General features: G+C 47.3%; 113 protein-coding genes, 2 tRNA genes, 4 pseudogenes and 1 riboswitch (2 of these 120 running past the window's edge). Of the genes and pseudogenes, 50 read left to right on the top strand and 69 right to left on the bottom strand.

The annotated features are described in order from the left end of the window. Positions 1-1045, bottom strand: the 5' portion of a protein-coding gene (gene lepA, locus JOY44_RS12895; protein WP_171575960.1) for a translation elongation factor 4. The gene continues 764 nt to the left of window position 1, outside the view; only the first 1045 of its 1809 coding nucleotides appear in the window; the start codon lies at positions 1043-1045; the stop codon falls past the left edge of the window. Positions 1046-1327: 282 nt separating this feature from the next. On the opposite strand from lepA, the gene JOY44_RS12890 reads away from it, so the two are divergent. Further along, entirely contained in the window at positions 1328-1558 is a 231-nt protein-coding gene (locus tag JOY44_RS12890) for a hypothetical protein (protein ID WP_171574139.1), read from the top strand. Positions 1559-1714: 156 nt separating this feature from the next. Then, a complete protein-coding gene (locus JOY44_RS12885; protein WP_171574138.1) occupies positions 1715-3598 on the top strand; it encodes a sensor histidine kinase in 1884 nt (627 codons plus the stop codon). Positions 3599-3739: 141 nt separating this feature from the next. Here the strand turns inward: JOY44_RS12885 and JOY44_RS12880 are convergent, their stop codons facing one another. Genes JOY44_RS12880 through ndhC form a run of 3 tightly spaced genes read right to left on the bottom strand, consistent with a single transcriptional unit; the run spans position 3740 to position 5350 of the window. After that, positions 3740-4258, bottom strand: coding sequence for an NAD(P)H-quinone oxidoreductase subunit J (locus JOY44_RS12880; protein WP_171574137.1), 519 nt, complete (start codon positions 4256-4258; stop codon positions 3740-3742). Beyond that, positions 4251-4997, bottom strand: a complete 747-nt coding sequence (gene ndhK, locus JOY44_RS12875) for a photosynthetic/respiratory NAD(P)H-quinone oxidoreductase subunit K (protein WP_171574136.1) — start codon at positions 4995-4997, stop codon at positions 4251-4253. Before ndhK ends, JOY44_RS12880 begins: the two co-directional genes overlap by 8 nt. Next, complete coding sequence (gene ndhC, locus JOY44_RS12870) at positions 4988-5350, bottom strand: photosynthetic/respiratory NAD(P)H-quinone oxidoreductase subunit C (protein ID WP_171574135.1); 363 nt, start codon at positions 5348-5350, stop codon at positions 4988-4990. The genes ndhK and ndhC overlap by 10 nt, the downstream gene beginning before the upstream one ends. A 376-nt stretch (positions 5351-5726) precedes the next feature. On the opposite strand from ndhC, the gene JOY44_RS12865 reads away from it, so the two are divergent. The 6 genes from JOY44_RS12865 (at position 5727) to JOY44_RS12840 (ending at position 8005) form a co-directional block, all read left to right on the top strand. Beyond that, positions 5727-6059, top strand: coding sequence for a rubredoxin (locus tag JOY44_RS12865; RefSeq protein ID WP_171574134.1), 333 nt, complete (start codon positions 5727-5729; stop codon positions 6057-6059). Between the two features lie 85 nt (positions 6060-6144). Then, a complete protein-coding gene (locus tag JOY44_RS12860) occupies positions 6145-7149 on the top strand; it encodes a photosynthesis system II assembly factor Ycf48 (RefSeq protein ID WP_171574133.1) in 1005 nt (334 codons plus the stop codon). Positions 7150-7238: 89 nt separating this feature from the next. Next, positions 7239-7490: a cytochrome b559 subunit alpha gene (gene psbE / locus JOY44_RS12855; protein WP_171574132.1), complete on the top strand. Its 252-nt coding sequence runs from the start codon at positions 7239-7241 to the stop codon at positions 7488-7490. 56 nt (positions 7491-7546) lie between these two features. Then, positions 7547-7681: a cytochrome b559 subunit beta gene (psbF, locus tag JOY44_RS12850; protein WP_171574131.1), complete on the top strand. Its 135-nt coding sequence runs from the start codon at positions 7547-7549 to the stop codon at positions 7679-7681. A gap of 8 nt (positions 7682-7689) precedes the next feature. Continuing rightward, positions 7690-7815, top strand: coding sequence for a photosystem II reaction center protein L (locus JOY44_RS12845; protein ID WP_171574130.1), 126 nt, complete (start codon positions 7690-7692; stop codon positions 7813-7815). Positions 7816-7885: 70 nt separating this feature from the next. Beyond that, positions 7886-8005, top strand: coding sequence for a photosystem II reaction center protein J (locus JOY44_RS12840; protein ID WP_171574129.1), 120 nt, complete (start codon positions 7886-7888; stop codon positions 8003-8005). Positions 8006-8134: 129 nt separating this feature from the next. On the opposite strand, the gene JOY44_RS12835 is transcribed toward JOY44_RS12840, so the two are convergent. Continuing rightward, positions 8135-8263, bottom strand: a complete 129-nt coding sequence (locus JOY44_RS12835) for a photosystem I reaction center subunit VIII (protein WP_171574128.1) — start codon at positions 8261-8263, stop codon at positions 8135-8137. A gap of 427 nt (positions 8264-8690) precedes the next feature. On the opposite strand from JOY44_RS12835, the gene JOY44_RS12830 reads away from it, so the two are divergent. The 6 genes from JOY44_RS12830 to JOY44_RS12805 all read left to right on the top strand — a co-directional run bounded on the left by JOY44_RS12830 (position 8691) and on the right by JOY44_RS12805 (position 14851). Continuing rightward, positions 8691-9191, top strand: a complete 501-nt coding sequence (locus JOY44_RS12830) for a DUF2231 domain-containing protein (protein ID WP_171574127.1) — start codon at positions 8691-8693, stop codon at positions 9189-9191. Continuing rightward, on the top strand, positions 9188-9790 hold the full coding sequence (locus JOY44_RS12825) for a DUF2231 domain-containing protein (RefSeq protein WP_171574126.1): 603 nt from the start codon (positions 9188-9190) through the stop codon (positions 9788-9790). Before JOY44_RS12830 ends, JOY44_RS12825 begins: the two co-directional genes overlap by 4 nt. A gap of 21 nt (positions 9791-9811) precedes the next feature. Further along, the gene (locus JOY44_RS12820) at positions 9812-10711 is read left to right on the top strand and encodes a cytochrome c oxidase subunit II (protein ID WP_171574125.1); all 900 of its coding nucleotides are present in this window, start codon (positions 9812-9814) and stop codon (positions 10709-10711) included. A 196-nt stretch (positions 10712-10907) separates the two neighbouring features. Beyond that, positions 10908-12578 carry a cytochrome c oxidase subunit I gene (gene ctaD, locus JOY44_RS12815; protein WP_171574124.1) on the top strand — a complete coding sequence of 557 codons (1671 nt, stop codon included), beginning with the start codon at positions 10908-10910 and terminating at the stop codon, positions 12576-12578. Between the two features lie 54 nt (positions 12579-12632). Further along, positions 12633-13253, top strand: coding sequence for a heme-copper oxidase subunit III (locus JOY44_RS12810; RefSeq protein WP_171574123.1), 621 nt, complete (start codon positions 12633-12635; stop codon positions 13251-13253). An 83-nt stretch (positions 13254-13336) separates the two neighbouring features. Next, entirely contained in the window at positions 13337-14851 is a 1515-nt protein-coding gene (locus JOY44_RS12805; protein ID WP_171574122.1) for a GMC oxidoreductase, read from the top strand. 222 nt (positions 14852-15073) lie between these two features. Here JOY44_RS12805 and JOY44_RS12800 read toward each other — a convergent pair whose 3' ends face one another. Continuing rightward, entirely contained in the window at positions 15074-16138 is a 1065-nt protein-coding gene (locus JOY44_RS12800) for an IS4 family transposase (RefSeq protein ID WP_171573521.1), read from the bottom strand. 151 nt (positions 16139-16289) lie between these two features. Between JOY44_RS12800 and JOY44_RS12795 the strand changes: the two genes are divergently transcribed. Beyond that, on the top strand, positions 16290-17267 hold the full coding sequence (locus JOY44_RS12795; RefSeq protein WP_171574121.1) for a DUF6745 domain-containing protein: 978 nt from the start codon (positions 16290-16292) through the stop codon (positions 17265-17267). 238 nt (positions 17268-17505) lie between these two features. On the opposite strand, the pseudogene JOY44_RS32835 reads toward JOY44_RS12795, so the two are convergent. From JOY44_RS32835 to JOY44_RS12785, 3 genes and pseudogenes are all read right to left on the bottom strand, one after another. Further along, a pseudogene (locus JOY44_RS32835) lies at positions 17506-17598 on the bottom strand (type II toxin-antitoxin system mRNA interferase toxin, RelE/StbE family); the annotation flags it as partial. 15 nt (positions 17599-17613) lie between these two features. Then, positions 17614-17772 (bottom strand): hypothetical protein, encoded by a 159-nt coding sequence (locus tag JOY44_RS31370; RefSeq protein WP_242541779.1) that lies wholly within the window; start codon positions 17770-17772, stop codon positions 17614-17616. Continuing rightward, complete coding sequence (locus JOY44_RS12785) at positions 17766-18002, bottom strand: type II toxin-antitoxin system Phd/YefM family antitoxin (RefSeq protein ID WP_171575959.1); 237 nt, start codon at positions 18000-18002, stop codon at positions 17766-17768. The genes JOY44_RS31370 and JOY44_RS12785 overlap by 7 nt, the downstream gene beginning before the upstream one ends. Before the next feature lie 435 nt (positions 18003-18437). Between JOY44_RS12785 and JOY44_RS12780 the strand changes: the two genes are divergently transcribed. Beyond that, on the top strand, positions 18438-18752 hold the full coding sequence (locus JOY44_RS12780; RefSeq protein ID WP_203032023.1) for a hypothetical protein: 315 nt from the start codon (positions 18438-18440) through the stop codon (positions 18750-18752). Positions 18753-18848: 96 nt separating this feature from the next. On the opposite strand, the gene JOY44_RS12775 is transcribed toward JOY44_RS12780, so the two are convergent. Both JOY44_RS12775 and lysS read right to left on the bottom strand, forming a co-directional pair. Continuing rightward, the gene (locus tag JOY44_RS12775) at positions 18849-18992 is read right to left on the bottom strand and encodes a hypothetical protein (protein ID WP_203032022.1); all 144 of its coding nucleotides are present in this window, start codon (positions 18990-18992) and stop codon (positions 18849-18851) included. A gap of 40 nt (positions 18993-19032) precedes the next feature. Continuing rightward, positions 19033-20577 carry a lysine--tRNA ligase gene (lysS, locus tag JOY44_RS12770; RefSeq protein ID WP_171574119.1) on the bottom strand — a complete coding sequence of 515 codons (1545 nt, stop codon included), beginning with the start codon at positions 20575-20577 and terminating at the stop codon, positions 19033-19035. Positions 20578-20863: 286 nt separating this feature from the next. Here lysS and JOY44_RS12765 point away from each other — a divergent pair, with 286 nt between their 5' ends. Both JOY44_RS12765 and JOY44_RS12760 read left to right on the top strand, forming a co-directional pair. After that, positions 20864-22519, top strand: a complete 1656-nt coding sequence (locus tag JOY44_RS12765; protein ID WP_171574118.1) for a hypothetical protein — start codon at positions 20864-20866, stop codon at positions 22517-22519. 291 nt (positions 22520-22810) lie between these two features. Continuing rightward, entirely contained in the window at positions 22811-24997 is a 2187-nt protein-coding gene (locus tag JOY44_RS12760) for a tetratricopeptide repeat protein (protein WP_203032021.1), read from the top strand. A 183-nt stretch (positions 24998-25180) separates the two neighbouring features. Here JOY44_RS12760 and JOY44_RS12755 read toward each other — a convergent pair whose 3' ends face one another. Beyond that, complete coding sequence (locus tag JOY44_RS12755; protein WP_171574116.1) at positions 25181-25411, bottom strand: hypothetical protein; 231 nt, start codon at positions 25409-25411, stop codon at positions 25181-25183. A 448-nt stretch (positions 25412-25859) separates the two neighbouring features. On the opposite strand from JOY44_RS12755, the gene JOY44_RS12750 reads away from it, so the two are divergent. Further along, positions 25860-26357, top strand: a complete 498-nt coding sequence (locus JOY44_RS12750) for a DUF4168 domain-containing protein (protein ID WP_171574115.1) — start codon at positions 25860-25862, stop codon at positions 26355-26357. A gap of 270 nt (positions 26358-26627) precedes the next feature. Here the strand turns inward: JOY44_RS12750 and JOY44_RS12745 are convergent, their stop codons facing one another. From JOY44_RS12745 to queF, 9 genes are all read right to left on the bottom strand, one after another. Then, positions 26628-27893: a metallophosphoesterase family protein gene (locus JOY44_RS12745; protein ID WP_171574114.1), complete on the bottom strand. Its 1266-nt coding sequence runs from the start codon at positions 27891-27893 to the stop codon at positions 26628-26630. A gap of 72 nt (positions 27894-27965) precedes the next feature. Then, entirely contained in the window at positions 27966-29429 is a 1464-nt protein-coding gene (cysS, locus tag JOY44_RS12740; RefSeq protein ID WP_171574113.1) for a cysteine--tRNA ligase, read from the bottom strand. A gap of 42 nt (positions 29430-29471) precedes the next feature. Beyond that, positions 29472-31223: a 2-succinyl-5-enolpyruvyl-6-hydroxy-3-cyclohexene-1-carboxylic-acid synthase gene (gene menD, locus JOY44_RS12735; protein WP_171574112.1), complete on the bottom strand. Its 1752-nt coding sequence runs from the start codon at positions 31221-31223 to the stop codon at positions 29472-29474. After that, a complete protein-coding gene (locus tag JOY44_RS12730; RefSeq protein WP_197985272.1) occupies positions 31223-32572 on the bottom strand; it encodes an S-layer homology domain-containing protein in 1350 nt (449 codons plus the stop codon). The genes menD and JOY44_RS12730 overlap by 1 nt, the downstream gene beginning before the upstream one ends. 311 nt (positions 32573-32883) lie before the next feature. Then, entirely contained in the window at positions 32884-33855 is a 972-nt protein-coding gene (locus JOY44_RS12725; protein ID WP_171574111.1) for a hypothetical protein, read from the bottom strand. A gap of 300 nt (positions 33856-34155) precedes the next feature. Beyond that, complete coding sequence (locus tag JOY44_RS12720) at positions 34156-34866, bottom strand: DUF4333 domain-containing protein (protein ID WP_171574110.1); 711 nt, start codon at positions 34864-34866, stop codon at positions 34156-34158. Positions 34867-34979: 113 nt separating this feature from the next. Then, positions 34980-35363 carry an oxalurate catabolism protein HpxZ gene (gene hpxZ / locus JOY44_RS12715; RefSeq protein ID WP_171574109.1) on the bottom strand — a complete coding sequence of 128 codons (384 nt, stop codon included), beginning with the start codon at positions 35361-35363 and terminating at the stop codon, positions 34980-34982. Then, positions 35360-36154, bottom strand: coding sequence for a cobyrinic acid a,c-diamide synthase (locus JOY44_RS12710; protein ID WP_171575957.1), 795 nt, complete (start codon positions 36152-36154; stop codon positions 35360-35362). Before JOY44_RS12710 ends, hpxZ begins: the two co-directional genes overlap by 4 nt. Before the next feature lie 101 nt (positions 36155-36255). Beyond that, positions 36256-36696, bottom strand: a complete 441-nt coding sequence (gene queF, locus JOY44_RS12705) for a preQ(1) synthase (RefSeq protein WP_171574108.1) — start codon at positions 36694-36696, stop codon at positions 36256-36258. Between the two features lie 256 nt (positions 36697-36952). On the opposite strand from queF, the gene JOY44_RS12700 reads away from it, so the two are divergent. Further along, positions 36953-37504: a hypothetical protein gene (locus JOY44_RS12700; protein WP_203032020.1), complete on the top strand. Its 552-nt coding sequence runs from the start codon at positions 36953-36955 to the stop codon at positions 37502-37504. Between the two features lie 185 nt (positions 37505-37689). Beyond that, positions 37690-38028, top strand: a complete 339-nt coding sequence (locus JOY44_RS12695; protein WP_171574106.1) for a P-II family nitrogen regulator — start codon at positions 37690-37692, stop codon at positions 38026-38028. A gap of 183 nt (positions 38029-38211) precedes the next feature. Here the strand turns inward: JOY44_RS12695 and JOY44_RS12690 are convergent, their stop codons facing one another. The 6 genes and pseudogenes from JOY44_RS12690 to JOY44_RS12665 all read right to left on the bottom strand — a co-directional run bounded on the left by JOY44_RS12690 (position 38212) and on the right by JOY44_RS12665 (position 41987). Continuing rightward, positions 38212-39030 (bottom strand): ATP-binding cassette domain-containing protein, encoded by an 819-nt coding sequence (locus JOY44_RS12690; protein WP_242541778.1) that lies wholly within the window; start codon positions 39028-39030, stop codon positions 38212-38214. Next, the gene (locus tag JOY44_RS12685; protein WP_171574104.1) at positions 39003-39539 is read right to left on the bottom strand and encodes a hypothetical protein; all 537 of its coding nucleotides are present in this window, start codon (positions 39537-39539) and stop codon (positions 39003-39005) included. The genes JOY44_RS12690 and JOY44_RS12685 overlap by 28 nt, the downstream gene beginning before the upstream one ends. 97 nt (positions 39540-39636) lie before the next feature. After that, positions 39637-40074 carry a DUF4079 domain-containing protein gene (locus JOY44_RS12680; protein ID WP_171574103.1) on the bottom strand — a complete coding sequence of 146 codons (438 nt, stop codon included), beginning with the start codon at positions 40072-40074 and terminating at the stop codon, positions 39637-39639. Positions 40075-40146: 72 nt separating this feature from the next. Continuing rightward, positions 40147-40850 (bottom strand): annotated as a pseudogene (nfi, locus tag JOY44_RS12675) (deoxyribonuclease V). A 6-nt stretch (positions 40851-40856) separates the two neighbouring features. After that, positions 40857-41501: an antibiotic biosynthesis monooxygenase gene (locus JOY44_RS12670; protein WP_171574102.1), complete on the bottom strand. Its 645-nt coding sequence runs from the start codon at positions 41499-41501 to the stop codon at positions 40857-40859. 171 nt (positions 41502-41672) lie between these two features. Continuing rightward, complete coding sequence (locus JOY44_RS12665; protein WP_171575956.1) at positions 41673-41987, bottom strand: RNA recognition motif domain-containing protein; 315 nt, start codon at positions 41985-41987, stop codon at positions 41673-41675. A gap of 327 nt (positions 41988-42314) precedes the next feature. On the opposite strand from JOY44_RS12665, the gene JOY44_RS12660 reads away from it, so the two are divergent. Continuing rightward, positions 42315-43037: an EcsC family protein gene (locus JOY44_RS12660; protein WP_171574101.1), complete on the top strand. Its 723-nt coding sequence runs from the start codon at positions 42315-42317 to the stop codon at positions 43035-43037. A 94-nt stretch (positions 43038-43131) separates the two neighbouring features. Here the strand turns inward: JOY44_RS12660 and crcB are convergent, their stop codons facing one another. From crcB to JOY44_RS12635, 5 genes are all read right to left on the bottom strand, one after another. After that, the gene (gene crcB / locus JOY44_RS12655) at positions 43132-43578 is read right to left on the bottom strand and encodes a fluoride efflux transporter CrcB (RefSeq protein ID WP_197985266.1); all 447 of its coding nucleotides are present in this window, start codon (positions 43576-43578) and stop codon (positions 43132-43134) included. 97 nt (positions 43579-43675) lie between these two features. After that, positions 43676-44029: a DUF1257 domain-containing protein gene (locus JOY44_RS12650; RefSeq protein WP_171574099.1), complete on the bottom strand. Its 354-nt coding sequence runs from the start codon at positions 44027-44029 to the stop codon at positions 43676-43678. A gap of 142 nt (positions 44030-44171) precedes the next feature. Continuing rightward, entirely contained in the window at positions 44172-45683 is a 1512-nt protein-coding gene (locus JOY44_RS12645; protein WP_171574098.1) for an AAA family ATPase, read from the bottom strand. Positions 45684-45769: 86 nt separating this feature from the next. Beyond that, complete coding sequence (locus JOY44_RS12640; protein ID WP_171574097.1) at positions 45770-46138, bottom strand: hypothetical protein; 369 nt, start codon at positions 46136-46138, stop codon at positions 45770-45772. A gap of 235 nt (positions 46139-46373) precedes the next feature. Continuing rightward, the gene (locus tag JOY44_RS12635; protein ID WP_171575955.1) at positions 46374-46850 is read right to left on the bottom strand and encodes a hypothetical protein; all 477 of its coding nucleotides are present in this window, start codon (positions 46848-46850) and stop codon (positions 46374-46376) included. 241 nt (positions 46851-47091) lie between these two features. On the opposite strand from JOY44_RS12635, the gene hetZ reads away from it, so the two are divergent. The 3 genes from hetZ (at position 47092) to JOY44_RS12620 (ending at position 51729) form a co-directional block, all read left to right on the top strand. After that, positions 47092-48243: a heterocyst differentiation protein HetZ gene (gene hetZ / locus JOY44_RS12630; protein WP_171574096.1), complete on the top strand. Its 1152-nt coding sequence runs from the start codon at positions 47092-47094 to the stop codon at positions 48241-48243. A gap of 44 nt (positions 48244-48287) precedes the next feature. Further along, complete coding sequence (locus tag JOY44_RS12625) at positions 48288-49361, top strand: PatU (RefSeq protein ID WP_171574095.1); 1074 nt, start codon at positions 48288-48290, stop codon at positions 49359-49361. A gap of 100 nt (positions 49362-49461) precedes the next feature. After that, the gene (locus JOY44_RS12620; RefSeq protein WP_171574094.1) at positions 49462-51729 is read left to right on the top strand and encodes a DUF3488 and DUF4129 domain-containing transglutaminase family protein; all 2268 of its coding nucleotides are present in this window, start codon (positions 49462-49464) and stop codon (positions 51727-51729) included. A 68-nt stretch (positions 51730-51797) separates the two neighbouring features. Here JOY44_RS12620 and petJ read toward each other — a convergent pair whose 3' ends face one another. The 5 genes from petJ to accD form a co-directional block, all read right to left on the bottom strand. After that, entirely contained in the window at positions 51798-52127 is a 330-nt protein-coding gene (gene petJ / locus JOY44_RS12615; RefSeq protein ID WP_171574093.1) for a cytochrome c6 PetJ, read from the bottom strand. Positions 52128-52275: 148 nt separating this feature from the next. Continuing rightward, complete coding sequence (petE, locus tag JOY44_RS12610) at positions 52276-52695, bottom strand: plastocyanin (protein ID WP_171574092.1); 420 nt, start codon at positions 52693-52695, stop codon at positions 52276-52278. 90 nt (positions 52696-52785) lie between these two features. Then, complete coding sequence (psbV2, locus tag JOY44_RS12605) at positions 52786-53256, bottom strand: photosystem II cytochrome PsbV2 (protein ID WP_281063327.1); 471 nt, start codon at positions 53254-53256, stop codon at positions 52786-52788. A gap of 54 nt (positions 53257-53310) precedes the next feature. After that, positions 53311-53802, bottom strand: a complete 492-nt coding sequence (psbV, locus tag JOY44_RS12600; RefSeq protein WP_171574090.1) for a photosystem II cytochrome c-550 — start codon at positions 53800-53802, stop codon at positions 53311-53313. A gap of 363 nt (positions 53803-54165) precedes the next feature. After that, on the bottom strand, positions 54166-55089 hold the full coding sequence (gene accD / locus JOY44_RS12595; protein WP_171574089.1) for an acetyl-CoA carboxylase, carboxyltransferase subunit beta: 924 nt from the start codon (positions 55087-55089) through the stop codon (positions 54166-54168). A 309-nt stretch (positions 55090-55398) separates the two neighbouring features. On the opposite strand from accD, the gene JOY44_RS12590 reads away from it, so the two are divergent. Continuing rightward, positions 55399-56454 (top strand): squalene/phytoene synthase family protein, encoded by a 1056-nt coding sequence (locus tag JOY44_RS12590; RefSeq protein WP_171574088.1) that lies wholly within the window; start codon positions 55399-55401, stop codon positions 56452-56454. A gap of 111 nt (positions 56455-56565) precedes the next feature. Here the strand turns inward: JOY44_RS12590 and JOY44_RS12585 are convergent, their stop codons facing one another. From JOY44_RS12585 to cobW, 3 genes are all read right to left on the bottom strand, one after another. After that, positions 56566-57426, bottom strand: coding sequence for a class I SAM-dependent methyltransferase (locus JOY44_RS12585; protein ID WP_171574087.1), 861 nt, complete (start codon positions 57424-57426; stop codon positions 56566-56568). A gap of 332 nt (positions 57427-57758) precedes the next feature. Next, positions 57759-58148, bottom strand: coding sequence for a DUF1636 family protein (locus tag JOY44_RS12580; RefSeq protein ID WP_171574086.1), 390 nt, complete (start codon positions 58146-58148; stop codon positions 57759-57761). Continuing rightward, on the bottom strand, positions 58145-59200 hold the full coding sequence (gene cobW, locus JOY44_RS12575; protein ID WP_171574085.1) for a cobalamin biosynthesis protein CobW: 1056 nt from the start codon (positions 59198-59200) through the stop codon (positions 58145-58147). Before cobW ends, JOY44_RS12580 begins: the two co-directional genes overlap by 4 nt. Before the next feature lie 286 nt (positions 59201-59486). Further along, a riboswitch (cobalamin riboswitch) is annotated at positions 59487-59669 on the bottom strand. Positions 59670-59796: 127 nt separating this feature from the next. Here cobW and leuB point away from each other — a divergent pair. From leuB to JOY44_RS12555, 5 genes are all read left to right on the top strand, one after another. Then, entirely contained in the window at positions 59797-60888 is a 1092-nt protein-coding gene (gene leuB / locus JOY44_RS12570; protein WP_171574084.1) for a 3-isopropylmalate dehydrogenase, read from the top strand. A gap of 104 nt (positions 60889-60992) precedes the next feature. Continuing rightward, positions 60993-61256, top strand: coding sequence for a hypothetical protein (locus tag JOY44_RS12565; protein ID WP_171574083.1), 264 nt, complete (start codon positions 60993-60995; stop codon positions 61254-61256). Between the two features lie 122 nt (positions 61257-61378). Beyond that, on the top strand, positions 61379-61516 hold the full coding sequence (locus JOY44_RS32830) for a DUF6888 family protein (protein ID WP_415881110.1): 138 nt from the start codon (positions 61379-61381) through the stop codon (positions 61514-61516). Further along, positions 61473-61724: a DUF6887 family protein gene (locus JOY44_RS12560; RefSeq protein ID WP_197985261.1), complete on the top strand. Its 252-nt coding sequence runs from the start codon at positions 61473-61475 to the stop codon at positions 61722-61724. Before JOY44_RS32830 ends, JOY44_RS12560 begins: the two co-directional genes overlap by 44 nt. A 33-nt stretch (positions 61725-61757) precedes the next feature. Next, positions 61758-62579, top strand: a complete 822-nt coding sequence (locus JOY44_RS12555) for a prepilin peptidase (RefSeq protein ID WP_171574082.1) — start codon at positions 61758-61760, stop codon at positions 62577-62579. Between the two features lie 11 nt (positions 62580-62590). Here JOY44_RS12555 and JOY44_RS12550 read toward each other — a convergent pair. After that, positions 62591-62662 (bottom strand) — tRNA-Lys (locus tag JOY44_RS12550). A 265-nt stretch (positions 62663-62927) separates the two neighbouring features. Here JOY44_RS12550 and ahr point away from each other — a divergent pair. Continuing rightward, entirely contained in the window at positions 62928-63929 is a 1002-nt protein-coding gene (ahr, locus tag JOY44_RS12545; RefSeq protein WP_171574081.1) for an NADPH-dependent aldehyde reductase Ahr, read from the top strand. Positions 63930-63995: 66 nt separating this feature from the next. Here ahr and JOY44_RS12540 read toward each other — a convergent pair whose 3' ends face one another. From JOY44_RS12540 to JOY44_RS12515, 6 genes are all read right to left on the bottom strand, one after another. Beyond that, positions 63996-64916: an NAD(+) kinase gene (locus JOY44_RS12540; RefSeq protein WP_171574080.1), complete on the bottom strand. Its 921-nt coding sequence runs from the start codon at positions 64914-64916 to the stop codon at positions 63996-63998. A gap of 102 nt (positions 64917-65018) precedes the next feature. Next, positions 65019-65324, bottom strand: coding sequence for an NADH-quinone oxidoreductase subunit NuoK (nuoK, locus tag JOY44_RS12535; RefSeq protein ID WP_171574079.1), 306 nt, complete (start codon positions 65322-65324; stop codon positions 65019-65021). Positions 65325-65394: 70 nt separating this feature from the next. Beyond that, positions 65395-66012: an NADH-quinone oxidoreductase subunit J gene (locus JOY44_RS12530; protein ID WP_171574078.1), complete on the bottom strand. Its 618-nt coding sequence runs from the start codon at positions 66010-66012 to the stop codon at positions 65395-65397. Between the two features lie 11 nt (positions 66013-66023). Continuing rightward, complete coding sequence (gene ndhI / locus JOY44_RS12525) at positions 66024-66629, bottom strand: NAD(P)H-quinone oxidoreductase subunit I (protein WP_171575953.1); 606 nt, start codon at positions 66627-66629, stop codon at positions 66024-66026. Between the two features lie 102 nt (positions 66630-66731). After that, positions 66732-67850 (bottom strand): NADH-quinone oxidoreductase subunit NuoH, encoded by a 1119-nt coding sequence (gene nuoH / locus JOY44_RS12520; RefSeq protein WP_171574077.1) that lies wholly within the window; start codon positions 67848-67850, stop codon positions 66732-66734. Positions 67851-68153: 303 nt separating this feature from the next. After that, a complete protein-coding gene (locus JOY44_RS12515) occupies positions 68154-69290 on the bottom strand; it encodes a citrate synthase (protein ID WP_171574076.1) in 1137 nt (378 codons plus the stop codon). 356 nt (positions 69291-69646) lie between these two features. Between JOY44_RS12515 and JOY44_RS12510 the strand changes: the two genes are divergently transcribed. Further along, entirely contained in the window at positions 69647-70048 is a 402-nt protein-coding gene (locus JOY44_RS12510) for a hypothetical protein (protein WP_171574075.1), read from the top strand. A gap of 29 nt (positions 70049-70077) precedes the next feature. On the opposite strand, the gene mnmE is transcribed toward JOY44_RS12510, so the two are convergent. The 4 genes from mnmE to JOY44_RS12490 form a co-directional block, all read right to left on the bottom strand. Beyond that, on the bottom strand, positions 70078-71508 hold the full coding sequence (gene mnmE, locus JOY44_RS12505; RefSeq protein ID WP_197985259.1) for a tRNA uridine-5-carboxymethylaminomethyl(34) synthesis GTPase MnmE: 1431 nt from the start codon (positions 71506-71508) through the stop codon (positions 70078-70080). Between the two features lie 174 nt (positions 71509-71682). Beyond that, entirely contained in the window at positions 71683-72381 is a 699-nt protein-coding gene (locus JOY44_RS12500) for a CsgG/HfaB family protein (protein ID WP_171574074.1), read from the bottom strand. A gap of 144 nt (positions 72382-72525) precedes the next feature. After that, a complete protein-coding gene (locus tag JOY44_RS12495) occupies positions 72526-73125 on the bottom strand; it encodes a GNAT family N-acetyltransferase (protein WP_171574073.1) in 600 nt (199 codons plus the stop codon). Between the two features lie 35 nt (positions 73126-73160). Further along, a complete protein-coding gene (locus JOY44_RS12490) occupies positions 73161-74591 on the bottom strand; it encodes a protein adenylyltransferase SelO (protein ID WP_171574072.1) in 1431 nt (476 codons plus the stop codon). A 143-nt stretch (positions 74592-74734) separates the two neighbouring features. On the opposite strand from JOY44_RS12490, the gene JOY44_RS12485 reads away from it, so the two are divergent. Beyond that, complete coding sequence (locus JOY44_RS12485; RefSeq protein WP_171574071.1) at positions 74735-75253, top strand: hypothetical protein; 519 nt, start codon at positions 74735-74737, stop codon at positions 75251-75253. A gap of 3 nt (positions 75254-75256) precedes the next feature. Here the strand turns inward: JOY44_RS12485 and JOY44_RS12480 are convergent, their stop codons facing one another. The 3 genes from JOY44_RS12480 to JOY44_RS12470 all read right to left on the bottom strand — a co-directional run bounded on the left by JOY44_RS12480 (position 75257) and on the right by JOY44_RS12470 (position 78573). Beyond that, the gene (locus JOY44_RS12480; protein ID WP_197985257.1) at positions 75257-76762 is read right to left on the bottom strand and encodes a GTP-binding protein; all 1506 of its coding nucleotides are present in this window, start codon (positions 76760-76762) and stop codon (positions 75257-75259) included. Beyond that, entirely contained in the window at positions 76704-78359 is a 1656-nt protein-coding gene (locus JOY44_RS12475; RefSeq protein ID WP_171574070.1) for a DUF697 domain-containing protein, read from the bottom strand. Before JOY44_RS12475 ends, JOY44_RS12480 begins: the two co-directional genes overlap by 59 nt. Positions 78360-78496: 137 nt before the next feature. Continuing rightward, positions 78497-78573, bottom strand: a tRNA-Met gene (locus JOY44_RS12470). On the opposite strand from JOY44_RS12470, the gene JOY44_RS32370 reads away from it, so the two are divergent. Next, positions 78537-78659 (top strand): hypothetical protein, encoded by a 123-nt coding sequence (locus tag JOY44_RS32370; RefSeq protein WP_281063302.1) that lies wholly within the window; start codon positions 78537-78539, stop codon positions 78657-78659. The genes JOY44_RS12470 and JOY44_RS32370 overlap by 37 nt on opposite strands. 458 nt (positions 78660-79117) lie before the next feature. Here JOY44_RS32370 and JOY44_RS12465 read toward each other — a convergent pair whose 3' ends face one another. Continuing rightward, positions 79118-79513 (bottom strand): nuclear transport factor 2 family protein, encoded by a 396-nt coding sequence (locus JOY44_RS12465; protein ID WP_171574069.1) that lies wholly within the window; start codon positions 79511-79513, stop codon positions 79118-79120. A 489-nt stretch (positions 79514-80002) separates the two neighbouring features. On the opposite strand from JOY44_RS12465, the gene JOY44_RS12460 reads away from it, so the two are divergent. Next, on the top strand, positions 80003-81061 hold the full coding sequence (locus JOY44_RS12460) for a hypothetical protein (protein ID WP_171574068.1): 1059 nt from the start codon (positions 80003-80005) through the stop codon (positions 81059-81061). 104 nt (positions 81062-81165) lie between these two features. On the opposite strand, the gene JOY44_RS12455 is transcribed toward JOY44_RS12460, so the two are convergent. Beyond that, complete coding sequence (locus tag JOY44_RS12455; protein WP_171574067.1) at positions 81166-83124, bottom strand: FAD-dependent oxidoreductase; 1959 nt, start codon at positions 83122-83124, stop codon at positions 81166-81168. 409 nt (positions 83125-83533) lie between these two features. Next, positions 83534-85144 carry a DICT sensory domain-containing protein gene (locus tag JOY44_RS12450; RefSeq protein ID WP_171574066.1) on the bottom strand — a complete coding sequence of 537 codons (1611 nt, stop codon included), beginning with the start codon at positions 85142-85144 and terminating at the stop codon, positions 83534-83536. Between the two features lie 216 nt (positions 85145-85360). On the opposite strand from JOY44_RS12450, the gene JOY44_RS12445 reads away from it, so the two are divergent. From JOY44_RS12445 to ftsH2, 4 genes are all read left to right on the top strand, one after another. After that, positions 85361-86221: an alpha/beta fold hydrolase gene (locus JOY44_RS12445; RefSeq protein WP_171574065.1), complete on the top strand. Its 861-nt coding sequence runs from the start codon at positions 85361-85363 to the stop codon at positions 86219-86221. 114 nt (positions 86222-86335) lie between these two features. Continuing rightward, complete coding sequence (locus JOY44_RS12440; protein WP_171574064.1) at positions 86336-87040, top strand: hypothetical protein; 705 nt, start codon at positions 86336-86338, stop codon at positions 87038-87040. After that, on the top strand, positions 86922-89645 hold the full coding sequence (locus tag JOY44_RS12435; protein WP_242541826.1) for a PAS domain S-box protein: 2724 nt from the start codon (positions 86922-86924) through the stop codon (positions 89643-89645). Before JOY44_RS12440 ends, JOY44_RS12435 begins: the two co-directional genes overlap by 119 nt. Positions 89646-89908: 263 nt before the next feature. After that, positions 89909-91801 carry an ATP-dependent zinc metalloprotease FtsH2 gene (gene ftsH2 / locus JOY44_RS12430; RefSeq protein ID WP_171574063.1) on the top strand — a complete coding sequence of 631 codons (1893 nt, stop codon included), beginning with the start codon at positions 89909-89911 and terminating at the stop codon, positions 91799-91801. 84 nt (positions 91802-91885) lie between these two features. On the opposite strand, the gene JOY44_RS12425 is transcribed toward ftsH2, so the two are convergent. Together JOY44_RS12425 and JOY44_RS12420 are read right to left on the bottom strand one after the other, a co-directional pair. Beyond that, entirely contained in the window at positions 91886-92344 is a 459-nt protein-coding gene (locus JOY44_RS12425; protein WP_171574062.1) for a VOC family protein, read from the bottom strand. Positions 92345-92506: 162 nt separating this feature from the next. Next, positions 92507-93607, bottom strand: coding sequence for a metal ABC transporter solute-binding protein, Zn/Mn family (locus JOY44_RS12420; RefSeq protein WP_197985246.1), 1101 nt, complete (start codon positions 93605-93607; stop codon positions 92507-92509). A gap of 61 nt (positions 93608-93668) precedes the next feature. On the opposite strand from JOY44_RS12420, the gene JOY44_RS12415 reads away from it, so the two are divergent. Both JOY44_RS12415 and JOY44_RS12410 read left to right on the top strand, forming a co-directional pair. Next, on the top strand, positions 93669-94418 hold the full coding sequence (locus JOY44_RS12415) for a metal ABC transporter ATP-binding protein (protein ID WP_171574061.1): 750 nt from the start codon (positions 93669-93671) through the stop codon (positions 94416-94418). Positions 94419-94436: 18 nt separating this feature from the next. Further along, a complete protein-coding gene (locus tag JOY44_RS12410) occupies positions 94437-95339 on the top strand; it encodes a metal ABC transporter permease (protein ID WP_197985237.1) in 903 nt (300 codons plus the stop codon). Positions 95340-95437: 98 nt separating this feature from the next. On the opposite strand, the gene JOY44_RS12405 is transcribed toward JOY44_RS12410, so the two are convergent. Beyond that, the gene (locus tag JOY44_RS12405; RefSeq protein ID WP_171574060.1) at positions 95438-96307 is read right to left on the bottom strand and encodes a glycosyltransferase family 2 protein; all 870 of its coding nucleotides are present in this window, start codon (positions 96305-96307) and stop codon (positions 95438-95440) included. Further along, positions 96304-96897: a LuxR C-terminal-related transcriptional regulator gene (locus JOY44_RS12400; protein WP_171574059.1), complete on the bottom strand. Its 594-nt coding sequence runs from the start codon at positions 96895-96897 to the stop codon at positions 96304-96306. The genes JOY44_RS12405 and JOY44_RS12400 overlap by 4 nt, the downstream gene beginning before the upstream one ends. 190 nt (positions 96898-97087) lie before the next feature. On the opposite strand from JOY44_RS12400, the gene ubiG reads away from it, so the two are divergent. Further along, entirely contained in the window at positions 97088-97903 is an 816-nt protein-coding gene (ubiG, locus tag JOY44_RS12395; protein WP_171574058.1) for a bifunctional 2-polyprenyl-6-hydroxyphenol methylase/3-demethylubiquinol 3-O-methyltransferase UbiG, read from the top strand. Here the strand turns inward: ubiG and JOY44_RS12390 are convergent. The 3 genes and pseudogenes from JOY44_RS12390 to JOY44_RS12380 form a co-directional block, all read right to left on the bottom strand. Continuing rightward, complete coding sequence (locus tag JOY44_RS12390; protein ID WP_171574057.1) at positions 97900-99018, bottom strand: GGDEF domain-containing protein; 1119 nt, start codon at positions 99016-99018, stop codon at positions 97900-97902. The two genes, ubiG and JOY44_RS12390, sit on opposite strands and share 4 nt — an antisense overlap. Before the next feature lie 315 nt (positions 99019-99333). After that, entirely contained in the window at positions 99334-100488 is a 1155-nt protein-coding gene (gene carA / locus JOY44_RS12385; RefSeq protein WP_171574056.1) for a glutamine-hydrolyzing carbamoyl-phosphate synthase small subunit, read from the bottom strand. Between the two features lie 168 nt (positions 100489-100656). Next, positions 100657-101527, bottom strand: a pseudogene (locus JOY44_RS12380) (IS630 family transposase). Positions 101528-101661: 134 nt separating this feature from the next. On the opposite strand from JOY44_RS12380, the pseudogene JOY44_RS12375 reads away from it, so the two are divergent. After that, positions 101662-102988 (top strand): annotated as a pseudogene (locus tag JOY44_RS12375) (IS701 family transposase). A gap of 135 nt (positions 102989-103123) precedes the next feature. On the opposite strand, the gene JOY44_RS12370 reads toward JOY44_RS12375, so the two are convergent. The 3 genes from JOY44_RS12370 to JOY44_RS12360 form a co-directional block, all read right to left on the bottom strand. Further along, positions 103124-104299: a class I SAM-dependent rRNA methyltransferase gene (locus JOY44_RS12370; RefSeq protein WP_171574055.1), complete on the bottom strand. Its 1176-nt coding sequence runs from the start codon at positions 104297-104299 to the stop codon at positions 103124-103126. Between the two features lie 128 nt (positions 104300-104427). Further along, on the bottom strand, positions 104428-105009 hold the full coding sequence (gene dcd, locus JOY44_RS12365; RefSeq protein ID WP_171574054.1) for a dCTP deaminase: 582 nt from the start codon (positions 105007-105009) through the stop codon (positions 104428-104430). A 159-nt stretch (positions 105010-105168) separates the two neighbouring features. Beyond that, positions 105169-105723 (bottom strand): P-loop NTPase family protein, encoded by a 555-nt coding sequence (locus JOY44_RS12360; RefSeq protein WP_197985236.1) that lies wholly within the window; start codon positions 105721-105723, stop codon positions 105169-105171. 288 nt (positions 105724-106011) lie between these two features. Between JOY44_RS12360 and ylqF the strand changes: the two genes are divergently transcribed. After that, complete coding sequence (gene ylqF / locus JOY44_RS12355; RefSeq protein ID WP_171574053.1) at positions 106012-106890, top strand: ribosome biogenesis GTPase YlqF; 879 nt, start codon at positions 106012-106014, stop codon at positions 106888-106890. Positions 106891-106923: 33 nt separating this feature from the next. Here ylqF and JOY44_RS12350 read toward each other — a convergent pair whose 3' ends face one another. Next, positions 106924-108012 (bottom strand): potassium channel family protein, encoded by a 1089-nt coding sequence (locus JOY44_RS12350; RefSeq protein ID WP_171574052.1) that lies wholly within the window; start codon positions 108010-108012, stop codon positions 106924-106926. A 250-nt stretch (positions 108013-108262) separates the two neighbouring features. Continuing rightward, positions 108263-109996, bottom strand: a complete 1734-nt coding sequence (locus tag JOY44_RS12345) for an iron uptake porin (protein WP_171574051.1) — start codon at positions 109994-109996, stop codon at positions 108263-108265. A gap of 482 nt (positions 109997-110478) precedes the next feature. Here JOY44_RS12345 and JOY44_RS12340 point away from each other — a divergent pair, with 482 nt between their 5' ends. The 5 genes from JOY44_RS12340 to JOY44_RS12320 all read left to right on the top strand — a co-directional run. After that, positions 110479-111405: a hypothetical protein gene (locus JOY44_RS12340; RefSeq protein ID WP_203032018.1), complete on the top strand. Its 927-nt coding sequence runs from the start codon at positions 110479-110481 to the stop codon at positions 111403-111405. A 113-nt stretch (positions 111406-111518) separates the two neighbouring features. After that, entirely contained in the window at positions 111519-112592 is a 1074-nt protein-coding gene (locus JOY44_RS12335) for a glycosyltransferase family 4 protein (RefSeq protein ID WP_171574049.1), read from the top strand. A gap of 18 nt (positions 112593-112610) precedes the next feature. Further along, positions 112611-113252 (top strand): pyridoxamine 5'-phosphate oxidase, encoded by a 642-nt coding sequence (gene pdxH / locus JOY44_RS12330; RefSeq protein WP_171574048.1) that lies wholly within the window; start codon positions 112611-112613, stop codon positions 113250-113252. Positions 113253-113505: 253 nt separating this feature from the next. After that, complete coding sequence (locus JOY44_RS12325; protein ID WP_171574047.1) at positions 113506-114705, top strand: FtsW/RodA/SpoVE family cell cycle protein; 1200 nt, start codon at positions 113506-113508, stop codon at positions 114703-114705. 156 nt (positions 114706-114861) lie between these two features. Further along, positions 114862-115343, top strand: partial view of a cytochrome c biogenesis protein CcdA gene (locus JOY44_RS12320; protein ID WP_171574046.1) — the 5' portion only. It continues 253 nt past the right edge of the window; 482 of the gene's 735 nt are visible here — the first part of the coding sequence; its start codon is at positions 114862-114864; its stop codon lies off the right edge, out of view.

Below are 115343 nucleotides of genomic sequence, written 5' to 3'. Positions count from 1 at the left end.
CTAAAAAGCCGCAGCGAAAGCCAAAACCCATAGCGCTAGAGGTTTCGGGTTCGTAATTAAGTGCTGCATCGCTCAACTTGAGTTTTTCCAGAGCTTCGCGCAAATCTTCAAACTGGTCGGCATCAGTCGGAAACAAGCCACAAAAAACCATGGGGGTTGCTTCGCTGTATCCCGGCAATGGCTCAATCGCCTGGACTGCTGCCAAGGTGATAGTGTCGCCAACTCGCGCATCCTCAACGGCTCGAATCGACGCGGCAATGTAGCCAACTTCGCCTGCGTGCAGTTCGTTTACTTGTACTTGCGTGGGCGACAAGACTCCCAGTTCATCAATCACATACTCTTTGCGAGATGCCATCAGCCGAATGCGATCGCCTTTTTTAACATTGCCATCCATTACTCGGAAATATACTATGACACCTCGATAGGGATCATAGTAGCTGTCAAAAATTAGGGCGCGCAGCGGTTCGGCGATCGTATCTTTAGGTGGGGGCACCAGATGCACAATCGATTCTAAAATATCAGGAACTCCAATTCCTTCTTTTGCAGAGGCATAAATTGCCTGACTGCAATCTAAGCCCACGATGTCTTCAATTTCCTGCTTTACGCGCTCTGGTTCAGCTCCGGGCAGATCAATTTTGTTCAACACCGGAATGATTTCCAGGTTGTGCTCCAACGCTAAATAAACGTTTGCTAAAGTTTGCGCTTCCACACCCTGAGAAGCATCAACAACAAGTAAAGCACCTTCACATGCCGCTAGCGATCGCGAAACTTCGTAAGAAAAATCTACGTGTCCTGGAGTATCGATCAGGTTTAAAACGTACTTCTCGCCATCTTTCGCTGTGTAATTCATCCGGGCAGCTTGGAGCTTAATCGTAATGCCTCGCTCTCGTTCCAGATCCATGTTGTCAAGAAACTGTTCTTTCATTTCCCGCGCGTTAACTGTGCCAGTCTCCTGCAGCAAGCGATCGGCAAGCGTAGACTTTCCATGGTCAATGTGGGCAATAATCGAAAAGTTACGAATCCGAGAAACGGGCACATCTGTCATATCTCTGGCTGTATAGAAGCTTTTAACGTAATTGTAACGGGTCACCTCTGAAACCTCACACTCATCAGTCCAACTTTATTGCTGTATCTTTTGAGAGCATAAAAATTCCTTTGAATTTGTAAAATCTTGTAGGTAGCATTAGGAATGCTAGGCAGTTATGCCGTAAGTTGGTTATGTTTATAGGCCTGTCGGGTTAAACTTATCTATTGCTGAAGTAGTTCAGATGACCTGTTTTCAACAGGTTGTTCCTTACTTGAACCAACGTTCGCTAGCATCCAAACTATGAATGAGTCTGCCCTGTTTTCCCAGTCGGCTTCCGAAAAAGTTGAATTGTCTGTCCGTTTAGATCCCGCTTTGCTAGATCAGATTAAGCACTTGACCAATGACCCTAGCAAGGTGATTGAAGTAGCCGTGCGGCAGTGGCTTAAAAATGAATTGCGCCGGGATGATGAATTGACCCGCAATCTACAGCGAAATCCGCCAGTTCCGCCTCGAGGTGAGTGGAACGATTAAAAAAGGGTAATGAAGAAGCATGCAAGTGGTTCAGTAGATTAAAGAATGTGCATACTAGACTTAGGCTAGATTAGTGATGCTTGAATAGCCCTGTTGCAATCTTTATCAATCGCTAGTTTTGATCCTTCTCCAAAAAAGACGCTAGCTAGAGTCCTGATGCCTTCTTCTGCAAACTATCAACGTTCTTTTTCTATACAACAAGGAGCGACCCCCAAAAAACAGGGCGAAGGTAGCGACCTCACCGAGTTTGTCATGGCTCAAGACCGTGAGGGGCGTTGCTTGTCCTTCTTTTGGCAATTGGCAGAGGTTTATGGCATTCAGTCAGATCAACTAATCGGACAGCTACCGGGTCGTATTTTCGGTCCGGTTGATACAAAAGCGTACATTACCCGGATTCACCAAGTTTTAGAGTCTCAAACAGCTCAAAAATTCAAGTTCAAGTTCCGCTGTGGCGATTTTCGGCTGCAAGCAGACTTGACGATGAATCCAGTAATTGGGGTCGATAGAATTGCCAGCACTGTTTTAGTCACGGGTAGGATCTATCCTAATTCTGCCCAACCAGAAGCGGAACTGAATTCTAGCTTAGTTCAGTTAACTGAGCCAACAGCGGGCGCTGGTGCTGACTTTAAAGGGTTTCCAGCGGTAGCAATTGGTGGCGCTGACACCCATAAACTACTGACCCAAATTGCCTGGAATATTCGCCGGACTCTGGATCTACCTACCATTTGGCAGCAAACTGTCGAAGGATTAGGCGACTTATTAGGCGTGAGCCGCTGTGTTGTATTTCCCTATGAGCCGACTAAACCCACCATAAAGGCAGTTGCTGAATATTGTCGAGGGGCATTTTGCCCGATGCAAGATTTAGAATTCTCTGTAGCAGATGATGCCGATTTGCAAGCAGTGCTAACAACGCTGAATCCTGTGAATGTGCGGGATGAACCTAGAGTCTTAGCTCAAGAAGCGGCTCGACCACCAGCAACGCTGCGTAGTCTAGTGCAATACTCCATGCTGATTGTGGTTACCTCTCACCAAGATCAGCCTAATGGGCTAATTGTGCTGTATCAAGATGATCAACCCCGCCGTTGGACCGAGGTGGAGATAGAATTTGTGCAAGAGTTGGCAGATCAGGTGGGAACCGCGATCGCTCACGCGAATTTGATTTCTGCCAGCCAATCCTTGGCGACCGAGGTGCAAAAAGCAAACAATAACCTGCGGCAGAAACATCGCGAACTAGAAGAAGCTAGAGAGCAAGCTGAAGAAGCTTCTCGATTGAAAAGTGAATTCCTTGCCAATACCTCTCATGAATTAAGGACTCCACTCAACGGCATGATTGGCTTTCTTAAGCTCGTTCTAGACGGTATGGCAGATGATCCTGAAGAACAAATTGAATTCATTGGTGAAGCCTATCGCTCAGCCTTACACCTGCTCAATATCATTAATGACATCCTCGACATTGCCAAAATTGAAGCTGGAAAACTGCAAATTGAGCTGAGTCCAGTTAAGCTTGCGGAGCTATTAAATGATGTTGCAGATTTCATTAGCAATCAGGTACGCCAAAAAAACCTGAGTTTTGAGATTCAAAAACCGCCCACAGATGACGAAATCATTATCTATGGTAACTATCAGCGTTTGCTACAGGTAATGTTAAATTTGGTCGGCAATGCCATTAAGTTCACTCATGACGGCGGTGTGACCATCAGCATAGAAATTATTAAGAAAAAGTTAACGGTTCAAGGGGTTGACCTGCCTGGACACGTCAAAATCCGAGTGGCGGATACTGGAATTGGCGTATCGCTTGATAAGCAGGATAAGCTGTTTCAGTCGTTTAGCCAAGTCGATGGATCTCGCACTCGCCAATATGGGGGGACAGGGTTAGGATTAGCAATTTCTCAAAAGCTTGTAGAAGCCATGGGTGGAGTAGTAAATTTCTACAGTATGGGTGAGGGTCTAGGCTCTACGGTCACTTTTACCGTCCCGCTGTATCAAGAACCTGTGATGATTACGGCCCAAATGACTGATGTGCTTGATCTATTACTGTAGATTTCTAGCTGTAAGCTTTTGAAAAATGAAGTTTTTGAAAATGCGATCGCGTTGTTTTTAATACTCAATCCACACAGTTCATATAAAAAGCTGTGTAGCTACAACCACACAGCTTTTCATCAAAAACTCAATAGTAACGAGTTAGTAAGCATCCTGAAGCTCATAAAAATCGGGCGAGATGTAGTCTTTCCGCAGGGGATAACCAACCCAATCCTCGGGCATCAAAATCCGCTTTAGGTTGGGGTGACCTTCATAAATGATGCCATACATATCATAGGTTTCTCGCTCCTGCCAGTCTGCGCTCTTCCAGATCCAATAAACCGATGGCACAGAAGGATTAGCACGAGGTAAAGAAACTTTGACTCGAACTTCCTCAGGGCGATCGACATTATCAGCAATTTTGATCAGGTGATAAAAGCTGACTAAATCTTGACCGGGTCCAGAGTCATATCCACCTTGGCACTGTAGAAAATTGAACCCATAGGCATAGAGTGCAGTTGAGATGGGAATTAAAAAGTCGCGATCGACAATCAACATCTCAACACCAGATGCATCCAGTCCTAAAAATTCATGCTCGAACCCATTTTCAGTCAACCACTTGGAAACCTTTCCAGCCTCAACAATTGGGGCTGGAGTTGACGTTTCTTGCGCTTCAGCCACGATCTATCTCCTCCTTCTGAGCCGTCAACAGTGCTGGCGGAATTGGCATTCCCATCGCCTCCATCAATTCTTTGGGGGGCGCTTCACGAGTGCCAGACTGGAGATATTTGCCCGTCAATATTGGTTCCACAACTTTCATGGTGTGTGTTGTGCTGTAGTAGCGATGGATTTGCCGCAGCATTCCCCGCTCCTGAATTGACTCGTTTGAAATTTTTTTACGCAACTTGATGATGGCATCAATAATCGCTTCTGGACGCGGAGGGCAACCCGGTAGATACACGTCTACTGGAATGAGTTTATCCACACCCCGAACGGCGGTAGGTGAATCGACGCTGAACATTCCACCTGTAATAGTGCAAGCACCCATGGCAATGACGTATTTTGGGTCAGGCATTTGTTCGTACAGTCGAACTAGGGCAGGTGCCATCTTCATTGTGAGGGTGCCTGCGGTGATGATGAGGTCAGCTTGACGAGGACTTGATCGCGGAACTAGACCGAAGCGATCAAAGTCAAACCGTGAGCCAATTAGGGCAGCAAACTCAATAAAGCAGCAGGCTGTTCCATATAACAAAGGCCACAGACTAGAAAGCCGCGCCCAGTTATATAAATCATCCACAGTGGTCAAAATGACGTTTTCTGACAGATCTTGAGTAACCTGAGGTCGCTCAATTGGGTTCATAATCCGCTCAGAGGGATCAATTGACAAACTTTGAACCTGAGTATTAGGTTTTATGACCATTCCAACGCTCCTTTCCGCCAAGCATAAACAAGACCAATTACTAAAATGCCAATGAAAACCAAGGCTTCAAGAAATGCCAGTAGCCCTAGTTGATTGAACGCAACCGCCCACGGGTAAAGAAACACAGTCTCTACATCGAAAATGACGAAAATCAAGGCGAACATGTAGTAGCGAATGTTGAACTGAATCCAGGCACCGCCAATGGGTTCCATTCCAGATTCGTAGGTTGTTCGCCGTTCAGGTCCACGGCGACTGGGGCGGAGTAGTTTGGAAGCCGTTAACGCCAAAATTGGAACTAAGCTGCATACCAACGTAAACCCTAAAAGGTATTCATATCCACTAAGAACAAACACAATTAGAACTGCCTCTTCATTATTTAGATACGGTTAACAACGCTTAGAAATTGCTGCCCTTCAATATTATAAGTGGGCTGAGCTTCACAAAAGGATAGAAGTTATCCTATGGCCAAGCTCAGTGCTTTGGCATAGGCGATGAAATTAAGTTTAGTTGCAGTTCGCGCAACTATATCTAAGTTTTCAGGGTTCTAGAGTTCCGTTTGAACTTTAATGATTGCGATCGCTGATGCTGACTGGTCTCCCGGTTGATTGCTAGCACCTATGCCCTAAGGGTCGTATCATAATTTAATAGAGTTTTCAGATTCACTGATTTTTTTGCTGGCACGACTGTCTTTCTGTTAGCAATTGGTTGTTAGCGCTCAGTGGTGAAACGATGAGTACCCAAACGATTGAACCAACCTTAGACCGCCACGAGTGTCAAGCTTGTGGCTATGTCTATGACCCCATCAAAGGAGATGACAAACGAGATATTCCTCCTGGAGTAGCGTTTGACTCCCTTCCTGAAGATTGGCGTTGCCCTGTTTGTGGAGCGCGGTCTTCCCGGTTTTCTAATCTTGGAACAGATGGCTCTGCCTCTGGCTTCAAGGAAAATCTTAAGTATGGTTTTGGGGTTAACAGTATGACTCCGGATCAAAAAAACCTTTTGATCTTTGGGGGTCTATTTTTGCTGTTCTTATTTTTTATTAGTCTTTATGGATTGCAATAGGTGTGGGTGCCTCAATTCATCGCGCTTCTTTAAGTGATGAATACATTGCAAAATTGATATACATCTGTTGAGAGTTGAAACTGTGATGCGTGTAGCTACGAAAGTTTTACGTCAAATTTTAGCGCTGTGTGCGATCGCTATATTCTGTACTGCTTGCGGTGGATATCTTCCACCCACCAGCACTAATCCTTGGCGGGTCATTTCTGTCGATACAGAAGCGAACTTAAACGACATTAGTTTCATTGGCGATTCCCCCCATGGTTGGTTAGTAGGTTCAAACGCAACCTTATTTGAAACAACTGATGCTGGAGAGACTTGGGCATCGCGCAGCCTAGAGCTTGACGAACCCTATCGGTTTACGTCTGTTAGCTTTGATGGAAACGAAGGCTGGATTGTGGGTCAACCTTCTATCTTGCTTCACACTGAAGATGCAGGGAAGTCTTGGTCGCGGATTCCCTTAAGCGAAAAGCTTCCTGGTGCACCCAATACAGTTTTAGCGTTGGGTGCCAAATCGGCTGAAATGACCACAAACATCGGTGCGATTTACCGCACTTCGGATGGTGGAAAGTCTTGGAAAGCTTTGGTAGAAGAAGCGGTAGGAGTTATCCGCAATATTTCTCGTTCTCCAAGCGGCGAATATGTAGCAGTATCCTCTCGCGGAAACTTTTACTCTATCTGGCAACCCGGTCAAGAAGCGTGGCAGCCCTACAATCGGAGTAGTTCTCGTCGGCTGCAAAACATGGGCTTTACCGGAGATGGTCGGCTATGGATGTTGGCACGAGGTGGGTTAATTCAGTTCAGCAATGTCGGTAGCCCAGATGAATGGGAAGACGTGATTAATCCTGAATTTGCAACCAGTTGGGGACTGTTAGATTTGGCATATCGTACCCCCGAAGAGATCTGGGTTGCGGGAGGTAGCGGCAATCTGCTGCGGAGTATGGATGGGGGCAAAACTTGGGAAAAAGATAAGTTCATTGAGGATGTGCCGTCTAACCTCTACAAAATTAAGTTCTTGAGTCCAGATCGGGGATTCATTATTGGTCAAGGCTCTTTGTTAAAATATGATGACAGCGCCAATCAAGCAGTTTAATCATTTCTATTAAGCTCATTCAGCTTAGGGGCTGCTATCTCATATGATAGAAGTTAAGTCTTGAAACAAATCTGAGTGGAGAAATTGAAATGGCTGGAACGACAGGTGAGCGTCCGTTTACGGACATTATTACAAGTGTGCGCTATTGGGTCATTCATAGCATCACAATCCCAGCATTGTTTATTGCTGGATGGCTATTTGTACAGACGGGTCTAGCTTATGATGCGTTCGGCACTCCTCGTCCGAATGAGTACTTTCCATCTACGCGGGACAAAGCGCCTATTGTCAGAGATCGCTTTGATGCAAAGCAGCAGATTGATCAGTTTATTCAGCAAAAATAGCTTCCTGGTGGATGGAGGCTTTTAGATTTGAAGTAGTTTCACGGCAGTAAGTAAGTATGACTAGCAACACTCCCAACCAACCAATCTCCTATCCAATTTTTACAGTTCGCTGGTTAGCGGTTCACACGTTAGCGGTTCCAACTGTGTTTTTTCTAGGCGCGATCGCCGCTATGCAATTTACTCAAAGGTAATTAAAGTTATGCCCTTAAGCAGATCTCCCAATCCCAATAAGCAACCAGTCGAGCTAAATCGTACCTCCCTTTATTTAGGGCTGTTGATGATTTTCGCGCTAGGAATTCTTTTTTCTAGCTACTTTTTTAACTAACTTTTTGGAGCGCTTGAACCAGGCGCTCTACGCTTCATTTTTAATTTCGGTTTACTAAGAGGTGACACTTATGTTGAAATCTGGAAGAATTCCTCTTTGGATTGTGGCAACTGTTGCAGGTCTAGGAGTGATCAGTGTTTTAGGACTCTTTTTCTATGGTGCCTATGCTGGGCTAGGCTCCTCCGTTTAGAGATTGATGGATTTGGGTTTCGCCCAAATAGAAAAATCCTCTCAGAGTGTTCTAACCCAGAGCAAATGCATAGAAAAACCGCCTGCTTACTTATGTTTAGCAGGCGGTTTTTTGGTAGCGAAAGACGCTTTAAATGCCAGTGGGATCTTCGCGCTCAATATAGAGGAACAAAAGACCCATCACTACAGCAGGCAAAAGCCAAGTCACTACAGGAATTAAAATCCAAGGCAAAAACGAAGCCGCGTATGAACCTGTCATAACGAAGTTTCCTATATCTAAAGTTTCTAGAACGTTCTGTTTTCAGACTCTACTGCGAAGTGTGTGCCTGTTACGCACTTCTAAGAATTCTTAATAATGAGCTTTTGGATTGATGTTGGCGATCGCGACCTTTATCAGCCTGTCTTACCTGGCAAGTGATGCTTATGAAGGCGGAATATCCAATCCTACAAATTGGGTCGTCGTCATTTGAAAACAGCGCTACAGTCTAGGAGGCAATCCTGTTTCAACGAATATGATTTGCCGATAGAAGGAACGCCAAATTGCAACCGTTCCTTCGCCGCTCTGTATTGAATGCAACTCTTAAAATCGTTACACATATGAGACACTGCTGTTTTTAACAGTTTGTCATATCTGCCGAATCGAGTGAACTCCGCAACACAAGGAATCAAGCACAAAGGAGCACACAATGCTTGAGTATCTACCTCCGCTCAATGAACATAACCTCCCTTATCCAGATACGATTCACCCAATCGTGGTGCATTTCGTGATCGCGATGGTTGTATTCGCGGTTGTTTGTGACGTGATAGCATGTCTCACGAAAAATATTCGTTTGCATGAAGTGAGCTGGTGGAATTTATTTTTTGCAACGTTGTCCATTTTTATCGCAGTTTTATTTGGTCAATTAGAGGCAGGTTTGGCTGAACCTTACAATGCAGCCGTATCAACTCTAAATCTGCATACGCTGCTCGGCTGGTCGTTATCTGGAATTTTGGCTGCAATCACGGCTTGGCGCTACATTCTACGCGCTCGCGATCCGCAAAAGGTGCCGCTTGCTTTTATGGGAGCTAGCGTTTTGTTAATGGGGTTGGTCTTTTTTCAGGTTTACTTAGGCGACAAACTGGTGTGGGTGTATGGCTTGCACACAGTGCCAGTGATAGAGGCTACGAGACAAGGAGTGTTGCAATGAACGAAGAACTCGTTCAGCAGTTGGGTGGATTGGGTGCAAATGGTTTGCCCTACGCTATTCCAATCCATCCCAATCTGGTGCATATTACCTTGGGGCTTTTCATCATCGCGATCGCGTTTGATATTGCAGGCAATCTGTTTCCGTTAGAAAAATCGATCCTCAATTTTTTAGCAATCAAAGCAGTGCGCTCCAATTTCTACGATGTTGGCTGGTATAACGTGCTAGCGGCGGCGATCGTCACCTTTTTCACCGTAGCAGCCGGCTTCTATGAAATCATGCTGGCAACCCCATCACCCGATGTCATAAGCAATTGGGGTTTAGGAGCAATGGAAACCATGGTCTGGCATGGGGTTGGCGGTGTTCTGCTGCTCGCTCTTATCACAGGCATGGCTGTTTGGCGGGGTATGCAGCGTTTCGCATGGCGCAAAGATTTTGCAAGGCAGGTACAGTGGAGCTATTTGTTAGTAGGGCTGGTCATTCTGTTTATCATGTTTTTGCAGGGCACGTTGGGGGCCCATCTGGGCGGCGAGTTTGGCGTTCATAACACGGCAGATGGCCTACTTAAACTGGGCAAAGACCCTAATTTATTGCTGAAATAATTCGGCTTAAAGGATAGAGCAATGAAAGTTTCCAATATATTGCCGTGGGTCATTTTTGCGAGTGTGAACACGCTTGCAGGGGTATGGATGGCGGGCTTATCTCATACCTGGGTTCCCCCGGAAGCATCGGTCGAAGCGCAACTGATTGATAATCTGTTTGCACTGCTCGTATTTTTAGGAACATTCATTTTCCTGGGGATTACAGGCGTTTTAGGCTTTTCAGTGCTGACCGGGCTAACTAGTCGCTTTGATACGAGTGATGGACCGCCCATTGAAGGCAATCTCACGCTGGAAATAGTCTGGACAGCGATTCCGATCGCTCTGGTGATTGTGATCGCCGGGTATAGCTATTGGATCTATGACCAGATGTCGATCCGAGGCCCCATGGAAATCGTTCACATGCATATGCCCGGTATGGAAGCAGCTTACGCCGGACCGATGGATGGCAAGGGCGAACCTGTAGAAGCGATCGCGGTAAATGCTAAACAATGGGCATGGTCATTTCACTATCCCAATGCGGATATTACCAGCGCAGAACTACACCTACCTGTCAATCGCCGTATTCGGCTTGCGCTTCATACCGAAGATGTGATTCATGGATTCTATGTGCCAGCGTTTCGCCTGAAGCAAGACATCATTCCCAACAGAACTATCGACTTTGAATTTACGCCGATTCGCGAAGGCAGCTATCGGCTCAAAGATTCCCAATTTAGCGGCACCTACTTTGCATTGATGCAAACCAACGTCGTTGTGGAATCTCCTGAAAAATATAGGGAGTGGTTGTCTAAAACGGGAGATCGCGCCCTAGTGCCAGCCGCAAATCAAGCCTATGAAGAATACACTCAAATATCCAAGAAAGGCTTTAAGCCAGGTTGGGCAACCGTTCCGCCTGAACCGCCTCCCATGGTGAATGAAGGATGATGCAGAAGTGCGGAGTTGGGAGTACAGAGTGCGGAGTGCAGAGTGCAAAGTTAGAAAGTTGTAGAACTCTAAGCTCAGATTCTAGCCCCAGCCCCGAAACCCCAACCTCGAACTCCCAACCCCTAAACTCCCAACCCTAAACCTCGAACTCCGAACCTGAAATCCGAAACCCGAAACCTAAATCAAGAGAAATTGAATGACGAATATCTCAGTTGAAAATCTCAACATTCCTGGAGAAGAGCCTCAGTCTCAACCCCCTGAGTGGCGGCGATATTTTAGTTTTAGTACCGATCACAAGGTTATTGGCATTCAATATCTGGTAACTTCCTTCATCTTTTTTTTGATAGGTGGATTTCTGGCAATGATCGTGCGGGCAGAATTGATCACGCCAGAGTCGGATCTGGTCTCGCGACCGTTGTACAACAGCCTATATACCATGCATGGCACGGTGATGATTTTTTTGTGGATTTTTCCGTCACTCGTCGGGTTGGCAAATTATTTGGTGCCGCTGATGATTGGGGCGCGGGATATGGCGTTTCCCAAGTTAAATGCCGTTGCCTTTTGGCTGGTGCCCGTTTTTGGGGTCTTGCTGCTGTCTAGCTATTTCTTACCCAACGGTACGGCGCAAGCAGGCTGGTGGTCTTACCCGCCGGTGAGTTTGCAAAATCCGTCGGGGAGCTGGTTAAGCGGTCAATTTATCTGGATACTGGCAGTGGCAATTTCTGGAGTCTCCTCCATTATGGGAGCCGTAAATTTTGTTGCCACTATTTTCAAAATGCGGGCACCGGGCATGACGTTGCTCCGGATGCCTGCCTATGTTTGGGCAGTGCTGAGCGCTCAGTTAATTCAGCTAACGGCGCTGCCTGCGCTCACAGCTGGAGCAGTAATGTTGCTGTTGGATCTAGTGGCAGGCACCAGTTTCTTTGATCCAGAACGGGGCGGCAATCCAGTTCTATACCAACATTTTTTCTGGTTCTACTCTCATCCGGCGGTGTATGTAATGGCGCTGCCTGTTTTTGGCATATTCTCAGAAATTTTGCCTGTGTATTCTCGTAAGCCGCTGTTTGGCTATAAAGTGGTTGCCATTTCTTCGTTGTTGATTGCTGGAGTAGGCATTTTTGTTTGGGTACATCACATGTATGCCAGCGGCACTCCCGGCTGGATGCGGATGTTTTTTATGGTGTCTTCGATGTTCGTTGCGGTGCCCACAGGCATCAAAATATTTGCTTGGACAGCAACAGTTTGGCGGGGAAAAATTCGGCTACAAACGCCGATGTTGTTTGCGCTGGGCGCGATCGTCATGTTTCTGTTTGCAGGCATTACCGGGGTGATGCTGGCGGCAGTGCCGTTCGATATTCACGTCAACAATACCTATTTTGTGGTGGGACACTTCCACTACATCGTTTACGGCACGTTGACGATGGGACTGTTTGCGGCAATTTACCACTGGTTCCCCAAGATGACCGGGCGCATGTACAACGAGGGTTTGGGTGTGGTTCACTTTATTCTGGCGTTTGTGGGCACTAACCTTAACTTTTTTCCGATGCATCCTTTAGGGCTACAGGGCATGGTGCGACGGATTTCATCCTATGACCCGGAATATGCGTTTTGGAATGTAATTTCTAGTTTAGGTGCGTTTTTGCTGGGCATGTCTACGCTGCCGTTCATTCTAAATATTGTGGGTTCGTGGGTGCAGGGGGAGAAGGCACCGGATAATCCTTGGCGGGCGATCGGGTTGGAGTGGTTGGTGTCTTCACCACCGCCAGTAGAGAATTTTGAAGAATTGCCGATCGTGGTGTCGGGTCCCTATGGCTATGGTCTTGACAAGCCGTTGGTTGGAAATGAAGCAGCACTGAAGCCTCATTAGCTTTCAAATTTATTTGTCCACTTATTTGTCAGCTCATTCTGCAAGGAAACAGCTATGGATTCAGCCACAGAGCCACTATCAGAAACCCTTAGCCATGCCCATAGTATTGAACATGAACCTCATGGGCATGACGAACAGGCAACCAGTCTATTTGGCTTTATCGTATTTTTGCTGTCGGAAAGTGTCATTTTTCTCAGCTTTTTTGCGGGATACATTGTCCTTAAAACCACGGCGCTTCATTGGTTGCCCGATGGCGTGGAGGGGTTAGAAGTATCGACTCCTGCAATCAATACAGTGGTGCTGGTTGCTAGCAGTCTTGTGATTTATTTTGCTGAGGAAGCTCTGAAAAAGCAGCAGATATGGCTGTTTCGATCGCTGTGGTTGTTGACCTCGGCAATGGGCATCTACTTTCTGGCGGGGCAGGCAATCGAGTGGAGCGAGTTGCAATTTGGTCTAACCTCTGGCGGCTTTGGCGGCACATTTTATCTGCTCACAGGCTTCCATGGTTTGCATGTGTTATTGGGAGTTCTATTGCAGTTTTATATGCTGTTTCGGTCCTTTAGACCTGGCAACTATGACAAGGGACATACCGGAGTGACAGAGGTTTCTCTGTTTTGGCACTTTGTCGATGTTATCTGGATTATTTTGTTCAGTTTGATTTATTTGTGGCAGTAATGAGGCGAGAGGCGGGAGGTTGGGGGAAATTCTGAAACTAACACTTGACACCTGAAACTTGACACTTGACGCGGAGAATCCGAATGATTATTGAAGACCAATATTATGATGTGATCATTGTTGGAACCGGGGCAGGTGGGGGCACTCTGGCGTATAAGCTGGCATCCACTGGCAAGAAAGTTTTGCTTTTGGAGCGGGGCGATTTCATGGCATTGGAAGAGCAAAACCGCAGCAATATCGATATTTTCAAGAAAGAACGCTATCACGCTCCTGAACAGTGGTATGACATATCGGGAGAGCCGTTTTCACCCCAAACGAACTATGCGGTTGGGGGCAATACAAAAATTTGGGCGACGGCGCTGATCAGAATGCGATCGCGCGATTTTGAGGCGGTCGATCATCAGAAAGGCGTTTCTCCAGAGTGGTGCCTAAAATACAAGGATTTTGAACCGTACTATACGGAAGCAGAGCAGCTTTATAGAGTGCATGGAGCGGTGGTTGATGATCCAACCGAGCCGCCCCATAGTAGTGAGTATCAGCATACCGCGATCGCCCATGAGCCGCAGATTCAGCAAATGGTAGATGCGATCGCTAAGCAGGGCGTGCATCCGACCTCGTTGCCCCTCAGTCTCACCCGCGAAAGTGATGATCCCACCAATGATTCGCAAGTTAGCAGCATTGCACCGGCACTGAAGCATCCCAACGTCACACTCAAAACCTCTGCCAAAGTCACCCACTTGCATACCAATCCGTCTGGACGGGCGATCAAAGCTGTGGAAGCGGAAATTGGCGGTCGATCATTCCTATTTTTAGGTGACATTGTGGTATTAGCCTGTGGTGCGGTCAACTCGGCGGCAATCCTTCTGCGATCGGCGAGTGATGCTTGCCCCAATGGCATTGCCAACAGTTCTGATCTGGTGGGTCGCAACCTGATGAAGCATCGCCTCTCTGCTGTGGTGCAGCTCAGTTCTCCCAACTCCGGCAAGTTTTATCGCAGTGTCAGCGTCAACGATTTTTATTGGGGTGAACCAGGTTTTGAGTTTCCTATGGGGCACATTCAAAACACGGGTGGGTTATTGCAAGACATCACCTTTGCCGAGTCGCCGCCATTCTTTTCTGGTTTAGCGCAAGCAATGCCAGGATTTGGGCTGAATCAACTGGTGTCGCGATCCATTGGCTGGTGGGTGCAGACCGAAGATTTGCCCGATCCCAAAAACCGCGTTGAGGTCGGGGGCGATAAGCTGCGTTTATTTTATGAACCGAACAACACGGAAGCCCATGAGCGGCTAGTGTATCGCTGGACAGAAGTATTGAAAATGGCAGAGAAAAGCCTGGAACAGGGAATGTTTCAACGAGGCGCACCCCATCCCCATGGGGAGATGCCCATGCAAGTGGTGGCAAATCAATGCGGCACCTGTCGGTTTGGCGAAGATCCGACAACTTCTGTGCTGAATGCCGACTGCTGTGCCCACGATGTAGACAACCTGTATGTGGTGGATAGCAGCTTTTTCCCGTCTAATCCAGCCGTTAGCCCTGCATTAACGATTATTGCCAATGCCCTTAGAGTCGGCGATCGCCTGATCGAACGACTGAAGTAACTGTTAGATTGCTAGAACACCTCAGCCGAGATGAATCCCACGGTATTGTTTTCTCAGTTGCTACACCCGTAAGTGACGGATAACACCCCAAAATCCGTACTTAACCCGCAAACTTTTGATTTAATTCCTTAAAAATAGGGACTTATCCAGCAAAACTGACAGATAATCCAAAAAACATGGATGCTTATCCAGCAAATATGATGTTGAATGCATAGTTAGACTCTAAGTACAGGACAAAAGTTGTAGGGATTGCACAAAGTCGGACTCATTGGACAAGGATGGATTGAGTACCAAATGGCGCAAATAATCGAACCCTAAGCGAAACAGACTTTTGGCGCGACGACCGTGTTTTTTAATCTTAATGGGCTGCCATTGATGCAACCATAACCCGGTTCGCATCGCCCAACATAAAGCTAAAGTCAACAAGGCAAACAATTTACTCAACCGTTCATCATCGGTAAAGTGCGTCGATTCCAGACAGAACCCGCGAGTTTTGAAAATACCAAACAGCGTTTCAATTCCCCAGCGCAAGGCATAGTCTTTGACCAAATCTTGCGCCTTGAGGGGAGCAATCACCACGAGTAACTCCCCATCATCAAGTCGTAGCGCTTCAACGGCAACTGGGTAGCCCCAGACTCGGCAGGTGCCTGTGAGTTGTTGGGATTGACCGGGTTGCAGATGGGCAAAGACGACTCGCGCCGCCAGCACCCTGCCATCATGCTCAATCTGGTCACTGCTGCGAATCCGTAAGCGAAAGGCGAGGGTAGGTTCGAGTAGAAGATAGCGCACCCAGGCTTGCCCAATGAACTCGCGGTCGGCACACAAGTAGTTCACTCTAGCGGTGGGGAACCGTTTGGCAAAGGTCTCCATTAACCGCATCCGCTCGTCACTGTTGGAATTCCCCCGCTTGTCCAACAGCCACCACAGTACCGGGAAGGCAACTCCTTCATGAACTATGCCCAAAGTCAAAATGTTGTACCACTGAGTGCCAAATTTCCAGGTGGTGCGATCCAGGCTCAACACCCAGTCCTCCGGAATCTGCATCCAACTCACCACGACGCTAGCCAGTTGAGCTTCGTCGAGCGCAAACCCTCGGAAAAATCGCTGCAATCGCTTGTAGCTCGATTCGGGCAATGCCCTACCACCAAAGCCTACACACAGTTCGCTCAAGTTCACTGTCTTGACTTTCAGCAAGGCTAACAAGAACAATGCCAGAAATGAAATCCTCGCTCCGTGCCAGTTCAATTGTTCTTGGAGGACTCGCTTTAATTCGCTATATTGGCTCATAGGGTTTCTCCAGAGTGTGGTAATTCTGATGAAACCCTACCCTGCTCATCCTTTCAAGCTTTTTGTCCCGTACTGAGAGTTAGACTGACAAAGCTACTCATAAAAGCATGTTTGAGCATCTCAATATTTTTTATTAGAGTACTTTTTTGAGATGAAACTGCCAAGTAACCAGAAATTTCCAGAACTCGAAAATTTGCTTCCGTTTTATCAGAACTATTGGCAGAAATGGGAAGGTATTGGATTTTGTACTACAAGAATTGATCGGCAAAGTGTTACTGAAGTAGTGAAAGCAGTTTACAAATTAAATGGCTTTAGAGAGCCAGAAGTCTTATTTTACGATAGCCCATATGAGCCTTGGAATAGGGATTTTCTTGGTCGCCTCTATCTCTGTCTTGAAAAAGAGGTTGAACTCCGAAGAAGGGTAGAGAAGAAATTAGGACGACAGATGGAGAAACTAGAAATAATAGATGGCGGAGAAGGGTTTCAATATATTGATAGGAGAAACAGAAAGTTTGAATTTAGTAAAAAAATAGAGAGGCTTGAGAGCAAGAATCTCCTCAAAGATGTTATGGGAATTTTGCGTGGAGAGATCGATCTTCAGCTTCTAGATCGGTTAGCACATGAATCGATGAGAAGAATAGCTTTTCAAACAGATGAGACAGGATGGGGCTCTAGCCTACAGGACTATCAGTTGCTCGGATGGAGATGCAGACTTGAAGATATACTGCAAAACGAACTGACAAGTCTACTAGGATCAAAGCTTCATTGTGAATTGGCTCAGGGGAAGGCGGAACCTATTTTCTATACAGGAAGTCAGTCAACCACGCCTCCCGATTTATTGACTTCTATAGCTGCAACATATGATTTCGCAATCTCTACTTTAAACTATTCATGCGATGACGAACGGTGGAAAATGTTGCAAATCCTGGCACAAAACAGTAACTATATTTTTTCCTACAAAGATGTTTGTGTTGTTTGTGATCGTCCTCTAAAATTTTCTGTGGACGGTGGTGGTTATCTTCATGCGGAAGGAGAACCTGCAATTTTGTTTGCGGATGGCTTTGCTATATATGCCTGTCATGGCAACATAGTAAATGTTAGATGGCAAGATAATTGTAAAAATCAATGAAATCAATTCGGTTTTTGTGAGCTTATCTCTGAAATCGAGAGCAAGCTGCTTCTTTAGATCTGTCCTAGTCTAACAACTCCCATGCACACCGACTGCCGAGAGTTAATCGGTTGTGATAGAAAGGTTATCTGCGGCGCGTGACTGGGAACGTTATCCCCATTCTCTATCCTTTCGGGTTTTAGCAGGGGGAACGCGATCGCATCATTGAACGGTTGAAATAATATTCACGTCCAAACCATTAGTCGTAATGCGTCCACATCCGCAAAATTTTCACTGTATTCTTAGACTCAATCACTTCATACACAAGACGATGCTGAATGTTGATTCGCCGTGAGTACGCACCTTCCTAATCTTCCACTAATTTTTCGTAGGGTGGTGGATTCTGAAACGGGTTGGTTTGAATCACATCAAGTAAAGCTTGTGTCTTATCTTTCAAATTACTAGAAGACAGCTTTTTGGCATCCTTTTGAGCCTGTTTAGTGTAAACCAACTCCCAACTCACCACTCCAGTTCCCGATCACACTCCTCGATCGGTGTTGTCAATCCTTCCCGAATTGATTCTCGCATTCCTGGAACTGAGAGAAGATAGAGCGTTTCTTGTACTGATGCCCAGTCAGCTTCAGATAACAACACTGCATTGCTACTCTGTCCTGCAATAATAATGGGCTGATGCGACTGGCTTACCGAATCGATTAAATCTTGCAACTGTTGTTGAGCGATCTGAACTGGGATCATCATCCTCTATCCGATTGAATATGCTGTTCTAAATAGGTTCGTTAATTACAAATTTCTTACTCATCAGCGATTCACCTTCTATTGTTCTAGCTTGTCCTGCAATATAGTGGTTGTAATTATGAGCTATTCCTCACCCTCTGTCTTTTCGGGTTTGAGCAGGGGGAACGCGATCTCATCATTGAACGACTGAAGTAACTCTTAGATTGCTAGAACACCTCAGCCGAGATGAATCCCACGGTATTGTTTCCTCAGTTGCTACATCCGTAAGTGACGGATAACACCCCAAAATCCGTACTTAACCCGCAAACGTTCGATTTAATTCCTTAAAAACAGGGACTTATCCCGCAAATATGACAGACAATCCCAAAAACATGGGTGCTTATCCAGCAAATATGACGTTGAATATATAGTTAGGCCGCTGAGGTGAGAGATTCTATGTGGGCCTATGATTTCGAATGTGATAAGACGATGGCGGAGATCATCTCGACTCTCAACGAGTCAGGGCCGTGGGAGTGGGTATGGAGGGATAAGGACGCCTTCGGGCCGTACATCTCTTCCGTGCCCTTCGAAGGCGTGCGCGCCAAGATATACGACCTCGACGGGTACTACAGCAACGGGCCGACATATACCGCGGACTTCAAGCTGGGGGGTGGGTGTAAGGCCGAGAGGGCGGCAATTGATAACGTCTTTAGCGATTTGCTCGGCAAGTTGGCGGCGCGCAACGTGACGGAAGGTGAAGGCTATGATTAGCCCGGCGGCCTAACAACGTCATGCAGCGGACGCGCATCCAGCGTGTCTATCATCATCAAAGGCTCGTGCGCGCCGCTGATGCCGGGCGTTATATCGCTAGCGATCGCTCAATTTGATTGCACTTTCTCGTATAATTTGCGATCGCCATTCTGTATCTTGTTGGTAATGGTCTGCAATAGCTTCTGCTTGCTGTGCGAGTTGTTTGATCGCATCCTTACCTGAGTCCACAATCTTGGGCAAGGGTTTTCCGCATCAACTCGTGGGATGGTTCCATGCCCCGTTATTCCTCTTCAGCTTTTTCGGGTTTGAGTAGGGGAAACGCGATCGCGTCGCGGATGCTGGCGCAGTCGGTCAACAACATGACCAGGCGATCGATGCCAATGCCTAATCCCCCCGTGGGCGGCATTCCATATTCCAGCGCAGTCACAAAATCTTCATCGACACTATGGGCTTCTAAGTCACCCGCTTCTTTGCGATCGGCTTGGGCTTGCAAGCGCTGCAATTGATCCACCGGATCGGTTAACTCCGAAAAACTATTTGCCGTTTCGCGCCCAACCATGAATAGTTCAAACCGCTCTACCAATCCGGGCTTGGAGCGATGGGGTTTTGCCAGGGGCGAAATTTCCACGGGATAATCCAGCACAAAGGTGGGCTGAATCAAGGTTTCTTCCACGGTTTGTTCAAAGGCTTGATTGAGCAAACTGCCGATGGATTCTGCCTTTTCCACGCTGTGCAATCCCGCCTGGGTGGCAGCAGCCTTAGCTTCTTCGAGGCTGACAAACGCCGCAAAATCAATCCCCGTCTGCTCTTGCACCACATCATGCATCGTCACCCTACGCCAGGGAGGAGTTAGATCCACGGGTTCGCCTTGATAGATAATTTTCAGCGTGCCCAAGACATCCTGGGCGGCGGTGGTGACGATCGCCTCGGTCAGCGTCATCATATCGTTGTAATCGGCATAAGCTTGATAGACCTCAAGCGTCGTGAATTCTGGGTTGTGGCGGGTGGAAATGCCCTCGTTCCGAAACACGCGCCCCAGTTCAAACACCTTCTCAAAGCCGCCCACAATCAGCCGTTTCAAGTGTAGCTCCGTTGCGATCCGGAGATACAGGCTCATATCCAGCGTGTTGTGATAGGTGATGAAAGGACGCGCTTCGGCACCGCCTGCTTCGGTTTGCAGCACAGGTGTTTCGATTTCAATAAAGCCCTGCTGATCCAGGTAGCGGCGCATAGAGGCCGTGATCAACGCCCGTCGCCGAAAGGTTTCCCGCACTTCGGGGTTAACAATCAAATCCACATAGCGCTGACGATAACGCTTGGCAACATCCGTCAAGCCGTGCCACTTATCCGGCAATGGCAACAGGGATTTAGTCAGCATGGCGTATTCCCGCACATAGACCGACAGCTCACCTTTTTCGGTACGCTTAATGCTGCCCGTTACGCCAATGATGTCGCCTGCGTCAGTCAACTGCTTCAGGTGGTCAAAGGCGCTTTCGTCCTTTGCCGCCATTGTTTCCTGAATCCGGCTTTTTTCTAGATAAAGCTGAATTGTGCCCGTTTCATCTTGCAGGGTGAAGAACGCCAATTTGCCAAAGACGCGCTTTGCCATGATCCGCCCCGCGATCGCCACTTCCACCGCTGCCTCTTCGCCATTGGGCAAATCCACGTACTTTGCCTGCAACTCTGCTGCGTGGTGGGTGGATTCCCAGCGATAGGCATAGGGCGTTAGCCCCGCTTGCTGAAGCTGTTCCACCTTTTCTAGGCGAGTGGCACGGATTTCCTCGAGGGTGCTTTGTGGTTCAGATTGGGCGCGATCGCGAGACATGGCGGCTGATTTTGAAGATTACAAGCCTTAATTATAGGAAGGAATCGCCAGCAAACCTGGTTTTTCCGCCAGTTGCAAACTGATACTCGAATAATCCCCTTTAGCAGACCGAATTTATGTAGATGATTTGTGAATTTTGCAATGCCCTCATCTGATTTGTAACTTGTTATGGTGGTTCAGGGTGCGATCGCTCTTTCAAGCCCCACTCTGGCAAACGGCGCAGGGTTATGCTAGCCACCCATCTGGGCAACCTGGAAATGAAACTTTTTAGCCAAGATAGATCCCCATGAAATCTAGTAGACGCATCAGAAATGGTGTCTTAATTAGCACCGCCCTCCTGTTTGGCATTGGTCTTGCCTGGTTCTTAAAGCCCTTAGGTAGCAATCCGATTCAGTCGCTCGGCACCAAAAACGATGACAGCGCCAACGCGATCGCGGCGGAAACCAAAACTACCGTAGGCACAAACCTGGCTGGCATTGCCGATTGGTCGAGCCAATGGGGCTTTGTGGATGCGTTTAAAACCTCACGAGCTTGGATTCCACAGCGGCAAGGCGCACCTTGGGGACAGGGCGGCACCCTCAAGCTAAACCCCGAGGGCTGGATTGCATCCCTGGAACCTGGACAAGCTGCCGAAACCGTGATGATGATTGGCAAACACTTTCCCTCCGGCAAATACACGCTGCTGTATGACGGTGATGGCAAAATTGGCTTTACCTTCAATACCGCCAAAATCATCAGCCAGTCCCCCGGTAAAATGGCGGTGGATGTGACAATCGACGGGGAAGGGGTGTTTATGAAAATTTTGGAAACGAATCCCAGCAATCCGATTCGCAATATCCGCTTCATCATGCCGGGATTTGAGAACACATACCAAACTCAGCCGTTTCATCCGGTGTTCCTAGAGCGGCTGAAGCAATTTAGCACAGTACGGTTTATGGATTGGGCAGCAACTAACAACTCCAAAATAGTGAACTGGAGCGATCGCGCCACCCCCAACAGCGCATCTCAAGCCAGCGGCAAAGGCGTAGCGTTGGAACACCTGATTCAACTAGCAAACACGCTCAAAATTGACCCGTGGTTTACCCTGCCAGCCCAGGCAAGCGATGATTACGTGCGAAATTTTGCTGTAATGGTGCGCGATCGCCTTGATCCCGCCCTCAAAGTTCATGTGGAATATTCCAACGAAGTTTGGAACAGCATGTTCAGTCAGGCAAAATACGTTGGTGAGAAAGGGCTAGAGCGTCGATTGGATGATACCAGTTGGGGTGCAGGCTTACGCTATTACTCGGAGCGTTCCGTTGAGATATTCAAAATTTGGGAAGACGTATTTGGAGCAAGCCGCAAACCGCGCTTGGTTAGAGTGTTGGCAGGACAAGCAGCCAATCCCTGGACAGCAGAGCAAATTTTAGGCTGGAAAGATGCTTACAAACACGCTGACGCTTATGCGATCGCGCCCTATTTTTATGGCTTAGGCTATGACGGCAAAGGCAGTTGGAGCAACATTAACGACGTCAAAAACATCAACACCACCGTTAACCTGACCCCCGACCAAATTATTGATGGCATGATGCGCGAAATCTCCACGGAAATCAAAGCAATGCTAGATAGTAATGCCACTGTTGCCAAACGGTTTGGTGTTGCCCTGGTTGCCTATGAAGGGGGCGCACACTTGACAAGCTATCAGTTTCCTGAAGACAAAGTGGCTAAAATGACGACCTTGTTTACCACCGTTAATCGCAACCCTCGCATGAGAGAAGTCTACAAAGTCTACCTCAACCAGTGGAAGCAAAGCGGCGGCAAACTGTTTAACCAGTTCAACGATGTAGCAGCGCCAAGTAAATGGGGCTTTTGGGGCGCACTGGAATATCAAAATCAAGATATTAGTACTGCTCCGAAATATCTAGGTTTGACGGATTTTATCCGCGATAACCCTAAGAAGTAAGACTTGATGGGTGAATCGAGAAGGCTTGGTTGCCAGCGATCTCGTCTGATTCTGACGAGCGCCTATTTTTCTGCAAAGTCCATCAAAATATAAGAAGCGGCAGCATGAATTAATCCAAACCCTATGAATGCACCCCGGCGGAATCGCGCCCGTGTTCTCACCCCCGAAGGACTGAAGCAACTCCGGGAGCGGTTGCGATCGCGCGAAAACGAAGAGAACTCAGGCTTCAAATATACGCTGGAGCGGTTGGGCGAGTTGACCGGGCTAGATCCTGAAACTGTGAAAAACGTCTTGGATGGCAAAGGCTCAGACAAAAGTTCGATCGCCCGCTGCTTTGAAACCTTTGGCTTAATCCTGACAGATAACGACCATATGCCAGCGGCTCAGGCAACAGCGGCACAGGCAGTAGCGGCACAGGCTGATCCTAATTTTGTCGGACGGGAGAGCGCGATCGCGGATCTAACTGCGCTGGTCAGCCGGAAGGTAAATGTGATTGTGATTCAGGCGAGGGGCGGCGTTGGCAAAACCACCCTGGCACGGAAATATCTCCAGCAAGAGTTTGGCTCATATCTGGAGTTTCCGATTGCCAAGGAAACCAAGGACATTGCTTCAATTGAAGGACTGATTGAAGAAAAGCTGCGGCAACTGGGCGAAGAACCAGGGCGAGAATTTTTCGTGTCCCTTGATCGGCTCAAACGCAAACTACAAAGCGATCGCATTGGCATTTTGATCGACAACCTAGAACCAGCTTTAGATTCCACAGGCAAATTCATTGAAGCCCACCGTCGCTATTTAGAACTGCTGCGAGTGCTAAATGATCCGACTGTGCAATCCCTTACGCTCATCACCACGCGTGAACGCCTGCGAGAACCTGCGATTACGGTTCACTACTACGGACTGAAAAGTTTGGATGTACAAGCCTGGTCGCAGTTCTTCCAAAGCCGCAATATTTCTGCACCCCCTTCGACAACGACAGATGGGGGGGAGCAATCTGCTCTAGCGGCTCTGCATAATGCCTATGGCGGCAATGCCAAAGCGATGGATCTGATCAGCGGCGTGATTTTGGAAGACTTCTCTGGACAAACGGAAGCTTACTGGCAAGCAAATCAAAATGATTTGCTGGTTGAACGAGATTTAGAAGACTTAGTAACGAATCAATTTAATCGCCTGCAACAGCTTGATTCAGATGCCTACAATTTGCTTTGCCGCATGGGTTGCTATCGCTATCAAGACGTGCCCACCGTACCCATTGAAGGGGTATTTTGCCTACTCTGGGACATCCCAGAAAACCGTCATCGTCGAGTGATTAAATCCTTGCAAGATCGCTCACTCATTGATTGTGAAAATGGAGAATTTTGGTTGCATCCGGTGATCAGAGCAGAGGCGATCGCGCGATTAAGAATCAGTGAAACTTGGGAAATAACCAGTCGTGAAGCAGCAAGATTTTGGACAGAAGGAACTATAACCGTCGAAACCCTTGAAGATGCATTAAGAGCTTTCGAAGCCTATCACCACTATTTTCAAATTAATGAGCTGGAAGCAGCAGCAGAAGTCATTTTAAAAAGAAGAACTGTCAAAGAAGCTCGAGGAAATATATGCCTTGGTGATTCATTTTATAGATTAGGTTTATTGCAGCAAGCTTTAATATCTATCAATCAAGTAATTAATGCGATTAGTTCAAAGCTTTCTTTAGCTACAATGTACATTACTTTAGGTGATATTCACTGGGGTCTTGGCGACATACAAAGAGGATTTGAGTTTCAAGAAAAAGTAGAGACAATAATAACTGAATACTTGAAAAGCTCTCATGTAAATGAAAAAGATTTATGGAGAGCAGAACGTTTAAATATTTATTCTTTAATCGCTAGAAGTATTTACAACATTGATATTGAGCAGCTAGAAGACGCTCAATACTTACTGGATAAAGCCATAAATTTATCGAAAAAATATGGTTTTGAGAGATCTACCAAGAAGGCTCTATTTTGTTTGGTTTTTGTAAAGACATCCCTAAATCTCACACACGATGCTCACATACTAGCTGAGGAACTTTATCGTGATTATTTTGTAGAAAGTGGAACGAAGATAAGCACATTTTATATGAGTTTTTTAGCATTAGCTTATAAAAAACTAGGAAATCACCAAAAAGCACTTGAAATATATCAAAAAATCATGTTGGAGCTTGAAGAAAGTCACTACAGCCAGGCTAAAGCCAGAACTTTGTGCGGAATGTCAGAAATTTATTACGAGCAAAAAGCTTTCAGTAAATCATGCTTATTAAACTTAGAAGCTATTAAACTTTTAAATGAAGTTGGCGCCAAGCTTTATCTTGCTAAAGCTCTTCATCAAAGTGGATTAACTTATCAAGCAATAGGTGAAACTGACAAAAGTGGCGAAAGCTTTCAAGAGGCAATTCGACTATTTAGTGAGATGGACGCACCAAAGCAAGTGGAGCGAGTGAGGCGATCAATGCAAAATTGAAAGTTAAAGGTGAGGGAACACCATGAAGGTAAAGTGGTGAAGTCTTTAGCTCAAATTATTCAGTTGATGCTCATTACTTCACTTTATCTGAGGTTGAGGAGCGAAGTTTATGACAAGAGATCGCCGACTCTTCAATACAGTGAGATCATGCTTGCTTGGGGTTCATCTGGTTAGTTGAAACAGCTAACGAATGGATTCAAGCACTACTGCAACACCGACGATGCAGAGAACAGTAATAGCAAATTTTATGAAGCATTGTTCCAGCAAGCTCAACAATAGGGCGATTAGCGGCATGAATCCCACAATTGCTGAAAACAGGAGTGCAATAAGTAATCCAAACAAACCCAGCAGAAAATATTTGAACACTTTGCTGGCAAATCTCAGCAGCCAGCCATGTTGATTAAAGCTTTTCATCCTACACTCTCTCGCTTTTGAACTGATGCCATGAGTATGCGATCGCCCAACAGTCTGAGCCAGGGAATATGCAGCCGTTAATCGCGGAGTTAGGAGTTTTTTGAGATGAGCGATCACAAGACTTTAACCGTCAGCTTTTTCAGCGATCGTGGAATTTAGCCCTTAAGGTTGGACAACTGCTTAAAATCGGGGAAATATACTTATCTTCGATAAGCTCAGTCGTTAATATCCGCATACTCACCTGCCGGAAAATTCAGGATTATTAGATTGCATGGTTTCAACATTTTCTTTATTTGCAATCTCAAAAACATGCTGAAGGGAGCGATCGGGATAGGATGTATCAAGTTATGCAAAGTCGCTTTGCAGATGAATCGTCTTGGTGAGAGTACAATCAAGAGATTGTCTGTGAATCAAGATAGCTAAAATTTGTCTTTCAAGAACATCATTCATGAAAAGAAAAATTGCCGGGGCATTTGTTGGGGCTTTGTTGTTTTTGCCAGTGGCAGTTGCCCAAACTCACGCCCAATCACCAAGCCCACCCTCCCCAAACCAGGTCATATCCCTGCCCCGATCAAACGGGTCAGCGAGTCCGCTAGAGCTACAGCAGTTTGCCCAAGCCCTCAAGCAACTGAGAAAAGTTGAGATGGAAATGCAACAAAGCATGGCAGAGGCGCTCAAAGCAGAAGGATTAACGCCCCAACGGTTTCAGGAAATTGGACAAAGGCAAGATAATCCTGACTCTCCTTTGACAGCAGATATTTCGGCGAAAGAGCAACAGCGGTTTGACAAAGCGCTAGCAAAAATCAATCAAATTCAACAAGATACCTCCCCAAAGCAAAACCGAGCTATTAGGCTCCAAGGATTAACCCTAGAGCGATTTAACCAAATCGGACGAGCGATCGAGCAGAACCCCACGCTGAAACGACAGTTGCAGGGAAACCTCTAACGCGGATCGCACACTTCTAAAAAACTTGATATTGCTAGATAGCAGGATCTATAAAATACGGCAGCTTTTTTGACTGTTAGGCGATTGCTTGCACTACTCGTCATTTCGCCCTGGTTCACTCACCTTTCATCGTTGCCCTTAGCCTCTTTTTTCGCTTGTTTACACCATCTATCCACAGCCCGCGCTAGTTTTTCACCTGCTGCCGCTGCCTTCTTAGCATGTTTCAGAAAACTTTCAACATCATCGATTTCTAGATCGGGATGGGAGGTTCTACTCAGCGGATTGATTCAAAAGACTTTCGGTAAAGGTGTAAAGTTCTGCTTCTGAGCGCCCTTGTAGCTGCAAATCCTTTAGTTCGATTAGTCCTTGTGCCAGGTTAGGGGCGCGTTTTTTGTAGACGTTGTTTGCAGTCAGTAGATCAATGAAAATTTCCTGCTCAATTTGCAGACGGCTGGCTTCATCGGACAAAGGCGAGGCGTATTCAATTGAGTCCACGTCGTATTTGAGCAGGAAAATCAGCGCGTTGCTGAGTTGCTTTAAAGTCTGCTGAAGTTTGCGGGTGTCCAGTTCCAGGCGATCGAAGCCGACTTGTCCCTCAATTTTCAATTCCATCATCGGCTGATCAGTTGGATTGATCTTGCGAGATTGGATGGCTTGCTGAACCAATGCGATCGCGCTTTCTTCCAGTTCTTCCAGGCTTTCTTGTCCGCGTGTAGTCAGCTTGAGCCGCAGGGCTGGACGCTGATAATAGTCTTGCTTCAGTTGAGCATGAATTCCAGCGGAATTAATTTCCACCAGGTATGCACCCCGCTTGTAGCTGGTTTCATCAATGTTGTTTGCTTCCAAGGACCCGGGGTTAAAAATCCAGCCCTGCTCTTCGTAGTTTTTGTGGATATGCCCCAAGGCGAGGTATTCGACTCCAGCCTGTTTGAGGGGCAACAAATCGGCGTAGCGCAAAGCTCCTTGGTAGCGGGCGATTTGCCCTTCTAAGCCGTGGTGAAACAGCATGACGGTGTTTGCGGGCGGGGCGGGTAACGCGTGAATGGCTTCAGCTAACTGGGCGATCGCTTTGGGAGCCGAGGCACCATACCATTGCGAACCAATCACGCGCACGCCGCAATCCAGATCAACATAGCCACCGCGCTTTTCATCAGGGTTCCAGGGTTGATAAATGGGTTCGCCTAACGCAGTGTCACCCGGTTCTAGCAGCATCAGTCCGTACCATTCTGCCAGGTAGCGGAGCCAGCTTGTTTTGGTGCCGTAGGGGCGGTTATCGTGGTTGCCCTCGATCGCGATCGTGGGAATGCCTGCCTCGTGTAACTCTTGGAAGCAAACCTTCGCTTGGTTGAGGATATTGGGTTGCAGGGATCGATGTTCAAATAAATCTCCGGCAATCACCACAAAATCAACCTGTTCCGCGATCGCATATTTCCGAATCACATCCTGCAATGCCCGAAAAAAGTCGAGGGTACGCTCTTTGCTGTCATAGCGATCGTAGCCCAGGTGGATATCCGAGATGTGCAGGAAGCGCGGCATGGTGAGAGTCTAATGAACTAGCCCAAGTCTAGCGGATGGAGCCGATCGCTCACACGAGACCTAGCGGTTTCCTTAATTACGATACCAACGGGTCATACCGCTAGGTTGATCGATCAAGGTGATGCCGTTTGCCACAAGCTCGTCGCGGAGGCGATCACTTTCGGCAAAATTCTTCGCTTTTCGGGCATCTTGCCGCTGTTGAATCAATGCGTCAATTTCGATATCGCTCAATCCAAGCTCCGTTCCAGTGCTAGAACCCATTTCTAGCTCAGAAATCTCTGGACGTTTCTTCATCAATCCCAGAACGCACATCAGATCAATCAAAGTCCACCATTTTTGATGCAACTGCTCTGTTGGCGTTGTGGTTTTACCTTCATGACTCAGTAAATTTTTTTCACGCCGTAAGTCTTTTGCTAATTCAAACAAAACTGCTAAACCACCGGACGTGTTGAAATCATCATCCATTGCTGCGTTGAAACGCTCAACTGATTCTGGATCTAAGCTGTCTGGTGGGTTATTTGACCAGTTCGGCAATTTTGAAACTTGGTCAAAGAACTTCAAGCCCTCTTCCAGAGTTTTCCAACCGTTTTCAGCACCTTTAATCGCCTCATCGGTGAAATCAATCGGACTACGGTAGTGTGCCTGCAACACAAATAGCCGAACCACCATGGGATCGGTGGTTTCCAGCAGCGATCGAATCGTGGTGAAGTTCTTCAGGGATTTAGACATTTTGTCGCCCCGAATTTTGACGAAGCCGTTATGCATCCACACATTCGCCAGCGGTTTAGTCGTTGCTGCTTCTGATTGGGCAATTTCGTTTTCATGATGGGGAAACACCAGATCTTCGCCGCCGGTGTGAATATCGATGCGATCGCCCAGCAATTTTTTTACCATGGCCGAACATTCAATATGCCAGCCCGGTCGTCCCATGCCCCACGGCGACTCCCACTCTGGCTCACCGGGTTTTGCTGCCTTCCACAATGCAAAGTCAAACGGGTGTCGCTTACGGGCTTCTTCCTCGTCTACTCGTCCGCTAGCGCCTGCTTCCATCTGGTCGAGTTTACGTCCCGAAAGCTTGCCGTAACTGGGAAAGCGCTCGACTGCATAGTACACATCTCCCGCAACGGCATAAGCGCAATCCTGTTCAATCAGCGTTTCGATTAAGTCAACAATTTCGGGTATCACCTCCGTTGCCTTTGGATAAGCATCCGCAGGCAGCACATTCAGCCGACCCATATCTTCGAGGTAGGCATTGATGTACTTGTGCGTTAACGCTTGCCAGGGAATATCTTCCTCTTGCGATCGCCGAATAATCTTGTCGTCAATATCCGTGAAGTTCTGCACATACTGCACGGTGTAGTCGCGCCATTGTAGATAGCGCCGGACAATATCCCAAACGATGTACGATCGCGCATGTCCTAAATGGCAATCGTTATAGACCGTCACGCCACACACATACATTCGCACCTTGCCTGGTTCTAGAGGCTGAAAGGGTTCTTTACGGCGGGTGAGTGTATTGTAAATCTGGAGTGGCATAAGAGTAGGGGTTAGGGGCTAAGGCAAATCATTGTTCGCCGCTTAATCATTCATCTTTGCAGCAAAGGTGCCTAAATGCTGCTGTCGCCATTGAGCATCTGCTTTGCGATCGGTGCAAAGTTCCAAAACACGGATGCCGGATTTTGGTAAGGGATTCAGTCGGTCTGCTAGCTGATCCCAAGCAGTTATTCGTTCGTGTTCAACACTGTAGGTTTTGCATAATTGAGCGAAATCAACCGATTGGGGCAAGGCAAAAAACTTTTCAAAGGGCAAATCGTATTGGGCGATCGCCAACATTTCAAAAATGCCGCCTCCATTATTGTTGATTAGAACGATTGTTAAATGTCCTTCAAAATGCTGTCGCAGCAGAAAGCCATTGGTGTCATGCAGCAAGGCTAAGTCGCCTGTGAGCATGACGCTGCTCTGATTGTCATGAGCGATCCCTAGCGCTGTGGAAAGGCTGCCATCAATGCCGTTAGCTCCCCGATTAAACAAGGGCTGAATTCTAGAATTACTAGGAACCCAAAAAAAATCTACGTCGCGCACGGGAGTACTGCTGCTAATAAATAGTGGCGTGCCAGGCGGCAAGCAGCGGGAAAGCATCCAGGCAGCTTTTCCCTCAAACAAGTCGGTTGTGCGGCTCAACGTGCGATCGCAGTTTTGGCGAGTTTCAATTTCTGCGGCTTGCCAAAGATGCCAATAAGGACTGAGATTTTGAGCTGTAGACTGCATTGATGGGGCTAATGCTGCCGCTAGCTGCTCCACTGAACAATGCAAATGAATGGTCTTACCGTGAAGTGGATCTAGATTGCGTCCACTGGAATCAATCACCCACTGTCGCGGTTGCGTTGCACTGACCCAGGTACGCAATTGCTTACTGGTGGGCATGTCTCCAATGCGAAGCACAATTTCAGGTGCTAATTTTTCTGACCATGCTGCATTTCGCAAAATCAGATCATAGGTAGAAATGAGATTGGGAATTAGGTCAGCATAATTGCGGAGGGGAGATAGCCCTTCCGCCAGAACAGGGTAACCAAGGTAGCTGGAAAGCGCGGCGATCGCGCGGCAGTAGGCTTCAGGCGCGGCTGGTTGAGCCAGTCCAGCAATGATGATGCCATGGGTTGAGGCTTGCCAGTCAGCGATAGGTAGTAGAGGGATGGAGAAGGAGAGAGGCGAAGGCATGGAAGGGAGGGCAGAAAAAAAATCGGTAGCGTTGAAGGCGAGGGCTTGAACATGGGGTTCGGGAACAGGAGCAAGCGGTTCCCGGAGGGGCACGTTGAGATGAACCACGCCTGCAACTGGAAAAAGCGCCCGATCCCAAGCGTGAATTATGGTTTGACGCAGATAGGCAAGCAGATCAGGCTCCACTGACGCGATCGCCAGTTCGGTGTACCAGTTGGGAAAGGAGCCATAGAGTTTTTGCTGGTCGATCGCTTGTCCAGCGTTGCAATCTCGCAGTTCCGGGGGGCGATCGGCTGTAAAGATCAGCAGTGGCACTCGACTTTCATAGGCTTCAATCACAGCCGGATAGAAATTTGCGCCAGCCGTACCTGAAGTGCAAATCAATGCTACAGGTTGATGCTGCTGACGGGCAACCCCAAGCGCAAAAAAGGCAGCAGAGCGCTCATCCAATACTGGAATCGCATCGATATCAAGATGATTGGCAAACGCGATCGCTAAAGGCGCTGATCGTGATCCCGGACAAATCACCGCTGTCTTTAACCCCAATCGAAACAGCGTCTCCACCAGAATAGAAGTCCAAACCAAATTAGTATTGGTGAAATCGATCGCCATTATTCTTCCGTTTTCAATGCCTCTTGAGCCGAAATACCATCTCCTTGATAGCCAAAATAGCCTAGGGTGGCAGCGGCTTCAGCACGGGTGACGGCTTTCTTCGGCTGGAAAATTGTGGTGTAGCCAAAGGCACGACGGATATTAGACTGGTCGCCGTTTTGATAATCTGCCAGTACCGCACGTTGCGCTTTGGGATCAATCCGAGCAGCATCTTGAAAGCCCCAAGTTTGCTTAAGCACATCTAAACTGGCGGTGGGCAAAGGCTGCCGGGTATCCATGGGCACTTTCCACAGCAGCAAGTTTTCCCGGCTAAGCTGAGCATCCGGACGAAAGGTGACCGCAGCTAAATCGCCCGACAAAGCACTGGAAAGAATGCCAGCTTCTGCCAAGCCTTGAATCGCTGCAAAATCGCGATCGCCGACTGGCACATCCCGAAAAGCTGGCTGAGAACTACCCGCAGCGGGACGAATTTGCTGAGCGAGGCGATCGCGATATAAACGGTTATTGGCAGCGAATAGCCAGCGAACATATTCTCGTCGCGAAATAGGCTTGTTCGGCGCAAAATTGTTGACGCTAGCTTTTTCTTTGCTACCCGCCAGTAGATCCAAAACACCAAGCTGAGCAAGGGCAGTAATATAGGGCTGCAATTCCTTGGGCGCTTTATCTATGTCTGTGAAGGAATTTGGTGGCAGTGTGACTGCTGGCTGACTAGGTGGGGCAGTTTCATCCGAGCTTCCCGATAATCCCAAGAAAGCTTCCTGTGGCGTGGGCGTGGATTCAGTCGGCGAAGGCGTTGGACTAAGAGCCGCCCCAACGGAAGAACTACCTTGCTGATACTGAATCGTGAAATCGGTGCCAACCACAGGGTTAGCAGTAGGAGCCGTATTAGATGGATCGAGTTTAGGTTGAACAGTAACCGTTACTCTCAGATCATCTCGACTGGCTACCAGAGTTCCTTGGGTTGTACTCAAGGGTGATTCCTCCAGCTTCCAGCCATTCGTTTGAAACTGCTGCTGATAGAAGGCAAAAACGCGATCGCTGCTATCTGCACTTGCCCACTGGGTTGCACGGTCTGATTCATTGACCGATTGCAACACTGCCGCCGGATATTGTGGAATTTCTGTTGGAAACGCAGTCGGCAGTTCTGCTTGAGAATCTGGGATCTCAGTGGGAGAAGGCGTTGGGGCGATCGCTTGCTCATCCACAGCCGTATCTTTTAGCTTAGGATCGGCTGCCAGAGAGGTTTGCAGCGACTCTCCTAAACCGCTATTGGCACAACTGGTCAACAGCAAGCATAACAATATTAGTGAAGTCGATAATCGATGAAACAACACAGTTACTTTCAGCAAAATCCTATACAGCCCCACACTAGCGCAGATTAGCAAGAGTGAAGGGCTAGAAAAGTTTTGAGGAGGCAGGAATAGAATGTTTTAAGTGTTGTAAGTCCCTCAGACTAGCTTTGCCAACGCGCAGTGCCTCCGCAGGAAATGTTTTGGATTTTGAGTTCCATATTGTTTTCTATTATTCGTCTGTTGCTAAGCCATAAAACTAACTCCGAGAGGGCGCTGGAGACGGTGCGGGATGGAAGGGGTTTCTATGCGCTTTAAAGTTGCTAAGAAAGCTGGATTCAAACAGCGCCCGATTCTCAGTTTGAAGGGAGCTAATTTAGGCTATTGTCGCGCAGTTGTAACTCTGGTCCTTCGTGCCAACCGCGCAGATTGAAGTAGATCAACGCTTTGAGTGATTGCCAAAATGGAATGATGAAAATACTCAAAAATAAGACCAGCAAAATACTAATCGTTAGAGACATGAGGAGCGCCACAACCGCTGCTTGGGCAGGTATCTGTCCTTGGGATGCCACTACCAACAGAGAAATATTTGCAATCAACGTCAGTATAAATGGAATAAATGCCAAGATAATCAGCGGCAGTGTAATCAATCCTGCGAGCATGATCGCCAAAAAAATCTGCCCTGCTGCTCCTCTCGACAGTTCCCAACCGCGACGAATGGATTCAACACTACTGTTTTTGGTTTCGACTGCTAGGGGTACTTCTGAAATAAACAAGCAAACCTGAAGCCAATACGCCGTCACCAAAGCCGCCAAATTCAGCACGAGCGAAACAAGCCCCGCAAGCGCAGAGGTTTCTCCAAAAACTCCTTCCACAAGCGATACTGCGATCGCGACAGCAATGTTGATACTAAAACTCACAACGAATAAAATCAGCCCCACAAGAACCGAAGTCCAAAGAAACTTCCAAGTTTTGCGATCAAGATGTCCACGAGATTCCTGAATGCTTTCTGGGTGACTGATTAGCTCTCCATAGGCAAGCCGAGAAATGAGGGCGGTATTCATCAAGCTTTTGGCATAACAGTAGAGGACAAGCACAATCCACCCTAGCCAGAGGACAATGCTGAGTAAGCTGACTAGACCCACTGAGTTCGGTGAGGTAGTGATTACAAATCCTGTTACTCCAGCTAAAACAAGGGCAGCAAGCAGCGGAGGTAAGTTCCATAGCGTAGCGGTAAATGCAACGCTCAAAAGTTGGTTCAGGCGAGAACGGTAAAGTTTGACGGCGGCGCTAAGAAGATTTACGGCATTAAGCGGTCGGTTGGAACTGGAACTGCCAGCCATAAGTTACACTCCTGCTACAACGGTGAATGATGCCGCTATCCTAATCCACTTATTTTCGTTATTTGCGAATATAAACATCTATGAATATTCCGGGCTAAATTGGTCAGTGATAATCCAGTGATAACCCAGTTAGCAAGCGTTAAAGACTCTTCTAAAAAATAGAACGGAAAGGGCGAAGTTGCTAAAGGCTAAAAAATTCTCAGCTTGCTAACTTTATCGCTCTGTGACTGAACTGTTTATTGCGCTGGTGTCAGACCTCAGCCGTAACAAAGCCAGTAGCCAAGAGCCAACTAACAGCAATTAAAGCGGAGCAATAAATACGTTACCAGCCTCATCCCGAACTGTGACTTTAACCGTCCGAAGAGAACCTTTTGCATCGGTGACCTTGCAGTCAAAAGTTTCTCCAGCTTTAGCAGGTCTAATTTTGCCGCCACAATCCACACCAACTTTGCCAAGATCTTTGCTCTCAGCACTTTTTTGAATAAAGTCATTCAACTTAGAGAGCAGCAACATGCCCTTGGTGCCCCAGCGAAATTTATTGGGATCACTAGTTGGCTCTACCACAACTGTAAAGCCACCGGCATCTGAGGTCACTTGGCACTCATACGTTTTCGGTGTTGTGGCAGCGGCAGGAGTTCCAGTTGGGGTGGGGGCGACCAACGTTGCTGGGCAGTCTACCGATTGAATCGTTAAGTTTCCAGCTTTGCCGACCAACCCCGCCAAATTGGTTTCTACGGTCTTGACGGACTCCGGTTTTTCCACGGTTGGGGAGGGACTTAAAGAGGTCGTTGGGCTAACGCTAGGCGAAATCTCAGTTGGACTGGGATTGGGCAACAAGCCCGTTGGAGTGGGAGACGGAGACTGAACGACTGACGATTCTGTGGTCGTTGGGCTAGTTTGTAGGGAGGTGCATCCAGCAAGCGCGATCGCGCCTGCGGCAACCATCCATCCAAATCCTTTAGGGCTGAATTGTCGGGTCCATTGACGTAATTGGCGATCGCGCTGACTCATACAAACAATCTCCTGATAGCTCACTAGCATCCTCTGCCGCTATCTATTATGCAAGTGAAAAGATTGTTAAGGGGTGGATTTTAAGATAGGCGATCGCGTTCTTGTCACAAGTCCTAAAGTGGCAACAGCGACACGTGGGCAGACACAATCCGCCAGCCTTGAGGAAACTTACGCCAAAACTGGCTTTGCCTACCCAATCGCGCCGTTCCATTAATAGTTCGCCGAAATTCCAATGTAATTGCTGCCGTATCGTCGCCAAACGGCACCACTGTTAACCGGGAAATTTCTCGCGCTAAGTCTTGCGGCGAGCGACATCGGCGAAACTGGCGAATCTCGTCAATTCCATAGAGATTTTCGGTTGCACCAAATCGCACTACATTGGTCGATTCCCAAAACAGCGCATCTAAAGTTGCCAAATCATTGGTGCAAAGGGCAGTTTCGTAGGTCAGGTAGAGTTGGGTCAGCTCTGCAATTAAATCATTTTGAGAATAGGTCATTGCAGATAAATTGCATCTTGATCAAGTTCAAAAATATAGTGATAATCGAAGACAAGCGACTGAGAATGACGAATGATAGAAAAGCCCATGTTCGTGGTGACATCGGTGGGAAAGGTCGCGATCGCCAACTCCACCAGTTTTCTCTCAGACATAATCGGCTTTTTCACATAATAGTCGCGCCGCGCAAAAAACAGATTTTCATCCTTTGGCACGATAATTTGGTTAATCCGATGAGCGTGTTGAATCGGCTTGATATAAGTCTGCAAAAACTCTTCCTGGTTCCGCTGTAAGCGATACAGCTTTTCCTGCTGATACCAACTCATGCTGAACATCATTTTAATCAATTCAAAGCCCAAAATATACGAGAACACATTATTGCGTTCTTCCGTACTCATCACCAGCCGCAGCGCTGACTCTAGATAAAGCTGGGGCTGAGTCCGCATATCCTGCGCCGAATGGATATAAAACTGACGAATATAATGGCGCAGAGAATTCGTATCTAGGTCCGTTTTGACCTTAAATTCCTTCAGATATTCTTTGACTTTTTGCTTTGTGTCACGGTCTTCTAAAACTTTAGACACCAAACCATCGGCAGTATAGTCATCTAAAAATTGTGCCCGTGTTTCGGGCGCAGCGGCACCCATGAGGTGACACAACGACAACACGTAGCGCCGCTGTGCCCAGGGCAAGCTCTCAGCCCACCGCTGTGCTTCTGGAGGAAGCTTGAGCAACAGACTCTCAGAAAAAACGGCCTTAGATAGGGTCAGTGACGATTCAATTGGCTGATTCATAAGTAGTTCAAAGGCGACGATCGCTATAGTGCGCCGACTTATCATTCAGTGTGCCCAACCTGTGCAGTTATAAACAGACACGACCTACTTTTTCTGGTACATCATGCTTGAGCCGAAGGGTGACGATGCTCTACCTCAATCACAGTATGCACATTGCCCCGTGGATTATAGTCGCCTTTAAGTCTCACTTCTAGCGGGTCACAAGCAGCAACAAAATCATCCAAGATTTGGTTGATAGATTCTTCATGCGAAATATAGCGATCGCGATAGCTATTGATGTAAAGCTTAATCGCTTTTAGCTCCACCACTTTCTGATTGGGAACGTAGGTCAAATAAATCGTTGCAAAATCTGGATAGCCCGAAAAAGGACATTTGCAGGTGAATTCAGGCAGCACCAGATGAATCTCGTAGCGTCTGCCAATTCGCGGATTTGGAAAGGTAATCAGTTGCCCTGACTCAATCAACCGCTCCCCATATTTTTCTGCGGTAGGGTTCGGCAATTCAGACTCAGACGGGATTGTATCGGCAGCAAATTGACTCATGATTGTGATTTGGAAATAACGTGAGCTATCGCGCATGCGCGGACTTATCAGTCCGCGAAGTCTTTACTTTAAAGGAACTAGGAATCAAGGGGACAAGGTCTAGGAAAAACTAAAAACTTAGAACTAAAAACTCTTGTCTGCGGCCTCTCAAGAAAAACGGTCACTTTTTGAGTTTGGGTTTATCCTGTGGTCAATCATTTTTTGCTGTATCTACAAACACTTCTTTCCTATGCCCTCTAATGTCAATACTAAACCGATGATGCAACCTCCCAAAACATCTGCGCCAGCTCCAAGATCCGAGGTTGCGCGTAGCCCGTCTGTCCCTATCTCGGTTTACCGCGAAGTTGCAAGTGAATTGCAAGCGGCTCGAACCTCTCTCGATTCTCTCAAAGGTCAGAATAATGACCTGGTTCAAAGGAACCAGCAGTTGCGGCTTGAAATTGAGCGGGTGGTGCAGTCAGCCCTCTACCTTCGCCAGCTTGCAGATATTAATTTGCAGGTAGGCAGTTCCAGCACAGACAATTCTTCAAGTCCAGCCGCCGAGACTTCATTCACCTCCGCCCCCTCAGAACAACCCATCCAATTGAATAATCAGTCTGCTGCGATCCCTACCCAAAATGCTCTAAAGCAGATTACTGGCTTTCCAGGAAAGCTGTTTACGGGGCAAACTAGTCAGCCTAGTTCGACTGCTCAGGCGGAGGTAAAAGAAATCGGTGCATGGTGGCTAGTTTTGGTCATTTGCATGATCATTGTGACGGCGTTTGGCACCGGATTTTTGATTGTGCGTCCGTTGCTGCCTTCACGTTAGAATCGCTCCCCTAATGATGAATGCCTAAAATATCTTTATATCTAGCTATAGGGCAGGTATTTGGTAAAGTGCGCGATCGCTAAGCCTCAGAGTGTACCCTTTGTTACAAAATATTCGTTCTGGACGGTGATAGAAAGTGACATGCTAGATAACAAAGCAATCCATAACAATAAGGAGTGAGTGAGTTGAAAAAAGTCGAGGCTATTATTCGCCCGTTTAAGCTTGATGAGGTAAAAATTGCGCTCGTCAATGCAGGCATTGTTGGCATGACGGTTTCTGAAGTAAGAGGTTTTGGTCGTCAGAAAGGACAAACTGAGCGCTATCGCGGGTCAGAATATACCGTTGAGTTTTTGCAAAAGCTCAAGGTTGAAATTGTGGTTGAAGACGAACAGGTAGATATGGTAATCGATAAGATTATCGTAGCGGCTCGTACTGGTGAGATCGGCGATGGCAAGATCTTTGTAACTCCAGTCGATCAAATCATTCGCATCCGCACGAGCGAAAAGAACCAGGAAGCCGTCTAGACGGTCTTATTTAAGTTTCTAACAGTACTGGAAGCTTCTATGCGTTCGGTTTAGCTACTCCGTTGCCCAGGTCAGTGGAGTTGCCATACCTTCTAAAAGTATAAGGTTGCGTCTCTAGCCTTTTAATCGAGCGCTGGCTCTCCTACTTGGAGAGCCTTTTTCATTTTGTGGATTTTAAACATCTCACGCCCATTCTTCTTCCTGGGCGATCGCGGCTTGCTGCAAGGTTTCCTCAAGGTTGTGCCAGTTGATTGCATTCGCCGATTGATCTGCAACTAACTGTCCTTGCTGAAAATGCAAAACACGGGTACACCACGCCTGAGCAAGGTCAAGTTGATGCGTAACCATCAAAACAGTGGGGGCACAGCCAGACTGTTTTAAGACTGACAAAAACTGACTGCGCTGACTGATATCCAGTGAGGTAGTGGGTTCGTCGAGCAATAAAACTTGTGGCTGGGCAATCAAGGCACGAGCGATCGCGACCCATTGTCGTTGCCCCAGCGACAGTTGTTGCTCGGTTCGAGCAAGCCACTCAGATGGAATTTGTAAGCGATCGCGCCACTTAGTCACTTGTTCCGCAATTTCTGGCAATAAAACACCCCGTAGTTGCAGGGGATACGTTAACGCTTCCTGAACCGTCATGCCCAGCAGTTTAGTTTCTTGGGGCAGCAAGAGGATGTGTTGTCGTAAGGAAACGGACGAAATTTGAGTATAGGAGCGATCGTTAAAATAAAGCGATCCCTGAGTAGGTGAAATCAGACGATTGAGCAGACGCAATAGAGACGTTTTGCCAGCACCAGCGGCACCTACAATAGCAATGAGATCGCCCTGAAACACCTCAAACGAAACATCTCGCAGCGAATAGTAAGCAGGTAGGTTAGGCTGTGCCCTGCGCCCTAGTTTGACAGATTTAAATAGCTGGGGGGCAAAACTCACCCGATCTACACGAATTTGGGCGGGTTGAGTGGGAGAAATCATGCCATGAGCGAAAGTGCTGTCCAAATTGTCCAACTATCGACCAGCAGCAATAGCAACGTCAACCCTAACAAAGTCAAATACATCCACGGCTGCGACAACGAACGGACATCACTCGTGTCAATGCCTGTTCTCTCCTGCACCAAGCGAACCAACCGCGAGAATCCTGCGACTCGCATGGGCAGCAAATATGCCTGCTCAGCCTGACTCAAAAAATAGTACACAATCCCCCCTTGCCCAGTGGAACGAGGTTTCAGAGCTTTCACCTCCGCCCACGGCAGCACCCATCCTTTCCGCAAAATGCGCGGCATCCAGGCTGGATAGGTCACCTGAATCTCAGTTTCAGTCACAATAACCCGTTCCGATAACGCCCCGTACAGTGCGATAAAGCCTAAGCCAATGCCAAACCACAGCCATTTAGGGGAAACGGCAACTCCGTCCGTCTGCGGCAATAAAGGTAATGGCACTGTTAAAGCCACATATAATCCTAGCAGCGTCACCCGAATCAACGGCGAAAGCTTAAATATTGCCGGCATTGGTATTAAAGAAATAGATTGACTCTCTTGTGGTGCCTGAGCCGATTCCACTAATCTTTCCCCATTTTTTCTACACTTTACACTAAGCATTTATTCTTCAGGGCAAATATTTCTGCACCACTGTCCAACCTGTAAACGACACCCAAATAAATCCCACCAGCAAAACTGCATTAATTCCAACATGTAGCTGCCTTGCCCATAAGCGATCGATGCTAATCTGCACGGCACTCCAAGCAGACAGAAAAACCAGGTACACAACAGCGAACCCTGACAGGAGATGCACAGAATGTCCTAGTCTGCCGTATTCTCCCAGGGTTCCAACGATGCCGATCGCCAATAGCAGCAGTACTAAAAGGGCTAGAGTCAATCCCAGCAAAAAATGTACTGGACGTAACCAGTCCGGGCGGACCTGCTCATTTTGCCTTAGCGATCGCATCCACAGTCCAGAAATTCCTAACAGCAGATAGGCAAGCCAGGATAAACCCATTGACCACGCTGCAATTCGCCAAAGCCAAATAAAAGAAGGAAGATTCACGAGTTGAGAGGAATTATAAATTTACAGATAACTTAAACACTCTAGCGAATAGCTGTTTGCTTAGATGATTGGTCAAAAGAGAGAAAGTTGATCGGGGGGAGCGGGTAAAACCTGGCTCGCGTCAATTGCCGGGCCCGATGCGAGTTTGTGAGCATGGCGAGTTGTTTCGGGTAGGCGATATTTGGTAGTGCAGCGCATGACGTAAGCAATCGCGGTATCCAAGCTAATCCGATGTCCTGGAGAGATGTAAACAGGTTTCGTGCCAACACGAGTTCGCAATACCACGCCAATCGTTTCGCCTTTGTGAATCAGCGGTTGATAGCTGCCTTTTTCATCTGCCAAATCCGCATGTTTGCCCACTAATAAAGATTTAGCAACGCCAATTGTGGGCAAATTAATGATTAATCCCAAATGACAGGCAATACCCAAACGACGCGGGTGAGCGATTCCCTGACCATCACACAAAATGAGATCGGGTAAAATCGTTAGCTTTTCCAGAGCATCCACCACCGCCGGAATTTCACGAAAAGAAAGCAAACCTGGAATATAGGGAAAGGTCGTGGGACGACGGGATCGCACACCTGCAAATCGTCTGGATTCAATACAGCGACAGCAGCACGAGTAATGGTTCCCTCCGCTTCAAAGCCCACATCCACCCCAGCCACATAGCGCACCTCACTTAATTGATCCGCCACAATCACCTGGCTGCGAAGTTCTTGCTGAAGCGCGATCGCCTGTTCGGGGGAGAATGACCAATCCGGTAACGCAATATTCATGAAGTTCTAAGCTGAGTGAGCAAAGATAGAGCGCATCAATGCTAACGCTGTCAGAACAAACGCTGCACCAATCCAATTAATTTGCGTCAAATTACGATTTTTGGGTTGTAACCACGCTTTGAGCAGCCACGCGACAAAAGGCATTACCAGCCAAGTCAACAAGCAGCATGAGAGAAAATTGCTCAACAACATGACATCCGCAAACCCCCAAGAATGGGTCCAAGAAAAGGAAGATTGCAATAGACTCAACAGCATGACCGTTGGATAAAGCCCCATTAGGGTAGCCAAAATTTGCTTCCACGCAGGAGGATGAGCCTCTTGCTTAACGAACCAACGTTCTAAACCAGTTTTGAAGTGAGTAATTTTGGAACTTAGAAAAATTTGTTTCCCAATTTCAACTAGATTGTGACGTACATCTGACTCTAGCCAATTGGTTAAGGTATTAGAAGAGTCAAACTGAACCATGATGTACCACTTATTGTCGTGCTCCACAGGCGGACAAACAGTTGTTCCTAAATATCCATCAAATTGACTAGCTGCCTGAGTAATGCTTTGCTGCCATTGCTTAAACTCCTCTTCTCTTTTCTGAGACACTTCATGTTCGATTACATAGCTAGCGGTATCGTGTTTGTAAAGTTGTTTCTTAACCATCTAAGTGTCTACCATGAAGACAACTGTTTACATCAGAGTATCGCCCAAACAAAAAGCTCAGGATGTTTACTCCTGAGCTTTTTTATTAATTAACATCACTACTAAGTAAAAAGAAAAAAGCTAATAATCTCTTTTACTCAATAGCCTCGTTGCTACACTAGTTTGTGAAAGCTAGTAGCTACGAGAGAAGCTGTTGCTGCGACGACCGCCGCCACCGCCACCACCAAAAGAGCCGCCTCTATCTTCGCGGGGTTTAGCTTTGTTGACTTTCAGGTCCCGACCCATCCATTCTGCACCGTCTAGTGCATCAATGGCGGCTTGCTCTTCAGCATCAGTACCCATTTCAACGAAACCAAAGCCGCGCATCCGACCGGTTTCACGGTCAGTAGGTAGTTGAACGCGCTTAACTGAACCGTATTCTGCAAATACAGCAGTCAAGTCAGCCTCAGAAACGTCGTAAGATAAATTGCCTACGTAAATTGACATATTGTCTCCAAAATCGAAAGGTTGCAGAGAGTGAGATTTCGGAGAGAAGCCTGTCAATACAAAACGGAAAAACTCGTCAATATTAGACACAAACACTACAGCCGATCTTATTCTCATCCATACTTTAACACCTTGATTATAGTCGTTCTACCAAAAATTCACCAGAGCGTTGTAAAGATATGCAACAAAGATTGCGATCGCATCGCTTTTTGCAAGTCATCTTGAGACAGATGGCATCTATTTTGGTTTCTCATAAAATAAATTCCTATCCAAGATGAAGGCTGCTTTGTCATCCTGCTAACTCCATAACAAACAAGCTAACTTTTAATGACTATGAACCCCGAAACCGACAGTTGGAAACAAGTTCAGGCGGCAGTCTCTATGGCATCTCGCACAGTAGAAGACGCGATCGTATCTCCCCTTCACGATGTAATTGAACAGGGAACAGAAACCATCGGTAATGTCATCACCCCGATCGCAGAAAATCCCTTAGTCAAATACGCAACCAAGTTACCAGGGGTTAGTTGGCTAATGGCAGCCTTGGGTCAGGTGGATGTAGAGCAGGTAGAGCAAGATGTAGTGGCTCTGCAACAGCAATATCCCTTAGAAAATCCTGAGCAGTTGGCGCAGCGCATTATTTCTGAAAGCGCATTTAAAGCTGCAAGGATTGGACTACTTACAAACATCGTGCCTCCTTTTGCCTTAATGCTGCTAGCAGTTGATATTGCTGCTGTGACTGCCCTGCAAGCTCAGATGGTTTATCGGATCGCAGCCGTTTACGGTTTTTCACTCAATGAACCAGCCCGTCGTGGAGAAGTTTTAGCTTTATGGGGACTCTCTATGGGTGGTTCAAGTGTCATCAAAACAGGATTAAGCATTGTTGAAGTGATTCCTTTCTTGGGAGCGGCAGTTGGAATCGCAAGCAATGCAGCATTGTTGCACTCATTAGGCCATGTTGCCGTTCAGTTCTACGAGAAAAAACAAGCATCAATCTATGAGAGTTCACAAAACGCCGTGAAGTACAAAGATAATCACCAGGACAGAAATTAGCTGCAATTAGCAACTGCATTATTTTTGATAGGTCTCGTTATATAGATAGTTAAATAATTGTTAGGCAAAGCTGTTTTAGTTGCGACAACTCAATTTAGTTCAACAGTTTTTGGGTAACTAGTAGTCCTAAAGCAACACTAAGCACCCCTAACAAAGCGCTACTGAACCAATAAAACAGTGCAAATCCGAAGTTTCCACTTTGGATCAACGTTATTGTGTCTAAGGCATAGGTAGAAAATGTAGTGTAAGAACCTAAAAAACCTACGGCAACTAATAAACGGAGATCAGAAGAGGTTATTGAGCGTTCTAGGGTGAATGTGACGAATACCCCCATCAAAAATGCACCAGTAAGATTGATGAAAAAAGTGCCAAAAGGGAAGCTGGTGCCAAACCATTGCCCAAAATACAGCGAGATATAATATCGGCAGAGCGCACCTGGAATTGCACCCAAAGTAATGGCGATCGGCGATCGGATAATTGGATCGGCAGTTGTGAGTATCTGTGTAAAATGCTGTGCAACCAAAGCTAAAAGACTATGCATCTGCATAAACACTCGACCTGCGAAAACAGTGAATGCCCATAAAAAACGGACTAACCTTAAAGGGGTTAGCCCGCTAGTTTGGGAACGCGTGGAGAGACTAGCTTTGCAGCACTAGCTTGACGTTTGCATTTTGCAAGCCAGGACGCTTAACCTCTGCCAAGGTTTTGTTAACTGCGTACTTTTGGTTGATGGAATTGATCAACTCAGTTTGGTTATGGCGTTTAGCAACACCCCAAAGATCAGCAATCAGGTCAAAGGATCCATCGGCATTGCGAGACCAACCTAAATCATATTCACCTTCCAAGATGGCAACGATGTCGGAACGCACGCGCTGACCGTTATAGCCACGAACATCAGCTTCAGTTTTGACGCTGATGCCTAGATCGCGCAAGGAAGCTTTTAGGATTTCAGCATCGGTGATCTTGGTGCGCAGAGTGCTAAAATGAGACATTTGGAATTTCCTCCTGATAGAGAGTTAAGAACAACGTTGGGTTGAGGTTTGCTATTAGCCCTAAGGTCAATAGCAAGTGTGTTAACTGACTTTGCTAGCGGAGTCGCCAGCCTTTCTACCTGTTGGGAGCAGGAAGAAAGCTCTAGAACTCTAGTCGCTGATATTCAGCGACAGAGGCTGCAGCAGGTCTGGCTCTTTGACGGGCCCAATCGCGCAGAGCCGTCACCTGTTCACTCATCGTCTTAGACAAGGGCTGAGTTGCCTTGACCGCTGCAATAATATCCAGTTGGGTAAACTCTCTCTCTTGAGCGAAAGCATCGTACATAGCTGCTACTAATGCTTGCTCAATTTCTGCTCCAGAGAAACCATCGCTTACGTTTGCCAACTGGTCTAAATCAAACCGGGAAATATCCCGTTTACGCTTAGAAAGGTGAATCCTAAAGATATCTTTGCGTTCTTCTGCATTGGGTAAATCTACAAAGAACAATTCATCGAAGCGCCCCTTCCGTAAAAACTCCCCAGGCAAGCGTTCTACTCGGTTCGCTGTTGCCATGACAAAAACAGGAGAATCCTTTTCTTGCATCCAGGTTAAAAACGAGCCGAAGATGCGACTGGATGTTCCACCGTCAGAATCTGCCGAGCCAGCAGTGCCAGCAAAAGCTTTGTCTAGCTCGTCTATAAATAAAATGGCGGGTGAAATTGATTCGGCGGTTTTCAAAGCATTCCGCAAATTGGCTTCTGACCGACCAACCATAGAGCCATCATAAACTCGACCCATATCTAGCCGGAGCAGTGGCAAGCCCCACAAGCGAGAAGTAGTTTTGGCAATCAATGACTTGCCGCATCCTGGAACTCCAAGGATCAACATACCCTTGGGCTGCGGAAGCCCGTATTCCCTGGCACGCTCTGTAAAGGCGTTAGAACGCTGAGTTAGCCAGCGCTTTAACTCCTCTAGCCCACCCACTGATTGAATAGTTTCATCCTCTTCAATGTACTCAAGAATTCCATTTCGGCGAATGAGCTGCTTCTTTTCGGAAAGAACGATGCCGACTTCCTCTTCTGTTAAATGTCCTGTGGTAACTTGAGCCTTTCGATAAACTTTTTCCGCTTCATCCCGCGTGAGACCTAGGGCAGCCTTCAACAACTTTTCCCGCGTTTCAGTGGTGATTCGACGATTGCGAGTAAGGTCTAGCTGCTGCGAAAGAACTTGGTTTAGCTCAGCCATGTCTGGCATTGCGAAATCTAAGACTGCAACCTCTTTTTCAAGTTCAATTGGGATCTGCTGAACCGGAGACATCAGGAGGATCGTTCTCTGCGAACCACGAAAGCTAGCGATCGCATCCCTCAACCAACGGGTTACCGCTGGAGAATCGACAAAGGGATGAAGATCCTTAAATACAAAAATGGCAGGGTCGCGTTGCCGAGTTGCCCACTCTACTGCTGCTTCTGGAGAAACGGTGTTGTGCTGCGTTACATTTCTAGGCTGCCCATACTCAACGATGCCATGAGTCACGGTCCAAAGAAACACGCGCCGCTGGGGTTTTCCAGCTTGAGCGATCGCTGCAATTGCCTGCTCGGCACGCTCTTCCTCAGAAGTGACCAAGTAGATCAAAGGATACTGAGCTTGTATTAGGATGCTGAGTTCTTCCTGCATATCATCCACCTAATTAGAGACAACTCAGACTGAAAATCATCCAAACCACTTGCCTAGAAATTGCGGTACCGTTCAGAATTAAAGATTCACTTTGCTAACAATGGAACCAGATCTTCTTCGCTTTGAGAGACTGCTTTCGTGACCTGTGAACTATCTGTAGAAAGACTAACCTGTGCGCCTGACACTACTTGGGTATTCAAGGAAACCATCTCGCCATCACGTAGGACTATATGACTGGAACATTCTGGACAGCCATAAACTCGGTGAGCCTGACCATAAAAACCATCATGATGCTCGACAACCTCTGGATTTGACAGATAAAACGCGATCGCTCTCTGGGCAATATCAGTCATCGTCTCTACATCAACTGCTGCTTTTACCTTTAGCTGCCTGTGAAGCTCTGGAGGTAAATACAACGTAACTTTTTGCTTATCCTCTTTTAGCTTGTCCTGCATATCACTCTCAGTCTTGGTAACCCGGGTATGAATAAAAGCATATCGACCCTACCAATTACTGTCAAGACGGAAAGACAGCATGACGGCAATTTTGTTACTTTTGTTTACAATCATATTTTTTGCATCGTCAGTAGTACTAGCAAAATCGCTAACCTGAACGGTAAAAGCACTTTATCTAGTCAGTCTTTATCATCAGGTTAGCGATTTTATATTGGGAGATTGGAACTATTTCTATTCAAGCAATATCAGGTGGTACAGCATTAACGGAAGGAATTTGCTGCGTTAACTGAGCCTGAATCAGGGCTTGCAAATCCTCTCTTTTCACTTCGGTGCCTACCATTGTATTTCCAGGCAGTTCAAAGAAGACGACGCTATCAACAGTTTCCATTGCCACAATTTGAAACAAGATATGGATAACGGGAATAGGCAACGCTATCATCTGCGGGTCTTTCATGGGATAGGGTCCAGAAGACACATCCTTTAAATTTGGAAATGCATAAATGATCTGTTTCTGTACGCCACTTTGAGTTTCATGATCGAGTAATGTGACTGCCCAGTTTCGCTCCAGGGTTTGTGCAATGTAATACTCTAGGTGCCGCAATTGAAACGCTAACTGCTTTAGTACTGGCGCGATCGCTTCGATCAAACCAGGAGTGACCCCATCCTGTGGCGCATCGTCAATTAGTTCTTGAAGTTGTGTATCTAAATTCATATTCATTTATATTCGTCCATCACGCACAAACTAATTTTCACAGCAACCCTGAACACTCTGTAAAGCAGAGAAAGTTGTGAGAGGGAGAATTTTAGATCAATCCTCTCAACAATTTCAAAAGATCATCATCGTGTGCATTTACTGAGTTTATTGAGATTTACTCTAGACGCTTACCGTAAATTGTTGCCAAAATTGATCAAGATATCCCGATGTTTGTTATCGTTAGGCGTTGGAACACATAGTGCGAGAAACTTGTCAAAGCGTGGAGCCAATCTTTCAACTGCTGCTAAGTGAACTTAAAGTATCAACAAACGCTTCTGAGCAGCATTGCTGGGATGTGGCAGACCGTCTTTTAAAGGAAGTTACCCGGATTTGTGTTGAAAGTAAGCGTATACAAGCCTCTGGCGATCCTGAATCATGGGCGTTTACCCTGGCAAAGCATCGTCTTCAGCAATGTCTGCATTACTCCAAATTAGGCTCTCGGCGAGGAAGAATTGAACTTCACAGCACCTTAAGTGCCATTGTGTATCGCTACATTACTCCGCTTCAAACGCAGTTTAGTTACCAAGCCCGTCTGCCGCTGATCGAAGATTTTCTTCAAGGTTTTTATATGGAAGCATTAAATGCCTTCCGTCGAGAAGCCCAGCTTCTTCCAAGCTATACTCCTAGTGCACCACTTCAGCTAGCGGAGTATATGGCTTTTACGGAGCGTTATGCAAAACGCCGTATTCCACTCCCTGGCAATCGTAGTCAACAACTCATCATTCTTCGAGCGCAAACTTTCTCGCAGCAGCAGCCTTCCGAAACCCCTGTGGATATTGAGCAAGCTGCTGAGGGTATGTCTAGTGAGGCAGATGGGGCTTGGAACGCTGCATCTATGCAGCAGGTTCGGGAGCAAATGGTTGCTCAAGAACCAGAACCTGTTGAAGACACACTACGTCACACAGTCATTGCTGAGCTAATTAGTTATTTAGATGAGCGTAAGCAAAACGATTGCGCTGACTATTTCGTATTGCGGCTTCAAGACCTTCCTACGAGTGAAATTGAAAATATCTTAAGGCTCACGCCTCGCCAGCGAGATTATTTGCAACAGCGGTTTAAATATCATTTAGTCCGCTTTGCCCTCTCTCATCGATGGGAACTGGTTCATCAATGGTTAGAAGCAGACCTTGATCGCAACTTAGGATTGGCTCCCCAGCAGTGGCAAGCTTTTCAAGTTCAACTAGATGAATCACAAAAAGCATTATTAGCTTTGAAGCAGCAAAAGTTAACCGATACGGCGATCGCCCAAGCATTGGGTTTTACCACGACCCAAATTCAAAAACAATGGTTCAAACTATTAGAGCAAGCCTGGGAAATTCGTAATGATTTTTGGGAGATGCAAAACGGGTGAATGTCCGGAGAGCACGTATCAACCAATGTATAGGAATTTGTACTATGAATCGTGACCCAGAAAAAATTCAGCGGCTTATACTAATGCTGTTGCAGGATCTTCTCCCCACAGCGCCTTTAGTAGATGCTGAGGCAGTCAATCAGGCACTAGGGCGCGAGGCAACAGAAACATCACATCTGGATCAGTCCAATCTACTTATGCCTCAAGACAATTCTTCTCCTGTATCTGGTTATACCGATTCAAAACGCTCTCCCCAAAGAGAGCAACTATTTGAACTTGGAGATGTACCTGCTGTGCAAGACCGTTTTCATGCCTTGTTAAAACACCGATTACAAAGCGAAATTCAAAAAAATCCTCCTCTTTTTCCATGGGAGTCTAGCGTTCAAGACTATGAAGCCAACACAGCTTATGATTCTGTCGAAGCTAGCTTTGGTTCCGAAACTCCTGCCACTGTTGAAGCAAACTCTGCCCCAAGCATCTGGAATCGTCAGTTCAGTGCTCTCAACCTGCCTGTCCAAGTTCCAGTCCTGGTGCTAAGTCGGCTATTAAAACAGTGTCAGCAAGTGGTGCAATCCTCCCTCCGTGAAGGGGTACAGTTGGTTGAAGCTGTAGAAAGCCTATTTCCTGGTGAAGGACAAGCACTGAATTATTTGGCAGGCTTAGTGGTTGCTTCGCCAGCTAGATCAGGTATAACCGCTGCAACCGCTACAACAGGAGCTAACTTTCCTCAAAGCTATGAGGCAGCGGCTCCAGCCCAGCAAATGGTGCTGTCGCTCTTAGCGGCGCGCGAAATGATTGTGACCTTAACCTTGGGTGTGTCTGCTAGCCAACCGACCATTGAGCGACAGTGGGAAACTAATCAGGGGATGTTGCATTTAAGAGCAACATATAACTCCAACCCTACAGACTTGAGTGTAGTTGTTCGAGCAGAACTACCAACGGGTGGACGTTTAACCATGAATGGCTCAGGGTTACAGTCTATGGCTGAGCGGCGCTATCCCGGCTCTGTGGGTGTAGAACTCTGTGATCCTAAAGTGGGGCAGGTTTACATGCTAGAAGCGTGTTTGGATGGTGATGAAACACCACTTGTTTTCGTTATACGAATTGTTGAGGGATAGGTATTCTAAAGGTAAAATCTGAAACCTATTGAGAAAGGCTACTTGTTAACCATTGGGTAGGATGGAGAGATACATCTCGACACTCTAAAGCTGCTTCTCTATGTCCACTGGTTTTTGGGTTAACCGGATGCGATCGCTCCCTGTATTCGGTGCGCTGTTACATCGTATTGAAACGCAGCCCCTCCCGACGACGGAAGAGTCAATTTTGCTGCGGATTTTAAGTCAGGCAATGGTGATTGCCGGAATTATTGCGACCGATACCGCGGCAGAAACTCAAACCAGTCTATGGGCAATTCCGCTCAGCATTGCCGGCGCTTACTGGAGTTGGCTGCATCGGCGGAAGGCCAATGTGGCAATCAAGTTTTGTATTGCGATCGGCATGTTGGGGGCACTAGCATTATTTTTTGTTGCTTTGCGTCAGCAGTTGAATGATACTCGTCTGATTTTGGCTGAGCTATTAATTCAGCTTCAGGTGCTTCACAGCTTTCACATGCCCCGACGGCAAGATTTGGGTTATTCCATGGTGATTGGACTAATTTTGATTGGGGTGGCGAGTACTCTCAGTCAAACGATGCTGTTTGGAGCAATCTTGCTGGTGTTCTTGGCGATCGCGCTGCCTGTTTTAGTACTTGACTATCGCTCTCGGCTCAATCTGGCGACGAGTGAAATGCGGCGATCGCCCTTCAACCAACCAGGGCTTTCTATCCGTCGTTTAGGGCTGTTTCTCGGCGCAATTTTGGCGCTAGGGCTAACAATTTTTATGTTTATGCCTCGCCTCCCAGGATATCAGCTTCGCACTTTTCCCGTCAGCGCTCCTTTAAATCAGCAGTTTGAAGATAACCAGCAAGTTGTTAATCCAGGATATGTGCGGAATGGCAAGGCAGGCGGCGGTAATCTTCAATCGGGTAAGGGGTTAGGTCCAGGCGAAGTGGATGAAACTTTTTACTATGGTTTCAACACACGTATGAATCAAAATCTTCGAGGGGAGATGAAGCCGAAAATTGTTATGCGGGTGAGATCGCAAGCAGAAGGCTTTTGGCGCGTGTTGGCATTTGATCAATATTTGGGACAAGGCTGGGAAGTCTCCCGAAACAGCGAGACAAAGACGATCACTCGCCCCACCTGGTCTTATCAGTTCTTTTTGCCACGACCCATCACACTCAACAAAGTGCAGGAAGTCATTCAGACTTACACGATTGTTTCGGAAGTGCCAAATTTGCTTCCTGCGCTGACTCAGCCCAAGGAGCTTTTCTTTCCAACCACTCAAATCGCGATCGATACTGAAGATGGGCTACGCTCTCCGCTGATCCTGCCAGAGGGATTGACCTATACCGTAATTTCGGAGGTACCTTATCGCGATCGCACCCGATTAGGAAAGGCTCCTACAAAATATCGACAAGGTATTCGAAACCATTATCTAGAAGTGCCCAGCGGTATTCAAGATAAAGTGCGGAAGCAAACAGAAGCCCTCTTAGCAACCGCTCAAAATCCGCTTACTAATCCCTACGAAAAGGCTTTGTTTTTAGCGCAAGCCCTCAAGATAAGCTACTCGGTTCAGCCAGAATTGCCTTACCTCAATCCTAAAGAAGATTTGGTAGAAGCCTTTCTATTTAAATATAAGGGTGGATATCCTGATCACTTTTCCACTGCACTAACCGTGATGCTGCGTTCTATTGGCATCCCATCTCGATTGGTGGCGGGCTACGGGTCTGGTCAATTTAATTCATTCACAGGGTTGTACGAAGTCAGCAATACAGATGCCTATGCCATCACTGAGGTATATTTTCCCAAGTATGGATGGTTTGCTTTTGATCCAATTCCTGGGCATGAACTCATTCCACCCTCAATTGAGGAAGATCAAACCTTTACTGTGCTGCAACAGTTTTGGAAATGGATTGCTGGATGGCTCCCATCTCCAGTCAGCAATTTTTTAGGCGGAATATTTAGCACTACTGTCGGCAGTTTGGTCGGCGCGATCGCGTGGCTTGTTGGACAATTTAATCAAGGGTGGATTGGGCTGTTTACCCTATTACTCTGCGCTGTGGCGGGTGGATTTGCCTGTTGGCTATTATTGCAAAGTTGGAAACGCTGGCAATATCAGCGCTTCTTAAAAAAACTGACTCCAATAGAACGCCTTTATCAAGAAATGCTGGATTGGTTAAAGATTCAGCGTATGGTGAAACGCACAGCTCAAACTCCATTTGAATTTATGCAGGCTACAGTGCAGTCACAATCGGTACAGCGAGGAGCGACCATTGAAGCGATTTCTCAGGCTTATGTGCGCTGGCGATATGGGGGACAACCGTCTGATAACCTGCAAGAACTGCGCAATCAACTAAGAAATCTGAAAAAGCGCTCATCAAATTAACTTGTGACAAACTAGAAACCCCTCAGAGTTTAAACTCTGAGGGGCTAATGAAAGCAGGGCAGTAGACTCTACCAGCCTTGCTGCGATTGATTGATGACATAATTTGCAATGTCGTCAATCTGGACATCATTTAGCCGGCTTCTAAAGGAAGGCATCGCATTCTTACCATTCGTAACTTGGGTTGTAATCGCATCTAAAGAAGCCATCCCATATTTTTCCAGCGCTTCTTTTTTTAATGTTTTGCTTGAGATAATGACGTTGTTTCCACCCATATGGCAAGCAGAACAATTCGCGTTAAACAGCTTAGCGCCATTAGCAAGGTTCGCTGCTGATGCATGGGGAATAGTGCCAATAGCAAACCAAATTGACATGTAAACACTAAGTAGCAATGCCTTCATCAAGGGGGGGGTTCCTCTACTGGATAAAAGAATTGACGATTAAGACCAACCAACGACTATCTCAAAAGTGAGTAGCAACGCGATCACAGATAGAAGAACTCCCCTATTAAAAGAGATAGGCAAAAGTATAGATCAGAGAGGTTATCACCTAACCACCAACAATAACCTTACCAACCATGCCAGCACCCCGATGAGGTTCGCAGTAGTAGCTATACTCACCAGGTTGAGCATCTGCAGGAATCATAATTTCAAAGCTACTACCAGGAGTCATTTCTAGCTTCTTGTGAGACAAAGCAGTAGCAACTGCCTTATCGCCACCAGGAATGCTAGAGCCATCGAATACAACGTTGTGAGGGGGCACCTTGTTAATCACCCACTTCACAGTATCGCCAGGCTTAACAGAAATTTTTGCAGGTACAAATGACAACATGCTATTGTCAGCACCCATCTTGACGGTGAAAGTTTCAGCAGCAGCAGGAGATACAGAAACACAAAAGCTTCCTACAACAAATAAGAAAGCGGCACAAACCAAGGAAAGACTTTTCACAAATGAAGTGATGGATTTCATAACGTATTTAACAATTTACAGCGTACGTACAAACTAAATTCTAAAACAAGTGGGAAGGTAAAATGCGTTTAGAGTGTAAGAGAACCCCTACTAATTTTGGAAGGTTTCCGTACCCCAATCGGGCGCACTTTGAGCAGCTCTTAAAATAAATCCTGCAATGTTCTCAACCATGGGCGTTGGAAACCAAGATTCAGAGACTTGCCGACAGACTAACGTTTCTTCTGTCCCATCGTAAATCATAGGCTGCCGGAGGTAAGTAACCAGCGCATTGATGTTGTCGCGTCTGGGGGTTGCGCCTTGCAAAGCAGTGAGGGAGAGAGGCACTGTTGGATCGGGTAGAGTGTTTCCACCCACATGACAATTTAAACAGCTTTTTTCAAATAGGGCTTTTCCAATGGACAAATCCTCAGCAGAAAAAAGACGTGTACTTTCTGTTGCATCCATCTTTAAAGGAATGGGTTCAGTGACTCTCAAAAAGCGGGTGACGTAGGGGTCCACTGCTGCATAGGCAGGTAGGCTGATTGTGACCATTGGCAAACAAATTGAAAAGAGACAAACCATTAACCATAGCCAAAACTTGTTATGCAGCATGAGAACCCCTAATAAACACGAGATTTAGTAGTAGATTTTGCCGCCGCCCCATTTGTCTCCAACCACCTTAGGTTGAAGCAAAACGTGACCCGCGATCGCCACCAAATCGTCCTGACTTAGATTCCGCATGGTTGGGAAATTGTCCTTACTCTTCAAGCTGGGATGAATTTCAGCGATGGATTCCACTCCGTCGTAGCTAGTTGGGTCTTTCATATAATCCACTAGAGCATCAATGCTGTTACGGGGAGGAGTTGCCAATGATAGAGCTTCTGGATCTAGCCCAACGTTGGGGTCAGTCTTTGTGACTCCGCCAGCATGGCATTGGGCGCACGCATATTGAAATAAACGCTTTCCTTCTTTGACTTGCTTCAGGTTAAGGGTTACAGTGTCGCCGTTTCCATTCTGTGGAACTGTACGAATGGTTGCATCCAGCTCAGCAGCAGTCGCATTGCCAACAAAGACCTGAAAGGCAAAGAGTACAGTAGCTACAGTAAGCCAAATGTATTTTTTAAGCATGGTTCTCCTTAGGGTGGCTTAGGTGTACGGGTTGCAATGACTATCCGTGAAACTTAATAAGAAGTGCTTGAAATTATAAAAACTGACTTTTGCAGCAATCTTCCAGACAAATCCCAACGCTAAGTAGGCTTACAAAAATAAAACCAAAAAAGTTTGGGAATTTTTATAGGAAGCTTTTTACCAAATACCCTAGAAAAAGAGACCGTTAAAAGGCAAACTTTTTCTATTAGATGGGTCTTAAGTGGTCTGCAAAACTTGCCGTGTATTTTTTATGCAAGCAGATTAAGTTGTTTTGATATAACTATCATCCCACTGAGTGATCCCTTTCCCAAGAGCTAAGACAGATATTAGCAATCGGGTGAACTAGTCGGGAATTGTCACGCTCAGGGATCGGGCTTCTGTCACATGAATTGGTAGATGAGTGGAAGCACCGGGTTGATGTAACCGAATCAACCGAGCTAACGTCAGCTTAAGTTGAGTCCGCAGCACGATCGCATCTACGAATCCATGCTGTAGCAAATATTCTGCTGTTTGAAAATCTTCAGGAAGCTTTTCGCGTAGGGTTTGTTCAACAACTCGCCGTCCTGCAAAACCAATAGTTGCTTTAGGTTCTGCCAAAATGATGTCGCCTAACATAGCAAAGCTAGCAGTGACACCGCCTGTCGTTGGGTGAGTAAGTACTGGAATATAAAGCAATCGTGCAGCCTGTAAGCGGTGCAGAGCACCAGAAATTTTTGCCATTTGCATGAGGCTCAGCATTCCTTCTTGCATTCTGGCTCCGCCAGAAGCGCAGACGATGATAGTAGGAAGGCGTTCACGGGTAGCACGTTCAATCAAACGAGTTAGCTTTTCTCCCACAACGGACCCCATACTGCCGCCCATGAAGCGGAAATCCATCACTCCCAGTGCAACAGGTAAACCGTCGAGCCGCCCAATTCCAGTTTGAACGGCATCATTCAGCTTGGTTTTCTCTTGCATATCGCGCAGGCGATCGCTGTAGGGTTTGCGATCGCGAAACTGTAGCGGATCTGTAGCAACCAATTCAGTATCGATAGGGGTCCAAGTATTGGTATCAATCAGTTGACGAATGCGCTCATCACTGAAGACGCGATTGTGGTGCCCACAATCTGGACATACCATCTGGTTTGCCTGTAAATCCTTAGTGTAGGTGAGGACGCTGCAAGCTTCACATTTTGACCAAAGCCCATCCGCAATTTCTCGCTCTTGGCGATCTTTACTAATAGGACCAGATTTTTGTCGATTTGCGAACCAATCAAATAAAGACATGGATCTGTAGATTCCTCACGAACGGCGATCGAGCTGCAATTGAAGTGCTGTATCCAATTGTGATCAGCTTGAGCCTACTCATTATCAATACGTTAAGACAGCACACTCAATAGTTTAGTTGCGGACTGATTATACCAATTCGTTTCCCCCTCTCTGGGTGTTATTCAAAGAAGTCCCATTTCAAGATGGCTCGAAAGGCTCTCTCTCCAAACAGGGAGGTCGTTAGTTTGCTCCACGATAGGGAACTCTAGTCAGATAATTGGGGCGACGCAAGTATTTCTAGGGACATCTACCATCGCACTTCAGACAATGAAACACACTACAGCCTTGCGCAATCCTCGTGCGGAGTCAATTAACTTGCACGAGGGAATAATTGCCAGTTTGGTTGGTTCGTCCAACTATGATGCGATTTCAGACGACGCCTTGAAGGATGAGGACAACGCTGGATGGGTTATGGAGCTGGATCTACCCGTTCGCGCCCAGTGGATTGAACGAATTCGCTGGATCCGCTTGATTGATCGATTTGCAGAGCATGAACTTTTGTGCAAAGGACAACCTGCACTCCAGAGTTTTTTGATGGGTTGGCAGCATTTGGCTTCGACCGGAAAGGTCAAATCGGACTGTGTCTACGATGAACTGCTCACTAACATGCAATTGTGCTGGTTTAATCAGGTAGATCAACTCTCAATACCTCGATCTTTAACCGCTTGGAAACGATATGTGCGTGCGATCGCGCAGTACCATACCAATCATTTAGCCATCCATACGATGGCAGACTACGAGCAGATGCTGATGGACCTTGGAGGGTCATTTTTTCAGGTTTTACCATTCCTCTCCGAAACCCATCATCAAGCCGCCAGCTATTTTGGCATGTTGGATCAGTTTTATAATCATCTGCGCGACTTGCATGAAGATGCAAAACAGGGAATTTGCAACTTACCGAGCGAACTTTTGGATGGGTTTGGAGTGAGCCGCGATGAAATTTTGCAGCAACAAGCAATTAAAAATCCTGCCTATCACAAAATGATGCAGTTTTGGCTAGAAGAGTATCTACCCAAGCTGCGCCGTAGAGCGCGTCAACTACTCACCACTGAAAATTTGCATCCCTCATGGCAACTTCTTTGTGACTGGTCGATCCATCGCTATCGGCGGATTGATCAGGTCTTCCGCGACTGCCAGTTTAATTACACGCAATTTCCTCAGGTTTATTGGCAGCAGGTTCATGCTGATCTACCCATGATGCTGAATCATGTCCGCCATCATCGAGCACAATCCCTACCGCTGAAATTTTTCAGTCCAGCTCCTGCTCAATCGACTTATATCCAGCTTGTGCGGCTGGAGAAAGCTGGTTCTTGTGCAGCTTAATTTGGGCGATCTCCAGTGCTACCAGCTATGCAACTTTAAACGAGATAGTCTCCCCCTCAGACGACGGGCTTCTTTCCCAAGTCAGACTATCAATCGGATTCACCCATAGAGTTAGCTATCTTTTGCCGACAATTGCCACAGTTGAATCTGATAGCACAAGTGTCGATGAAAAATTTCGCCTGCTTGCAGTCCTTCTTCCACAGTTTTTTGCAGCCAACGCTTATAGGCCCATCGCAACAGTTGATAAATGGGAGGAACTGCAATTTGAATCACATCAGCGATATATTTCACCGTACTTAACCCAAAGCGGCGAAACGCATCAATCCCAATCTCAATAGTGGGGGCAGCTTGGGTAGAAATATCTTCCATTTTCACCAAGGTAAACCCGCTTTGAAGTAGCGCTTGGTGCAGATCTTCTACCACATGGCAATTGGAGAAAATGCCCTCGGTGTAAGTTGCATCAGAGCGAAGCATGTCGGCAAGCAGCAAGTAGCCACCCTGTTTTAGCCCCCGTGCTGCCCCTTGAGCAATATCTTGAGCGCTCATGTACTGGCTACTTTCGCTGAGCAAAACGAGATCAAACGGATGGCTAGTTTTGAAATCTTCAAATCGACTTAGGTGAAACGGTGCCCTGCCGGATGTGGCAGCGAGAAATCGCTCTTGTTGAAAGGTGTCGGGGGCAAGTCCTTCGACGGTGAAGCCGCGATCGAGCAGGTAGGTGGCGTTTCCTCCAGTTCCACAGCCCACATCTAAGATCGCGTGGGTTCCTTCGGGAATAAACGCCATCAGTTTTTGGGTATAGGCTGCTTGAGCCGTGCAGAGGTTAGCAATGGTCAAATCTTCGGCAGACTTTGGCTGGGTTTCCCAATAGCCGTAGTGAAGGTAGGGGGAATCAGTCAAGCTGAGATAGTAGTTCAGCGCAGCGTTTTGGTAGCGGGTTGCTTGGGAAATACGAATAGATGGTTGTGGCATTACGAAAATAAACTCATTGTTCCTGTGATGACATTAAACAGGGTTGAAATTTCCCTGGTGATCGCACACTTGTATTTAGCAGTCCAAAGGGGCGATCGCCAAGTTGTGTAAAAGAATTGCCTCTATGTGACAATTTTCGGTTAACAGAATCATAGCGTTTCGATTTGGGTCGTAAGCAATGATTTGTTCTTGCACTCAGCGATCTCGGTCGGCTCATAGCTGTGAAGCGGTTGAATGTGACCCGCTGGTCAATAGCCAAAGTTGCCTCCGCCCAACCTTATCTTTTAGTTGCATGGGGTGAGTTGCATGGAGTGCTACCTGTATTGCCTGGGTTAATTTGCCAGGGGGACAGGTGGAATGCGTGCCAGTACCCGTGTCTTCAGTAGTTCTGGGCGATCGCAATAGGCAAGGGCACCATCAGATTTTGCCTGATATTGGCTGGCGCAATCCAGCACGGCTGTTGCAGTGGAATCAATGCGTGCTTTATCGGTGGGTAAGTTGCCAAATAGGTAGGTGCGTTTGCCTGGAGAGACCAGAGCGATCGCGCAGTCTTGCTCACACACGCCCATACATTTCACGGGCTGAATCGAGACTGATTGCTGCAATAACCAGGTTTTGTGTCGGATTTGCAGTTGGGCAAACAGGCGATCGCCGTCACTTTGATCATTTTGCTGATTTTTGCCACAGGTCGTGCAAACGAATATTGCATGGGAACAGTTCATGATGCGATGGGGAAAGGTTGAATAGCGGATTGAATTTGTGCATGATCGAGCGACTGACCAATGACGATTAGCCGAGTTTCGCGGAGTTCATCGGACTGCCAAGGACGGTCATAAAAAGTTTCGATGCGATCGCCCACACCTTGCAGCACCATCCGCATTGGTTTGTTGGCAACATTGACGAAGCCTTTAATCCGATAGATTTCCTGTTCTGCGATTAACTGCTTTAAGTTTTGCAGTAAGGCTTGCGGCTCAACTGCTGTGGTAAAAACTACGGGCACTGATGTAATGGTGTCATCATGCTCATGATCCTCTTCCATATCGTGATGGCTAGGACGAGCATCCAGATTGTCTTCCACGGCGGCGTTAAACCCCAGCAAAATATCCGGGCTAACTTGCCCATCCTGACAGGCAATGATTTTTACACCGGTTCGCAGTTCTTGCTGAACGCGGCTTCTCACCTGAGTTTGAGTTTGCAGATCGACGAGATCGCTCTTGGTCAGCAGCACCAGATCGGCGCAGGCAAGTTGGTCTTCAAACAACTCTTCTAAAGGCGTTTCGTGATCTAGATTGGGATCGGCTTGGCGTTGCTCATTTAACGCACCCAGATCAGTGGCGAGGGTGCCCGTTGCCACGGCTTCACAATCCACGACGGTGATCACAGCATCCACTGTTGCGCCTGTGCGAATTTCTTGCCAACGAAACGCTTGGATCAACGGTTTGGGCAAGGCTAAGCCGGAGGTTTCAATCAAAATACAGTCGATGCGATCGCGCCGTTTCAACAGTTCTTGCATCGTCGGCAAAAATTCTTCTTGCACGGTACAGCAGAGGCAGCCGTTGGTCAGTTCTACAATGTTGGTCGCGCTAGGTTCGCCATCTTCATCGCAGACCTGGCATGATCGCAGCAGGTCGCCATCAATACCAATTTCGCCAAACTCGTTGACCAGCACGGCGATGCGGCGACCCTGATTATTTTGCAGTTGCTGACGGATCAGCGTCGTTTTGCCACTACCGAGGAACCCGGTAATGACGGTCACTGGAATTTTTGCAGCCATAAAACTAAAATTTTCTATTTGAAATAATGGACAGTGCTATGAGTAGGGGGTGAAGCAAAACCTACAGGATGTGATTTCTTGAAATGATGGCAGCTTCAGAGGGAGCGATCTTTCTATGAACTTGCGATCGCCTCAGGGATCAATCCAACCCATTCGGGCTGTTGTTGGGAACTGCGGCTCAGAGTTAGCCGCGCTTAATAATAGACAAAAACTCAAGCCAGTCATATATTCCAGACTGACCCAACGCAAATAATGTGCCTTCACTCTGTACCTCGCAGATAAGACGGTGTGTAGTGTGACTAACGGCAGGCGTTCTGACTTAAGAAAGTTTTGAGTTTTTGAGTTAGATTGACTCACTCAAAATTCATCACTTCCTTTACAGTTGCGGGACAGTGGCAGATTTACACTGCGCTTTCCCTGTTTCCTCCAACGGCTGTTCCCCGTTAGAACCGATTGGTCAACGTTTAGCTTACCGGATTGAAACCATTTCGGAGATCTTCGTCAAGAAAATTTTTATCTGAAGTTGGGATGGCTGATATGGGATGCCGTCTTGATTTATTATGAATAGCTTGTGAAATATTTCCATCCAAAGCTTTATGACTCAGCCCTACAAAATTACATTGCTTCCCGGTGACGGCATTGGTCCCGAAATTATGGCGGTAGCCGTGGAGGTCATGCAGGTAGTAGGGAAACAGCTAGACCTGAGCTTTGAGTTTCAGGAAGCGCTGTTGGGCGGGGCGGCGATTGAAGCAACGGGTGAACCGCTGCCTGCTGCCACGGTGGAAACCTGCAAGCAGAGTGATGCCGTTTTGCTGGCGGCGATTGGTGACTTCAAATATGACACGCTGCCGCGGCACCTGCGCCCCGAAACGGGGTTACTCGGCATTCGGGCGGCATTGGGTTTATTTGCGAATCTGCGCCCTGCGAAAATTTTGCCCCAATTGATTGACGCTTCCAGCTTAAAGCGAGAAGTGGTGGAAGGCGTGGATATTATGGTGGTGCGAGAATTGACGGGTGGCATTTACTTTGGGCAACCGAGAGGAGTGTTTGCCACCGAGTCGGGTGAAAAGCGTGGCGTAAACACTATGGCCTACGCTGAATCGGAGATTGATCGGATTGGACGAGTGGCATTTGAGGCAGCCCGTAAGCGCAACAAGAAATTATGTTCTGTGGACAAGGCGAATGTGCTGGAAGTATCGCAACTCTGGCGCGATCGCATCACCGCCTTATCTGCCGACTATCCCGATGTGGAACTGTCTCACATGTATGTTGACAACGCCGCTATGCAGCTAGTCCGCAATCCACGCCAGTTCGACACCATCGTCACCGGCAATCTCTTTGGCGATATTTTGTCCGATGAAGCTGCAATGCTTACAGGCAGCATCGGCATGTTACCTTCTGCCAGTTTAGGCGTTGCTAATCCGGGCTTGTTTGAACCCGTGCATGGCTCTGCGCCTGATATTGCTGGACAAGATAAAGCAAATCCTCTAGCGCAAGTGTTAAGTGCGGCAATGATGTTGCGTTATGGGCTAGACCAACCTATAGCAGCCGATCGCATTGAGCAAGCTGTGATGAAAGTATTAGATCAGGGCGATCGCACGGGCGACATTATGTCTGAAGGGATGACCATGCTAGGTTGCAAAGCGATGGGCAAAGCGTTAGTTAATGCGCTAGCAGATGTAACTTAAAAAGCACATCTGCCAAAATAAATAGTTATTAAAAAAATAATCGATCTCAATCAGTCAAGGGCAAGTATACTAAACTCGTTCAAAACTCAGAGGGGCATAACTAGGTGGCATACTCACAAAAGCAAGCGCCCGTCCAAACCGACGAGGCAGACTTCGATTTTTTGCTTGATCCAAGCTTAATCCGCTCTGCACGCAGCATTTACACAACCTATTATGAAGTTCATCCTGAACTGATTCAGCGTCCTTTGGGCGTTGCGATCGATCGCTTCACCTATCGTGGCAAGCTGATTTTCTCCGGCAAGCCGATTTTGCTCCCTCAAGAATGCTTTGTCCCTTTCAGCCAAATTGAATCTGATTTGTATTCATAAATAGCAAGGCGTGCCTAGAATCAGGCTTCAATTGACCGTGTTACGTTTGTAGAGATAAGTGGATTACCGGGGTATCTATAGTTCTTACGTCAGAGCAGAAAACGCAGTGCTTTAATTCGTCTGTGTGGTTTAGCAAGCTTTACTTGCCCATAAACGTAGTTCGGATAGATAAACGAACAGGCAATGTTTTCTTTCTAGCAGGCAAGGAGAATATCCTTGAGATTTACCCCAACGGTAATGGAGGTAGGTGGAATGATTAAGCCGGACTCTAAAGCGATGAGCTGCAAAGGTCTCTATGGCTATGTTCTCACTCACCGCGACGACCAAGAAGCTTTTTATACTTTTGTAGATGAGCTGCACGCAGAGGCTAACTGGGTCGAAATGCCGCCATCACAATCTGTGGAAAATTACCCAAAATTTATTGAGCATCTTCGTAAAAGCTCAGAGCCACATGATAAAGCGAACTAACAAGTAAAGTGCTGTCTGAGCGATGCCATTTTTATGGATTTTCTGGCGAGTCTGCTGATTTATAGTTTGGTGTTCTTTTGGGGAGCGGCGATCGGCAGTTTTTTAAGTGTCGTAATCCATCGGGTGCCTGCGGAGCAATCAATTTTGCTGCCGCCCTCCCGTTGTCCTCAGTGTGGGCATCGCCTCAAGCCTTGGGAGAATCTGCCGATCGCGGGCTGGCTCAGCTTAAAAGGACGCTGTTCTAACTGTAAAACGCCGATTCCAGTTCGCTATCCTTTGCTAGAAGCGGTTTGTGGCACCGTTTTTTTGCTGGTTTTCCTTGCGTTTGGAGTGACGTGGCAAACCTTAGGCTACTGGTTGTTTTTTAGCTGGCTGCTGGCATTGGCGCTGATTGATATCGACACGATGACCCTACCCAATCCCCTGACACAATCTGGACTGCTTGCAGGCTTGGCATTTCGGGCAGTAGTGGGCTTTCCCACTACCGGAATGTTTGCAGGGGCAGCGCAAGCCGTGATGGAAGGAGTCGTGGGCGCGGTTTTAGGGCTGTGGCTGCTAGATTTAATTGCGATCGCGGGATCTTATGCCTTGGGTCAAACCGCTATGGGCAGTGGCGATTCCAAGTTGGCTGCCCTGATGGGGGCTTGGCTGGGGTGGCAAAATTTGCTACTGGGAGGCTTTCTGGCGTGTTTAGTCGGAGCCATTGCAGGCGGAGTCGGCATGGCGTTGGGCTTACTCAACCGCCGACAACCCTTTCCCTTCGGTCCATTTCTAGCGCTGGGCGGATTCATTGCAGCAATCTGGGGCAACGCGATCGTCTCCCTCTATCTGCGACTTTTTTTTCCAACCCTATAAAACTTTGAAGATGGGTGACCTGGGACTCGAACCCAGAACCAACGGATTAAGAGTCCGATGCGCTACCATTGCGCTAGTCACCCAGACCTAGCCCTTAAATCGTAACAGGATTTGGGTTGCCTAGACTGTTTAAAGAACGAGATTTTTTTAACCTTTTAACTTGAAATTTTCCTATTCTTAGCTAAAAACTATAGGAAAAATTGAATATCTTTTAATTCTTCAAGCTCAAAGTCGTCGTCACTCCAACACAAGCAGTAAAGCTTGAATCATCTTCATCTCTGTTCATTGATTCAATTGAGTCATACAATTCGAGACATAACTATTCAAGAGAGATCGCAAAGGACTACTATGATCCACGCTTATGCAGCCCATGAACCGGGTGGAGAGTTGAAGCCATTTGAGTATGAGCTAGGCGCCTTAGGTGACCAAGAAGTAGATATTCAAGTAGAGTATTGCGGCATTTGCCACAGCGATTTGAGTATGTTGGATAACGAATGGGGCATTACTCAATACCCTTTTGTTCCGGGACATGAAGTGGTAGGCGCGATCGCTGCTATTGGCAAAGATGTCAGTCGGTTAAAAGTAGGACAACGAGTTGGCTTAGGCTGGTATTCTCGCTCCTGTATGGAATGCGAATGGTGCATGTCTGGCAATCAAAACCTCTGTTTAACCGCTGAAGGAACGATTGTTGGTCGGCATGGAGGCTTTGCAGATCGAGTTCGAGCCCACCAAGAGTGGGTTGTTCCTTTGCCGTCAGAGCTTGATTCTGCTAATTCTGGACCTCTTTTTTGTGGCGGTATTACCGTTTTCAACCCAATCGTGCAGTTAGATGTTAAACCGACTGAACGAGTAGGAGTCATTGGCATTGGGGGCTTAGGGCACATGGCACTGGGCTTTTTGCACGCTTGGGGATGTGATGTGACTGCTTTTTCTAGTAGCCCTGACAAAGAAGCCGAAGCACGGCAATTGGGAGCCAATCACTTCATTAATTCTCGTGATCCTGAAGCGTTGAAAGCGGTGGAAAACTCTTTTGACCTAATCCTGTCTACTGTTAATGCTGACCTAGATTGGAATCAATACCTTGCCCTACTACGCCCTAAAGGAAGGCTTCATTTAGTGGGTGTGGTGCCAAGTCCTTTGTCTGCCCAGATTTTTCCGATGATTTCGGGGCAAAAATCTATTTCTGCCAGTCCTTTAGGTAGCCCGGTGACGACCAGCCGCATGTTAGATTTTGCAGCCCGTCATGGCATTAAACCAATTACGGAGATTTTTCCATTTGCTCAGGTGAATGAGGCAATGGAAAAGTTGCGGAATGGAAAGCCTCGCTACCGTTTGATATTGAAGCATTAATCGGTCTTAATGATAAGGGCGTATCTTGTATGCCCCTGTAAACCACTGCTGCTAACTTTTTTCGCTTTAGTTACGATGATTGTTGCTATAGCGAATTCGCGCTCCTGCCCATTGCAGTTTTTCTTGCAGGGTCTGGTAATAGGAGTAGTTTTCTCTTAGGACTATAAATTGTGCCTGGCAATCTGCCATCCGAATATCGACTCTCTGCCCAGGCCAAATGGAAGTTGCCAACACGCCATCCATCCAAAGTTTATTGGAAAGTTCTAGGTCAGCCAGGGGCCAGATGCTGACGACACATCCAGCAGGGATGACGATTGGGCGACTGGAAAGGCTCAGTGGGCAAATCGGCGTAATCGTGATGGAATCTAGCCCTGGATGAATAATCGGTCCATTGGCGGCAACAGTGTAGCAGGTGGAACCTGTGGGAGTGGCGACCAGCAGCCCATCGCCTTGATATTGGTCTACGACCTCTCCATCGATTTCCATTTCTAAAATGGAGGTGATCATCCGGTCAGCGGAGGCAGGTTTAACGCACATTTCGTTTAAGGCAAGGTAGCGATCGCTCACTGCCTCCCGATCAATGCGATTTCCTTCAAATACTGATGCTTGCAACATCATTCGCTGTTGAACTGCATAGCGATCGCTTAAAAGCCGATCCCACACTTGCTCTGAATCTACAAAGTCTTCCAAACGCTCTGTCAAAAAACCTAAATGCCCACCAGCATTGATTGCTAAAATCGGAATGCGATCAGCTGCTAAATGCCGTGCAGCGGTCAGAGCGGCCCCATCTCCTCCTAACACCACTGCAAGGTCAATTGGCTGAGTTGCCGATGCCAAAAAAACTGGATACGGATTATCTTTTGCCCCCGTGGGGCCCACCAGCACATGACAATCTCGTTTTTCTAGCTGACGAGCGCACTGTTCGGCCCAACGCTTACTGACTGGATCTCCAGACTTGTGGGCAATAATAACCTGCTTGAGTTGCACGCTTCTAAAAGTTAAGAGCAGTAGGTGTTAATTGATAGTTTACAAGCAATAGCTGATCACCATCGAACCATACCGCACAGGGCAATCCTGGAAAGAAGAAACTCACCACTTCAACAGGTTGAACTGTTCCATATCTACAGTGTCACGGTTACGATAAATTGCCAGCACGATCGCCAAACCAATTGCTGCCTCAGCCGCCGCGATCGCAATCACGAACACTGTAAACACCTGTCCTTTAACATCTAAGGGATCTAGGAAATCAGAGAATGCCATTAGATTAAGATTAACCGCATTCAACATTAGCTCAACCGACATCAACACCCGGACTGCGTTTCGGCTATTGATTAACCCGTAAATACCAATACAAAATAATGCAGCGGCAACAATTAGAAAGTACTGAAGTTGCATGAGTCCTCACCAATCAAAAAATAATTCTGAGACAAGCTCTTGCTATTTCTTGTCTCCATCTCTTGCCCACTTATTTAGACTGACTTCCAGTATTAGAGCCAGCAGGAGTTAACTCTTGCGGTCGTTCTGGCAAAGTCAGCATAGTCTGCTGCAAATCTGCTTCTTCAAGATCAGGCAGAAATTCGCGTCGCGCTAAAACGATCGCTCCAATCAGTGCCATCAACAGCAGCACGGATGCCAATTCAAACGGCAGCAAAAAATCTGAAAAGAAATGCTTGCCGATGACCACAATAGAACCCGATGAAACCGTCGCTTCCGTAGAAATTGCCCAAGGTGTTGCTAGCACCATAGTGCTTAACAAAGCAAATAATCCTGTACAGACAATCGCCGTTGCTGCTTTGCGAATCCAAGATTTAGGAATTGGTGTAAAGTCCTCGCGTTTGTTCACCAACATAATGGCGAAAATAATCAACACATTGACCGCACCAACATAAACCAATACCTGAGCCATCGCCACAAAATCTGCGTTTAACAGCAAATAAAGCCCTGCTGCACTAATAAAGGCACCTGCTAGCAAAAAAGCTGAATAGACCACATTAGACAACAAAACGACACCCAAGGCTGCCCCAAGCATCATTGCAGATAGCAAGCCAAACGATACAATCTGAACCCCTTCCGCTAAATTCACACTTATCTCCTTCAGATTTCGCTTTTAGCTGTTCCCTCTTTTTCCGCTTGTTCCAAAATTTCTTCTGGACGCTGACCTGCACGACGAGCATTCGCGGGCAGATTATGAGGCTCCTGTACGCCCTTGGGTAAGTAGAGGAACTCCCGTAGAGGGGTCACCATGGGATCATCCGTCACTTTGTAAGGCAGGCGACCCAATGCCACGTTATCGTAATTCAATTCGTGGCGATCGTAAGTCGATAACTCATACTCTTCAGTCATAGAAAGGCAATTGGTGGGGCAATACTCCACGCAATTTCCGCAAAAAATGCACACTCCAAAATCGATGCTGTAATGACGAAGCTGCTTTTTCTTACTAGCTGGATTAAATTCCCAATCCACCACAGGTAGATTAATTGGGCAAACCCGTACACAAACTTCACAAGAAATACATTTGTCGAACTCAAAGTGAATTCGCCCCCGAAAGCGCTCCGAAGGAATCAACTTTTCATAAGGATATTGAACAGTTACAGGGCGACGCTGCATATGGTCAAACGTAACAGCTAAACCTTGACCAATATATTTCGCTGCTTGCGCCGTTTCTTTCGCGTAATCGCCAACTTGCTTCAAAAATTTCAGCATTGTCGTTGTCAGTATTGAGCTGCAGATGTTGATATTGAATTCTGAACCGTAGGTTTCAAGAAGTGACTTCAGCACTCCCCCAAACCTCATCATCACCTATCAGCCACCAAACGCACCAGGAAAGGAGATTTTAAGCGCCGCAGTGACCAATAGATTAACCAGCGAAATGGGTAAAAGAAACTTCCAACCTAAGTCAAGTAATTGATCAATTCGAACACGGGGCACAGTCCAACGCAGCAAAATTGCTGTGAAAACTAATAAGTAAGCCTTCAACAGGGTCATTGTGATTCCAAGAGACGCATCAACAATCTCCAGCCAAGCATTGGTTTCACTGACTCCAAGCCAGTTTGCAATCAAGGAAATAGGAATAGGGAGTTCCCAGCCACCTAGATAAAGAATCGCAACCATTAGAGCAGAAAGCACCAAGTTCACGTAAGAACCCAGATAGAACAAAGCAAACTTCATCCCTGAATACTCAGTTTGGTATCCAGCAACTAATTCTTCTTCTGCTTCTGGTAAATCAAATGGAATCCGTTCACATTCAGCTAGAGCAGCAATCCAAAAGATCACAAAACCAATCGGTTGCCGCCAAATGTTCCAGCCTAAAATGCCATACCCTGATTGCTGGTTCACAATGTCAATTGTGCTGAGGGAGTTAGACATCAGCACGATCGCCAAAACCGCCAGAGCCAAAGGAATTTCATAGCTAATAGATTGAGCCGCCGCTCGCAAGCCGCCTAACAACGCATATTTGTTGTTGGAAGCATAGCCTGACATGAGCAGCCCAATAGGAACCACACTGGAAAGTGCAATCCATACAAATACGCCCATACCAACGTTTGTGACAATCAGGTTTTGCCCAAACGGAACAATCAGATAAGAAAGAAATACTGGAATAACGACGATAACTGGACCTAGCGTAAACAGGAGCGGATCTGCTTTGGCTGGTACCGTATCTTCTTTAAAAATCAGCTTAAGTCCATCTGCCACAGGAGCGAGAACACCCAATGGACCAATAAACTCTGGACCGACTCGTTGTTGAACCGCTGCCGAGATTTTTCGCTCTAACCAAACCGACACCAACACGCCTACTGTTGCACCAATAATCATGAGCAACATTGGCAGGGGCATCCAAACGGTCTTTGCCGCACCAGCAGGCAGTCCTAAGTCCATCAAGGACTGAATGAATGTTTGCTGTAAATCAATCCCTTGATCCATGTCTTCACCAGGACTCTTGCGTTTTTAGTATACACTCTCGCAAAAGCCTACAGGATTTGAATCAGGAGGGAAAAGTATAGGAATGATTAAATACTCGGGTGCTAATTACAAAGTTCTACGAGCTGAACGCTTTTGAGCGGTAGAGTGCACGCATAGAGAAACCCCCAAGGCGATGCACCTGGGGGTTGGAGTTCCTGAAAATCGTCACTTCGTCTAGTGTGACAATGGATGAATGACAGGGCAAGAGGGCTGTGACCCATCATCGGTGTTCTTAAGTCTCAAGGTCATCGGCGATCGCACCTCCTATCGCTCACTCATAGGAATATACGGAGCAGCGTGTGTGCCAGTATAAATTTGAGTAGGGCGAAAGATCCGATTTTCATTAAGCTGTTCTTTCCAGTGGGCTAGCCACCCTGCAATCCGCGAGACCGCAAACACTGGGGTAAATAAATCTGTGGGAATTCCCAATTTGCGATAAACCAAACCAGAGTAGTAGTCCACATTGGCATAGATGCCTTTATGCCCCATTTTTTCGTGAACCACGCGTTCAAGTTCCACAGCCACATCATAAAACTGATCTACGCCGTATTTTTCAAAAAGCTGTTCTGCTAAATCTTGCAAAATAATAGCGCGAGGATCTTTAACCTTATAGACTCGGTGCCCAAAACCCATGATTTTAGATTTCTTTTCTATACACTGTTCGACGTAAGGGCGAACATTTTCTACAGAACCGATTTCTTCGAGCATAGAGATCACTTCTTCATTCGCTCCCCCATGGAGAGGACCGGCTAAGGTGCCAACAGCCGACGCTACGACTGCATAAGGGTCAGTCAGCGTGGAAGCCGTTACCATTGCCGAAAATGTAGACGCATTGATAGTGTGCTCAGCGTGGAGCATGAGGCAGACATCGAGAATTTGGGCAGCAAATGGATCGGGTTCTTTCTCATTTAACATGTAGAGAAAGTTTGCAGAGTAGCCCAAGTCGTCGCGGGGCTGAACGGGATCGTTTCCCTTTCGCATTAGTTGAAAGGCTGCCACCATGGTTGGAATTTTTGCCAGTAGGCGAATCACAGCCGCATTAATGTATGCCGGATCATCAAGGGCGCGACGCGAATAGAACAGACCCAATGCTGCTGCGCAAGCTTGCAGTGCATCCATGGGATGCCCCCCTTCAGGAAAGCATTTCATCATGTCTCGAATGCGATATTTCAAACGACGATGAAGACGAATTTCTTGTTCAAAATTTTCAAGCTCTTCTTTAGTCGGCAGCTTTCCCCAAATTAGTAGATGAGATGTTTCTACAAAATTACTTTTCTGGGCTAACTCTTCAATCGGAATCCCTCGATATTCCAGGATTCCTCGCTGTCCATCAACAAAACTGATACTCGATTGTGTTGCAGGGATGCCTTCTAACCCTGCCCGGTATTCGCAGACTGTCATGGTTCTAGAACTGCTCTTGAAGAATGTCAATTTACGTTATCTGATCGTAAACAAGAAATCTGTATCTTTGAAATCCAGTTATCTTTGTTTTAGTTTCAGATGTTTTCTATTAGGACTTAGTGTCTTAATCAGGATTTCATCATAAACGTCTGCTTCAGCAAATGTTGATTTTCTACACCATTATTTGTAAACAGTTTGTATGGCTGTGTCAAATGTAGTTAGTATTTAGCTAGAAACTTTACTTGTCGAAGAGGTTTCAATTGTCAATATTGTTAAGCCAGCGATCGCCCTCTCGTTTCTGGAATCTGCCAGGAGGATGATTGTGCGGCTTTTTATTTTATTAAGCCAGGAGTTTTATGAACCAAAAACGCGTTCGTCGGCGATCGCAGTCTAGTTCACAATTCAATCAACCAGTACAACCCGCTTCAAGACCCCAACAAGATGCCCCCCCACGAGAACGGCGTAATCTTGAATGGGGTGAGCGATGGAGTCCAGACTTTACTCGCAGCCCTTTAGCCAGCTTAATTGAGCAAGATGCACCGCTGAGAAGCAATAACACGCTCGTGTTAATGTATGACCCATTCCAAGCAGAAATGGCAGCGGATAGTCAAGGCGTTGCATCCTGGTTGCGAGATTGTATCCGCAAACATGGTATTCCCAGTTTAATTCGGTTTGATTACCGCCAGAAAGCCCAAATCTTTCGCCGTGATCAGTTCCAATCTTGGTTAGAGCCATTACTCAATAAAACTGCCAGCTGACAAGATCACTGAAAGTTTCCGACCCAGTGTTATTTACCAATGCAAAAGCGGCTAAACACTTGATCAAGAACTGATTCTGTGACTTCTTCGCCCAACACCTGCCCAAGCGTATAAATGGCGCTCCGCAGATCGATGGTCCAAAAGTCTAGAGGAAGCTGAGCGGCGATCGCGTCTTGCACATGTTGCAAGGACTGTTTTGCTTGAGTCAGGGTAGCTGCTTGCCGTTGGTTGATTGCCAGATCAAGGTTTGCAGCTTGCAGGGTGCCTGTCTGAACCGTGGTCAAAATTGCGGTTTCGAGGGCATCAATTCCCTGGTTTAAGGCGGCGGCAGTGGAAACAGTCAGAAGTGCGGAGTTCGGGGTGTGGAGTTCGGGGTGCGGAGTTTGGGGTGCGATGGGATGTATCTCTGCCTCTATTAGATCAATTTTGTTGATGACTAGGATTACTGGACGCTCGCAGACTTGGGCATAAATCTCTTGATCGGCATCTGTCCAGCCGTCTTTGGCATCAATTGTGAGTAACACTAAATCAGCAGATTGGGCAACGGTGCGCGAGCGCTCCACGCCAATTTTTTCCACTTTGTCTTCAGTGGCGCGAATGCCTGCAGTATCCAGCACTTGAATTGGAATACCGCCGACTACGAGATTGGATTCCACCACATCGCGAGTCGTGCCGGGAAGATCGGTCACAATGGCGCGATCGCTACGGCTCCAGGCATTCAGCAGACTAGACTTGCCCACATTAGGGCGACCGACGATCGCCACCTTTAAGCCCGTGCGGATTAGCTCTCCTTGATCGGCGGTTGCCAAAATTTGGTCTATTTCGTCCAGCACTTGCTGGAGCCGAGTCTGAATTTCCGCTTCGTTCAGCGGTGGCAAATCTTCTTCAAAATCCACTCGCGCTTCAATTTCCGCCAGAATATCGATGCAGGTCGTGCGAAGTTGGCGGATGGGAGCGGCAAGTTTTCCTTGCAGTCCAGCGAGGGCAAACTGAGCAGCTTGGGGCGATCGCGCACCGACTAAATCGGAAATGCTTTCTGCCTGGGTCAAATCTAGTCGTCCGTTCAAAAAAGCCTTCAGGGTAAACTCCCCTGGTTGCGCCAATCTTGCCCCCTGAGCGATCGCCAACTGTAAAACTTGCTGCACTGCAATGATGCCGCCATGACAGTGAAACTCGACTACATCTTCGCGGGTATAAGAGCGGGGAGCCAGCATGATTAGCAACAGCGCTTCATCCACCACTTGCTGGGTTTCAGGATGGCGAACATAGCCGTATAGAATGCGATGACTTGACCAAGATTGCTGACCGGGCGCATGGAATAAGGTCTGAGCGATCGCCAGTGCCCGATCACCGGACAGACGCACAATGCCAACGCTGCCTTGCTCTGGCACAATCGCAGTAGCGATCGCGGCGATCGTATCTCCCAACAGCATCATGCTCTCAGCCTTGAACGAAATCATCTATCCATAATCCCAGGCTTCAGAAAAATTGTCTGGTTAAATTTTTGCTGAAGCATTCCATTGTCACACCAATGAAAAAGCAGAGGAGTCTTCTATTTTTCCTCTGCCTTCAAATTGCTGTCTTGCCAATCTGGTCTTTAATCAAGCCGCTAAAATCAGCGTTGCAGCTTGAGCTTAAAGCCGACCTTTCATCTCTTTGACAATTTTGGTGGTTGCATCATCGGCAGCTTTACTTAAAATTTCATCTGTGCCACTGCTACCGCCGCCACCGCCGATACCAAACACAGAGCCGCTACCACTACTAGTAGAGGATTCTCCTACAGAATTCCAGGCTGCAATGATGCTTTGAGTGGTGGTGTCAACGGCACGGGCTGTCAGTTGCACCGTAGCTCTCTGTGTTTCCGAACTGCCACCGATCCCAAAGAGTCCGCCGCTTGCCCGTTTGGTTTCAACATTAAAGCGGGTGACCGTACCCACGATGACCGCATCCACACCCAAAGCTTTACCCACTTTAACTGCCGTAGCTTCATCCATTGGACCGCTGATCCGCTTTTCTTTCAGATAGTTTTCTACAGCGCCGCGAGAAACGACTGAATACGTGCCATCATTGACCAATTTATTAACCAACAATTCGCTAATGCCTCTGGCTGCACCGCTGCCTCGGTATGAATACCAATAGCTAGAATCGCCAGTATTGGCAAAGTCAAAGTCAACCACAACAACTTTTTTCTTCTTAGCCGGAGTTTGAGCAACAGCTTGCTCAGAATGTCCCAATGCTGAAAGAACTGGTGCTACCATACCCGACATCAGCATGAAGCTGAGAGAACACTGGGATAGCAATAGAAGCGGCTTTTTGCTGAACATTTTAGTCATTAGTATTGCCCCTTAAAGAAAGATTCAGTTTATTGAAATTACAGAAATTTAAGTAATCATCTGGCGACGAGCTTTTTCAAACGCTAGTATACTCACCGCGCTAAAAAGCATCGGTCATCTGTAAGTATCCATCACTTGCTATGGCTAAATTTCCTGAAGACTCCAGTTTGGGTTGGTCAAACTTGTGAGGATATGGTCTTCCCATTGCCCGTTAATTAGCAAATAATCTCTGGCGTAGCCTTCTACAGTGAAGCCTAACCGCTTCAGTACGTTAGCGCTTCGTTGATTGCGAGGCATGTAATTGGCGGTGATGCGATGAAAATTCAGATCGGCAAAGATAAAATGAATGGCACTCTCTAGGGCTTCGGTCATATACCCATTCCCTTGTTCTGCTTCTGCCAAGCTATAGCCCAAAAGGCAGGACTGGCAAACACCTCGCAGAATCTGGTGAAAATTGATTTTACCAATCAGGACGATCGGCTCGGTTTTTTTGAATATGCAAAATTTGACAGCTTGATCATAATTAAATTCGATTAGGGCTTTGTCTACCTGGTCTCGCCAAAAGCTAAAGGTATAAAAGTCTTCAGAGCGAGTCGGTTCATAGGGGGTAAGAAAGTCTCGATTTTCTAGATAGAAATTGAGAATGGTGGGGATGTCTTCAGTGGTTGCTAACCGTAAAATCAGACGGTCAGTTTCGAGGATTGGCAGCTTGAGATAACCGATTGATCGCCATTCCGAAAGCATATTACCTCTATCAAGCTCGAATGCGAACTGACAAGTCAGCGCTTAAGCTGATCGCACAGATTATAAAAACTGCTCCAATCATCTTCATCCGTTATTTTTTCCCACACGGCTTCAATTTCTGAACGAATGGGTACAGTGGCAGGATTGTTTTGCTGGAGGCGGGCTTTTATTGCTGACATCTCTGTCTCTGGCAAACTTAACAGCCAATTAAAATATTGCACTTTCCACTGGCTAAATAGTGTGTTGGATGCATCATCTTTTATTTGTATGGATGTCAAGATAGTGGCTGCATCTTCTCGCCAACCTGAGCAAAATTCTTGGGTCATCTCTGCAAAAAAGCCAGGATAGCTAACCTGAGATTTTTGCAGGAATTGTAGAGTTGTTTTGAATAACTCAGTTGTTTCTGGCGTGATGTCACCGGGTAATCCTAGCTTGTTGAGTATCCGCTGGTGATAGGTTTGACGATAATGGTCACCAAATTTAGAAAGTCCTGCGTCTAAATCTGCTTGAGAAATCACGTGCCCTAGTGGGGCCTGCAACATTTCTAAATTCCAGCGGCAGATTTCGGGCTGGTTGGCGTAGCTATAGCGACCGTAGTAGTCAAAGTAGGCAGCGGTAAAAGCGGGGTCAAAGGTGGGAATGAAGGCAAAGGGACCATAGTCAAAGCTTTCGCCTGTGATGGACATGTTATCGGTGTTGAGTACGGCATGGCAAAAGCCCGCAGCCATCCACTGGGCGGCCAGTTCAGCGACACGCTGTACCAGTTCGGCATAAAACAAGGAATAGCGGTCTGGGTTGCTGGACACGTGCGGGTAGTATTGCTCGATCGCATGATCCAGCAAAATGGCAATCAGGTCTTTGCGATTGTAGTGATGCAGCCGCTCAAAGGTGCCAAAGCGAATGTGAGATCGCTGCATTCGGATCATGACCGATGCTCTCGTTGGCGATGGCTCATCTCCTCGCCATAGCTGATCTCCAGTTTCAATTAGGCTCAAACAGCGGGAAGTTCTCACCCCCATTCGGTGGAGCGACTCAGCAGCTAGCACTTCTCGTATGCCCCCTTTGAGGGTGAGCCGACCATCGCCGCCGCGAGAGTAGGGTGTGGTGCCCGATCCTTTGGTGCCAAAGTCATACAGTTCGCGATCGGCAGTCCGCACTTGTCCATACAGGAATCCTCTGCCATCCCCCAAGCCGGGATTATAACTGCCAAACTGGTAGCCGTGATAGCGCAGTGCTAACAAAGGACGGGGTGGAGTCTGAAATTTGCCAAAGGCATTGATGAAGTCTTCGTCGCTGACTGTTTGCGGATCGAGTCCTAAAATTCGCAGCAGGTCGTCGTTGCGGAACCGGAGTATGTGCGCGGGAAACTCAGCTGCAGCGACAATATCGTAATAGTCATCACCCAACCGTTCTAAGGCGGGATCGTAGTTGAGAGTCAGCAGCGGGTTTGGAGTTGCGATCGCCATACAGTTGCGTTAATGCAAAGTTACCTCCTATCCTACCAGCGCTGAATCGTAAGCATGAGGCAATTTAGATCTTATAGACTCTCCGAGCAAACTTCGCTAGGATATTCAACAGAGATAAAATAGTACATAAGACCTGAAATCATATGGTTCAATATACGTTGGCGCAAAGTCCAGAAACCGTTTTTAATGTGTCTGGCAAAGATTCTGTCAAAGCCCGCGAAAAAGCAATGGATCAGTTGATCGAACTGATGGATGCGGGAACATTGCCAACTGAACTGACCGAAGGCTTCAGCCCCCAACAGTTTATTGAAGTAAAAGAAACACCTATCTCTTCAACATCTGATGAAGATGCGGTCACTCATGCTGTACAAGTTTTGAGCAATTTGGCAACCTTGAAGCTGAAACTGCAAGACTCCCGCACGGAGGCATTGCAAATTCGCACTCAACTAGATGTTTTGTTTAGCGATGAGCCAGTTAGCGAAGAGGAAATCGCCACGTTGAAAGAAGGGTTCAAAGTGCTGAAAACCTATGCTCAATCCAATTTGCGCTACAAAGAAGCTCGTACTCAAGCAGAGCAAGCCCGAATTGTTTTAGATCAAGCATTGAATTCGGCTGAACCAGAAAGCAAATCTGCTAAAGCAAGTGCGAAAAACACAAATTAGTATTCAAACAGGCGGAAATCCGAGCTGATCGGTGAGTTCTTGGCGGATGCGATAAGTAATGGTGCTGGTGTCGAGCTGTTTCAAAATATCTTGGATAACGACATTGGCTCCTTGGGGTCCCCAGCTGCAACCCTGCTCTAAGTAAACCTGGATGGCACGACCCACAGAATAGGCACCAACCCCAGCAAGGCTAGCCTGGGCGATCGCGGCTCCCGCATAGACCGCAAGACTACTAGAACTATCCACTCCTGAAGTAGCGGCAGCAGCACTTTTACCAATTCCCAACACTAATCCGCTGCCAATTTCTGTGAGCATCACGCTACCAGAACTGAGGATGATCGTCTTCCACAGTTTGCCTGCTTCGTGCCGAGTGACGGGCAAGCCGTAAAGCTCTGAGAGGGCGCGAATCATGGCAAGATCGGAGATGGCACCACCTACTAAGTCTAGGACGGCGATTGGGTTGAGGGCAACGGCGATCGCTTTGTAGCGGACAAACTTCCAGATCAAGGCTTCAGCTTCAGTGTTGTGCAGTTCCACCAGATTGCTGGCCAAACGAGACTCCGCTTGCTGCACTTGGACTAAGGCATTCAGCGCCATTAGCGATCGCCCCTCTTGGCTCAAAATTGACAAAATTTTCTGCTTTAAAGCAGAAATTTGTACAGGTGGCGATTCCCACTCATAGATCATGCGTCCATCCGGTTGCTCAACCCGCACTTGCAGCGGGGCAGGTTCCGCTGCAACTAAAACAATTTCATTCGTAGACAAAAGCCGCTGCAAGGGGTCAGTTTTGCCACTCCTCGCAGCACTCTTCGCGGCTAACTGCTGCAAGCTTTGATAAATTGCCTGCCGACTTTGATCGGGATATAGATCAATTTTGTTGAACACCAGCAGAATTGGCTTTTGGGCCTGGCGCAGGTCGCACAATGCCTCGTATTCGGTACGGGTAATGTCTCCCGAAACCACAAACAAAATCAGGTCAGCTTGGCGAGCGATCGTTTGCGCCATGGCTGCCCGTGTCTGTCCATCAATTTCATCCAGTCCAGGGGTGTCAATTAGTTCAATCGGAAGAGTGTCTAAGGAGTGGGGAGATGAGGAGAGGAAGGCTAAATCTTTGGGACTGGGTGACCACACGATCTCCTGGGGGGCTTGGGTAACCCCATTAAGCGGTCCCGTTGGCAATACTTTTTTTCCGAGTAGGGCGTTGAGTACCGCAGATTTGCCGCGGCTGACTAACCCAAATACGGCAACACGGGCAGTGGAATTTTCTAGCTTGTTGAGAGCGATCGCAAGCTGATCCATATCCTTCTTCATCCGCGCCTGTGTGGAAACTTCAGCCGGATGGGTCTTAGCAGCGCGAAAATAAGTGGTGTAACGATTGAGCGCTTGGCGCAAACTCACACGGGCACGCTGTAAATGCACGCCTTGGGGATCGGCAGGCGACGCAACGGAATTAGCAATCGGAGGGAATTGAGTCAAGGTCGGCAAGGGCAACATGAACACTAGATCCATTGTGATCTAGAAGTTGAGCTTCTGGCTGGGGTAATGTCATCCGAGCCAGGGGAATTGGTTTGAGCAAAACTGGAGCAACCGTTGAAGTCGTGCTAGAAGCGGCAATGGTCGCAACAGGAGGTATTTTGGGTGAAACAGGCTTAGGCATGAGCTGATCTATCACCTGAGTTGTCAGAGTTTGCAGAAACTTAGTTTGCTGATTTTGCTGAAAAACAGCCTGCAACACCTGGCTAAATCGCTCGATCGCCAGTGGTTTTGCCTCAGTCATTGCCAAGGCAGGGTCTTGAGTATGAAAATATTCAACCAACGCCAACCCCACCATACGAGTGAGATAGGCAGCACTCACAGCCTGAATGCCCCCTCCGGCAACGTAAGTGATTGCATTCGTTTTCAGCAGGTTAGAAACGGTGCGAGTCGAGAGTTCCACTAAGCCCAGCTTGAGGATTAGACCACCCAAAGCGGTCACAACTTTTTGTGCCTGATCTAAAGAAAAGTTTTGTTGATAAAGCTTACCCAAATCTAAAATCATTTGAGTGTTAATAGCAGCCGTGGCTAACACATCCAGGGTTGGCACTGGGCTAGCAAACGCTGTCGCCGCCGCAATCCACTGAAACTGTTCAATGATGGGTAGGGCGCGAGTTTTGCGAACAATGTTCAAAGTATTGGCGGCTTGAGCTTTGAGGGCAATCGCGTCGCTTAGGGAACTGCTCATTACCAGTTGACGGCTCTCTGCCTGCACAATACTCGTCAATCGCTGGGTTAGCCCATCCAGATCAGGCAACTGATCCTCCAGCCATTCCTGCACGCTGCCATCGGGCTGATGCTGACGCACTTTAATAGGTTTTGGAGCAGTGGCGATCGCCACCACATCCGGCAGTGCTATACTCCGCGCCCAGTCTTGCATTCGCGCCACAATCATTTGGCGATCCTGCGGCAGATACAAATCCTGCTTGTTGAAGATCAGTACCGTCCGTTTACGGACTGCCAACTGTTTCAGCAATCGAAATTCTGACTCAGTGAGGTCACCTGTTACCAAAAACAGCAGCAAATCTGCGGTCATTACCTGTTTCAGCGCTACCGCTTCGCCACTCGCTTCAGCGTTGCCTGCTGCAAAACTAGGTGCCTCATACAGAGTGCCTGGACTAACAGATTGAGCTGCCCAGCTATCTTGCAAGTGCTGAATCAACGTCGTTTTGCCGCTGCCTTTGCCGCCCATCACCATTAGGCGTAAAGCTTCTCGATTCATCTCGGTCGAGATCTGATTGGCTTGTGCTTGCAAAAAAGAAAGGTGCGGCACGACGGTTTGCAATGCGGGTTCAGCATCGACAAGCTCCACTTGCAATCGTGTGAGCACTTGGCTGGCTTCGCTAAGCGCTTGGTTTACGGCAGCAGAATCGACTGTGCGAAGGGAGATTGGCGCGATCGCCAATGGTTGAGATTGCCGCTGCACCCACCACACTCCACCGCTTACGGCAAGTGCTCCGACGGTATAAATGCCCCACTCTCCCATGGCTTGATGAAGAAATTCCAGCATCCATAGGGCGATCGCCAGGGTAATGCCACCAATGACAAGCGGACGTTGCAGTTTTTCAGCCATAGCAGGAGTGCAGAACATCAGTCAAAGCAACTCCATTCTATCGAGCCGGAGGGTGCTTCAGCGCAACTGGGTCTACATGGTACGGACAAAAAAATAAGCCTTGGAAAAACTAGTTTTTCCAAGGCTTATTCTCTATTTGGTGGCGGGGCATGGATTTGAACCATGGACCTTCGGGTTATGAGCCCGACGAGCTACCAGACTGCTCTACCCCGCGTTAGCTTATTGAGTATAGCGTTAGATTTTGGAATTGTGCAACTGATTTTTGAAATCAATTCAGATAATCAGAGCGATCGCATCTAAAATTCAGGTCTAATGTTCCCGCTCACCCGCCGCCAGTAACCTCTCGAACTGAACGAAAAGTCTTTAAACGGTTGGGTACAAGCGGATTGGGTAGTCCTAAAGATGTGATGATAGCTGAAAGCCCCTGCCAGTCTTGAATCTATGGATCATCACTTGCCGCAAGGGGTTGAAGTTCCCGCGCAATATGGAAGCGAGAACACTGACTATGGCTCAGGCTGGCGCACTTTCGACTCAAAATCAGCCTATAGACTTAAGGCGTAAAACTGCTAGCTGTATGCCTGCAACGTCTGTTCAGTCTTCATTGCAGGCATCATTACCTTTAGGGCACTACCGCGGATTGTTGAGCTGCGATTATGCAAATAGTGGTGAAGTGTCCATACAGAATCTGACCGAAGTTACTGACCCCTCTTCATTGCGATCTCTAAAAGCAACAGCTCGAATTGTAACTGCCTTTCCGATTACTCATTGGGAGTTCTCGTCTTTTGAATCATCTCTTGGATTGTTTCGGTTTCGCCAATTTCATAAAGGCTAATCAAACTATCCTCAATAGTAAAGATTTGCTGAATTGTTGCGTCTGCGAGCAGGTTTCCTTGCAAATCTCTGACGATTTGATGAACGGTAACGACATTTCGATTGTTTTCATCCGTCTCGAATTTTAAGGTTTCAAGCTGCACTTGAATAACCTTAAATTGATTAGTCCAGTATTCACGCACCGCGTCGCGTCCATAAACGAAACCGCCTTCCACCCCGTTCGCCCATTTCACGTCCGGGTGCATCACCGAGATGATTGTTTCAATCTCGCCTTTGTTGAAGGCTTCGTATAAATTTTGCAGAAACTGCTGATTTGAACTCATAATTGCCCACCATCCAATTCGAATGTCATTAAAACAAGAAAGCAGCCTAACTATATATCGAGCGGAAGTTTCCGCATAACACCCAAAAAAGGGTGAATAAGCAGATAGTTTCCGTATAACACCTCTAATCAGGTAGATAAACGGAATATTCCGTATAGTCTGCCGTTTTGAGTGGCTGGGCAGAAACTTTTTACCTATTTTCAGGTATATACGGCTGTCAAAGATCGCCCGTGACTTGATTCATTCACCACAAAGGGACTGCGATCGCATTACAGGCTAGATCGCGAAGATGTTTTAACATACAGAATCGCTCTTCGATTTCTAAACGGGAAAATGATGGGTTGAATGCACAAGCTTGGCAGTGGAAAGCGGTGGACTCTATCAAGGGGTCTTGTGATGGTATAGTCCTCTGCTTTATTTTCTGCAAAGTTTGATAAGGTGATAAGCGACCTAAACTTGACCGCTTTAATACGCGAGTTACCGATCTGCATGAGTATTTCAACCAGTGCCCCATCAATGCGTACGACCACTCCAGCTATGGCAGTTTGGAATAATCGTGAAAAAATAGCGGCTTCACGATCGCGGCTTCAAGCTCTGTATGAAGCGGTTGATTGGGCCAATGATCTTGACCTATATCAATGGACTCAGTGGTTTGCGATCGCCCTAGAGTTTCAGCCCGATCTGATAGTGGAACTAGGTCGCGGCATGGGCAACTCGACTTGCGTATTCACAGAAGCCGCAAATCAATTGGGCGATTGTCGCGTTGTTAGTTTATGCCTATCCCCCGATTGGGATGCAACGGTAAAGCATCGGGTTGCTCAAGTTGTACCTGACTCTTGGTTCCAGAAGCTTGAGACTCGAACGGAGGAGATTTTAACGACGGATGTTCAAGCTCTGATAGGAGACAGTCAGCGAGTTTTAGTATTATGGGATGCTCATGGATTTGACATGGCTGAGTTTGTTCTAGGAGGGCTGCTGCCAACGTTAGAACATCGCCACAGTTTCGTGGTTATGCATGACATCAGCGATGGGCGTTATTCACGCATTAACCCTAGCTATCAAGGCAAACGCCTCTGGCGAGGAACCAGAGAAGGATTCAACCGAGAGGGGCACAGTCGGTTATATCTCAACTATTTAGATACAGCGGTTGAGCAGACGATAGCGATCGTCGATTTCATAAGCCGCAATGGATTAACGCTAGAATCTGCTGATCACAGCTTACAAACTGAGCTAAGTTCTGAGCGGATTTCTGAACTGCAAAATTCTCTAGAGGCTAAGTTCTTTCGACTTGATGGGCATTGGTTCTACTTTTCTCTCAATGAAAAGACGAAGGGTGAGGAAATTTATTTTCCAAATTTTCAGAGCGAAATAGTTATACAGGAACGTCAAGCGCGATCGCACGTAGACAACGATCACGCTCAAGTTGAGCAGCTTCAAGGAGAAGTTAATCACCTAAAAACCTTACTTGCACAAGCACAAGCTGATACTGGGATGGCAAATCTACTCAAAAAAGCATGGCGCAAGTACAAAGCTTTTCGTTCTAGGTAGGGATAGTTGCTGTCACAACGTCCAGAGACGTGCAGGTTTTGCAAAACGCGCCCGTCTGACTTGTAATTTAGTTCCCTGGCCTCACCACTCTTCTCCTTTCCGCTTCATGCCAATATAGATAGCATTCCCTTGGGTTTGACAGTGAGCAAAGTGCGCCCCTGCAAACCTTCTTGCTCCAAAATGGCATTACTGGCAAGTAAGCCGCTGCTAACAGCGCGTTCCATCAGGCCACAAGGAAAAGGCATTTTCACCCAGTCTCCAGCAAACAGCAGGTTAGCGGCAGGAGTTTGAGTGGAGGGGCGATCGCGATAGCTGCCTGGTGGAAACCCGGCAAAGTTCTTTTGATTCACCAGTTCGCGATGTAGCATTACTGCATTCTTTAGATCGGGCACAATTTCGTATAGCTCTTGCTCAAACGTGCTTAGCAACGCTGCTTGAGTCGGAAATTCTTTTTCCTTGTAGCAATAAGCATGGAGTTCCACAACGCTCCCACCCGTTTTCTCTGCCCAAGCAATGTAGTCATCCTGAATGTGGTGGTAAAGCGTGATGCTGTCGGTGAGGCGATAGCCAGAGAGCGACGTGAACCAGCTTTGCTCCCAGGTGAAATCGCGATCAAACCAGAGCCTGCAGACGGCAAACGGGTCAGCAACGGCAAGCTGTTTTACCTGCTGGTTCACTTGAGAATGAACCTCGCCCGTCATTCCGGAAAAGAGATTTTGCACACCTGGAATGTCGGCTGCAATCACGTAATAATCAGCTTGCAATGTTTCCACTGCGTTTAGGTTAGTCGCTGCAACTGCCACAAGCTGAACCGTGTCTGCTGCTTGGCTCATCACTTGAAACTGGGGCAAATCGCGTTGAGCCGGACCACTGACCACTTTGCCATTTTGATCAAACACAGCACCATGGCACGGGCAGTGAAATTCGCCGTTTTCCTGAGGCTGAACAGTACAGCCTTGGTGAGTGCAGGTGAGGGAAATCGCAGCCTGTTTGTCAGAGTTAACGGCATATACGCGATCGCCGGCCCCGTAAAACGCCAGTTTACTTTGGCTTGCAGCATCTAAGGCTGGGTTTGCCTGAACCCAAAACGGGATAGTCGTGGCTTCGCTGCCCTTTTGGTAAGTCAACGATTCAATCTTGCCCTGGTTCCAGTGAATATTGCGAACAGAAACCTCAGTTAAAATCTTGCCGCCTTTATCGACAATTGTTTGCGTGATCGGGTCTACCAAACTGCGCCCCATATCTTGCCGAGTGCCGTTAAACGCTAAACCCTCTGGATTACCAAAGAAATAGAAATGGAAAAATTGCATCAACTCCCCGGCACTTAGCATATCCGGCGAGTTGAGACTGGATTTGGCAAAAGGCAGGAAATAAAGGTCATACAATCCACGGGGAATGCCTTTGTTGACCCATTCGGTGACGGACACATTATCCAAGCGGGCGTAGGTGTGAGCCGGATTGAACCCCGTGATTTCGCGAAAGACTTGCCAATGTTGAGGGTTAGTTAGGTTTAAGCCCCAGCGCAAGCGATTGGTGGAAGACACTGCCAGATCGACAATATTCCAAGGAAAGGCAGAATGGCTTGGGCGAAATACTTCTGGCTGATAGCGATCGCCTTTATAAACTACAGAGTAATAGTTGAGCGACTTAAAATTATCGCGAATTTGAATCTCTTCTATCAAACTCCAAAGATTGTAATATTGCGGAAAAAAGCCGTGGAAACCATGTTCCATCATCATCGATTCACCATTGACGTTAATTTGCCAACTGGCAACTTTGCCGCCCAATTGGGGCGATCGCTCCAGCACCGTCACCTGAAATCCTCGTTGGCTTAATTCATAAGCAGCAGCAAGCCCCGCTAAACCGCCGCCTACCACAATCACGCTTTTAGATTGATTAGTGCGATAAGGCAAAGAAAGAATCGCGGGTTGAAAGAGACTCGGTTGTGGTTTAGAAAAGCGAGAATAACTAAGAAACCCTCCTAAAGTGCTAGCACCAGCCAGTTTTAGTAATGTGCGTCGGGAGATCTGACGCTGGAAAGGAGAATCGAACAATGACTTCATGTGGAATGTACAAAACCTATTGAGGCAAACATAAAGGCTAAAACAATAGTCCAGGGCGAATGAAACCAGTCGTACCGCATCTCATAGACCTTTAGCAGGAATGCTTGCAATAATTTCTCTGCTCATTATCACAAGCATAAGGTCGTATCGAAAATGATGTAATTCACGCCGTTAAAAGACCATGCAGTTTCATAAGGGTTATACGCAATTTAGTCTAATCAAGGTTTTAAAAAATAGCTACATTGGAGAAACAGCAGCCATCTCATGTTTTGATCGTCTGAATTCACTATGAACAAAGCAAATTTTGTAATTTCTTCGGAAATGCGAAGTTGTAGTGCTGCTCAAGCCTGATTTAAACACGGAGGCCTCTCTGGGTTCTGTCCCCATTTCGCCCCAATCCCTGGAACGGCTACAAACCCAGATCCGACGAAGATTTATAGACAGGCAGTAGCACATTGAACGTGGAGCCTTCCCCGACTCTACTTTTAACTGAGATTGATCCGCCGCAGTGTAAAAGTAATTGCTGCACAATGGTTAGCCCTAATCCAGCACCGCTAGAGTCATCGGCAGATTGGCGAACCCGATAAAAGCGATCAAAAATCTTGGGAATTTCGCTGGATGCAATTCCTACACCCGTATCTCGAATCTCTAGCTGAACGTAGTCTCCTTGCTGTTTGGCACGAACCGATACCTGTCCCCCAGTCAGAGTGAATTTAATGGCATTGTGCAGGAGATTAATCACTATTTGCTTCAGCCAGTTACTCATGCAGGCAACTGGCAATAGATCTTCTGGCACGGTGTAAGCAAGCCGAATTCCTTTTTCCTCTGCGACAGGCTGATAGGTCGTGACCACGCCTGGAACTACATCGCTTAACCGTAATGCTGGCAGTGCCGATTGATCGACGACCTGATCGAGATGAACTAAATCTAAGAGGCTGGTGATTAGAGAGCTTTGGCGATCGCACTCTTTCTCAATCAACTCCATATACCGCTGACGCTGAGGCAGCTTGATCGTGGGTGACCCTAACAGAGACAACGCCGTCTTGATCGTCGTTAGCGGGGTTCGCAGTTCCTGCCCCACCGTATTCAAAAATTCATCCTTCAACCGCAGCGTGTCTATCAGCTCCTCATTTTGCAACCGTAGCGAATCCGCACCTTCTGCCTGTTTGCGATAGGTCCTATTCTGCTGCCACAAATCTTCTTGCTGCTGTAAGGTTTGACCAAATAATTGCTCTGCCAACCTCACGTTTAATCCAGTAGAAGCCAAAGCTAGCCGTTGTTTCGTCCAATGGGCGACCAATTCAGCAGTAAACGTTTGCAATGCTGTTAACTCGTCCGATTGCGGTGGCAGTTGATCAGACATCAAGCCAGCAAGTATCTGCTCAAGCCTATGCAAGGCACCTTCAATCAACGTAATATCACAGGAGCATCGCGTTAAGAGCATCTGTTTGCGATCGGGAGTGTTTTCTAGTAATTGAGAAACCTGTCCGTAGCTGCTCATCGTATCCAAAGAAGCCAGAGAGTCAGCAATTTTAGGAGATTGAGCAGATCGGGGACGACGGGCAAACAGCGCAATGGGCAACTGCGCCGACCAGATGATCAAAAAATACTCCCGCCGCAGGGCATTTTCCGGCGCAAGCTGTATAGAGAAAATTGGAGTGGTACTCACCTTCTCAGCCACATTAGTCATCTCTGAGATATCATCAGACGACATTAGCTGAGCCAATGTTGGGGCATCTGAACGAGCAGTGCTGATTTTAAGCTCCTCTTGGGGATGAGCAAACAGATAAATTGTTTTGGAGACTCCTTCCAAACGGGCATATTGCTCAAGCGATGCGTGCCAAGTCTCTCCTTTCGGAAGCTTTGCCCACACTAAGGCCGCAATTTTTTGCTCAATTAATAGATTGATGAGGGAGTCACTGATGGATTTAAATGAAGTGGGACTGAGCTGAAGTGCAGGCGGCGGAAAGTCGGATTGCAATGCCAACTCATATAAAGACGTTTCTGAGGCTGAATTCATGGATTCTAGGAAGAACTGGGGCTGAGTTCAATTAGACGCAACAAAACGTGCAAAAGTTGGGTGAAGCAGCCTCATTTAGCGACTGCATAAAGCAATTTTGCAAAAAATAGACTCCGATAAATGCCTACGCACGGGGGACATAAACCCAATAGCGTTAGGGCTTATTTTAGCAAAAAGTTCTTGTAAAAAGGATAAAGCAGAAAAGCGGGATCATTGATGCGGGCAAAGATTCGGGATACAGAGATTTATTTTGATGTGGAAGGTGCGGGACTGGTGCCCGACGGCGATCTCATGAGGGAGAAGCCGATTGCTTTTGTCATTCATGGCGGACCGGGAGCCGATCACACCTCGTTTAAGCCTACGTTCACGCCGCTGAGCCAAAAGATGCAACTGGTGTATTTTGACCATCGGGGGCAGGGGCGATCGCAGCGAGGTAACCCAGCAACCTACACGCTCGACAACAACGTGGAAGATATGGAAGCGCTCCGCCAGCACTTGGGTCTGGGAAAAATTGTGGTGATTGGCGCATCCTACGGGGGAATGGTGGCGTTGACGTATGCCAGCCGCTATCCAGAAAACGTGTCGCATCTGATTGCAATTGTGACCGTAGCAGATTCTCGTTTTTTGCAACGGGCACAGGAGATTTTGGCGGAGCGGGGGACGGCAGAACAACAGGCAATCGCCCAGCATCTCTGGAACGGCACCTTTCGAGATGAAGCCCATCTGCAAGAATACTTCCGCATCATGGCACCCCTCTACTCGGTGACTCATAACCCCACTGCTGCTCAACCCAGCTTACAGCGCGCCATTCTTTCTGCCGATGCGATTAACGTGGCATTTGGCGGCTGGTTGCGAACCTATGATGTGCGCGACCGACTGCATCAAATCAGCGCTCCAACGCTAGTGATTGCTGGACGACACGACTGGATCTGTGCCCCAGAATTTTCAGAGGAGATTGTCCAAGGGATTCCCAAAGCTGACCTACGCATTTTTGAAAACAGTGGGCATAGCGTTCGGGTGGATGAGCCAGAGGCCTTGCTGGATGCGATCGCGGGTTTCATTGTGGACAACCAATAATCCTGAAACTCTCCAAATCAAGTGAGGGAGGCTACTTCCCTGGTGTGCGTACACTAAAAATAGTGGGAGGGAATACTAAGGAGATCGTTCTCTACACAATAAGTGTTCCTGCTGATGGCTAGTAGTTCTAAAACGTTCCTGGATTTGTCCTTTCTTCCTCGCCTCCCTCGTAGTCTCAGTGGTCTGGAAACTTGGGGGTTTGGGTTGAGTGGCTTACTGCTCTGGTTGGGAACTGCCCCAGCGATGCATGTCGATCTAAAAAACCAAGCTATCTGGGTGTGGCTGCCCGGTGCCATTGTTGGCATATTACTTAACCTGCAAATCCGCCATTTGGGCACCCACTGGCAAGATATGGCGGGTGGAACGCCTAACTACACCACCCGGTTGCTGAAAAATCAGTCGAGTTTGGCACGATATGTAGCGATCGGCTATTGGCTGGGCTGGGTATCGGTGCCTGCTGTCAATGCCATCATTTTGACCGATCTAATAAAAGCAAATTTAGAACCGCTAGGAGTTCCCTGTCCAGAACTGATGTTTAAAGTCGGCTTTACGGCACTTCCATTTATAGCGTTTCCGGCTCCTGTGAGGTACAAACTAAAGGCTCAAACCCTTGCTCTCTATTATTCTGCCCGTACCTCATCCGACAGAAAACCGCTATATTGTTGCTTTCAGCGGCACGCGTGCACTGGGAATTTTGCATCTGTTTTTTATTATTCCTGCGATCGGTTTATTGCTAGCGTTCTGTTTACAAGGGCTAGGCTGGCTCGCGCTATCTTCCCAAAGTCCAGGTTTTTTGCTGCCACAGGCTGTTCCATCTGAACCTCTTGTTACGCTCTCATTTTCTGAATGGGCGAAGTGGTTTTTTGTGGCGGTTTATGCGGTCTATGGATGTGAAACCGCTTCATCATTTGTGGCAGATAGTCATAAGCCTGCCGCTACCTTAAAAAGCCTCTCTTTTGCAGCGCTCTTGTTGCCGATCGTTTATGTAGGCGGCTCTTGGGTTGTAGCTCGTTTGGCCGAAACGTCTAGTAATAATGCTTTTACCGCAATGGTGACGGCTGCAACGCCCTTTTGGGGTAGATCGGCTCCTGTTTTGATCACCTTTTTAATTGCCTCTGGATGTTTGTTGAGTTCTGCAACTGCTGTATCCAATGCTCCCAGAGTACTTTATCAAATGGCGTTGGATGGCTACTTGGCTCCGGTCTTTGGCGTGGTATCGCGGCGGGGAGTATTAGGACCAAGCCTTGCGATGACGGGATTGCTGAGTCTGGCATGTTTAGCTTGGGGAGATGTGGCTCGGGTGGTAATGATTACGGGAACTGGCTACCTGGCTTCCATGATTGGAATGCATTGGGGCATGTGGGTTCGCCGTGATCGCCCGGAAGCTTTGTGGTCGCGCTGGTCGCTTGTGTTTTGTTTAGTAGAAATTACTGTGCTAGTTGTGGGTGGGTTAGCGTGGAGTTGGCAGGATTGGCTGATCGGGCTGTTGTTACCGATCGCAATGCTTTTGTTTAATGCTGCAATCTCCCGTAGCCGAGTGGAATTTTTTCAGGCTAATTGGTGGCTACAGCGCTATCAAGCGCCTCCGGTCAAAATTTCCGACTTGATGTTTGTTCAAGTCTGCGTGCTGATTTTCCTAGTGTGTGGAGCAACCATTGTTGGTTGGGCAACCCGCGCCGTGCTCGATGGATTTGCCCTAAATAATCATGCCAATTTGTTTGTGGTGCTGCTGCTGGCGATCGCCTTCTTGGGAGTCGCGATCGCCTGTTGGACTAGTTTGCCTCAAGTTGCCGCTGTCGTAGAAGCACGGGAAGCCGCTGAGCATTTGTTCAAAGTGGTTCAAGATGCGATCGTGGTTGTGAATGAATTTGGCATCATTCAGCGCACTAACCCTGCCGCTAGAAGCGTATTTGGCAAAGAAAAATCCCTCAAAGGGCAACGCTTAAACCACTACCTTTTAGAACTATCCGATCAACCCCAAGAGTGGCAAAAATGCAGTGAACAACCCTTTCAGCCTGGCGACACCCTCAAAACTTTAGACGTATCAGTTTCTAATCATCTCATTTATGACTTCCGGGAATATATTGTCATCTTGCGAGACATCACCGAACGTAAACAGGCAGAAATTCAGATTAGGGAATCTCAGCAAAAATTGATGCTACTCGTTCAACAAAGCCCAGTCGGTGTGATTGAAAGGAATCTAACGTTTGAAGTCACTGCCTGGAACCCGGCTGCCACAAAGATTTTTGGTTACAAGGCAGAAGAAGTCATTGGTCACTCAGCTTCCAGCTTCATCGTGCCTGAGAGTTTACAAGAACGCGTTAACCAGACATTGCACACCCTTGTGACCCAGAAAAGCGCCATTTACAATAGCAATCTTAATCTTACAAAGGATGGGCGTACGATTATCTGCGAATGGCACAACACGCCCTTGGTTGATCCCTGTGGACAAGTAATTGGTATTGCGTCTTTGGTCATGGAAGTGACTGAGCGAGAACAGGCAGAAGCCCAATTGCGCCAACAAAAGCAGGAATTAGAACAGGCATTAAAAACCCTGAGATCGACTCAGGCAAAACTGGTGCAAAGCGAGAAGATGTCTAGTTTAGGGCAACTGGTGGCAGGGGTCGCTCACGAAATTAATAACCCAGTAAATTTCATCTATGGCAACCTGAATCATGCCAATGAATACTCCCAAGATCTGCTCAAGTTGCTTCAGCTTTATCAGCAAGAGTATCCAAACCCCAGTGATCAAATTCAGGCTTTAACAAAAGACATCGATTTGGATTTTGTGATGGAGGATTTACCTAAGCTACTCCACTCAATGAAAATTGGAGCTGATCGCATCCGTCAGATTGTGGTGTCATTGCGAAATTTCTCCCGGATGGATGAGGCCGACATGAAAACCGTTGATATCCATGACGGCATTGATAGCACCTTAATGATTTTGCAAAATCGGATGAAAGCACAGAGTGATCATCCCGGTATTCAGGTGGTCAAACACTACAGCGATTTGCCCTTGGTGGAATGCTACGCCGGCCAGTTGAATCAAGTGTTTATGAATATTTTGAGTAACGGAATTGACGCGCTGGATGACGCGATCGCAAAAAAATATCAAGCGCCAAACCAATATTCAGACTTTGTGCCGACCATTTGCATCACCACCAAGACAACCTCAGCCGGACTGATCGCTATTCACATCGTCAATAACGGACCTCTCATCCCTGAGATCACGCAGCAGCGAGTATTTGAACCTTTTTTTACAACAAAATCCATCGGCAAAGGCACCGGCTTAGGACTTTCCATTAGTTATGACATCATCACCGACAAACATGGCGGACAGTTATCCTGCCAATCATCCTTAGAAACAGGAACAGAGTTTGTGATTGAAATTCCAAAGCGGCAAGCGTTCTACAATGCAGCATGAGCGGCAAAAATGAGGGAAATGATCGTACCAAAGAAGGGAGGAGCGGTTGCTGCTTTAATGAAAAATATGTTAAATTTAGTTAACAATTCGAGTTCAACGGTAACAATTCGTCTGCTGTTTGTTGATTCAGCAGTCTTAGTATATAGATATTGCTGAAAATGGTAGGCCGAGTTCAAAGCATTGGGTGCTGTCGTGTTAGTGAAAGCATAGATGTGCTGTTATTGGTGGCGGTTAGTTACGACTGTATTTAAAGGGCGCGATTTATGAAATTTTCTTGGAGAACAGCTCTACTGTGGGCATTGCCAGCTTTAGTAATTGGCTTTTTCTTGTGGCAGAGTTCATTTGTTACTCCTTCCACAAGCGTCAACAGTAAGAACACAGCAAGCACCCGGATGACCTATGGACGTTTCCTGGAATATCTAGATGCATCGCGGGTTGTGGGTGTTGACTTGTACGATGATGGTCGCACGGCTATCGTGGAAGCAGTTGATTCGGAGCTAGATAACCGCATTCAACGGCTACGGGTTGATTTGCCCGGAAACTCGCCTGAATTAATTTCTCGCTTAAGAAAAGAAAATATAAACCTAGATGTTCATCCTACTGGCAACGATGGTACTGCCGTTTGGAGCTTGTTGGGTAATCTAATCTTCCCGGTGCTGCTCATTGGGGGCTTATTCTTCTTATTTCGCCGCTCAGGCAATGTGCCTGGTGGTCCTGGTCAGGCAATGAGCTTTGGCAAGTCAAAGGCTCGTTTTCAAATGGATGCCAAAACCGGAGTCATGTTTGATGATGTAGCTGGCATTGAAGAGGCGAAAGAAGAACTGCAAGAGGTTGTTACATTCCTCAAAAAGCCAGAGCGCTTTACTGCAGTGGGCGCACGAATTCCCAAGGGTGTGCTGCTGATCGGTCCTCCTGGAACAGGCAAAACGTTACTTGCAAAAGCGATCGCGGGTGAAGCTGGAGTTCCATTTTTTAGCATCTCTGGATCAGAGTTTGTGGAGATGTTTGTTGGGGTTGGCGCGTCTCGCGTCCGCGATTTATTTAAGAAAGCCAAAGAGAACGCCCCCTGTATCGTCTTTATTGATGAAATTGATGCGGTCGGTCGGCAGCGGGGTGCAGGCATTGGCGGCGGCAACGACGAACGAGAGCAAACCTTAAACCAGCTACTGACCGAGATGGACGGGTTTGAAGGTAATACCGGGGTGATCATCATTGCGGCAACGAACCGCCCTGACGTGTTGGATTCCGCATTGCTTCGTCCAGGTCGATTTGATCGTCAAATCGAGGTGGATGTGCCGGATATTAAGGGACGGCTAGAGGTATTACAAGTTCATGCTCGTGACAAGAAAATAGCAGACGAGGTTTCTTTAGATGCGATCGCCCGTCGCACTCCAGGTTTCTCTGGGGCTGATTTAGCGAACCTTTTGAATGAGGCCGCTATCCTTACCGCTCGTCGCCGTAAAGATGCTGTAACCATGTCAGAGATCGATGCTGCCGTTGATCGCGTGATTGCTGGTATGGAAGGCACTCCACTAACTGATGGCAAGAGCAAGCGGCTGATTGGCTACCACGAAATTGGTCATGCAATCATTGGCACTCTGGTGAAAGGTCATGATCCAGTGCAAAAGGTTACCCTTGTTCCTCGTGGACAGGCGCGCGGTTTGACCTGGTTCTCGCCTAGCGATGAACAAAGCTTGATTTCGAGGTCGCAGATTTTGGCACGCATCACTGGAGCTTTGGGTGGTCGTGCGGCTGAAGAAGTGGTGTTTGGCGATTCAGAAATTACCACAGGCGCAGGCAACGATTTGCAACAGGTCAGTTCCATGGCGCGCCAAATGGTTACCCGTTATGGCATGTCTGATTTGGGTCCTCTTTCCCTGGAAAGCCAGTCTGGCGAAGTGTTTTTAGGGCGAGATTTGATGACGCGATCAGAATATTCTGAAGAAATCTCGTCTCGGATTGATGCTCAGGTGCGTTCCATTGTGGAGCATTGCTACAACGATGCTCGTCGCATTGTGCGGGAAAACCGAGTTGTAGTTGATCGCTTGGTGGATTTGCTAATTGAAAAAGAAACGATTGATGGCGATGAGTTCCGTCAAATCGTTGCTGAGTATACAGATATACCCGAGAAAGAGCAGTACATTCCAGTAATGTAATCTCGAAACTCTCAGTAAGTAGACAAACGGGGATGACGGCACATCATCCCCGTTTTTATTTGTTCATTTCTAGACGTTAAGACGCTATCCCGGATCGCAGCGGATCTCGACTAAAAAGCCGTCAGGGTCGTAAAAGTAAACGCCGCGTCCTGTGGGACGGCTTACTGGACCATGGGCGATCGCCACTTGATTGTGTCGCAATACTTCAACCGCTTGGTCAAATAACGCCGGCTCAATCTCAAATGCAAGATGATTAGCACGGGTGAACTGCTGCGCTGGATCGGAGTTGGGCGGCAACAATTCCGGTTCCCAAAATAAATCCAACACGGTGCCATCGGGCGTGATGAAATTGGCAACCTTCCCCTGTTCTACTAGCTCTGTTAATGTTGCAGGCACTTCTGCTCCAGTTAACTCCCGTAATCCCAGCAATAGTCCATAAAACTGTCGAGACGCTTGCATATCGCGCACATTCAGCGCAATGTGATGCACTCGAAGCAGCGATCCCTGGGTTAAAACACAAGCAGATGAAGGAGTGGCTAGCATGGTAGTGATAAAGGGTTTGGGAAAATAGCCGGCTAATAGATTGTAGCTAGTGACTAAAAAGCGTAATCTATTTGAAAAAATTCTGACGAATTCAAAGACTGATTCTGTCACCTTAACAAACTGATTTTGGATTCAAAGCCTTGGATTCATCCCATTTGAGGGTCAGTAGAGTGCCCATAATAGCAACGGTTTTGCCGGAGTAAATCGACCATTTATCAGTGCTAATTGCTTCAGATTGGAAAGGCTAGCGGTTTTGGGCTGAAACGGTGTGTATGTGCCGCCCAAGCCTTCGACAATGGTTTTAGTATTGGCGATAAAAAACTTCTGGTAGGTCTCAGCGAGACTACCCTGTTCGCCCAGTCCATCTGCAAATAGATCCTGGTCTGCAACCTTGACATTTGCCTCTTTCGCTACCGCATCAATGAGCTTGGGGTTAACCTTAGCTTCCGCAAAAATCATGGGCACTCCCGCCGCTTGAATCGCTTTCACTAGTTCTGTCAACCGTGTTGGGGTTGGTTTTTCTTCGGTGCTAATCCCCTGCAACGCGCCAATGACTGGAATCGCATATTCCTGGGAGTAGTAGCCAAACGCATCGTGAGTTGTGACTAACTGCTGCTGCCTTGCCGGAATGGTGGCAATTTCAGACTTGATCCAGGTGTTGAGTTGGGACAGTTCATCCGTCAGCTTCGTGGTGTTTGCAGCGTAAAGCGACGCATTGGTAGGTTTCAATTGCTTCAGGTTTTCGCTAATCACCTCTGCGATCTGAACGCCATTGGCAGCACTGTGAAAGACATGAGGGTCAGTTTCGGTTTTGCCATCCTCCTCAAATGTTAAGGGGTTGGGAACCGCCCGTTCATAAACCGCAATTTTAGGAGCGGAGTTTGAGCTTGCCTTGATGAGTTTAATCAGCGTGGATTCCAAGTTATAGCCACCGTATAAAATCAACTTGGCTTGCTCAATCGCTTTGCCATCCTCTGGTTTCGGTTGGTATTCATGCGGGTCGGCACCGCCAGGAACCAGGCATTTGAGATCAACCGTATCGGCTACAATTTGCCGGGTTACATCGCAGACGACGGAGTTGGTGGTCACCACGAGGGGGCGATGGCCGGGACTAGCCGATGCATCACTCGTCGCAGAAGTAGCTGGATTGGGACCAGTCGATTGTGGGGCAAGAACACTACAGCCATGGATGCCAAGCATGAGTGACAAGGCAGCGAATCCACTCATCCGATCCAGTCTTAAAGGAAGTTGTTTACGAACCATTGGTTTACAGACTATGAGTTTTCCAGTAGTGTTATGAGAATGGTTATCATTACAGGTTGATATGCTACTGGTTCAGCACCTCTCTGTCAATTACCGAAGCGTAAAAGCGCTGGAAGATATCACATTCAAGCTTCCAGAAGGAACGTTGGTAGGGTTGCTGGGTCCCAATGGGGCAGGAAAAAGCACGCTGATTAAAGCGTTGCTGGGGTTAATTTCCGTTCAAGCAGGTGAGGTGCATTATCGAAATGCGCCCTTGAAGCAGCAGCGTAAGCAGGTTGCCTATGTACCGCAACGATCGCAAATTGACTGGGATTATCCCACCACCGTTTGGAATGTGGTGATGCTGGCTCGAACCACTCATGCCGGATGGTTTCGTTCCCCCAGTCGGCAGTCAGCAGAAATTGTCAAAGAATCCTTGCGGCGAGTGGAACTGTTTGATTTACGCGATCGCCCGATTGGAGCGCTTTCCGGTGGGCAGCAGCAGCGGGTGTTTTTGGCTAGGGCGATCGCTCAACAAGCTGACCTGTTGTTACTCGATGAACCCCTGGCAGCCGTAGACAAAAAAACAGAAGCACTCATCTTTCAAATTTACGATGAACTGAAAGCAGAGGGAAAAACGCTGTTGATCAGTTGTCATGAATGGGGCGGGATTTTGAACCACTACGATCAACTGCTGTTGCTAAACCAGCGCCTCATTGCTCATGGCGCTCCCAAAGAAGTGATGACCCCTATCAATATTGAACTGGCGTATGGCATTCCGCCCCAAACCAGACATTTTCACGATGCGCTCGAAACTACATTTTTCTGTTAAACCTTCTATTCAATCGCTTTGATTAAACCGCTTATGTTGGCATGGTTGCTAGAGCCGCTTATCTTTGAATTTATGCGAAATGCCCTGATGGTCGGCATTCTCGCAGGTATCTTATGCCCGGTTGTAGGAACCTACCTATTAGTGCAGCGGATGGCGCTATTGGGCGATGTTATGGCACATTCGGTGTTACCCGGTTTAGCGATCGCCTTTTTTTTGCAGATTAATATCCTGATTGGCGCATTTATTTCGGGGATTATCAGCGCCTTTTTGATTGCTTGGATTCGGTCTCAAACCCGGCTCAAAGTGGATGCAGCAATGGCGCTGATTTTCTCCAGCTTTTTCGCATTGGGCGTGTTGCTCATCACCCTGCTGCGAAATAAGCTCGATCTGGATAGCTTTCTGTTTGGCGACATTTTAGGTGTCACGCAGGGCGATGTCACCCGCACCGCTATCATCACGCTGGTTGTGTTAGTGCTGGTTCGACTGTTCTATAAAGAGTTGTTTTTTTATACCTTTGATCGCTTGGGCGCACAGGCGATCGGTTTACCGATCAATGGCATTTATTTAGGCTTAATGGCAGGTGTGACGCTGACAATTATTGCCAGTATGCAAACCGTCGGTGTGGTTCTGGTGGTGGCTCTGCTCGTGGGTCCAGCCACAACTGCCTACTTACTCGTTAAAGAACTGCACCAAATGATGGGCTTAGGTGCGCTGTTGGGTGCGGTTTCTAGCGTGATTGGCATGTACCTCAGTTACTACCTAAATGTGCCTTCTGGACCCTGCATTGTGTTAGTTATCTGCGGGTTCTTTGTGCTAGCACTACTGTTTAGTCCGTCTCAAGGATTGCTGACCCAACCGAACCTCAACAGCCGATCAGCGGGACTGTTACACCAACTAGGGCAGCTAAAGCGGAAAGACTAAATACGACTGATTTAATTTGCGATCGCGCTGTTTGATAAAAGCCTACATGCCTGAAACCAAGTCCACGATAAGCAATGAACACAAGCTCAAAAAGCGTATCACTTCTGGCGAATCTGTCGAACAAGTTTGCCTTGCCAGAAGTTTAATACCCCTTTGAGAATCGCGATCGCCCGTTTGGGCTGCACCACGCTGGCACGCAGGGCGTGAAACAGAATGCGGCTAAGTCGATACCCAAAGACCTTCTGGCTAGTATGTCGTTCCAGCGCTAACAAGTAACTAAAAGTACTGTGTTGCAGTGTCAATGAAGGGGTGCGGTTAGTAATCGAAGAAGGTTGATGAACGACTTGAATCTGTTCTGTAATGACGATTCGATGTCCTTGTTGGGCATAGCGCCGACAAAAATCAAAGTCTTCGTAGTACAGAAAATAGGCGGGATCAAACTGGGGACAGTGGTTAAAGTTTTGAAAGTTGACCAATAAGCTGCATCCGGTAACCCAGCTTGTTTCAACATAATTGGCTAATTGATGGGGGGATTCAGTTTTAGCAATAATTTTGCCGGTTTCTGGAACAAATTCACCGCCTGCAAACCAAATCTTTCCCGATGGTTCGGAGATGATGGTGCCAATGATGGATAGCATTGGATGAATTTTACAAAACTGAGCAGCATGGTTGAGGGAGTTTTCTGATAGCGTAGTATCGGGATTGATCAGCCATGCCGTGGCAGCGCGATCGCGTTCAAATACCCAGTTCAAGCCCAAATTGCACCCACCACCAAAACCCAAGTTTTCTCCCGCTTCTAAAATCAGCACGCGATCGCTGGCCAGCTTTGAGCAATCTTCTGCAGCGGAATTGTTGACAACAATCAACTGATAGTCAACATCAACTTGCGCCTGACCCTGATGTATAGATGCCAGCAATTTGGCGATCAACTCCGCTGAGTAATAGTTAACCGTGATCAGATAAATCACACGCTGTGCAACTTTTGTTTCAAGTAGATATCTTTCATATGTCGCTTAACCGTATTAATAGCAACAAACAGCTTCGTAGCAATATCGCGGTAGGTGTGCCCCGTGCGATGGAGCAGCCACACGTCGGCCTGACGAGCCGTTAACCCATACTGGTTAATTTCAGCGATCGCTCGACTCCGTGCCACCTGGTCGCAATCTTCCAACGTAACTAACAAATGAGGGCTATGAGTGTCCTCTAATCGAAACCATCGTACCCGCACCCGATAGCGAACAGCTAATTCTATGGTAATCTCCGCTTCAACCATTACAGGTTCTATGGTTGTTGGTTCACTTAAAACTTGGTGATTAGCAATAAATACCTGGCAAATTTGCCACACTTTTTGAGGCACCATTTCCGCTGTGGGCTGCCCAACATTCAACTGCTGACAAATCCGATGGGCATTGTAATTGCCATACACCCATTCTCCAGTTGTTGTAACAATCAACACGCCATCTATGAGGTTTTCTACAATTTCCTGAAGGAGAATGCAGTTTGTTTTGAGCGATCGCGCGGTTTTAGCTGTTTTAACAGAGGATATTGGGGAGTTCATTGCTGCCATCCTTTTTTTGCAGAGTCTATGAACCTATACGGTTATCCATAGAAAAATATGCAGATAGCAATGGGCATAAAAGTTTTCTGTGACGCAATTGCATAATGACGACTTTGAAAACCTAAAATTTTATGCTTTGATTCAGGCAGGATTCAGCAAACATTGAGTACTGGACTGTTTTAGGATTTGCATGGCAATCACCCAAAAAAATGATTTAGAGTTTTACGATCGCAACGCCGATAATTGGTGGGACGAAGATACCAAAATCTATACGCTGTATCATCTCAATAAACCGCGATTTGAATTTTTCGATCGTCATATTGCAAATTGGCAAGGTTTAAAAGCGCTAGATGTCGGCTGCGGCGGCGGATTTTCCTGTGAATTTATGGCGGCACGAGGAGTTGCCGTATCGGGCATTGATCAATCTCAAAAATGTATTGTCGCGGCTCAAGCCCATGCGATCGCCGCTGGCTTGGCGATCGACTATCGCTGCGGCATTGCAGAAGCAATGACCTATGCAGACAGCAGCTTTGATGTGGTGATTAGTGTAGACGTGCTGGAACATGTGGAGAGCGTTCCTCGCGTTTTAGCAGAAGTGTTTAGAATACTAAAACCCAATGGAACCTTTTTCTTTGACACTATCAATCGCAACTTCAAATCGCGTTTAGTGATGATTTGGATTATGGAAAATATCTTGGGTGAGATTCAAAAAGGCGTTCATGATTGGAACAAGTTTGTTACACCTGAAGAACTCACTGAGTTGCTCATTAAAAGTGGCTTTAAAGATGTAGAAATCAAAGGATTTGATTTATTCAGCGAAGCCTTACGATTGAACCTATCCAGTTATCTAGACTATCGTAAAACAGGTATTCCTAAAATCGTAATTAATGACGATACCTCGGTTAATTACATTGGCAAAGCAGTAAAGGTGCCACTAGTTTTTCAATCAAGACTGATCAATAAAAACCTTGAATTAGATTTTTTCAAACAACGCGAGAAAATTTAACTGTTGCTGCGTTTGCTGCGTTTGTGTGCATACATCAATTCATCGGCTTGGGTCATCATCTGCTCCAAGGATGGACTGATATCAACCTGGCAAATCGTAGAACCAATACTCATCGATAATCGATAAGGAAGTTCATAGTCCTGATTGAACTGGTTCACATTCATTTGCAGACGAGCAACCGGATTATCATTTGCTGAACACCCTGGCACAAACACGGCGAACTCATCGCCGCCCAGCCGACTCACCACATCCGACTCGCGAAAGGTTCGTTTCAATATCTGAGCCGCATCTACAATTAAGCGATCGCCGATCTCATGTCCTGAAAGGTCATTCACCTGCTTTAGACCATCGAGATCAATAAACACCAGGCATACGGATGCTTTAATTCGACGTGCTAATTTAAGTTGCTGCTCTGCTAATAAAAGAAAGCCACGCCGATTATTTAACCCAGTGAGTTCATCTGTAATTGACAGTCGCTGAACTGTCGCTTCTGCACTTTTCCGTTCTCTTACCTCTTCTCGCAGTTGGGCATTAGCAAATTCTAGTTCAACTGTGCGATCCTGTATCCGTTGCTCAAGTTCGGTATAAATCTGCACATTTTTAAGGGCAACGGCTGTTGTGTCTGCCAACGCTTGCAGCAATTCAATCTCTTCTGCCGTTGGTTGGTGTCGCTCTGCCCAGTAGACTCCAATTGCCCCAATTGGATCGAGTATCCGAATCGGCACCATTGCCAGACTTTTTACAAAGGTTGGTTGATAGGCAGCAAATGGAATCCGTTCATCTCCGTAAATGTTTTCAATGATGGCAGGTTGGCGATTATACATCGTCCAGCCACCAATGCAAATTTTCATGGGAAACCGTTGCCCTTTCCAGAGGGGCGCGATCGCATTTTCGTCCGCATAGAAACACTGGTCGTTATCGCGCAATACAAAGCTGGCACCATCGGCATTTGTTAGGTCTCTTGCGGCTACCCGCACAATTTCCATGATGCGTTCCAAGCTATGAGCTAGGGAAAGTTCTTGAACAGCAGTAACGAGCCGTTTCATTACTTGTAAATAGAACGGCGGACTCGAATCAGGGTTAGAAGATAAGACGGTTTGAAGCGAAGAGTCCATAAGAATATTTGCTTATTAAGCATCGTAAAATTATAAAAGAGCAAGAAACTAGAAAGTAGAGCCTTCTAGTCATCCCTCTTAAGAGAGATTTTGTAGTTAAATCATAAAGACGTGACGATGTTCAATAAATGTGGAATTTACTGAGTTAATTGTAAAGATTTTTATCAAGATTCATTTTCCCAAAGGAGCATCCACAGCGCTTTTTGAAGGGGGCATTGAAAAGCGATCGCTCCTCTCCTAGCAGAAAAGCGATCGCGTTAGATTCCAACCCAAAGTTGGATATATGAATGTGTGCGCTGTGTCCTGATCGTTTTCTCAGGTGACGGGCTGCTGACGTGAGGTTCGCATCAGGGTGACGAACTGCTCGAATAGGTAATCGGCATCATGGGGACCGGGGCTAGCTTCGGGGTGATATTGCACCGAGAACAGCGGTAGAGACTTATGACGCAATCCAGCGACGGTGCGATCGTTCAAATTCAGGTGAGTAATTTCCACATCAGCATCGGGCAGAGAATCGGCAGAAATAGCAAAGCCATGATTTTGGCTGGTAATTTCCACCTGCTTTTGTTCCAATCCACAGGGCTGGTTTAATCCCCGATGCCCAAACTTAAGTTTAAAGGTTTCGGCTCCTAAGGAAAGCCCCAAAATTTGGTGCCCCATGCAAATGCCGAATATGGGTTTTTGACTACTCAACAGGGCTTTGGTGGTTGCCACTCCTTCAGTGACAGCAGCCGGATCGCCAGGACCATTGGAGAGAAAAATGCCGTCGGGATTGTATTTAAGGATGTCTTCAGGAGAAGTAGTAGAGGGCACTACAATGACTCGGCAGCCATAGCTGGCAAGGCGGCGCAAAATGTTACGCTTCACGCCAAAATCTAAAGCAACCACGGTGAGGGGTTTCTCGTCGGTTTGAGTGCCGGGGCTAAACTCCCACCCTGCTTCAGTTGATTCTGACCATTCATATACAGCGGCAGTGGTGACCTCTTTCACGAGGTTGAGTCCTGCCATGCTAGGAGCCTCTTGAATCCGCTGCAATAAATCATTGGGGTCAAGAATTTCAGTGGAGATAGCGCCGTTCATGGCACCCACCGATCGCAACTTGCGGGTCAGGGCGCGGGTATCGATGCCGTAAATGCCTAAGACATGATGCTGTTTGAAGTAGTCTTGCAGGGATTGGGTCGATCGCCAGTTGCTGGGTCGCGCACAGATGTTTCGGGCGATCGCACCGCGCACCTGAGGACGAGCCGATTCTTCATCACCCACATTTACGCCCGTATTGCCCAACTCTGGGTAGGTAAAGGTAACAATTTGCCCACAGTAGCTAGGATCAGTCAATACTTCTTGATAGCCCGTCATGCCTGTGTTGAACACGACTTCTCCAATAGTGGTGCCCAACGCGCCAAATGAATAGCCAGGATAGTAAGATCCATCTGCCAAAACCAGCAGTGCAGGCTGTGGGGAAGTTGCCATAGTTACCTTTGTCACAAATTTGAAACGCCTTATTATGCCACGCTTGCCGTTTTGCAAAAAGTTCAAACCACACGATCACGCCTCAAGACTGTAGCGTCTTTTTGATCCGGCGCTCTGGGATGAGCCAGATCACCACCAATAGGATATGTATAGCAATCGAGCAGTTGGTTAGGACAATGCTTTGAAGGCATTATCGACTGCATCCCAAAGGGTTTGAAACTGATTGAGGGTTTTACGTAAGTAGTGCTTCAGCCGCGCCCAAAACTTTTCAATCTTGTTCAAGTCCGGGGAATAGGGTGGCAGAAATAGAACAAGGCACCCAGCTTGCTCAATCTGCTCTCGAATTACCCTCGATTTGTGAAAACTGGCATTGTCCATCACGACCACTTGTCCTGGCTTTAACTGAGCCACGAGAAACTCCTGTACCCAGGTTTCAAATAACACACTGTCGCAATAGCCCTTGAAGGTCATCGGCGCGATCACTTGACGCTCACACATCCAGCAATCATGCTGATGCGCTCCGTTCGATGCCCTAATTTCAGGGCCTCAAATCGCTTGGATTGCTCACACCATCCATAGGCATAGTCTTCGGTGTCATCCTCACCGGCTTCATCCACATAAACAAGTTGCTCCGGAAGGTAGGCTTGCAATTGGGCTAAGCAGACTTGCCGTTGCGCTTCATCCCGTTCCCGATAGCCATAGCTCTTTTTTTTCGAGTGAAACCAATCCGCTTTAAGGCTTTACCCAGGGTGTGGTCACTGATTGGTTGACCCCACTGCTCTGCCATCTCCTTCTGCGTCAAATGTCCATGCTGCTTGGCAAAGACTCGAAATTGCTCCAAATCAGTGATCTTGCCTTGGGGACCGCGTGGATAGTGCCGAATAGCACTGGGTGAACCTGTTGCGTCTCGTCGTTTGAGCCACAGGTCAATCGTGTTGCGGCTAATGTTAAACAGTTGGCTGACGTGGCTTTTACGGTGTCCACTAGCAATCGCGTCCAGTACTTTTTGGCGCAGGTCGTCGCTGTAAGGAGCAGGCATGGGAATAGCTATCCACTACTTAGGTGTATCTGTATATCCTGTCTTAACTATCCTCTCGATTGCTATAGCCCTCTTAAATCACTCTGACTAGAGACTATCTATTATAGAGGTACGTTTGTCCAGATTCAATTGCCATGCCAGCATCTAGAGCCGCCCGCCCGACGATACATTTTGTGGATGAATACTGCCAATTGTATGAGGACTTATTCCCAGAAGTGCGCAGCTATGAAGCCTTTAAGCTTCTGCATCTGGGGATGATTAGCGAGATTAAACGCAAATCCTTACCTGCCATTGCCAAAGCAGTAGGCTTAAACAATCAGCAAAACTTACATCACTTCCTTACCGAGTCTCCTTGGCAGGTGCAACAGTTACGCCAGAAGCGATTGGAGTTGACCCTCAAGGTACTCAACGGTCGGTCATTGATATTACGGTCGGTCATTGATATTACTGATTGATGAAACTGGAGATTGTAAGAAGGGAAAAAGCACTGATTACGTCAAACGGCAATACATCGGCAACGTCGGTAAGAAGGAAAATGGCATTGTCGCTGTCACTGCCTACGGCTTAGTCGATGGCATGATTGTGCCATTGAGTTTTGAGGTGTATAAACCCAGAGAACGACTCAAAGAGGGAGAAGAGTATCAAAGTAAACCGCAAATTGCGGCAACCATGATTCGACAATTACAAGCACTAGGATTTGAGTTTGAACTGGTGCTCGCCGATAGCTTGTATGGCGAAAGTAAAGTCAACTTTGTCGATGTGCTAGATGAATTAAACCTACCTTACATCCTGGCGATTCGCAGCAACCATGCTTTGTGGCTACCGCAAGACCAGGAGGTGTACCAGGAGCCTTGGCAGACCTTCAAGCGCACCTTTAGTAATGGCACGACAGAAACCCGTCACATGGCTGAGGTGATTTACGGCAAAAGCCACCGCAAGCAGTACTGGCTGTTGACCACTGACCCTGACACGTTACCGGACAACTCAACGTCCTATGTCATGGTCTGTGCCCCGGCAATCAAACTCAAAGATATTGGTGACAGTTATGGCTTTAGAACCTGGATTGAGTATGGTCTCAAACAAGCCAAAGATGCACTCGGGTGGGCAGACTTTCGTATGACCCGCTATGAGCAGATTGAGAAGTGGTGGGAGTTGGTCATGAGTACGTTTTTGATGGTCAGTTTGTTTGCCGACCCATTCAACGACTCCTGTCCACTGGCCCATCAGCGGTTTTCGCAGCACCCGTGGTGGAATAACCAGAGCGGTTGGAAGAACTTACTCAACAACTTGCGTTTAGTTATTCAACCTTTAGTTTGCTTCAATTGGCTTAAACACTGGTTGACGGTTTTTCCCATTGCTTCCCTTCAGTTAGGGTTTGAGCAACTGACGCAGAAGATGAATCAGTTTATCTGTCCACGGGTGCATCAGCTAAACCTCCAACTTATCTTTTCATCTGCTTAGAGTGATTAATGAGGGATAGATAGAGTGCCAAGGATAGTTTGCCTTTGAAGTCCTGTCCCATCGCGATCTCGGGGGTGACAGCTTTGCCATGGTAAGTCCCAGGGGTAAGAGTCAATGTTGGTTTTTCCCTCTTACTTACTCCACGCTTAGCACCAATCCCTTGAGATATAGACCTTCGGGATGATAAATGCTGGTGGGATGGTCGGCGGGCTGAGCCAAAGAATGCAACACCTGAATGGCTTTTCGAGATTCGATCGCCCCAGCCATAACTGCGCCCTTAAATAAGTCAGGAGTCACCACTTGGGAGCAAGAAAAGGTGAACACCATGCCGCCCGGTCGCAGCTTATCAAATGCCATTTGGTTCAGCCGTTTATATGCCATCACCGCTTGATGGCGGGCGGATAGATTTTTGGCAAAGGCAGGCGGGTCGAGAATGATGATGTCATACACCGGGTCGCAGCCTTTGAGATAGTCAAACACATCGGCAGCCACGGATTCATGCTCAACTTGGTGGGGATTGTTGAGCGCAATGTTGTCTTCGGTCAGGGCGATCGCTTTTGCCGAACTATCCACTGAATGCACTACCTCCGCATCCGCATCCACGGCATATACCGAAAAGCCGCCAGAGTAGCAAAAGGTATTCAGCACTCGCTTACCTTTGGCGTACTGGGCAAGCAATTGTCGATGTTCTCGCTGGTCTAAAAAGAAGCCTGTTTTTTGCCCTTCTTCCCAATCCACTGAAAAGCGGTGACCGTATTCCTGCACCACTCCGTCGGATTTTTCGCCAAGCAAATACTGATTCGTAGACTGCGTTTTGGATAGCACCGTCGCGCTTTTGTCGTACACCGCTTTCAAGCGATCGCCATAGACTGACTGCAAGCACTCCACAATCTGCGATCGCTGCTCATACATCCCCAGCGAATAGGCTTGCATCACCGCCGTGCCGTTGTACCAATCCACAATCAAGCCTGGTAGCCCGTCGCCCTCAGCATTCACCAGGCGATAGCAGTTGGTTACGTCACTCTCCGCCAGACCCACCTGTCGCCGCACCTCATAGGCACGGTGAAATCGGTCTAAGAACAGCTTCTCAACGCTGGTAACTGGCTCAAAAGCAAGGATTTTGACCGCAATATTGCCGCCACAATAGTGACCGATCGCCAAAAAATCTCCACTGGCGCTGAACACCTCCGCGATCGCCCCCTCTTGCAACTCTGGATCTTTCTGCTTAATTGCACCCGAAAAAATCCACGGGTGAAACCGCCGGACGGCATCGGCTTTGCTGTTTTGTAAAACAATTCGAGGAAAATTCATGAGGGTTCGGAGTTCGAGGTTCAGGGGTCAAGGGGCAGGGTTCGGGGACAGGAAACAAAGCAACGGCAGCAGGGCGGAGCAATTCATTAACCTGCCTACTCTATCCACTCCGCACTCCGTACTCCGTACTAAACTCGTGCCAGCGTCACCTGCTCCAATTGGTCTTGATACTTCCCTTGGCGGGTTTCATAGCTCACCGCACAGGGCGCACCTTCTAAAAAGATTAATTGCACCACCCCTTCATTCGCGTAAATGCGGCAGTCGGCACTAGAGGAATTAGAAAATTCTAGGGTCAAATAGCCGCGCCAACCTGCCTCAGCCGGGGTGAGATTGGCAATTAGCCCAGTGCGAGCATAGGTGCTTTTGCCAATGCAAATCACCGTCACATTTTCCGGCACTGCCAACCGTTCCAACGCTACGCCTAAGCCATAGGAGTGGGCAGGCAAGATGAAGAAACTGCCGTTTTCATCCGTGTGTAGCTCGGTGGCTTCCAAATTGGCAGGGTTAAAATGCTTCGGATCAACCACTTTGCCGGGAATATGGCGAAAGATGCGAAATTCTGCCGCCGATAAACGCAAGTCATAGCCATAGCTACTTAGCCCATAGGAAATCACGGGTAAACCATTGGCATGGCGCACCAGTTGAGGCTCAAAGGGAGCAATCATGCCCTTCGCTGCCATTTCAGTAATCCAAGTGTCGTTTTTGATCATAGGAGTTCGGGGAGTTGGGAGTGCGGAGTTGGGAGTGCGGAGTGCGAATCAACAGGTAAACGCTTTAATAAAGGCTCGTTCTAGAGTGCAGAGTGCGAAGGAGTTTGGAGTTGAACCCCGAACCCCGAACCCCGAACTCCGAACCTCAAACCCTGTTCCTCACGGTTGGTGGCTACGGCGGAGTTCGGTGATTTGGTCGGCGACATCAAGGAGCGATCGCGGCATTTCGGGTCCCGTCAAAATAACATCTACGTTGCGGGGACGTTTTTTCAGAAAGGCTAGCACATCGCCTTCTGAAATTAACCCAAAGGTAATAGCGAGGCTGAGTTCATCCAGCACAACCAGTTCGTATTTTCCCTGACAAACAACGTCTTGAGTGTAAAGCCATAGTTCTTCCAGGGATTTCTGCTCGTCGTCGTCCAAGACGGGCGTATCGATACAGCGGGATAAGTTGCATCGAATCCAGTCGAGGCTCTGCCCCAATTGCACAGGATGTTCGTAGCCTTGAGCAATCCCACCTTTAAGAAACTGTACGACTAGGACGGGAGTGCCTTGTCCGGCAATGCGAAGCGCTTGTGCCATGACATTTGTAAAAAAACTGCGGTGGGTGCAAGTAAATACCTGTACCAGTCCTTCAATAGAATGAGCCGGATGAAGGCTCACATCTGGGATCGGGGTCTCGACCTGTGAAACCATTAATTTTGCCTGCGTCATGAACAGAAAAAGTGGAGCATTCTAGAAACTAGACTTTTGAGATAGGCAAAATATAGCGTACTTTCTCAAGTTTTCTGCTTAATTAACGCTACATTTTGTGATGCTTCTGATTTATGAATGGATTACTTATCTTGGATGTATCTTCTCTACAGAGGAGAGATAGTAGACGCAAACCTAAATATACAAAGTTAAATGCTGTCACCTGCCAGACAGCCCCTAATAAATAAATACAGACACAGGTAGTACCATAAAGCATCAGGCTCTTTCTCAATTTTGGCTGTTTAACTCATGACGTCTCCGCCAATTCAATGGTATCCCGGTCACATTGCTAAGGCCGAAAAAGCCCTGCAAGAACAGCTTAAGCGGGTAGATGTGGTGCTAGAAGTGCGAGATGCCCGAATTCCACTGTCTACAGAGCATCCACAAGTGAAGCAGTGGATTGGCACCAAAGAGCGAGTTCTAGTGCTGAACCGGATGGATATGATTTCGATGGCGGCGCGGCAACAGTGGACAGGATGGTTTCGGGAACGGGGCGAGGAACCGCTGTTTACAGATGCTCAACATGGTAAAGGGATTGAGGCGATTACAAGAGCAGCGCAAACAGCCGGGGAAAAGATGAATCAGCGCAGGCGCGATCGCGATATGTTGCCGCGTCCGGTGCGGGCTGTGGTGATGGGCTTCCCAAATGTGGGCAAGTCTGCATTAATCAATCGGCTGCTCAATCGGCGCGTGGTTGCTAGTTCTCGCCGTGCTGGAGTGACCCGCCAACTGCGATGGGTTCGCATTTCCGACCAGATTGAGCTACTCGATGCCCCAGGAGTGTTGCCCTCTAAACTCACGAATCAGCTCTCTGCCATTAAACTAGCAATTTGTGATGATATCGGCGAAGCTTCTTACGACAATCAGCGGGTAGCCGCAATCTTAATCGACTTACTCCGACCTATTCAAGCAGAAATGGCTCTCCAGACTCGCTATAACCTGTCTCTGGAAGACTTAACGGGCGAAGATTACCTGCACGCCTTGGCAAAATTTCGCTACCAGGACAATGTGGAACGAACGGCACGGCAGTTACTCAATGATTTTCGGGTGGGGCAGCTAGGCACGATCGCCTTGGAAATGCCACCCACAGAGAATGATGATGGGCGAGAGGTGAGGGGCGAGGGGTAATCGCGCCATAAACCCGAACTCTGAACTCCGAACTCAACTCTTCTTCGGTGGGCGAGGGAAAGCGGTCTTCATAGGGAATAGAATTTGGTTGAGCAAGCGAATTTGGTCGGCGGTGCCCATGCAGATGAGGTGATCTCCTTGCATCAGAACAGTGTCGGCGTTGGGTCCAACAATAGGAGTGCCATCTAAGCGACGGATGGCAAGCACTAATGCTCCAGATTGCGATCGCAGCTTGGCTTCTCTCAAGGTTTGCCCCACATAGGGATTGTTGGGTGTGGTTAGCTCAAACTCCTCCATATAGAAGGTGCGATCGCCACCGGAAAGAATGCCATCTACAAAATCCATCACTTGCGGTCGCAATGCCGCCGATGCCATCCGCTTACCGCCTGTGATGTAGGGTGATACTACTGCATCGGCTCCGGCGCGTTGCAGTTTGACTAATGCCTCCTCGGTGCTGGCACGAGCGATCGCCCGTACAGATGGGTTCAGCGTTTTCGCAGATAGGACGGTGTAGAGATTTTCCGCGTCTGATGGCAGCGCTGCAATCAAACAAGTTGCCTGTTCAATTTGCAACCGTATTAAGGTTTCATCGAGGGTGGCATCACCCTGAATCGCCGTGTAGCCCAACTGCTCAGCCATCACCACGGGGTCATGCCCAAAATCAGCCACCACAAAGGTGATGCCCTCTGCTTGAAACTCTGTGGCAATTTGCTGTCCCATCCGCCCAAAGCCACAAATAATATAGTGATCAGATAATTTTTCCATTTGTTTTTGCAGTCGTCGCAGTCGCAATCCTTCTTGAAAATAACCCTGGATTAACGCATCGGTAAACCGATTGACGATGTAACCAATACTGATTACGCCTAACAAAATCAAAACGATGGTGAAGATGCGACCGCGATCGCCCAGAGGATTCACCTCCAAAAATCCCACCGTTGCCAGCGTAATCACCGTCATATACGCCGCATCTAGCCAGCGCCACCCTTCCACCAGGTGGTACCAACTGCTGCCCAGCAGAAACACACCCACCAGCGACAGTGCGCCGCCAATCAACTGTTGCTGAATGCGGCGAAACTGCTGTTCAACGCGGATTTGAGGATTGGAAAGTTTTCCCGTGCTCACAAGCTAAACAATAAAGTTCTCACCCGTGATTATTGCGTACCTTCATTCGAGCGATCGCGGTTTGACTGAATTTACAGCAAGGTCTTGCCTGTAAATATAAAAATACTAGTGCGATAGAGCAAGGATAGCGATCGCCATCAGAGGAATGGAGTACCACCTGAAGAATACATGAATCTCTATAGTTCTGGATAAAAAAGCACCCTCCAAGAATGAAGGGTGCCTTTAGATTAAATTTGCAACCTACGTCAACTTAGAAGCTGAATGTGGTCCGAATAACACCCACAAACTGGGTAGCATTGTCACTATTTCCTTCTGGATTAATGAGCATAACCACACCTGGTGTAATTGCAATATTGTCACTCAAGCGATAGCGATAAAACGCTTCAGCATGATAAGGAGGCTCCTCATCTAAGCGACGACGACTTGCAGGGTTGGGAAGTCCATTTGCAAGGCGATTGCGATAGTCATTATCTAGAACGCGAGGCTGCATACCAAACGTCAGTCCTAGCAAGTTTCCTTTTTTGCCCAAATCAGGGAAGCCTAAGAAACCAGCAAAGTTAGAAATTTTAGCTTCTTCATTGGTACGACGGTTGTTAGCAAAGCTATATCCATACCATCCACCCACAACGACTTTGGGGGTTAAACGCCATTGCAACTGGGCTGAAAAGCTATCGGTTGAGGTAGCCTGTCCGTTAAAAGGGTTAGCAGCGTAACCTGTGCCCGTGCTACCAAAGAGGTTAGGAGCACCTTGGTTAAACAATGTGGCTGGTGAAACACCAGGATTGTAAGAGCGAACATAGGTTAAGCCTAAATCGATTTTGCTGCTAGGGCGAAAAACAAGCTGCCCAACTGCAGCGAAGCTTCCATTAAACAAACCATTTTTTTCGCCAGGGTCATTAGCATTTTGGTCTGAAAAATAACCCCCTTGCAATGCAAGGGCCTTACCAAACTTGTATTCAAAAGACGCTCCCGGAGAACTGACGAGTCCTTGATTGTTGGAGCGATAGATAGGGTTGAAACGACCGAAACGAGAGACCGAACCTGCTCCGCTAGACGCAAATGGGCTTAAGGTTTCAATCATTGAATCGTAGATTCTGCTTTGAACAGCATCAATCTGGAAACGCAGATTGCTGCTGACTGGAAAGCGATAATACAAATGATCTATGTTAACCGCATTAGATTCATTGCCATCAAATCCTAAGCGAGTTCCGTTGGTGCCTGTGAAAGCTCCAGCAAAGGGAGTGATGTTGCGTCCTTGTAGGCGAACACGGAGGCGATCGCGGCCATTGAAGCTAGAATCAAGAGCAATACGAGCTCGGCTACCAAAAATTGTTTCGGTGCGGTCATCTTCGAGGCGGCGTTCAGTGGCGAGGCTCGTTACACCATTACCAACAAAGCCATCATTACCACTGCGGGTAGCGCGATCGCCAAAGGTATCAGCAACAGCAAAAACGACTTCACCGCTTAGCTTGGTGGTAGTTGAGAACTGTTGCTTCTCCAAAGTTGCAGTACGAACTTCTAGCGATTCAACCCGACCGCGCAGAGCCGCTAGTTCCGAAGCAAACTCTTCTTGCAGCCTTTTAACAACTTCTAAATCTTCTTTCTTGACGAAGTCAGCGGTTGCTGCAGCAATCAACTCTTGAATTTTGTCTAAGCAAGAATTCAAACCAGCTGCAAACTCATACCGGGTCAAGGCACGGTTACCGCGGTAGGTTCTGTCGGGATAACCAACAATACAACCATAACGCTCTACCAAAGATTGCAGTGCTTGAAATGCCCAGTCAGTGGGTCTAACGTCAGTTAGCTGAGATACGGAAGTAACTTGACCCAAGGTGGCCGAGGACTTGCCTTCAGCACTGTAGGAGGAAACTTGATTGATTACAGAATCTTGGGGAGCGACAGACGTTTGGGCAAAAGCTGAAAATGCAGTTGCTCCGAGCAGCGCAGGCGCTAACCAAAAAGAATTCCAAGCAATACGTGACATATTTCGATCCTCACATCCAACTGAATAAACATGGTAATGCATTAAGCGTCTGCAATGGAAGCAAACTTAGGCAGGAACAGCGAAATAGAGCTAGTATCCTTGAACCATCAGGCTTATCAAACAATTGACCTGAGGGATTCACAACGCTTACTAAATTAATCAACCAAACGTAGCAATGAGCACAAAAAACTGCATCGCTATGAGGTTCGACTATTCTTTTTTAAGAGTACCCTTCAAGCAGTTAAGTTAAAACAAACAAAAATATAACAGTAGGTTAAGAAAGCAAGAAGCCTAAGCAAAGGAAGTTGGAGGAGGAATATTAATTGGTAGATAGACCGCTAAGTCACTAGATTAAAGTGACTGTATGACAGGTAAAGTGAAGCGAGATTCATACGGTCATTGGGTTATCCTGCAAAAAAGCTAGATTTCAATCCAGCTACGTCATTTTCCATGAGCTTGTTCTGTTGTTGATGGATTTTCTTATGCATCAGTTGTCTGCTTTGAGAAATCGATTGCCTGAGTTGAGAAATTTATTTGCTTCTGAGCGATCGCTGCTGTTGCCCATGGTGGTTTTGGCATTGGGAATCCATGCGGCAGTGTTAACCTTGCCAATTCCCGCTAAAGAAACGCTGAAAACGCCTGACGATCAAAAAAATCCAATTAAAGTCACGCAAATTCCGACGGAATCACCCTTGGAAGCGATGACATCAACTGGGGTAAAGATTCCGCCTCTCGGCACATCAGTTAGCAATTCTTCAGAAGTTGGCAATTCTTCAGACGCTTCAGACTCTGAGGAAGCTGGCTCAACGAGTGATTCTAGTGATTCTGATACGGATGCATCTCCATCGACTGATTCTAGTGCCGATTCTGCAACATCCTTCGGCAAATCTGCCATCGCTGCCAGTCCTGTCAAAAAAGCGACAAAATCGGTGTCTGCAAAAGCCGCTGCAACACCGACTGATAGTGACGCCAGCACAACTGAACAAAGTTCTAGTTCATCCCCTGGAGAAACTGCTGAGACTGTCGAGCCAAGTTCTGATGCGGATGCCAATGTTTCGCCATCTGCAACTGTTTCTAGAGGTGGAGTGTCTGCGACAGCTTTTGCAAATTTCCCTCAGTTTCAATCTTCTACGGGAGATTGCTTTGGCTTAGGGTTGGGAGATAACTGTCGCGTGGTTGAAAATGGGGCGATCGCAGAGGTGACAAAGTACTTTCGCAAAGAGCTTGGAGAAAAGCAATTTAAAGCGGATTTAGTGAGAGATGAACCGAGCCGCAAGGTTTTCAGAGTTTCTAAGGATAATAAGACTCTGTTTTTGAACATTTTGCAAAATAAACAGAATGTCGTTCATGTGCTGTCGTCGGTTGTGTATAAGCAGTCACCGGATGAGGTTACGGAAAAGGGAGAGTAGAAGCAGCAATTGATCGTGAACCATGCGATCGCTTAGTTTCGTCGAGATTTTAGACTTGATCCCATATCTCAGCATCCAAAATTTGAAAGGGTGATTTCGCTGGAAGGCAGTTCATGACCCATGCTTTATCGATTAATTTGACATTTTTGCCGATCGCCCCAACGGGATTGGCAACTTACGCGATTAATCTGTTACCTCACTTAAAATCGCTTGATCCAGCTTTATTTGTGGCGCAAGAGCAGGATGGATTTGAGTGTTATTCAGTTCCTAATAATCTGACTCATGAGCAGGGAAGAAAAGGGCATTTTTCTCGCTTATTATGGACTCAGTTTCAGGCACCCAGACTTTATCAGACAACGCGATCGCGTCTTTTATTTTCTCCCATTCCTGAAGCGCCTTTGTGGTCTAATTGTCGATCCATCGTTACTGTTCACGACCTCATTCCACTGCGTTTTTTCCGCAAAAATACGCCCCTCTGGCTGTATCAACGCTACTATTTGCCCCAAGTCTTAGATCAAGCCGAACATATTATTTGTAACTCTCAGGCAACTGCACAGGATATCGTTAATTTTTTTGGAATTTCTGCCAAAAAAATTACCCCGATTCTATTGGCGCATGATGCAGAGAATTTTCGCTTTTTGGGGTTGCCAACTAGCAATTATTTTCTTTATTTAGGACGCAACGATCCCTATAAAAATCTTCCGCAATTGCTCAGCGCTTTTGCATCCATACCAAGCTTTTCAGCTTATGAATTGTGGATTGCAGGACCCATGGACGATCGCTACACGCCCGATTTAATGAGGCAAATTGAATCTCTAAAACTAATGGATCAAGTCAAGTTTTTGAGCTATGTTCCTTACTCAGAATTGCCGAAAATTATTGGTCAGGCAATCGCGCTGGTGATGCCCAGTCTTTGGGAAGGCTTCGGTTTGCCTGTGCTGGAAGCGATGGCGTGTGGCACTCCGGTGATCACCTCCAACCTGTCTTCTTTACCAGAGGTGACGGGAGAAGCGGCTTTGTTGGTTGATCCCTATAGTGTGGACGCGATCGCCCAGGCAATGCAAGCGATCGCTGCTGATCCTAGCCTCAGAACTCAACTGCAACAGGCAAGCCTTTCTAGAGCAAGGCAGTTTAACTGGACAAACACTGGAGAAGCAACCGCTGCGATCTTGCGAGAATATCTTTAGTTTATTTATCCGTTTGCTATGAACCTGTCGATCGCCGATCTGAGATTGAACTATACTCGCCAATCGCTTTTAGAAGCCGACATTCACCCTGACCCGATCCAACAATTTCAAATCTGGTTTAATCAAGCGGTAACAGCAAACTTGCTGGAACCCAATGCCATGACCCTGGCTACCGCTAGCACCAGCGGCACCCCCTCGGCGCGGATTGTGCTACTTAAGGGTGTAGATGAGCGAGGATTTGTGTTTTATACCAACTACAACAGTCAAAAAGGACAGGAGCTCATTAGCAATCCACAGGCGGCACTGGTGTTTTTGTGGGGCGAACTGGAGCGACAGGTAAGAATTGCAGGTGCCGTCGAAAAAATTGCCGACCAAGAGACGGAGATGTACTTTCATAGCCGCCCTAAAAGCAGCCAGTTGGGTGCTTGGGCATCGGAGCAAAGCCAGGTCATCCCAAATCGGGAAGTGTTGGAACAGCGTTTAGCAGACCTAGATCAGGAATATCAGAATCAAGATGTACCGCGTCCGGCTCACTGGGGCGGGTTTCGGGTGGTTCCCCATGCGATCGAGTTTTGGCAAGGACGACCTAGCCGACTTCACGATCGCTTACGCTATCAATTTGAAGCTGACAATTGGATGATTGAGCGTTTGTCACCTTAAATTTAGTGCATTGTGGTCATTGCGCCATTTCAGCAAAGTCGCACACCGCGCTGCTGCAATGAGGGCATGTGCTTTTGAGAAGATGCTGGATTCAGCGTTCCTTCAGGTTAATTTTTTAGTAGACCCTAAATTTAGTTGCAAGTATTGTCTGATTGCAGAGTCTGCCTTAGACTGATCACCTTAATAGCAACTTAAAAAGTAACAGCAGCGCCCTAGTTTTCTCTTTCTGCCCAAGATCTTCAGTTAGAAGCTTGTGAACCTACGTCACCTAATTCCATTTTTTGATACCACTGCCCAAGATTGGTCTTTAGAAGCGCGAGTGCTTCGTTGGCTGACTTTTGTTTGGCTATTTATTGGCTTGGCAATGGTATTTTCTGCCGCCTATGCCGTTGGTGATGCGGAGCAGGGAGATGGGCTGTATTACTTCAAACTCCAAGTTGTTTGGGTTCTCATTGGTTTGGTTGGTTTTAATCTCTTGGTTCATACCCCAGTTCGCTTCATTCTTGGGGTTGCTGATTGGGGGTTGCTGATTGTCTTAGGGCTAATATTAGTGACGCTAATTCCAGGGGTCGGCATTCTTGTTAATGGCTCATCTCGCTGGTTATTTATTGGTCCGTTCCCCCTGCAACCGTCCGAACTAATTAAGCCTTTTCTAGTGATGCAAAGTGCGCGAATTTTCTCTCAGTGGAATCGGCTACGTTGGTCAATTCGGATCACTTGGCTAGGGATTTTCTTGGTAGTTGTGGCGGGTGTGTTGCTACAGCCAAATCTAAGTACTGCGGCTTTGTGCGGCATGATGCTGTGGCTGATTGCTTTAGGTGCAGGTCTGCCTTACGTGCAGTTAGCAGGGACAGCGTTTGGTGGCTTACTGGTTGTGGCGTTGAGTGTCAGTTTGCGTTCCTATCAGTTGCAGCGCATCCTTTCATTTTTGAATCCTTGGGTCGATCCCCATGGGAACGGCTATCAGCTTATTCAAAGTATTCTAGCGGTTGCTTCGGGTGGGGTTTGGGGAACTGGATTTGGTCTGTCTCAGCAAAAATTGTTTTATCTTCCAATTCAATATACTGATTTTATTTTTGCGGTTTTTGCTGAGGAGTTTGGCTTTTTGGGCTGCTTAATGCTGCTGTTGATGCTGGCGGTGTATGCGACGTTGGCATTGAAAGTAGCGCTGAAAGCTAGTACGACCGTTCATCGTTTGGTGGCGATCGGGATTATGGTGTTATTGGTTGGGCAATCCTTGTTGAATATCGGTGTAGCAACGGGCGTGTTGCCGACGACGGGCTTACCCTTTCCCATGCTCAGCTATGGTGGCAGTTCGATGATCTCCAGCTTGATATCAGCAGGCTTGCTAGTTCGAGTGGCGAGAGAGAGCGGCGAGTCGAAGGTAGTGCGCTTGGATGACCATCGTTCCAACCGCAAGCCTATTTCTCTAAAGCCACGATTCGTAAAATGATCCCTGTGGGAATTGCCCCTCGTTCCCGCGATTTCCCGTCGTGTAACTTATCGCCTCTCGTTACAGGGCATTAAGGCGATTAAGATAGAGAGGTATGTTTAGCGAGCGCTTGTAGTTTGTGCAGGCGCTGGTTTAAAGCGCGATCGCACAGAAAGAATGTTTGAAGCCTTCCAGACCCAGCTTTATCAATTGGCTCAGTTCGCCAATACGCTTGTAGCAACTCAACTTGCCCATCTCACACCAGTGAGTGTAGGAATTATTTTTTTTGCAGGTTTATTGACCAGCCTTACACCCTGCATGCTGTCCATGTTGCCAATTACGATTGGATACATGGGTGGGTATGAAGCCAAAACCCGACTGCAAGCCGCGGTGCAATCTATCTGGTTTGCCTTGGGGCTGGCAACAACCTTAGCGGGCTTGGGTGTTTTGGCAGCCGTGGTCGGTCGAATCTATGGGCAAGTCGGTTTAGGTTTGCCAATTGTCGTCAGCGTGATTGCAATTTTGATGGGGTTGAATCTGCTGGAGGCATTGCCTTTGAGCCTTCCCTCGTTCGGCGGTATGGGTTGGTTTTCTCAAGAATTGCCAGATAGTGCAAAGTCTTATTTGATTGGCGTTACCTTCGGTTTGGTTGCTTCTCC

The sequence above is a fragment of the Leptolyngbya sp. Cla-17 genome, assembly GCF_016807185.1.
In the GTDB taxonomy this organism is placed as follows: domain Bacteria; phylum Cyanobacteriota; class Cyanobacteriia; order Leptolyngbyales; family Leptolyngbyaceae; genus ULC077BIN1.
The sequence above is the reverse complement of the archived record's forward strand: the minus strand, read 5'-3'. Positions and strand labels throughout refer to the sequence as shown.

Bases quoted from the DNA above. Each gene is read 5' to 3' on its own strand.
- JOY44_RS12890 (WP_171574139.1), top strand. From the start codon at position 1,328: ATGAATGAGTCTGCCCTGTTTTCCCAGTCGGCTTCCGAAAAAGTTGAA.
- JOY44_RS12885 (WP_171574138.1), top strand. From the start codon at position 1,715: ATGCCTTCTTCTGCAAACTATCAACGTTCTTTTTCTATACAACAAGGA.
- ndhK (WP_171574136.1), bottom strand. From the start codon at position 4,997: ATGGTCATAAAACCTAATACTCAGGTTCAAAGTTTGTCAATTGATCCC.
- JOY44_RS12865 (WP_171574134.1), top strand. From the start codon at position 5,727: ATGAGTACCCAAACGATTGAACCAACCTTAGACCGCCACGAGTGTCAA.
- JOY44_RS12860 (WP_171574133.1), top strand. From the start codon at position 6,145: ATGCGTGTAGCTACGAAAGTTTTACGTCAAATTTTAGCGCTGTGTGCG.
- psbE (WP_171574132.1), top strand. From the start codon at position 7,239: ATGGCTGGAACGACAGGTGAGCGTCCGTTTACGGACATTATTACAAGT.
- psbF (WP_171574131.1), top strand. From the start codon at position 7,547: ATGACTAGCAACACTCCCAACCAACCAATCTCCTATCCAATTTTTACA.
- JOY44_RS12845 (WP_171574130.1), top strand. From the start codon at position 7,690: ATGCCCTTAAGCAGATCTCCCAATCCCAATAAGCAACCAGTCGAGCTA.
- JOY44_RS12840 (WP_171574129.1), top strand. From the start codon at position 7,886: ATGTTGAAATCTGGAAGAATTCCTCTTTGGATTGTGGCAACTGTTGCA.
- JOY44_RS12835 (WP_171574128.1), bottom strand. From the start codon at position 8,263: ATGACAGGTTCATACGCGGCTTCGTTTTTGCCTTGGATTTTAATTCCT.
- JOY44_RS12830 (WP_171574127.1), top strand. From the start codon at position 8,691: ATGCTTGAGTATCTACCTCCGCTCAATGAACATAACCTCCCTTATCCA.
- JOY44_RS12825 (WP_171574126.1), top strand. From the start codon at position 9,188: ATGAACGAAGAACTCGTTCAGCAGTTGGGTGGATTGGGTGCAAATGGT.
- JOY44_RS12820 (WP_171574125.1), top strand. From the start codon at position 9,812: ATGAAAGTTTCCAATATATTGCCGTGGGTCATTTTTGCGAGTGTGAAC.
- ctaD (WP_171574124.1), top strand. From the start codon at position 10,908: ATGACGAATATCTCAGTTGAAAATCTCAACATTCCTGGAGAAGAGCCT.
- JOY44_RS12810 (WP_171574123.1), top strand. From the start codon at position 12,633: ATGGATTCAGCCACAGAGCCACTATCAGAAACCCTTAGCCATGCCCAT.
- JOY44_RS12805 (WP_171574122.1), top strand. From the start codon at position 13,337: ATGATTATTGAAGACCAATATTATGATGTGATCATTGTTGGAACCGGG.
- JOY44_RS12800 (WP_171573521.1), bottom strand. From the start codon at position 16,138: ATGAGCCAATATAGCGAATTAAAGCGAGTCCTCCAAGAACAATTGAAC.
- JOY44_RS12795 (WP_171574121.1), top strand. From the start codon at position 16,290: ATGAAACTGCCAAGTAACCAGAAATTTCCAGAACTCGAAAATTTGCTT.
- JOY44_RS12785 (WP_171575959.1), bottom strand. From the start codon at position 18,002: ATGATCCCAGTTCAGATCGCTCAACAACAGTTGCAAGATTTAATCGAT.
- JOY44_RS12780 (WP_203032023.1), top strand. From the start codon at position 18,438: ATGTGGGCCTATGATTTCGAATGTGATAAGACGATGGCGGAGATCATC.
- lysS (WP_171574119.1), bottom strand. From the start codon at position 20,577: ATGTCTCGCGATCGCGCCCAATCTGAACCACAAAGCACCCTCGAGGAA.
- JOY44_RS12765 (WP_171574118.1), top strand. From the start codon at position 20,864: ATGAAATCTAGTAGACGCATCAGAAATGGTGTCTTAATTAGCACCGCC.
- JOY44_RS12755 (WP_171574116.1), bottom strand. From the start codon at position 25,411: ATGAAAAGCTTTAATCAACATGGCTGGCTGCTGAGATTTGCCAGCAAA.
- JOY44_RS12750 (WP_171574115.1), top strand. From the start codon at position 25,860: ATGAAAAGAAAAATTGCCGGGGCATTTGTTGGGGCTTTGTTGTTTTTG.
- JOY44_RS12745 (WP_171574114.1), bottom strand. From the start codon at position 27,893: ATGCCGCGCTTCCTGCACATCTCGGATATCCACCTGGGCTACGATCGC.
- cysS (WP_171574113.1), bottom strand. From the start codon at position 29,429: ATGCCACTCCAGATTTACAATACACTCACCCGCCGTAAAGAACCCTTT.
- menD (WP_171574112.1), bottom strand. From the start codon at position 31,223: ATGGCGATCGATTTCACCAATACTAATTTGGTTTGGACTTCTATTCTG.
- JOY44_RS12725 (WP_171574111.1), bottom strand. From the start codon at position 33,855: ATGGCTGGCAGTTCCAGTTCCAACCGACCGCTTAATGCCGTAAATCTT.
- JOY44_RS12720 (WP_171574110.1), bottom strand. From the start codon at position 34,866: ATGAGTCAGCGCGATCGCCAATTACGTCAATGGACCCGACAATTCAGC.
- hpxZ (WP_171574109.1), bottom strand. From the start codon at position 35,363: ATGACCTATTCTCAAAATGATTTAATTGCAGAGCTGACCCAACTCTAC.
- JOY44_RS12710 (WP_171575957.1), bottom strand. From the start codon at position 36,154: ATGAATCAGCCAATTGAATCGTCACTGACCCTATCTAAGGCCGTTTTT.
- queF (WP_171574108.1), bottom strand. From the start codon at position 36,696: ATGAGTCAATTTGCTGCCGATACAATCCCGTCTGAGTCTGAATTGCCG.
- JOY44_RS12700 (WP_203032020.1), top strand. From the start codon at position 36,953: ATGATGCAACCTCCCAAAACATCTGCGCCAGCTCCAAGATCCGAGGTT.
- JOY44_RS12685 (WP_171574104.1), bottom strand. From the start codon at position 39,539: ATGCCGGCAATATTTAAGCTTTCGCCGTTGATTCGGGTGACGCTGCTA.
- JOY44_RS12670 (WP_171574102.1), bottom strand. From the start codon at position 41,501: ATGGTTAAGAAACAACTTTACAAACACGATACCGCTAGCTATGTAATC.
- JOY44_RS12665 (WP_171575956.1), bottom strand. From the start codon at position 41,987: ATGTCAATTTACGTAGGCAATTTATCTTACGACGTTTCTGAGGCTGAC.
- JOY44_RS12660 (WP_171574101.1), top strand. From the start codon at position 42,315: ATGACTATGAACCCCGAAACCGACAGTTGGAAACAAGTTCAGGCGGCA.
- crcB (WP_197985266.1), bottom strand. From the start codon at position 43,578: ATGCATAGTCTTTTAGCTTTGGTTGCACAGCATTTTACACAGATACTC.
- JOY44_RS12650 (WP_171574099.1), bottom strand. From the start codon at position 44,029: ATGTCTCATTTTAGCACTCTGCGCACCAAGATCACCGATGCTGAAATC.
- JOY44_RS12645 (WP_171574098.1), bottom strand. From the start codon at position 45,683: ATGCAGGAAGAACTCAGCATCCTAATACAAGCTCAGTATCCTTTGATC.
- JOY44_RS12640 (WP_171574097.1), bottom strand. From the start codon at position 46,138: ATGCAGGACAAGCTAAAAGAGGATAAGCAAAAAGTTACGTTGTATTTA.
- JOY44_RS12635 (WP_171575955.1), bottom strand. From the start codon at position 46,850: ATGAATTTAGATACACAACTTCAAGAACTAATTGACGATGCGCCACAG.
- JOY44_RS12625 (WP_171574095.1), top strand. From the start codon at position 48,288: ATGAATCGTGACCCAGAAAAAATTCAGCGGCTTATACTAATGCTGTTG.
- JOY44_RS12620 (WP_171574094.1), top strand. From the start codon at position 49,462: ATGTCCACTGGTTTTTGGGTTAACCGGATGCGATCGCTCCCTGTATTC.
- petJ (WP_171574093.1), bottom strand. From the start codon at position 52,127: ATGAAGGCATTGCTACTTAGTGTTTACATGTCAATTTGGTTTGCTATT.
- petE (WP_171574092.1), bottom strand. From the start codon at position 52,695: ATGAAATCCATCACTTCATTTGTGAAAAGTCTTTCCTTGGTTTGTGCC.
- psbV2 (WP_281063327.1), bottom strand. From the start codon at position 53,256: ATGGTTTGTCTCTTTTCAATTTGTTTGCCAATGGTCACAATCAGCCTA.
- psbV (WP_171574090.1), bottom strand. From the start codon at position 53,802: ATGCTTAAAAAATACATTTGGCTTACTGTAGCTACTGTACTCTTTGCC.
- accD (WP_171574089.1), bottom strand. From the start codon at position 55,089: ATGTCTTTATTTGATTGGTTCGCAAATCGACAAAAATCTGGTCCTATT.
- JOY44_RS12590 (WP_171574088.1), top strand. From the start codon at position 55,399: ATGAAACACACTACAGCCTTGCGCAATCCTCGTGCGGAGTCAATTAAC.
- JOY44_RS12585 (WP_171574087.1), bottom strand. From the start codon at position 57,426: ATGCCACAACCATCTATTCGTATTTCCCAAGCAACCCGCTACCAAAAC.
- JOY44_RS12580 (WP_171574086.1), bottom strand. From the start codon at position 58,148: ATGAACTGTTCCCATGCAATATTCGTTTGCACGACCTGTGGCAAAAAT.
- cobW (WP_171574085.1), bottom strand. From the start codon at position 59,200: ATGGCTGCAAAAATTCCAGTGACCGTCATTACCGGGTTCCTCGGTAGT.
- leuB (WP_171574084.1), top strand. From the start codon at position 59,797: ATGACTCAGCCCTACAAAATTACATTGCTTCCCGGTGACGGCATTGGT.
- JOY44_RS12555 (WP_171574082.1), top strand. From the start codon at position 61,758: ATGGATTTTCTGGCGAGTCTGCTGATTTATAGTTTGGTGTTCTTTTGG.
- ahr (WP_171574081.1), top strand. From the start codon at position 62,928: ATGATCCACGCTTATGCAGCCCATGAACCGGGTGGAGAGTTGAAGCCA.
- nuoK (WP_171574079.1), bottom strand. From the start codon at position 65,324: ATGCAACTTCAGTACTTTCTAATTGTTGCCGCTGCATTATTTTGTATT.
- nuoH (WP_171574077.1), bottom strand. From the start codon at position 67,850: ATGGATCAAGGGATTGATTTACAGCAAACATTCATTCAGTCCTTGATG.
- JOY44_RS12515 (WP_171574076.1), bottom strand. From the start codon at position 69,290: ATGACAGTCTGCGAATACCGGGCAGGGTTAGAAGGCATCCCTGCAACA.
- JOY44_RS12510 (WP_171574075.1), top strand. From the start codon at position 69,647: ATGAACCAAAAACGCGTTCGTCGGCGATCGCAGTCTAGTTCACAATTC.
- mnmE (WP_197985259.1), bottom strand. From the start codon at position 71,508: ATGATTTCGTTCAAGGCTGAGAGCATGATGCTGTTGGGAGATACGATC.
- JOY44_RS12500 (WP_171574074.1), bottom strand. From the start codon at position 72,381: ATGACTAAAATGTTCAGCAAAAAGCCGCTTCTATTGCTATCCCAGTGT.
- JOY44_RS12495 (WP_171574073.1), bottom strand. From the start codon at position 73,125: ATGCTTTCGGAATGGCGATCAATCGGTTATCTCAAGCTGCCAATCCTC.
- JOY44_RS12490 (WP_171574072.1), bottom strand. From the start codon at position 74,591: ATGGCGATCGCAACTCCAAACCCGCTGCTGACTCTCAACTACGATCCC.
- JOY44_RS12485 (WP_171574071.1), top strand. From the start codon at position 74,735: ATGGTTCAATATACGTTGGCGCAAAGTCCAGAAACCGTTTTTAATGTG.
- JOY44_RS12480 (WP_197985257.1), bottom strand. From the start codon at position 76,762: ATGGATCTAGTGTTCATGTTGCCCTTGCCGACCTTGACTCAATTCCCT.
- JOY44_RS12475 (WP_171574070.1), bottom strand. From the start codon at position 78,359: ATGGCTGAAAAACTGCAACGTCCGCTTGTCATTGGTGGCATTACCCTG.
- JOY44_RS32370 (WP_281063302.1), top strand. From the start codon at position 78,537: ATGAGCCCGACGAGCTACCAGACTGCTCTACCCCGCGTTAGCTTATTG.
- JOY44_RS12465 (WP_171574069.1), bottom strand. From the start codon at position 79,513: ATGAGTTCAAATCAGCAGTTTCTGCAAAATTTATACGAAGCCTTCAAC.
- JOY44_RS12460 (WP_171574068.1), top strand. From the start codon at position 80,003: ATGAGTATTTCAACCAGTGCCCCATCAATGCGTACGACCACTCCAGCT.
- JOY44_RS12455 (WP_171574067.1), bottom strand. From the start codon at position 83,124: ATGAAGTCATTGTTCGATTCTCCTTTCCAGCGTCAGATCTCCCGACGC.
- JOY44_RS12450 (WP_171574066.1), bottom strand. From the start codon at position 85,144: ATGAATTCAGCCTCAGAAACGTCTTTATATGAGTTGGCATTGCAATCC.
- JOY44_RS12445 (WP_171574065.1), top strand. From the start codon at position 85,361: ATGCGGGCAAAGATTCGGGATACAGAGATTTATTTTGATGTGGAAGGT.
- JOY44_RS12440 (WP_171574064.1), top strand. From the start codon at position 86,336: ATGGCTAGTAGTTCTAAAACGTTCCTGGATTTGTCCTTTCTTCCTCGC.
- ftsH2 (WP_171574063.1), top strand. From the start codon at position 89,909: ATGAAATTTTCTTGGAGAACAGCTCTACTGTGGGCATTGCCAGCTTTA.
- JOY44_RS12425 (WP_171574062.1), bottom strand. From the start codon at position 92,344: ATGCTAGCCACTCCTTCATCTGCTTGTGTTTTAACCCAGGGATCGCTG.
- JOY44_RS12420 (WP_197985246.1), bottom strand. From the start codon at position 93,607: ATGGTTCGTAAACAACTTCCTTTAAGACTGGATCGGATGAGTGGATTC.
- JOY44_RS12415 (WP_171574061.1), top strand. From the start codon at position 93,669: ATGCTACTGGTTCAGCACCTCTCTGTCAATTACCGAAGCGTAAAAGCG.
- JOY44_RS12400 (WP_171574059.1), bottom strand. From the start codon at position 96,897: ATGAACTCCCCAATATCCTCTGTTAAAACAGCTAAAACCGCGCGATCG.
- ubiG (WP_171574058.1), top strand. From the start codon at position 97,088: ATGGCAATCACCCAAAAAAATGATTTAGAGTTTTACGATCGCAACGCC.
- JOY44_RS12390 (WP_171574057.1), bottom strand. From the start codon at position 99,018: ATGGACTCTTCGCTTCAAACCGTCTTATCTTCTAACCCTGATTCGAGT.
- carA (WP_171574056.1), bottom strand. From the start codon at position 100,488: ATGGCAACTTCCCCACAGCCTGCACTGCTGGTTTTGGCAGATGGATCT.
- JOY44_RS12370 (WP_171574055.1), bottom strand. From the start codon at position 104,299: ATGAATTTTCCTCGAATTGTTTTACAAAACAGCAAAGCCGATGCCGTC.
- dcd (WP_171574054.1), bottom strand. From the start codon at position 105,009: ATGATCAAAAACGACACTTGGATTACTGAAATGGCAGCGAAGGGCATG.
- JOY44_RS12360 (WP_197985236.1), bottom strand. From the start codon at position 105,723: ATGACGCAGGCAAAATTAATGGTTTCACAGGTCGAGACCCCGATCCCA.
- ylqF (WP_171574053.1), top strand. From the start codon at position 106,012: ATGACGTCTCCGCCAATTCAATGGTATCCCGGTCACATTGCTAAGGCC.
- JOY44_RS12345 (WP_171574051.1), bottom strand. From the start codon at position 109,996: ATGTCACGTATTGCTTGGAATTCTTTTTGGTTAGCGCCTGCGCTGCTC.
- JOY44_RS12340 (WP_203032018.1), top strand. From the start codon at position 110,479: ATGCATCAGTTGTCTGCTTTGAGAAATCGATTGCCTGAGTTGAGAAAT.
- JOY44_RS12335 (WP_171574049.1), top strand. From the start codon at position 111,519: ATGACCCATGCTTTATCGATTAATTTGACATTTTTGCCGATCGCCCCA.
- pdxH (WP_171574048.1), top strand. From the start codon at position 112,611: ATGAACCTGTCGATCGCCGATCTGAGATTGAACTATACTCGCCAATCG.